At 42.9% G+C, this 115343-nt stretch carries 93 protein-coding genes, 3 tRNA genes, 1 other RNA gene and 2 pseudogenes (1 of these 99 cut by a window edge); 70 read left to right on the forward strand and 29 right to left on the reverse strand.

Features of this window, described 5'->3' with window-relative positions; genetic code table 11:
• A protein-coding gene (locus DQN48_RS03785) for a periplasmic protein (protein WP_013023038.1) crosses the window boundary here: on the forward strand, positions 1–77 show its final stretch. 349 nt of this gene lie to the left of the window's left edge; 77 of the gene's 426 nt are visible here — the last part of the coding sequence; its start codon lies off the left edge, out of view; the stop codon is at positions 75–77.
• A gap of 243 nt (positions 78–320) precedes the next feature.
• Here DQN48_RS03785 and DQN48_RS03795 read toward each other — a convergent pair whose 3' ends face one another.
• On the reverse strand, positions 321–1424 hold the full coding sequence (locus DQN48_RS03795; RefSeq protein WP_013023039.1) for an Mrp/NBP35 family ATP-binding protein: 1104 nt from the start codon (positions 1422–1424) through the stop codon (positions 321–323).
• A 94-nt stretch (positions 1425–1518) separates the two neighbouring features.
• Between DQN48_RS03795 and DQN48_RS03800 the strand changes: the two genes are divergently transcribed.
• Positions 1519–2913, forward strand: a complete 1395-nt coding sequence (locus DQN48_RS03800) for a PhoH family protein (protein ID WP_013023040.1) — start codon at positions 1519–1521, stop codon at positions 2911–2913.
• 238 nt (positions 2914–3151) lie between these two features.
• Here DQN48_RS03800 and DQN48_RS03805 read toward each other — a convergent pair whose 3' ends face one another.
• Positions 3152–3787: a M48 family metallopeptidase gene (locus DQN48_RS03805; RefSeq protein ID WP_013023041.1), complete on the reverse strand. Its 636-nt coding sequence runs from the start codon at positions 3785–3787 to the stop codon at positions 3152–3154.
• Between the two features lie 52 nt (positions 3788–3839).
• Here DQN48_RS03805 and rplI point away from each other — a divergent pair, with 52 nt between their 5' ends.
• From rplI to DQN48_RS03845, 8 genes are read left to right on the forward strand one after another with little or no spacing between them, the layout of a single operon-like run.
• On the forward strand, positions 3840–4289 hold the full coding sequence (gene rplI, locus DQN48_RS03810; protein ID WP_013023042.1) for a 50S ribosomal protein L9: 450 nt from the start codon (positions 3840–3842) through the stop codon (positions 4287–4289).
• A gap of 5 nt (positions 4290–4294) precedes the next feature.
• On the forward strand, positions 4295–4840 hold the full coding sequence (hslV, locus tag DQN48_RS03815; RefSeq protein ID WP_041913118.1) for an ATP-dependent protease subunit HslV: 546 nt from the start codon (positions 4295–4297) through the stop codon (positions 4838–4840).
• Positions 4837–6168: an HslU--HslV peptidase ATPase subunit gene (gene hslU, locus DQN48_RS03820; protein WP_013023044.1), complete on the forward strand. Its 1332-nt coding sequence runs from the start codon at positions 4837–4839 to the stop codon at positions 6166–6168. Before hslV ends, hslU begins: the two co-directional genes overlap by 4 nt.
• Before the next feature lie 2 nt (positions 6169–6170).
• Positions 6171–7085, forward strand: a complete 915-nt coding sequence (gene era, locus DQN48_RS03825) for a GTPase Era (protein WP_013023045.1) — start codon at positions 6171–6173, stop codon at positions 7083–7085.
• An 11-nt stretch (positions 7086–7096) separates the two neighbouring features.
• Complete coding sequence (locus DQN48_RS03830) at positions 7097–8092, forward strand: L,D-transpeptidase Cds6 family protein (RefSeq protein ID WP_013023046.1); 996 nt, start codon at positions 7097–7099, stop codon at positions 8090–8092.
• 3 nt (positions 8093–8095) lie between these two features.
• On the forward strand, positions 8096–8569 hold the full coding sequence (locus DQN48_RS03835) for a hypothetical protein (protein WP_041913119.1): 474 nt from the start codon (positions 8096–8098) through the stop codon (positions 8567–8569).
• On the forward strand, positions 8556–8876 hold the full coding sequence (locus DQN48_RS03840) for a hypothetical protein (RefSeq protein WP_041913120.1): 321 nt from the start codon (positions 8556–8558) through the stop codon (positions 8874–8876). The genes DQN48_RS03835 and DQN48_RS03840 overlap by 14 nt, the downstream gene beginning before the upstream one ends.
• Positions 8873–10531 (forward strand): P-loop NTPase fold protein, encoded by a 1659-nt coding sequence (locus tag DQN48_RS03845; protein WP_013023047.1) that lies wholly within the window; start codon positions 8873–8875, stop codon positions 10529–10531. Before DQN48_RS03840 ends, DQN48_RS03845 begins: the two co-directional genes overlap by 4 nt.
• Before the next feature lie 203 nt (positions 10532–10734).
• On the opposite strand, the gene DQN48_RS03850 is transcribed toward DQN48_RS03845, so the two are convergent.
• Together DQN48_RS03850 and topA are read right to left on the reverse strand one after the other, a co-directional pair.
• Positions 10735–11691, reverse strand: a complete 957-nt coding sequence (locus DQN48_RS03850; protein WP_013023048.1) for a radical SAM protein — start codon at positions 11689–11691, stop codon at positions 10735–10737.
• A complete protein-coding gene (gene topA, locus DQN48_RS03855; RefSeq protein WP_013023049.1) occupies positions 11688–13877 on the reverse strand; it encodes a type I DNA topoisomerase in 2190 nt (729 codons plus the stop codon). The genes DQN48_RS03850 and topA overlap by 4 nt, the downstream gene beginning before the upstream one ends.
• A 183-nt stretch (positions 13878–14060) precedes the next feature.
• On the opposite strand from topA, the gene DQN48_RS03860 reads away from it, so the two are divergent.
• From DQN48_RS03860 to DQN48_RS03900, 10 genes are all read left to right on the forward strand, one after another.
• Entirely contained in the window at positions 14061–15605 is a 1545-nt protein-coding gene (locus tag DQN48_RS03860) for a flagellin B (protein ID WP_013023050.1), read from the forward strand.
• Between the two features lie 147 nt (positions 15606–15752).
• The gene (locus tag DQN48_RS03865) at positions 15753–17642 is read left to right on the forward strand and encodes a motility associated factor glycosyltransferase family protein (RefSeq protein ID WP_013023051.1); all 1890 of its coding nucleotides are present in this window, start codon (positions 15753–15755) and stop codon (positions 17640–17642) included.
• A gap of 34 nt (positions 17643–17676) precedes the next feature.
• Positions 17677–18018 (forward strand): arsenate reductase family protein, encoded by a 342-nt coding sequence (locus DQN48_RS03870; protein WP_013023052.1) that lies wholly within the window; start codon positions 17677–17679, stop codon positions 18016–18018.
• Complete coding sequence (locus DQN48_RS03875; protein WP_013023053.1) at positions 18012–19343, forward strand: SH3 domain-containing C40 family peptidase; 1332 nt, start codon at positions 18012–18014, stop codon at positions 19341–19343. The genes DQN48_RS03870 and DQN48_RS03875 overlap by 7 nt, the downstream gene beginning before the upstream one ends.
• Positions 19340–20185, forward strand: coding sequence for a metal ABC transporter solute-binding protein, Zn/Mn family (locus DQN48_RS03880; RefSeq protein ID WP_013023054.1), 846 nt, complete (start codon positions 19340–19342; stop codon positions 20183–20185). Before DQN48_RS03875 ends, DQN48_RS03880 begins: the two co-directional genes overlap by 4 nt.
• Before the next feature lie 24 nt (positions 20186–20209).
• Positions 20210–21175, forward strand: a complete 966-nt coding sequence (locus DQN48_RS03885) for a metal ABC transporter ATP-binding protein (RefSeq protein WP_013023055.1) — start codon at positions 20210–20212, stop codon at positions 21173–21175.
• A gap of 1 nt (position 21176) precedes the next feature.
• On the forward strand, positions 21177–22526 hold the full coding sequence (locus tag DQN48_RS03890; protein WP_013023056.1) for an FAD-dependent oxidoreductase: 1350 nt from the start codon (positions 21177–21179) through the stop codon (positions 22524–22526).
• Positions 22519–23346, forward strand: coding sequence for a metal ABC transporter permease (locus DQN48_RS03895; protein WP_013023057.1), 828 nt, complete (start codon positions 22519–22521; stop codon positions 23344–23346). Before DQN48_RS03890 ends, DQN48_RS03895 begins: the two co-directional genes overlap by 8 nt.
• Positions 23334–23507, forward strand: coding sequence for a hypothetical protein (locus DQN48_RS07665; RefSeq protein ID WP_013023058.1), 174 nt, complete (start codon positions 23334–23336; stop codon positions 23505–23507). The genes DQN48_RS03895 and DQN48_RS07665 overlap by 13 nt, the downstream gene beginning before the upstream one ends.
• Positions 23491–24387, forward strand: a complete 897-nt coding sequence (locus DQN48_RS03900; protein ID WP_041913121.1) for a hypothetical protein — start codon at positions 23491–23493, stop codon at positions 24385–24387. The genes DQN48_RS07665 and DQN48_RS03900 overlap by 17 nt, the downstream gene beginning before the upstream one ends.
• Before the next feature lie 157 nt (positions 24388–24544).
• On the opposite strand, the gene DQN48_RS03905 is transcribed toward DQN48_RS03900, so the two are convergent.
• The gene (locus DQN48_RS03905) at positions 24545–25609 is read right to left on the reverse strand and encodes a tyrosine-type recombinase/integrase (protein WP_013023060.1); all 1065 of its coding nucleotides are present in this window, start codon (positions 25607–25609) and stop codon (positions 24545–24547) included.
• On the reverse strand, positions 25606–26970 hold the full coding sequence (locus DQN48_RS03910; protein ID WP_013023061.1) for a class II 3-deoxy-7-phosphoheptulonate synthase: 1365 nt from the start codon (positions 26968–26970) through the stop codon (positions 25606–25608). Before DQN48_RS03910 ends, DQN48_RS03905 begins: the two co-directional genes overlap by 4 nt.
• Before the next feature lie 180 nt (positions 26971–27150).
• Between DQN48_RS03910 and gatC the strand changes: the two genes are divergently transcribed.
• From gatC to DQN48_RS03935, 4 genes are all read left to right on the forward strand, one after another.
• On the forward strand, positions 27151–27432 hold the full coding sequence (gene gatC / locus DQN48_RS03915; RefSeq protein WP_013023062.1) for an Asp-tRNA(Asn)/Glu-tRNA(Gln) amidotransferase subunit GatC: 282 nt from the start codon (positions 27151–27153) through the stop codon (positions 27430–27432).
• A gap of 2 nt (positions 27433–27434) precedes the next feature.
• On the forward strand, positions 27435–28088 hold the full coding sequence (locus DQN48_RS03920; RefSeq protein WP_041913122.1) for a phosphatase PAP2 family protein: 654 nt from the start codon (positions 27435–27437) through the stop codon (positions 28086–28088).
• A 962-nt stretch (positions 28089–29050) separates the two neighbouring features.
• A complete protein-coding gene (locus DQN48_RS03930) occupies positions 29051–32911 on the forward strand; it encodes an Eco57I restriction-modification methylase domain-containing protein (protein WP_013023066.1) in 3861 nt (1286 codons plus the stop codon).
• A gap of 183 nt (positions 32912–33094) precedes the next feature.
• A complete protein-coding gene (locus DQN48_RS03935; protein WP_013023067.1) occupies positions 33095–34264 on the forward strand; it encodes a glycosyltransferase in 1170 nt (389 codons plus the stop codon).
• A 945-nt stretch (positions 34265–35209) separates the two neighbouring features.
• On the opposite strand, the gene DQN48_RS03955 is transcribed toward DQN48_RS03935, so the two are convergent.
• The 4 genes from DQN48_RS03955 to gap all read right to left on the reverse strand — a co-directional run bounded on the left by DQN48_RS03955 (position 35210) and on the right by gap (position 39283).
• Positions 35210–35950, reverse strand: coding sequence for a TerC family protein (locus tag DQN48_RS03955; RefSeq protein ID WP_013023069.1), 741 nt, complete (start codon positions 35948–35950; stop codon positions 35210–35212).
• Positions 35951–36910: a magnesium/cobalt transporter CorA gene (gene corA, locus DQN48_RS03960; RefSeq protein ID WP_013023070.1), complete on the reverse strand. Its 960-nt coding sequence runs from the start codon at positions 36908–36910 to the stop codon at positions 35951–35953.
• Positions 36907–38112 carry a phosphoglycerate kinase gene (locus tag DQN48_RS03965; protein WP_013023071.1) on the reverse strand — a complete coding sequence of 402 codons (1206 nt, stop codon included), beginning with the start codon at positions 38110–38112 and terminating at the stop codon, positions 36907–36909. Before DQN48_RS03965 ends, corA begins: the two co-directional genes overlap by 4 nt.
• Before the next feature lie 193 nt (positions 38113–38305).
• Positions 38306–39283, reverse strand: coding sequence for a type I glyceraldehyde-3-phosphate dehydrogenase (gap, locus tag DQN48_RS03970; protein WP_013023072.1), 978 nt, complete (start codon positions 39281–39283; stop codon positions 38306–38308).
• Positions 39284–39637: 354 nt separating this feature from the next.
• Between gap and DQN48_RS03975 the strand changes: the two genes are divergently transcribed.
• From DQN48_RS03975 to DQN48_RS04045, 15 genes are all read left to right on the forward strand, one after another.
• Positions 39638–39919: an HU family DNA-binding protein gene (locus tag DQN48_RS03975; protein ID WP_013023073.1), complete on the forward strand. Its 282-nt coding sequence runs from the start codon at positions 39638–39640 to the stop codon at positions 39917–39919.
• A gap of 29 nt (positions 39920–39948) precedes the next feature.
• A tRNA-Arg gene (locus tag DQN48_RS03980) sits at positions 39949–40025 on the forward strand.
• A 37-nt stretch (positions 40026–40062) separates the two neighbouring features.
• Complete coding sequence (gene ndk, locus DQN48_RS03985) at positions 40063–40476, forward strand: nucleoside-diphosphate kinase (protein ID WP_013023074.1); 414 nt, start codon at positions 40063–40065, stop codon at positions 40474–40476.
• A 49-nt stretch (positions 40477–40525) separates the two neighbouring features.
• Positions 40526–40876 (forward strand): DUF177 domain-containing protein, encoded by a 351-nt coding sequence (locus DQN48_RS03990; RefSeq protein WP_013023075.1) that lies wholly within the window; start codon positions 40526–40528, stop codon positions 40874–40876.
• 3 nt (positions 40877–40879) lie between these two features.
• Positions 40880–41032 carry a 50S ribosomal protein L32 gene (gene rpmF, locus DQN48_RS03995; protein WP_013023076.1) on the forward strand — a complete coding sequence of 51 codons (153 nt, stop codon included), beginning with the start codon at positions 40880–40882 and terminating at the stop codon, positions 41030–41032.
• Positions 41033–41044: 12 nt separating this feature from the next.
• Entirely contained in the window at positions 41045–42031 is a 987-nt protein-coding gene (gene plsX, locus DQN48_RS04000; protein WP_173051821.1) for a phosphate acyltransferase PlsX, read from the forward strand.
• A complete protein-coding gene (locus DQN48_RS04005; RefSeq protein ID WP_013023078.1) occupies positions 42031–42993 on the forward strand; it encodes a beta-ketoacyl-ACP synthase III in 963 nt (320 codons plus the stop codon). The genes plsX and DQN48_RS04005 overlap by 1 nt, the downstream gene beginning before the upstream one ends.
• Before the next feature lie 269 nt (positions 42994–43262).
• Positions 43263–44534: a phosphoribosylamine--glycine ligase gene (purD, locus tag DQN48_RS04010; RefSeq protein ID WP_013023079.1), complete on the forward strand. Its 1272-nt coding sequence runs from the start codon at positions 43263–43265 to the stop codon at positions 44532–44534.
• Entirely contained in the window at positions 44531–44995 is a 465-nt protein-coding gene (locus tag DQN48_RS04015; RefSeq protein ID WP_081441288.1) for an RDD family protein, read from the forward strand. The genes purD and DQN48_RS04015 overlap by 4 nt, the downstream gene beginning before the upstream one ends.
• A 5-nt stretch (positions 44996–45000) precedes the next feature.
• Entirely contained in the window at positions 45001–47280 is a 2280-nt protein-coding gene (locus DQN48_RS04020) for an LPS-assembly protein LptD (protein WP_013023081.1), read from the forward strand.
• A gap of 41 nt (positions 47281–47321) precedes the next feature.
• Positions 47322–49403 (forward strand): polyribonucleotide nucleotidyltransferase, encoded by a 2082-nt coding sequence (locus tag DQN48_RS04025; protein ID WP_013023082.1) that lies wholly within the window; start codon positions 47322–47324, stop codon positions 49401–49403.
• Between the two features lie 103 nt (positions 49404–49506).
• The gene (locus tag DQN48_RS04030) at positions 49507–49803 is read left to right on the forward strand and encodes an ATP synthase subunit c family protein (protein ID WP_013023083.1); all 297 of its coding nucleotides are present in this window, start codon (positions 49507–49509) and stop codon (positions 49801–49803) included.
• Between the two features lie 46 nt (positions 49804–49849).
• Positions 49850–49934: transfer RNA gene (locus DQN48_RS04035), tRNA-Leu, on the forward strand.
• 23 nt (positions 49935–49957) lie between these two features.
• Positions 49958–50044 (forward strand) — tRNA-Leu (locus tag DQN48_RS04040).
• 329 nt (positions 50045–50373) lie between these two features.
• Positions 50374–51540 (forward strand): pyridoxal phosphate-dependent aminotransferase, encoded by a 1167-nt coding sequence (locus tag DQN48_RS04045; RefSeq protein ID WP_013023084.1) that lies wholly within the window; start codon positions 50374–50376, stop codon positions 51538–51540.
• A gap of 293 nt (positions 51541–51833) precedes the next feature.
• On the opposite strand, the gene DQN48_RS04050 is transcribed toward DQN48_RS04045, so the two are convergent.
• From DQN48_RS04050 to der, 5 genes are all read right to left on the reverse strand, one after another.
• Positions 51834–52511, reverse strand: coding sequence for an MnmC family methyltransferase (locus DQN48_RS04050; protein WP_013023085.1), 678 nt, complete (start codon positions 52509–52511; stop codon positions 51834–51836).
• On the reverse strand, positions 52511–53956 hold the full coding sequence (gene guaB / locus DQN48_RS04055; protein ID WP_013023086.1) for an IMP dehydrogenase: 1446 nt from the start codon (positions 53954–53956) through the stop codon (positions 52511–52513). Before guaB ends, DQN48_RS04050 begins: the two co-directional genes overlap by 1 nt.
• A gap of 8 nt (positions 53957–53964) precedes the next feature.
• The gene (gene gatA / locus DQN48_RS04060) at positions 53965–55317 is read right to left on the reverse strand and encodes an Asp-tRNA(Asn)/Glu-tRNA(Gln) amidotransferase subunit GatA (protein ID WP_013023087.1); all 1353 of its coding nucleotides are present in this window, start codon (positions 55315–55317) and stop codon (positions 53965–53967) included.
• A gap of 113 nt (positions 55318–55430) precedes the next feature.
• Complete coding sequence (locus DQN48_RS04065) at positions 55431–57152, reverse strand: ATP-binding protein (protein WP_013023088.1); 1722 nt, start codon at positions 57150–57152, stop codon at positions 55431–55433.
• Positions 57137–58537: a ribosome biogenesis GTPase Der gene (der, locus tag DQN48_RS04070; RefSeq protein ID WP_013023089.1), complete on the reverse strand. Its 1401-nt coding sequence runs from the start codon at positions 58535–58537 to the stop codon at positions 57137–57139. Before der ends, DQN48_RS04065 begins: the two co-directional genes overlap by 16 nt.
• A 122-nt stretch (positions 58538–58659) precedes the next feature.
• Here der and DQN48_RS04075 point away from each other — a divergent pair, with 122 nt between their 5' ends.
• Both DQN48_RS04075 and DQN48_RS07865 read left to right on the forward strand, forming a co-directional pair.
• Complete coding sequence (locus DQN48_RS04075; RefSeq protein WP_013023090.1) at positions 58660–60360, forward strand: hypothetical protein; 1701 nt, start codon at positions 58660–58662, stop codon at positions 60358–60360.
• Between the two features lie 128 nt (positions 60361–60488).
• The gene (locus tag DQN48_RS07865) at positions 60489–60614 is read left to right on the forward strand and encodes a hypothetical protein (protein ID WP_269460488.1); all 126 of its coding nucleotides are present in this window, start codon (positions 60489–60491) and stop codon (positions 60612–60614) included.
• Positions 60615–60896: 282 nt separating this feature from the next.
• Here DQN48_RS07865 and rsmH read toward each other — a convergent pair whose 3' ends face one another.
• Together rsmH and rnpB are read right to left on the reverse strand one after the other, a co-directional pair.
• The gene (rsmH, locus tag DQN48_RS04080) at positions 60897–61808 is read right to left on the reverse strand and encodes a 16S rRNA (cytosine(1402)-N(4))-methyltransferase RsmH (protein WP_013023091.1); all 912 of its coding nucleotides are present in this window, start codon (positions 61806–61808) and stop codon (positions 60897–60899) included.
• A 19-nt stretch (positions 61809–61827) separates the two neighbouring features.
• An RNA gene (rnpB, locus tag DQN48_RS04085) (RNase P RNA component class A) lies at positions 61828–62150 on the reverse strand.
• Positions 62151–62196: 46 nt separating this feature from the next.
• Between rnpB and DQN48_RS04090 the strand changes: the two genes are divergently transcribed.
• The 3 genes from DQN48_RS04090 to DQN48_RS04100 are packed head-to-tail and all read left to right on the forward strand — an operon-like array spanning position 62197 to position 66799.
• Positions 62197–62691, forward strand: a complete 495-nt coding sequence (locus tag DQN48_RS04090; protein WP_145980434.1) for a MarR family winged helix-turn-helix transcriptional regulator — start codon at positions 62197–62199, stop codon at positions 62689–62691.
• On the forward strand, positions 62688–63701 hold the full coding sequence (locus DQN48_RS04095) for an efflux RND transporter periplasmic adaptor subunit (RefSeq protein ID WP_013023093.1): 1014 nt from the start codon (positions 62688–62690) through the stop codon (positions 63699–63701). Before DQN48_RS04090 ends, DQN48_RS04095 begins: the two co-directional genes overlap by 4 nt.
• Positions 63701–66799 (forward strand): efflux RND transporter permease subunit, encoded by a 3099-nt coding sequence (locus DQN48_RS04100; RefSeq protein ID WP_013023094.1) that lies wholly within the window; start codon positions 63701–63703, stop codon positions 66797–66799. Before DQN48_RS04095 ends, DQN48_RS04100 begins: the two co-directional genes overlap by 1 nt.
• Before the next feature lie 278 nt (positions 66800–67077).
• On the opposite strand, the gene gpmI is transcribed toward DQN48_RS04100, so the two are convergent.
• Together gpmI and DQN48_RS04110 are read right to left on the reverse strand one after the other, a co-directional pair.
• Positions 67078–68550 (reverse strand): 2,3-bisphosphoglycerate-independent phosphoglycerate mutase, encoded by a 1473-nt coding sequence (gene gpmI, locus DQN48_RS04105; protein ID WP_013023095.1) that lies wholly within the window; start codon positions 68548–68550, stop codon positions 67078–67080.
• Positions 68551–68639: 89 nt separating this feature from the next.
• Positions 68640–69317 carry a hypothetical protein gene (locus DQN48_RS04110; RefSeq protein WP_013023096.1) on the reverse strand — a complete coding sequence of 226 codons (678 nt, stop codon included), beginning with the start codon at positions 69315–69317 and terminating at the stop codon, positions 68640–68642.
• 79 nt (positions 69318–69396) lie between these two features.
• Between DQN48_RS04110 and glyS the strand changes: the two genes are divergently transcribed.
• The 5 genes from glyS to DQN48_RS04135 all read left to right on the forward strand — a co-directional run bounded on the left by glyS (position 69397) and on the right by DQN48_RS04135 (position 77350).
• Positions 69397–71463 (forward strand): glycine--tRNA ligase subunit beta, encoded by a 2067-nt coding sequence (gene glyS, locus DQN48_RS04115; protein ID WP_013023097.1) that lies wholly within the window; start codon positions 69397–69399, stop codon positions 71461–71463.
• A gap of 281 nt (positions 71464–71744) precedes the next feature.
• Positions 71745–72962, forward strand: coding sequence for a TolC family protein (locus DQN48_RS04120; protein ID WP_147277550.1), 1218 nt, complete (start codon positions 71745–71747; stop codon positions 72960–72962).
• Entirely contained in the window at positions 72959–74014 is a 1056-nt protein-coding gene (locus DQN48_RS04125) for an efflux RND transporter periplasmic adaptor subunit (RefSeq protein WP_013023099.1), read from the forward strand. Before DQN48_RS04120 ends, DQN48_RS04125 begins: the two co-directional genes overlap by 4 nt.
• A 1-nt stretch (position 74015) precedes the next feature.
• On the forward strand, positions 74016–77075 hold the full coding sequence (locus DQN48_RS04130) for an efflux RND transporter permease subunit (protein WP_013023100.1): 3060 nt from the start codon (positions 74016–74018) through the stop codon (positions 77073–77075).
• A 2-nt stretch (positions 77076–77077) separates the two neighbouring features.
• Positions 77078–77350, forward strand: a complete 273-nt coding sequence (locus DQN48_RS04135) for a DUF3240 family protein (protein WP_013023101.1) — start codon at positions 77078–77080, stop codon at positions 77348–77350.
• A 17-nt stretch (positions 77351–77367) separates the two neighbouring features.
• Here the strand turns inward: DQN48_RS04135 and DQN48_RS07595 are convergent, their stop codons facing one another.
• Positions 77368–77553 (reverse strand): hypothetical protein, encoded by a 186-nt coding sequence (locus tag DQN48_RS07595; RefSeq protein ID WP_145980435.1) that lies wholly within the window; start codon positions 77551–77553, stop codon positions 77368–77370.
• A gap of 124 nt (positions 77554–77677) precedes the next feature.
• Positions 77678–78688 (reverse strand): tRNA (adenosine(37)-N6)-threonylcarbamoyltransferase complex transferase subunit TsaD, encoded by a 1011-nt coding sequence (tsaD, locus tag DQN48_RS04145; protein ID WP_041913132.1) that lies wholly within the window; start codon positions 78686–78688, stop codon positions 77678–77680.
• 50 nt (positions 78689–78738) lie between these two features.
• On the opposite strand from tsaD, the gene DQN48_RS04150 reads away from it, so the two are divergent.
• The 3 genes from DQN48_RS04150 (at position 78739) to DQN48_RS04160 (ending at position 83981) form a co-directional block, all read left to right on the forward strand.
• On the forward strand, positions 78739–79752 hold the full coding sequence (locus DQN48_RS04150) for an agmatine deiminase family protein (protein ID WP_013023103.1): 1014 nt from the start codon (positions 78739–78741) through the stop codon (positions 79750–79752).
• A 21-nt stretch (positions 79753–79773) separates the two neighbouring features.
• Positions 79774–82248: a carbamoyltransferase HypF gene (locus DQN48_RS04155; protein ID WP_013023104.1), complete on the forward strand. Its 2475-nt coding sequence runs from the start codon at positions 79774–79776 to the stop codon at positions 82246–82248.
• A gap of 275 nt (positions 82249–82523) precedes the next feature.
• On the forward strand, positions 82524–83981 hold the full coding sequence (locus tag DQN48_RS04160; protein WP_013023105.1) for a DASS family sodium-coupled anion symporter: 1458 nt from the start codon (positions 82524–82526) through the stop codon (positions 83979–83981).
• 237 nt (positions 83982–84218) lie between these two features.
• On the opposite strand, the gene DQN48_RS04165 is transcribed toward DQN48_RS04160, so the two are convergent.
• Positions 84219–84647, reverse strand: coding sequence for an ankyrin repeat domain-containing protein (locus DQN48_RS04165; protein WP_041913322.1), 429 nt, complete (start codon positions 84645–84647; stop codon positions 84219–84221).
• Between the two features lie 183 nt (positions 84648–84830).
• Here DQN48_RS04165 and purN point away from each other — a divergent pair, with 183 nt between their 5' ends.
• From purN to DQN48_RS04185, 4 genes are all read left to right on the forward strand, one after another.
• The gene (gene purN, locus DQN48_RS04170; RefSeq protein WP_013023107.1) at positions 84831–85550 is read left to right on the forward strand and encodes a phosphoribosylglycinamide formyltransferase; all 720 of its coding nucleotides are present in this window, start codon (positions 84831–84833) and stop codon (positions 85548–85550) included.
• Positions 85551–85572: 22 nt separating this feature from the next.
• Positions 85573–86745: a cation:proton antiporter gene (locus DQN48_RS04175; RefSeq protein WP_041913324.1), complete on the forward strand. Its 1173-nt coding sequence runs from the start codon at positions 85573–85575 to the stop codon at positions 86743–86745.
• 159 nt (positions 86746–86904) lie between these two features.
• Positions 86905–88077, forward strand: coding sequence for a 2,3,4,5-tetrahydropyridine-2,6-carboxylate N-succinyltransferase (locus tag DQN48_RS04180; protein ID WP_013023109.1), 1173 nt, complete (start codon positions 86905–86907; stop codon positions 88075–88077).
• Positions 88078–88124: 47 nt separating this feature from the next.
• Positions 88125–89213: a tetratricopeptide repeat protein gene (locus DQN48_RS04185; protein ID WP_049762231.1), complete on the forward strand. Its 1089-nt coding sequence runs from the start codon at positions 88125–88127 to the stop codon at positions 89211–89213.
• Between the two features lie 268 nt (positions 89214–89481).
• Here the strand turns inward: DQN48_RS04185 and DQN48_RS04190 are convergent, their stop codons facing one another.
• From DQN48_RS04190 to typA, 3 genes are all read right to left on the reverse strand, one after another.
• Positions 89482–91851 carry a ribonucleoside-diphosphate reductase subunit alpha gene (locus DQN48_RS04190; protein ID WP_013023111.1) on the reverse strand — a complete coding sequence of 790 codons (2370 nt, stop codon included), beginning with the start codon at positions 91849–91851 and terminating at the stop codon, positions 89482–89484.
• Between the two features lie 64 nt (positions 91852–91915).
• Positions 91916–92548 carry an NAD(P)H-dependent oxidoreductase gene (locus tag DQN48_RS04195; RefSeq protein WP_013023112.1) on the reverse strand — a complete coding sequence of 211 codons (633 nt, stop codon included), beginning with the start codon at positions 92546–92548 and terminating at the stop codon, positions 91916–91918.
• 426 nt (positions 92549–92974) lie between these two features.
• On the reverse strand, positions 92975–94777 hold the full coding sequence (gene typA, locus DQN48_RS04200) for a translational GTPase TypA (protein WP_013023113.1): 1803 nt from the start codon (positions 94775–94777) through the stop codon (positions 92975–92977).
• Positions 94778–95027: 250 nt separating this feature from the next.
• On the opposite strand from typA, the gene DQN48_RS04205 reads away from it, so the two are divergent.
• The 13 genes and pseudogenes from DQN48_RS04205 to DQN48_RS04265 all read left to right on the forward strand — a co-directional run bounded on the left by DQN48_RS04205 (position 95028) and on the right by DQN48_RS04265 (position 108634).
• Positions 95028–95882 carry a hypothetical protein gene (locus DQN48_RS04205; RefSeq protein WP_145980436.1) on the forward strand — a complete coding sequence of 285 codons (855 nt, stop codon included), beginning with the start codon at positions 95028–95030 and terminating at the stop codon, positions 95880–95882.
• A gap of 170 nt (positions 95883–96052) precedes the next feature.
• The gene (fliK, locus tag DQN48_RS04210; RefSeq protein ID WP_049762192.1) at positions 96053–96604 is read left to right on the forward strand and encodes a flagellar hook-length control protein FliK; all 552 of its coding nucleotides are present in this window, start codon (positions 96053–96055) and stop codon (positions 96602–96604) included.
• Between the two features lie 9 nt (positions 96605–96613).
• Positions 96614–97453: a flagellar hook assembly protein FlgD gene (gene flgD, locus DQN48_RS04215; protein ID WP_013023115.1), complete on the forward strand. Its 840-nt coding sequence runs from the start codon at positions 96614–96616 to the stop codon at positions 97451–97453.
• Complete coding sequence (locus tag DQN48_RS04220; protein ID WP_013023116.1) at positions 97434–99236, forward strand: flagellar hook protein FlgE; 1803 nt, start codon at positions 97434–97436, stop codon at positions 99234–99236. The genes flgD and DQN48_RS04220 overlap by 20 nt, the downstream gene beginning before the upstream one ends.
• A gap of 248 nt (positions 99237–99484) precedes the next feature.
• Positions 99485–101437: an NAD-dependent DNA ligase LigA gene (gene ligA, locus DQN48_RS04225; protein ID WP_041913133.1), complete on the forward strand. Its 1953-nt coding sequence runs from the start codon at positions 99485–99487 to the stop codon at positions 101435–101437.
• 528 nt (positions 101438–101965) lie between these two features.
• Positions 101966–103777 (forward strand): threonine--tRNA ligase, encoded by a 1812-nt coding sequence (gene thrS / locus DQN48_RS04230; protein WP_013023118.1) that lies wholly within the window; start codon positions 101966–101968, stop codon positions 103775–103777.
• Entirely contained in the window at positions 103774–104331 is a 558-nt protein-coding gene (gene infC, locus DQN48_RS04235; protein WP_013023119.1) for a translation initiation factor IF-3, read from the forward strand. Before thrS ends, infC begins: the two co-directional genes overlap by 4 nt.
• The gene (gene rpmI / locus DQN48_RS04240; protein ID WP_041913135.1) at positions 104319–104513 is read left to right on the forward strand and encodes a 50S ribosomal protein L35; all 195 of its coding nucleotides are present in this window, start codon (positions 104319–104321) and stop codon (positions 104511–104513) included. The genes infC and rpmI overlap by 13 nt, the downstream gene beginning before the upstream one ends.
• Positions 104514–104595: 82 nt before the next feature.
• Complete coding sequence (gene rplT / locus DQN48_RS04245) at positions 104596–104961, forward strand: 50S ribosomal protein L20 (RefSeq protein ID WP_013023120.1); 366 nt, start codon at positions 104596–104598, stop codon at positions 104959–104961.
• A gap of 24 nt (positions 104962–104985) precedes the next feature.
• Entirely contained in the window at positions 104986–106911 is a 1926-nt protein-coding gene (locus DQN48_RS04250) for a 6-hydroxymethylpterin diphosphokinase MptE-like protein (protein ID WP_013023121.1), read from the forward strand.
• Between the two features lie 288 nt (positions 106912–107199).
• Positions 107200–107514, forward strand: a pseudogene (locus tag DQN48_RS04255) (ATP-binding cassette domain-containing protein); the annotation flags it as partial.
• A pseudogene (locus tag DQN48_RS04260) lies at positions 107487–107927 on the forward strand (ABC transporter substrate-binding protein); the annotation flags it as partial. The pseudogenes DQN48_RS04255 and DQN48_RS04260, both read left to right, overlap by 28 nt.
• Before the next feature lie 185 nt (positions 107928–108112).
• Complete coding sequence (locus tag DQN48_RS04265) at positions 108113–108634, forward strand: amino acid ABC transporter permease (RefSeq protein ID WP_049762194.1); 522 nt, start codon at positions 108113–108115, stop codon at positions 108632–108634.
• On the opposite strand, the gene DQN48_RS04270 is transcribed toward DQN48_RS04265, so the two are convergent.
• From DQN48_RS04270 to DQN48_RS04285, 4 genes are all read right to left on the reverse strand, one after another.
• Positions 108631–111252 carry an outer membrane family protein gene (locus DQN48_RS04270; protein WP_013023122.1) on the reverse strand — a complete coding sequence of 874 codons (2622 nt, stop codon included), beginning with the start codon at positions 111250–111252 and terminating at the stop codon, positions 108631–108633. The genes DQN48_RS04265 and DQN48_RS04270 overlap by 4 nt on opposite strands.
• A gap of 165 nt (positions 111253–111417) precedes the next feature.
• Positions 111418–112515, reverse strand: coding sequence for a 1-deoxy-D-xylulose-5-phosphate reductoisomerase (gene dxr / locus DQN48_RS04275; protein WP_013023123.1), 1098 nt, complete (start codon positions 112513–112515; stop codon positions 111418–111420).
• Between the two features lie 6 nt (positions 112516–112521).
• Positions 112522–113316, reverse strand: coding sequence for a phosphatidate cytidylyltransferase (locus DQN48_RS04280; protein WP_013023124.1), 795 nt, complete (start codon positions 113314–113316; stop codon positions 112522–112524).
• A gap of 39 nt (positions 113317–113355) precedes the next feature.
• Complete coding sequence (locus tag DQN48_RS04285) at positions 113356–114300, reverse strand: D-2-hydroxyacid dehydrogenase (protein WP_013023125.1); 945 nt, start codon at positions 114298–114300, stop codon at positions 113356–113358.
• Between the two features lie 59 nt (positions 114301–114359).
• Between DQN48_RS04285 and argB the strand changes: the two genes are divergently transcribed.
• The gene (gene argB, locus DQN48_RS04290; RefSeq protein ID WP_013023126.1) at positions 114360–115232 is read left to right on the forward strand and encodes an acetylglutamate kinase; all 873 of its coding nucleotides are present in this window, start codon (positions 114360–114362) and stop codon (positions 115230–115232) included.
• The last annotated feature ends 111 nt before the right edge of the window (positions 115233–115343 follow it).

The following is a 115343-nucleotide window of genomic DNA, read 5'->3' on the forward strand; positions in this document are numbered from 1 at the left end:
CCTTTGAGACATTTTTGAGTATCTTAAGGGAATGCAATGGCTGTCATGTGATCTTTCAAGGTCATACAGGGGAATAGCAGATTTAAGCTTGATTGAGGGGGCTTTGTGCGGGAAATTTGTGTGCGATTTTCTAGGAATTTGGGAGGCTATGCCACTGGATTCATGTGCAAAGTCCGCTGCCAAATCCATCTTGCGCAACTACTTGCTACAGCTTCTAGCACAAAGCAAAAAATCCTGTTTTCCCAATCCAAACATCCAAGTCAAAAACGCACCAAGCCCCTGTGCCCCCCCTCCAAAGTCATGCAATAGCTCTAATAGCCTTAGTGGGAGTAGGAGTGATCTTCTGTAGGTTGGATGTTTTTGTTGTTTGCAAGTTTTTGGGTCTCTACCTTGTGGAGAAATGCAATCAATGTATCTGCCATTTTCATATAGGATTTGGCACTCACAGACTCTGGCTCAAAAAATACGATGGGCCTTCCGCTGTCTCCACTCTCGCGGATCTTTGCCTCCAGGGGGATCTGTGCTAGAAGTGTGGTCTTGTATGTATCAGCAAGGTCCTTGCTCGCACCCTTGCCAAAAATATCACTTTCCACCCCGCAATTACCGCAGATAAAGCCACTCATATTCTCCACAATCCCAGCAATGGGAACATCGAGCTTTTGAAACATATCCAGGCTTCTCATGCTATCATCTAGGCTCACGCGCTGTGGAGTGGTCACAGTGATCCCAGCGCTCACTGGTACGCTTTGAGCAAGGGTGAGTTGTGCATCTCCTGTGCCTGGGGGCATGTCAATCACTAGGACATCTAGCTCACTCCAAATCACATCTGTGAGTAATTGTTGGATGGCACGCATGATCATCGGGCCCCGCCAGATGAGACTTTGGCCTTCTTCATAGAGGATGCCCATACTAATCATTTCCACCCCATAGGCCTTGATGGGATAGAGTTTCTTGCCGCTCGCATCCACTTCTGGTTTTTGGGTGTTGAGGCCCAGCATCCTTGGGATATTGGGGCCATAAATGTCAGCATCAAGCAGGCCTACTTTTTTTCCTTGTTGTGCTAGAGCGATGGCAAGATTCACGCTCGTAGTGCTTTTCCCTACACCTCCTTTGCCACTGCTAATCATGACAAAGTGCTGGATTTGAGGAGCGATATTCTTGGTGGTACTTTTTTGCTCAGGTGTTTGTGGAGTCTTAATATCAAGTTGCAATTTAGCAATTCCAATATTGCGGATTTTTTCATGGATTTCCCTATCAAGTCTATGGATCACCTCAGGGCTATTGCTAGGGATCTCGATACGTAGAGCCAGGGCATCATTATGCAAAGTAATGTCTTTGACAAAGCCAAAAGTTACGATGTCTTTTTGAAAATTGGGATAAATGATGGTTTTTAGAGTTTGTAGCACATTCTCTTGGGTAAGCATTGTTGATTTCCTTAGTTTTTTTCTAAACTCTGCAAGGAGAGTCTTTGCGCGGGAATTGTAATATAATAAAGCAAAAATTGAGCAGGAGCATGATTTGAGTGGAGTTTTGCTAGATACCTCCATTATCCTGGATGATGTGGAGAATGTTTGCTATGTTTTTCAAAGCTATGAAAAGCAGATTTTTATTAGCGACATTGTTATTGAAGAACTCGATAGACACAAGAATTTTGATAATCAAAATGGTTATTTTGCCAGGGAGTTTTTTCGTTGCATTAAAGAGGAAAATGCTCCTATATATGAGGGTGCTCCTCCCATGCAGGGGGATTTTTTCAAAGTCGTATTATTTGAAAAAAATTCCCTCCAAATTCCCATCATCCTCATCCACCGCCAAAAATATCGCACTTCCACTCAAGAATATGGTCTCAATGATAGCAAGATCGCAGAGATTGCCCAAGATTATCATTTCACTCTTTTGAGCAATGATATCGCTCTCAAAATCCGTCTGCTAGCGCGCGGAGTGGAAAGCAAATCTCTCTATCGCGACCGCGTGGAGGATCCTAAAAAAATTGACTTTTGGCAGAGATTTTCCATCCACAAAGAAGAAAACATGCAAGAGGCTCTCTCTCAAGATCCGCAATTTTTGCAGATGAGCAATTGGGGATTAATTGAAATCGCAGAAAAAGATAGCACAGGTTCTAGTAGTTATTTGACCGGCAGGAAATTCTATGGGATCAAAAATAATGGCAAGTTAGAATTATTGAATTTTGATGAGATCCTCAAAAGCACCCAGCCCTATATTTTACCCATGAATCTGGAGCAGAAAATGCTTTATGCACTGCTTATTCACCCTCAAAATACCATTACAATTGTGAGTGGATCTACGGGCAGTGGCAAGACATTAATGGCATTGCAAGCAGGCATTCATCTGGTCAAAAACAAGGTTGTTGATGGGATTTTGTATCTGCGCAACACTGTAACTGCCAATGATAGCGCTGCTGAGCTTGGCTATCGCAAGGGAGATGAACAGCAAAAATTGCATTATTTTATGTATCCGCTTTTTAGTGCAGTGAATTTCACTATTCACACTTTGCAGGCCCAGTCTCTAGCTAAGCGCATCGAATATCGCGGGGAGGTCAACACATTAGAAAAAGAAGATGCTACAGAGTATTTTTTGCAAAAGCACAAAATTGAGGTCATTGACATCGCCCATGCACGCGGCATCACCATCAGCAACAAATTTGTGATTTTTGATGAAGTGCAAAATGCCTCCAATGCTACGCTAAAGCTCATTGGTACGAGGATTGGAGAGAATTCTCGCATCTGTTTTTTGGGGGATTGGAAGCAAATTGATCATCCTTTTTTGTCCAAATTTCGCAATGGCGCAGTGAGTTTATTGCAAAAGGCATTGAGCAAAGATGGCATTGCTGGCATAAAGCTCAAACAAGTGATTCGCAGTGAGGTAGCGACATTTTTTGAAGAAAATTTCTAGGATTTTTTCAGCGGAAGTTTTGCTGTAGTTACCTCTGTCTGCACCCTTGTATCCACCTAAAAGATCAGTGGTTTGGTAGCTTTTGTGGGGTTTTACAGCGCGGCGGGGTATTTTGTGTTTTTGATTCTTATGCGTGGCTCTTATTTCCTTGATGAGGGTAGGGTGTGAGGGAGAATAAGCTAGGCAAGATAAAGCTTGAAGTTTTGAGATGATATGGCACTCAAAGGCATCCAAAAATCTAGCTAGATTTTTGGGATTCATAGTAATGCTCATAAAAAAGCACATACAGCCCCATTTGCTCTTTAAAAATCCTGCGCGCATCCCTATGATCCCTACAAAACTGCCCCACAAAATCCCAGAATTTTTTACTGTGATTTTTGTGCAAAATGTGAGCGAGTTCGTGGATCACAACAGAATCGATGAGAGAAATGGGGGCAAAAACAAGCAGAATCGAAAAACTTAGGTCGTTTTTGTAATTGCAGCTCCCTAGGATTTTTTTGTTAGATCGGATGGAGATTTTTTGCGGGGAGACCTGCATCTTTGCTGCCCAGTGTCCTACGCGCTCTTTTAGCATCTCTAGCAAGATTTTTCTAAGTAACTCTATGCTTTTGTATTCAGAGACTTCGCGCCAATCCCCAAATATAGGAACTTGCTGGGGATGAGCGCGCAGGATGTCTTCTTGTTTTTGCTGGGTTTGTAGGATTTTTTTTAGGGATTTCTCAATCCAAGGAGCAAATTTAATTAAAAGCGCTTTGATTTGGTTTTGGTCATAGGTCATGGGCACAGAAATATGCAGGCTTAAATCCCCTTTGATGGCCAGCCTGATGCTTTTGATTTTTTTTCTCCTATGGATTTCTATATTCTGGGGTTTCATTTTTTTGTCTTTTCTTTGCTAGAATTTTAGCACATTGAAAAAAGGATGAAAAATGAAGGTTTTGCTCTTAGAAAATGTCAAGGGGTTGGGCGTAATAGGCGATATCTGCGAAGTCAAAGATGGATATGGACAGAATTTCCTCATCGCAAAGGGCAAGGCAAAACACGCAACCAATGAAGTAATTAGAAAACATCAGGCTCAAATGCGAAAAGAGGCAGAAATCCATGCGTTAGAGCTTGCGGAAAAAAAACAATTCATCCAAACACTTAGCGGTATTACTGTGAGTATCAGCAAAAAAGTCGGTGCAAATGATGCGCTATTTGGGGCAATCACAAAAGAGGAGATCGCAGAATCCCTGCATTCTCAGCACAATTTAGAGCTCAATAAAAAAGACATCGAGATCAAGCATCCCATCAAGAATTTGGGCAGCCATGAGGTGGAGGTTAAGCTTGGGGATGGAATTTCTGGCGTACTCAAGCTTGAAGTAGTTGCACAAGGGTGAGGGAGATGTTTGAAGCAACTACCATATTGGGCTATAGAGGGGAATATGAAGGCAAGAAATATGCCATTGTCGGCGGGGATGGGCAGGTGACTTTTGGGAATTGTGTGCTCAAAAGCAATGCCACTAAGATTCGTAAACTCTACAACAATAGGATTTTAAGTGGCTTTGCAGGCAGCACCGCAGATGCCTTTTGGCTGTTTGATATGTTTGAGCAGATTTTGGAAAACAAAAAAGGGGATTTGGTGCGCGGTGTGCTGGAATTTAGCAAGCTGTGGAGGAAGGATAAATATCTGCGCAAGCTTGAGGCGATGATGATTGTATTAGATAAGGATCATATTTTTATTCTCAGTGGAACGGGCGATGTGGTCGAGCCTGAGGACAACAAAATTGCCTCCATTGGCAGTGGTGGAAATTATGCGCTAAGTGCAGCTAGAGCGCTAGATCGCTTTACTTCTCTCCATCCACGTGAGCTTGTGCAAAATGCTTTGAATATTGCTGGTGAAATTTGTATTTATACGAATACCAATATCAAGATTTTGGAGCTAGAATGAATCAGCAAAGCATGACACCAAGGGAAATAACCAGGCATCTAGATGAGTATATCATTGGGCAGGATGAGGCCAAGAGGGCCATTGCTATTGCACTGAGGAATCGTTATCGTCGCTTGCAGCTTGATGAGAAAATCCGCGAAGAGGTCACACCCAAAAACATTATGATGATCGGATCTACGGGTGTAGGGAAAACAGAGATCGCGCGCAGAATGGCCAAAATGATGAATTTGCCATTTGTGAAAGTAGAGGCGAGTAAATACACAGAAGTGGGTTTTGTGGGGAGGGATGTGGAGTCTATGGTGCGCGATCTTGTGAGTGCTAGCATCCATCTTGTGGAGAGTGAATGTCGCCAAAGCGCACAAACTCAAATCCAAGAATACATCCTTCAAAAGATCACAAGAATCTTGATGCCTCCACTCCCAGACACCATCACCCAAGAGAAAAAAGAAGAATACACCCAGAGCTTTGAGAAAATGTACCAAAAGGTGAAAAATGGGGCGATGGATCATGTCAAAATAGAAATTGAGATTCAAAAAAGGCTGTTAGAAAATGACAATAACATGCCTCCTGAGCTTATCAAAGTCCAAGAGAGTATCATCAAGGTGCTCAGCAAAAACCAAGAAATGATAAAAAAAGAAATGACCATAAAAGAAGCCAAGATTGCACTACAAGAAGAGGCTAGCGAGAGAATTTTGGATATGGAAAAAATCAAAACCGAGGCCTTGGAGCGTGCCCAAACAAGTGGGATTATTTTCATCGATGAAATCGATAAGGTCGCTGTTGGAAGCAGGGATGGATCAAGACAAGATCCCAGCAAAGAGGGCGTACAGCGGGATTTGTTACCCATCGTAGAGGGTAGCATGGTGAATAGCAAATATGGTGCGATCAAAACTGATCACATTTTATTCATCGCTGCAGGAGCATTCCACCTAAGCAAGCCCAGCGACCTCATCCCAGAGCTGCAGGGGAGATTTCCCATCCGCGTGGAACTAGATTCTCTAAGTGAGGAAGTGATGTATCAAATCCTCACTCAGACAAAAACCTCCATTATTAAGCAGTATCAGGCATTGCTTAGCACAGAGGATGTAAATCTAGTCTTTGAGGATGATGCACTAAGAGAGTTAGCTAGGCTTTCTTACCATGCCAACCAAAAAAACGAAGACATCGGCGCGCGCAGGCTGCACACCACGATGGAGAGGGTATTAGAAGAGATTAGCTTTGATGCGGATTTGCATGCTGGCAAAACCTACACCATCACCAAAAATCACATCCAAGAAAAATTAGAAAATCTTGTAGAAAACACAGATCTGGCAAAATACATCCTTTGAAGATGCAGACAAATGAGCAGACGCGGTGTGGATATGTAGGTGTGATCGGCAAGCCCAATGTAGGCAAAAGCACCTTTCTCAATAAAATTATAGGCCAGCAGATCGCATTAGTCTCTCACAAAGCCAATGCTACGAGAAAAAGAATGAATTTCATCATTCCTTTTGAGGAGGATGGAATCCAAAGTCAGATCATTTTTGTGGATACTCCCGGGCTTTATGAGGGCGCAAAATTACTCAATGTCTTCATGCTCAAAGAGGCTATGAGAGCGCATCAAGAAAGCGATTTGATTTTGTTTATCATCAGTGCCACCGATCCTTATGCGCGCCAGACTTATGAGGAATTTTTAGCCTTTAATGCAAATAAACCTCACATCATTTTGCTCAATAAGATTGATCTCATTGATAAAAAAAAGCTTTTATCCCTGCTAGATTCCTACCAATGCCATCAGGACAAATTTCTAGCCATCATTCCCTTTAGCGCCAAAAAAGATGAGGATTTTTCTGCGTTACTTAGAGTCATTCATCATTATCTTCCTAAGTCGCCCTTTTTGTTTGACATGAATCAGCTCACAGATCACAAGATGCGTGATATTTACAAGGAATTGATTCGCGAGAGTCTGTTTGATTTTTTGAGCGAGGAGCTGCCCTATGAGAGTGAAGTTGTGATAGAAAAAGTGATAGAGGGGGATCTGTTTGAGAAAATTTTTGCTAAAATTTTCGTCGAAAAAGAAAGCCAAAAATCGATGGTTATTGGCAGGAATGCAAGCACCATCAAGCGCATTGGCAGACATTCTCGAGAAAAGATTGAACACTTAACAGAAAAAAAGATATTTTTGCAATTGAATGTTTTTGTGCAAAAATCTTGGAGCAAACAAAAAGACAAACTCAAAAATTTTGGTTATGACATAGATGACTAGAAGGGACTAGGATGCTAAAGAAACTTTCATTAATTTTTTTGCTTTTTTCCTTGGGATTTAGTACGGAAAATAGCTTGGTGGAGATCGTGCAAAATTACCGCCACAACGGGATAGAGTCCACCAGGCAGATTTTAGATAAAGTTTTGGAAAAAGAGAGTTTTTGGATGGAGGTTTTGGGGAATCAAGATACGGATTTTGGCTACTATGAAGGCGCTAATTTTCTCTTTCTTTTCAACAAAGATAATGCCAGTCTCATTCTCTACAAGATAGAAAACGGCCATCTTACGCAGCTGCAGCAAACAAATGCCATCATGGGCATAGGAGGAGGGGCCAAGCAAAAAAAGGGTGATAAGGTCACGCCCATTGGGGTGTATAATTTTGTAGAATTGCTTGAAAAGCTCGATCCATACTATGGCCCCATGGCATTTGCCACCAACTATCCCAACACCTATGACAATCTTTTAAATCGTACAGGATCTGGAATCTGGCTGCATGGCCTGCCTCTCAATGGCGATCGTAAAGACCAAAATACCAAGGGTTGCATCGCGGTAGAAAATAACCTCATCCAAGAATTTAACAAAACCATCGATTATAAAAAAACCCTGCTTCTCTCCTATGACAAGGATCTGCCAAAAGCAGAAAAAAAGGATCTCGCACTCATTCTCTCTATGCTCTATCAGTGGAAAGATGCCTGGGTGCATAATGACATCAAGCGCTACCTGGGATTTTATGCGCCAGACTTCAAAAAAGCAGATGGTTCCTCGTTGGCTAAGTTCAGCGCCTACAAAACCAGAGTCTTCAACAAGAAAGAAGAAAAAAGCATTCGATTCTATGATATTGATGTCGTGCCCTATCCCAATATTGAGGGGAAGCAGCTTTTTCGCGTGACTTTTTTACAGCATTACACTGCCTACAAAAACAAATCCATGACCTACAACTCTAAAGACAGCAAAGAGCTCTATGTCCAAATCCATGACAACAAGGCTTCTATTTTTATCGAAAAATAAGCCTTGTGTGCGGATTTTGCCCTAGGTCAGTGGGATGTAATCCCAAAAAATGTGTATTCCTTGATTGCTCAAGGAGCTTATTTTCTTTCACAAGGAGAAGGAACTTGGGGGGATGGAACTGTCATACAATTTCATGAGATAGGTAATTTCTCTGCAGTACTTGAGAAATGGATTGATTTTTATATCCAAAGTAAAAAATTTCAATATGTTGCAGGGATTTTGGAGATCATCAATAAAAAAGGTCGGGCTATTGATTTGTATTCGGACTTGTTTTTTATGATTTGTATGGTTGAAAATCTGATTGGGCAGCAACAAATAGCCAAGGTGGATGAGGCGCAAAAATCCCAGCAAATTGAGCAAATCAATAAGGCACTTGAGATACTGAAAGAAAATAATTTTTCTAAGGAAGTGCTTGAGCAATACAGAAAAAGCCTAGAATATGGTATTAGCGCTCCAACAACTTATGAAATTCTTTAGCGTTTCTCTAGCAAATACAAAATGCAGGGCTACCAGAGAGTATTTTAATAAGGAATGCAGGAAAAGACTATGTGAGCAAATTCTTGGGTATCGCAATGCTCTAGCACACGGAGAGGATTTAAATCTCGATGAACAAGAAATTAGAAAAATCACGCAAGCCTATGGCGATTTTAAGCAGATGATTATTGAGTATTTCTTTAGAATCATTGGACTGAGTCAAGATATCCAGAGCAATAGAGATTTTTCGCGACTTATTGATGCGAGGGAAACGGGATCCTCTTCAGAATCCGAAAGGAAAAATAGATGAATCCTGTTGATTTTGCAGACAGAGATACTTGCAAAGAAAAAATCATGGAAATTATTAAAGAAAATAAAGATAGGCCTATTGCTATTGCAATCAATGGAAAATGGGGTGTAGGAAAAACTTATTTTTGGAAAAACATGCTAGCTCCATTACTGGCGACTGAGTTGAAGAAAAAAGTGCTTTACACTTCATTTTTTGGTAAAAATAATGAACAAGACATTATTCAAGATCTCGTAGCGCAATTTTTGAAAGCAGCAAATGCAAAGCTAGAGGTGATGAAAAATATTTCCAAGATCTTTGGCAAAGCTCTGGCCCCCAATATTGGCTTTATTTTTAATCTCTTTGGAGAAAAAGACTTGCGCGATGCGGTTGTATGCATCGATGACTTTGAGCGATTGTCAGATAAAATCCCCTTGCAGGATAGCTTGGGGCTAATATGTGAGCTCAAAGAGAATAAGAGATGTTCTGTAATTGTACTCTACAATGAAGATGAGTTATTTAAAATCGAAAAACCCGATCCAAAAAATGATTCAAACAAGTCTGAGCCAACGAGGAATGCAAGGAATAAGAGCATATTTGAAAAATACAAGGAAAAGGTATTTGATTTTCAAATAAAATTTGCCCCATCCACCGCAGAGCAGTTTTCTCTATTGGCATTCAAACTCAGCAGGGATTTTGATTCTTATCAGTATTTGCCTGAGATTCTCAATGTTGATGAGCTCTTAAAACTTCATCATTCTACGAATTTGAGGGATTTGAATAGAGTGAATTATGCCTACCAAATCCTTCTAAAAGATTTTTCTATAGGATATCCTTCCGAGGATTTTGAGAAGACTTATTGCTATTTGCTCTATTCTCTTGTTTATGCCTATTGCTTTCAAGCTGATTTTGAAGCATATGCCTCCTCTATAACACCACCAGCTTTGCGTTTTCCAGCCGCTTCATCTGGTTTGTCAGATTATTTCAGAGATTCTTCTTTACTCATGGCTGTGACAACAGATTTGCTATCCCCATGCGCTTCATTTGGCAATGATTTATTGAGAAGATATTTTTCGCCAATATTGGGCAAAGTTCTTATGTTGATTGAGCAAACAGGCTTTTCCTATACGCGAATCTACTCTGCAAAAGAGAGTGGATTAACACTGCTAGAGAAACACAGAAATTTTCTTAAAAATTTTACCCACAAAATTCTATCAGACACTTCTTTTCATAAGGATTTTTTACAAGAGTTGCAACAAGCTAATCATGATCTTAAAGAGGCTTCCATCAATTTCTTTCTCAAACATCAAAACAATTTAGAAGCCCTTCCTTATATCTTTGGTTTTAGGATTCTAAATTATTCATCAAGAGTTTTTGATCCTAAAAACAAGAGAGAAGAAGCCTTAAGCACCTCTGAAGTGCGTTCTATATTGGATCTAACAAGGGGTTCTTTATTGGATCTTATTATGGAAGAACATAAAGATGCTTGCTTAGAACTATTGCATCAATGGTGCGAGCATGCATACCCTTGGGTAAGGGATAAGCGGAATGAGGATCGTGAAAAATATTTTTGGGTAGATCGGTATACTTTTTTCATCCCGCTCAAAGAAGCATTGGAACGAAAAAACATCGATCTTCCACAAAATGATTTGATAAAACTCCTTCCAATTCCAAAATGATTTTTTTAACTCCTTCTCTTAAACAATCCCTTCTCTTCCCCTTGAGCCTCTTTAATTCAAAAGACTTTTTTTGCATTTCCACCAAATCCATGGATTTCAATCCATAACCTTGCAGCAAACAAAAGCTTTGATGAGGGTTTTTGCGCACTGGGAATTTGTGCTTTTCTATGGATTAGGGATTTTTGGCGTGAGAATTTTGGTCATCATTTTTGTTTGATGGTATAAAAGCAAAGGGAGTTGATCTCTGTGATGAAGATTTTTTGATCCTTTAGCAGGGATTTTAGCTCTGCCTTTGCTTCAAAATCGAGCATGGCATCTGCCTCAGAGAGTTCTAGTGGGCGGAGCTTGATGAGGTCATAGAGCTGCTCTGCGCAAATCTTTGGCGCAGCGGGTGCAGTGACTTCAGCGGGTATGGCAGTGGGATCTAGCGGAGCGCTTGCGCGCTTGGGGATGGAGATGGGAGTGTTTGGGAGATGGTGCTGCAAAAACCTAGCAATCTCTTCTAGCTCCAAGAGACTTAGTGGTGTGCTTTTGTAGGCTGGTGGCCTATCAATGGTGCCCACATCGATGCGCGAGAGCTTGATTTGCCCAAAGAATTCCACCAAAGAATTGAGATTTTCGCGCCCATCATTGATGTTTTTAACAAACAAAATCTCTGCGATGAGCTCACCCTTATAAATTTTACTAAATTCCAAAATCCCCCCCGCGATTTCTTCAAGATTTAGGCTTTTGTGTGGTCGATCGATGCGCGAGAAGATCTTCTCATTTCCCCCATCAAAAGAAAATTTCACCTTGTCAAAAAGAAGCAAGGCTTTTTGCACAGAAGGCTCCCCAAAACGTGAACCATTGCTAAGGATCAGGGTTTGGATATGGGGAGGGATTTGCTTTTTGATTTCTGTGATGAGCTCAAAGAGATGGGGGTAGAGTGTGGGTTCGCCATTAGCGGTGATGGTAAGCACATCGATATTTTGCAATGGCGTGTGGCAAAGCTCTTTTAGGATCTCTTCTACTGGGATGATTTCTCGCATTTCTCGCATGGCTTTTTTGCCCTCTAGCTCGCAATAAAGGCAGTCAAAATTGCACTGCTTGGCATAAGGAGAGAGATCGATGCCAAGTGAAGTGCCAAATCTGCGCGAAAAAATGGGGCCAAAGAGGATCATTGATCGACCCTATGTTTGCATTTGATGCATTCAAAAATTGCCCTGCCTCTGTAGGTGCGATCATTCATGAGATAGTTGCATTCAGGGCATTTGTGATTGGTGGGGGGGAATTTGGAGAGAAAATTGCATTTAGGATAATTAGAACAACCATAAAACGCCCCCCTGCGGCTATTTCGCAGCAAGATCTCTCCGCCACATTCTGGGCAAGCAACACCCTCTAGCACCTTTTGCTGGGAGGGTTTGGCTAAGAGACTTTTGGTGTTTTTGCACTCTGGGTAGGCACTGCAGGCCAAAAAGCTGCCATTGCGTCCCATTTTTGTCACCATGGGCTTTCCGCATTTCTCACAAGACTCAGGATCTTTTTCTCCCTCTTCTTCTTGGGGTTTGATGTATTTGCATTTGGGGTAGGCACCACAGGCGGTGAATTCTCCATAGCGGCTCTCGCGCAAAAGAAGCTCGCTGCCACATTGTGGACAGTATTCGCCCGTGGGAATTTTCATTTTTTGGGAGGCAATGTCTGTCTTGCCAGCATTGATTTGCTCCATGAAGGGTTCATAAAAATCCCAGAGGAATTTTTGCCAATTCTGCTTATTTTCTGCAATCTCATCAAGCTTAGTTTCTAATGAAGCACTAAAGGTCGCATCCACGATTTTATCAAAATGATTTTCTAGCATCTCGATAACCTTGAAGGCACTTTCTTGTGGATGGATTTGCTTGTTTTCGATCTTGATGTAGTAGCGGCTATTGAGCAGGGCGATGGTGGGGGCATAGGTGCTAGGCCGCCCAATCCCTAGGCTCTCTAGTATTTTTATCAAAGAGGCCTCTGAATAGCGGGCAGGGGGTTGTGTGGTATGTTTGTTGACCTCTAGGGATTGTGGTTTGATCTTTGCGCCCACCTCTAATTCTGGCAAAAGCTTGTCTTTGTCTTCATTTCCAAGCACTTTATAAAATCCATCAAAAAGGAGTCTGCGCCCATTGGCTTTGAACTCTCCCTCTTCACCGATAAAGGTGATGCTTTGACTCTCTAAAATCGCATCCTCCATTTGCGAGGCAAGGAAGCGATGATAGATTAGGGTATAAAGCTTTAATTCTTCATTCTTAAGATAGTTTTTGGCAATCTCTGGAGTGAAGTCTAGATTTGTGGGGCGGATGGCTTCATGGGCCTCTTGGGCACTTTTGTTTTTGGTGGCATAGATTTTGGGCTTTTTGGGTAGATAGGCCTGCCCAAATGCTTTGAGGATGTGTTCGCGCGCTTGGTCCTGGGCGATTTTTGCGATATTGAGGCTATCTGTCCTCATATAGGTGATGACTCCCATGTAACCCTGATGGGTTTGGACTCCTTCATAGAGTTTTTGGGCGATGCTCATGGTCCTTGTGGGCGAGTAGCCTAGCAAATTAGAAGCGCTTTGCTGCAATGTCGAGGTCATGAAAGGCGGGGGGGTGGGGGATTTTTTGGATTTTTTTTGCAGGTCCCCGATAGTGTAGAGATTTTTTTGTAAGTTTTCTTGCATCTGCTTTGCACGTGCTTCCTCTGTAATCTCTTGTTCTTTTAGTTTTTTGCCCTGATAGGCGATGAGCTGCGCAGATAGGCCTAGGAAATTGCCTTCTATGCTGTAGTAATCCAGTGGGATAAATTTCTGTATCTCTCTTTCTTTGTCAATGATGATTTTTAACGCTGCGCTTTGCACCCTTCCTGCGCTAAGACCCTTGGCGATCTTACTAGAAACTAGGGAGCTTAGCTTAAAGCCTACGATGCGATCTAGAAATCTTCTAGCTTGCTGGGCATTGACTTTATTCATATCGATGTTTCTAGGATTGGCTAGGGCATCTTGTATAGCCGTTTTTGTGATCTCATGAAAGACGATGCGCGGGAAGCTCTGGGGATCTTTGGCTATGGCCTGGGTGATATGATAGCCAATCGCCTCACCCTCTCGATCCTCATCGGTTGCAATGTAAACCTGGGAGGATTGCTTGGCTAGCTCTTTGATATTCTTGGCGATTTCTTGATGATCCTCATCAATGACATATCTTGCCTCAAAACTCTCTTGTTTGATATGGATGCCAAACCGCATCTTTGGCAGGTCGCGGATGTGTCCTTTGGAGGCGATGACCTGATATTCTTCCCCCAAAAAATTCTGAATAGTCTTTGCCTTTGCGGGAGATTCTACAATAATCAATTTTTTCATTTTTATACTCTATGCTTTGGATTTCCCTGCCTAGCGGGGTTTTCTCCACTGGAATCGGGTGGGTTGCTAATTCTACAACATTTTTTTTCAATTTTTTAAATCAAAGATAAGGAATTAAGCGGCAAAAAGTGGAACGCTTGTTGCTTTACTTGGCTTGTTTAGTTCAAATGCAAAGGATGCAACATGAGTTTTAGGATAAATACAAATATCGCGGCGCTAAATGCACATTCTATAGGTGTTCAGACAAATAGAAATATTGCAGGCTCTCTAGAAAAGCTTAGCTCTGGTCTAAGAATCAACAAAGCAGCAGATGATGCTTCAGGGATGGCAATTGCAGATAGTCTGAGAAGCCAGAGTGAGAGTTTGGGACAGGCAGTGAGAAATGCCAATGATGCCATTGGTATGATACAAATTGCTGATAAGGCGATGGATGAGCAACTAAAAATTTTAGATACCATCAAGGCAAAGGCCATCCAAGCAGCCCAAGATGGTCAAAGCCAAGAATCCAGAAGATCGCTTCAAAGTGATATTAGGAGATTGATGGAGGAGCTTGATAATATCGCAAATACGACGAGCTTCAATGGTCAGCAAATGCTCTCAGGTGCATTTACAAATAAAGAATTTCAAATTGGTGCGTATTCTAACACTACTGTAAAGGCATCCATTGGCCCCACAAGCTCAGATAAAATCGGACATATTAGGATGGAAACTGCATCATTTAGCGGTGTGGGCATGCTTGCTAGTGCTGGGGGAAATAACCTCACAGAAGTGGCGCTAAATTTTAAGGCGACAGATGGGGTGAATAGTTTTGAACTAGAAAACGTAAGAATTTCTACTTCAGCGGGCACGGGGATTGGCGCTTTGAGTGAGGTCATCAACCGCTTCTCTGACAAATTGGGCATACGAGCTACTTATAATGTTATGGCAACAGGGACAAGTCCTGTGATGTCTGGGACGGTACGCGGACTTGTGATTAATGGTGTGAGAATTGGGACGGTTAATGAAGTGCGCAAAAATGACTCAGATGGAAGGCTTATCAATGCGATTAACTCAGTCAAAAATCAAACAGGCGTGGAAGCATCACTGGATATCACAGGAAGAATCAATCTTGTTTCTTTGGATGGAAGGGCGATCTCTGTACATGCAGATGGCGAGGCCTCTCATGTTTTTGGCGAGGGGAATTTCACTGGAATCTCTGGCAATAACCATGCCATCGTAGGACGTCTCACACTCATCCGCACAGATGCTAGAGACATCATCGTAAGTGGCGTGAATTTCTCTCACATTGGTCTTCACTCCGCTCAAGGAGTGGCTGAGACCACAGCCAACCTCAGACAACTCAGGGGAATGTTTGGTGCAGATATTGCATCTGCTGCTGGCGCCAATGCCAACAAAGCCCAGGCAGATATCAATAGACAGGGGATTGGCGCTGGGGTGACCAGTCTCAAGGGTGCAATGATTGTCATGGATATGGTGGACTCTGCACGCACTCAGCTAGATAAAGTCCGCTCAGACATGGGTTCTGTGCAGATCCAACTGGTGTCTACCATCAATAATATCTCCACCACTCAGGTAAATGTCAAGGCTGCAGAATCACAAATTAGAGATGTGGATTTTGCTGCAGAATCTGCAAACTTCTCCAAAAACAATATCTTGGCTCAAAGCGGAAGCTTCGCGCTAGCCCAGGCCAATGCTGTCCAACAAAATGTCTTAAGACTTTTGCAATAACCTTTCTCAAAGCCTTGGTTTTAGGCTTTTTTCATTGTTTTAAAATCATCCACCTCCTCCATTTTGCCAATGCCAATCTGGAGGGTTTTTTAATTACCCACCCCGCTTTTTTAGACTTTGGGGTTATTTTCATTTCAGGGGAATGGAATGGACATCTATGACAAAAATCTCACCGTACTCAAGCGCAAAGATCCTCTTTTGGCTCTAGCACTCATGCAAGTAAGGGCCAATGAAAAATTTGAAGTGTATATGGATGGCAAGGATCCCGCAGATTTCAACATCATCCAAAAAAAAGACTTCAAGCCGCTGTTTACCCACAAGCCGCTGGAGGAATGTCTGCAAAAAATTTCAGATTTTGTGCCCTATAGCTATTATCCCTATTTGTATTTTTATGGGTTGGGGAATGGGGTGTTTTACAAAATGCTTTTAGGCAATGAGCAGCTCAAGCGCCTTGTAATCATCGAGCCAGAGATTGAGATTTTGTTCATCGTGCTTAATCTCGTGGATTTTAGCGAGGAGATTTGGAGCGATCGAGTGATTTTGCTCTACGGACCTCATTGCAATAGCGTGATGATTGACTCACTTTTCCTGATGGACAAAAAAAGCAAGCTCTACTCCAAGGTCTATGATTTGCATGTGTTTAATTTCTTTTATGAAAGCTATCAAGAAAATATCAAGGCAATTAGCAGGGATTTTATTGAGGTGATTGAGCATAATGTCATCAGCGTAGGAAATGACACAAGGGATGCCATCATCGGCCTGCAGCAGCATATTGCAAACCTCCCAGATATGCTAGCCTCTCCCACGCTCATTAGTCTCATCAAAGAGCTAAAAAATCGCGATACTGCAATCATTGTCTCCACTGGTCCAAGCCTTAGCAAGCAAATTCCCCTATTAAAAAGTATCGCCCCTTATGTGAGCATTTTTTGCATCGATGCTTCTTTTCCTATTTTGCATAAGCATGGCATCAAGCCTGATATCGTGCTCTCTCTTGAGCGCGTAGAGGCCACGGCAAAATTCTATACCAACACGCCAAAAGAAGCCCAAGAAGGCGTGATTTTTGCCATCACCTCCATCGTGCACAAGAGCCTAAAAGATGCTATCACTAAGGGTATTAAGCAGTTTTCTATGCGCCCTTTTGGCTATACCAATATGTTTGGATTCCATCAATATGGATATTTGGGAATTGGGATGAGTGCTGCAAATATGGCCTATGAAATGGTGGTGCATTCGAGATTTAAGCGCTGTATTTTAATTGGGCAGGATTTAGCCTTTGGTACGGATGGCAGCTCTCATGCTTTGGATGCGGTTTATGGAAGCAGGGAAATCAAACCTAAAGAGGAAAAGGTATTTGTAGAGAAATATGGCGGGGGTGGCGAAGTGGAAACTACGCTTGTATGGAAGCTGTTTTTGCAATTTTTTGAGACAGATATCGCGCACACTCCTTATAAGATCGAAGTAATCAATGCCACTGAGGGAGGTGCGCGGATCCATGGAGCCATAGAAATGCCCTTCATAGAAGCCATCAAAGATATCCCCAAAACCCCAAAGACTCCCATAGTCTTGCAAACTCCAAGCAAGGAAGAATATGACAAAAATCTCGCCCTTGCAATCCAAAAATGCCAGCATATTGTGGAATATGGCACGGAGAAAAAAACACAGATTGAAGAGTTGTTTTTGAAAATTGCCAAATTTACTGAAGAGATTGAGGAACTACATCGCCAAAATGCGCTGGATAGAATTGATTTTGAAGAGGTTGGCGCATTGAATGAGGAGCTTGATGGGGTCAAAAAGCTCTTTGAAGAGGTGGATTTTGTGAATTATTTTAGCGATGCGATTCAGTCTTATATCTTTCACCAAGAGCTAGACATCGCTAAGATTCTTGTGCGCTATACAAAAAATGAAGAAGAGCGCAAGGCCAAACAGCTAGAATGGCTCTATGCGCATAAATACTGGCTTTTCTCGCTGGCTGGAGGCATGGACTGTGTGATTGAGATTGTAAGAAAGTCCATCTGTGATTTAACAGAAATTGAGTAGAATTCGCAAAAAATTTCAGAGAAAAGTTTGAGAAATGATAAAAGTTTATGGGATTCCTAATTGTGGAAGTGTGAAAAAAGCAAGAGAGTTTTTAGAAAATAGGGGCGTTGGTTATGAATTTGTAGATTTCAAAAAATGCCCACCATCAAAAGAGTTGCTAGAATCTTGGGTCAAAGAAAAGGGTATAGATGTGGTGCTCAATGCCAAGGGCATGACATACAAAAAACTAAGACTCAAGGAGAAAAATCTAAGCACTGAGGAGAAAATCACTGCCTGCCTAGAGAATCCAAGCCTCATCAAGCGCCCTGTGATCTTGGGGGGAAAAGAGCTTATTATTGGATTTGATGAGCGCTCTTATGAGGTCGTCTTTTGCTAAGGTTTGGTAGTGTATTTGGACTTTTATTTTTTCTCTTTTTGCTAGGCTGCAGTCACAAACTTCAAGTCACCACTCCCACATTGCCCCAGGATGTAAATCACTACCTTACACATCAAATGAGCCTGGGGCTCCCTATGCCGCCCAATATTCAAGATATCTTGGCAAAGAAATATCTAGAGCAGTGGTATAGCCCTTGGTCCTCTGCCCCCAATCCCAAACGCTCAGAGGTTTTTTGGGTGGCTCCATCTCTAAAAAAAATCCAAAGCTATGGCCCCAATCTCAAGCCCTATCCCCCAGAAGAGATCCAAAAAATCTATGATTCCATGGATATGGGACATTATCCCTCTGCTAAAATCAAAGCCATCATCACAGAAGACACCGCTGTGCGCGCGGTGCCATCCAGCCTGCCGCGCTACAAATCCCAGACAAATTTTCCCTTTGATCGTTGGCAAAATTCTCTGATCTTTCAGGGCACACCTGTCTTGATTACGCATTACAATCTCACTCGTGATTGGGCGCATATCCAAAGCAGCTTTGTCTATGGCTGGGTCAAGGTGAGCCAACTCGCCAAGATCACAGACAAGGATGAGAAATTTTTGACGACAAAAAAAAGCTACATCATCCCCAATCGTGACCACATTCCCATCTATGATGAACACAAAGATTTTTTGGCCATGGCGCGCATGGGTGAGATCTTCCCCATAGAAGAAGAAAACAAAGATCATTATGCAATCGCACTAGTTTATAGACGCGGGGATGGGAGTGTAGGGTTTAAGAGGGCGATGGTGGATAAGAAGGATTTTTCTTTATTTCCCAAGAAGCTGGATGCAGAGAATATGGCCAAGATTATTGATAGTATGATGGGGCAGTTTTATGCCTGGGGAGGGAAACTAGATAGCAGGGATTGCTCTGCATTTATCCGTGATAGCTTTGCAAATTTTGGCATCTATTTGCCCAGAAACTCTGCTGCACAAGCAAAATATCCAGGCAATATGGTAGACTTGAAATCCATGACTCCCAAACAAAAGGAACAATACATTCTGAAAAATGCCACACCCTTTGCCACGCTTTTGTGGCTCAAGGGGCATATTATGCTTTATTTGGGAGAGCATGAGGGTAGGGCAGTGGTGGCCCATAGCATTTGGAGTGTGACGAGCGAAAAAAATTTCGTCAAATCAGAGAACTTGTTTGGAAGCGTGGTGATTACGACATTGGTTCCAGCCAAAAATGGAATCTTTTCCAAGCAAAAAACATTGCTAGATAGGGTTTTGGGGATGTCAGATATTTATGCTTATGTTTTGAATTTGGGAGAGGAGAAAAAATGAAAAAAATCCTAGGTGTTTGGATGGTTTTGTTTGGTTTTGTTTTGGCACAGGTCAAGGTGGCTGTGAGCATCCAGCCTCAGGAGTTTTTTGTGCAAAAAATTGGAGGAGATTTGGTGCAAACCTATGTGCTTGTACCTCCTAGCAAAAATCCTGAGAATTATGAGCCCTTGATCTCACAGATGAAATCTCTAAAAGATGCGCAGCTCTACCTTGGCATTGGAATGGATTTTGAAGAGCGGTGGAAGATGCGATTTGCCAGCGCAAACCCAAAAATGGAATTTGTCAATCTCGCAGCGATGCAAGAAGAATTCCCGCATGAAGATTCTCATGATGAAAAAGATCATCACGATGAGGATCGCCATGATGTTCATGTATGGATGTCCATGGAATTTGCATTCAAACAAGCTGAGAAAATTACAGAGCTTTTGAGCGCAAAAGATCCCAAAAATGCAGCGATATATCACAAAAATCTCGAGAGCTTTTTGCAAGAGCTCAAAAATCTCGATCAAAAAATCAAGCAGATTTTTGCGCAAAAGGGAGTCAAAAAGGAATTTTTGGTATTTCATCCTGCATTTGAATACCTAGCCAAAGAATATGATCTCACAGAATGGGCAGTGGAAGAGCATAACAAAGAGGCAAAGATTAAACACCTCCAAAAGATTAATCGCATCATTAAAACTCAGGATCTGAAAGTCATCTACATGCAGCCCCAATTCTCCCAAAGACAGGTGGAACTCCTAGCAAAAACCCATCATCTCAAAATCTCTACGCTAGATCCATTTGCTAGGCAGTGGGATAAAAATTTGCTAGACATTGTCGAAAAAATCGCCTATCAAAAATAAGCATCCTAGAAGCGAGGGAGTCAAATGAGCAGGGGTGAAAACAGGAGTAGGGCAGGGGATGAGATTGGCAGTGGAGATAACACTAAAGTTTCTAGCACTACTGATGTGAGTAGCGCGCGTGATGGCACTAAAGTTTCTGGGGAGGGGCAAGCCTCAGTGGCGAGTGTGAAGGAGATTTTTACAGGTCATGAAAAAAATCTAGCAAGTCAAAAAAACACATTGGAGCGTGCAAAATCCCCGCACCAAAACCCCAGCGCAATTACTGGTGAGCAAAAAGAAGCAGTGATTACCTGCAGGGATTTGTATTTTGCCTATACTAGAGACTATGTGCTAAAAAATGTAAATTTTCAAGTCCATAAAAATGATTTTTTGGCAGTGATTGGGCCTAATGGTGGAGGCAAGACCACATTGATTAAATTACTGCTAGGACTGCTGCAACCAAGCAGTGGGGAGATTATTTTCCAAGAGGGCATGAGGGAGAAGATTGGCTATGTACCCCAAGATACCAGCATCAACACAGATTTCCCCATCCAGGTGATGGATGTGGTGCGTATGGGATTTTTGAGGCCCAGTCTTTTTGGTTTTCGCACCCAAAAAAAAGATGATAGAGAGGCTATGAAGATTTTAGAGCGCCTTGGCATCGCACATCTATCCACCAAAAAAATCGGTGAACTATCTGGTGGTCAGAGGCAGAGAGTTTTGATTGCGCGGGCATTATGCGGGAATCCAAAGATCATCGTGCTGGATGAACCCACTTCCAATATTGATTCTAAGACCCAGAAGGAAATTTATCATTTATTGAAGCAATTGAGTGAATTTCATACTATAATTGTGATTAGTCATGACATATCCGTCTTACTTGGTTTTGCTTCCAAAGTCTTGTCTGTGAATAAAGAAGTCATTAGCCATGATATGCCAAAACTGGAATTATCTATAGATGGCCATATATGCGAGATTGATATTTTGAATAAAATGCTAGAAAGGGAATAAAATGCGTGAGTTTGATGTAGTGATTATTGGTGGAGGCGTTTCTGGTTGCGCGGCTTTTTATGTTTTGAGTGAATATACAAATGTCAAAAGCATCGCCATCGTGGACAAATGTGATAAATGGGCAAATATTAGCTCAAGCTCCAAGGCAAATTCTCAAACCATTCATGATGGCTCGATTGAAACCAATTACACCGCAGAGAAAGCAAAAAAGGTGCGTCTATCTGCACTCAAAGTACGAAACTATGCCTTGCAGAAAAATCTGCAAAATAAAGTCATCTTTGAAGATCAAAAAATGGCCATTGGCATAGGTGACAAAGAATGCGATGTGATGAAGCAGCGTTATGAGGATTTTTTAGATGTATTTCCTGACATGCAGTTTTTTGATAAGCAAAAAATCAAGCTCCTAGAGCCCAAGGTTATCGAGGGATATGATGGGAGAGATAGATTTGAAGATGTCGTAGGCATGGGATATGAAAAAGCATGGTGTGCGATGAATTTTGGGCTTTTGAGTGAGCATTTTATAGAAGAGGGCATGAACAAGGGCAAGGAAAATCAGACATTTTTGAATTTCTGGGTAAAAAAAATCGAGCCTAGGGGCGATGGCTATGCAGTTATCTCAAAGGAAAATGAAGAAATTTATGCGAAGTTTGTATTAGTGGATGCAGGCTCTTATGCACTGCCACTGGCTCAATCTATGGGTTATGGAATGGATTTGGGATGTTTGCCTGTGGCGGGGAGTTTTTATTTTGTACCAGATCTTTTGCGCGGCAAGGTTTACACAGTGCAAAATCCAAAACTTCCCTTTGCTGCATTACATGGGGATCCTGATGTGGTCATCAAAGGCAAGACTCGTATCGGCCCCACTGCGCTTGCGATGCCAAAGCTAGAGCGCGGCAAGCATTGGTATAGCAAATTAAGCCTAGAGCTTTTAAAGCTCGATCTTAATATGGATGTGATGAAAATCGCTGCAGATTTGCTGATGGATAAGGAAATCCGAGACTATGTAATCAAAAATATGATTTTTGAGATGCCCTATATCGGAAAGCGCAAGTTTTTGAAAGATGCACGCAAAATCATCCCCTCCCTCCGACTCTCTGATTTGCATTATGCAGAGGGATTTGGAGAAGTGCGTCCTCAGGTGCTAGATAGAAAGGCGCGCAAACTTGTGCTTGGGGAGAAAAAGATTGCCACACAAAGGGGTATCACCTTCAATATGACGCCATCCCCTGGAGCGACTAGCTGCCTGCAAAATGCCATGATTGATGCTGAGGAGATTGTACAGTATTTGCAATGTAATTTTGAAAAAGAGAGATTTTTAAAAGAGTTGTGCCCAGAAGAATTAGATGCTTGATTTTTTCAGAGACTATCCCTTTTTATACAACGCTTTTCTTGCTTCCTTCCTCATTAGTATTTGCGCAGGCATCGTAGGTTCTATTGTTGTATCAAGCAAGAGCGTATTTTTGACAGGGGGTGTCGCACATGGGGCCTTTGGCGGAGTGGGTCTAGCGCTGTTTTTTGGCTTTAGCGCCACTCTTGGTGCGAGCATTGCTGCGGTGTTGATGGCGCTTTTAATTTCTTTTATCTACTTTAGATACAAAAATTTCCTAGATAGCTATGTCGCAGCACTTTGGGCGTTTGGCATGGCCATAGGGGTCATTTGCATCGACCTCTCCAAGGGCTATGGCAGCGATATCTCAAGCTATCTTTTTGGCAGCATCATCGCAGTAAGCACACAGGATCTGTGGCGCATCGGGATCTTTGATGGCATTTTAATCCTCTTTGTTTCTGTTTTTTATCGTGAGATTCTTAGCATTTTTTATGACACAGAATTCTGCCAGCTCAAAAAAATCCCCACCACATTCTTTCAGATCCTAATTTTTATCTTTGTCTCTTTGGGTGTGGTCATGAGCATGAGTGCTGCTGGACTCATCCTAGTCATCTCCATCCTCTCCATCCCCGCATACATCGCCCATGTCTTTGCATCCTCACTCAGAGAGCAGATGTTTTATTCTTGGATTTTTTCACTCTGCTTCATGTGGGGTGGATTTTATCTTTCTTACAAAATGGATCTCAGCATCGGGGCCTGTGTGGTCGTAGTATCTGTGGTTTCCATGGCAGCGCTCCTTTTGGGGAATAGAATTTGCAGGAGGTTTTTGGTATGCAAGAAGTAGAAAAAATGATGAAAAAGGTCATTTTTTTGGGAATGTTGATCGTGTTTTTGTTAGCATTCTTGCTGATTACCTTGGGCGTCCTAGCCAATATCAGCGCGGAGCATACCAAAGAAATTAGAAAATTACAAAAAAAGGTGGAGTTGCTTGAAAAAAATCATTAATTTACTTACATCAGGATTCCTTTTTTTGGGGCTAGCCCATGGACTAGATGACTATTCAAACTATCGCAGCAAACCCCAAAAGCACAAAAACAAAAGAAACAAAAATTCCCAAGGAAACTCAAACTCCAATCCCTCAGGCAAAGTCGTAGGCGGACTGGATGTCGGGATAGAATATTATCGCTACCAAGAACCTGGTGTGATGAAAATCTCTGGCCCGATGATGACTTTTTATGGCGATGTGGGCTATGTAAAAAGTTTTTTCAAAATTCAGGCAGATGGATATTTTTCTACATCCCTTGGTGCCAATCACTATGATGGTGCACTGCAAAACAATCAGACTCGCGCCGTGACTCCCTATACTGCTGATTCCAAGGACTGGTATGGTGCCATTAATGGCAAGGTTGGAGTCACTCTTTTTCCTCAAAACAAGCAGTTTGTCTTTGCTTACGTGGGGCTTGGCTATCGTTTCTTGCACAATAATGTCGTCTCAGACTACGCCTATGGACGTGATCAGGGCTATCTCTACATCCCCATTGGTGTCATGGGAGAGATCCCTGTAAAGAGCACTTTTTCAATCCTTGGCGCAGTGGAATATCGCTTTTTGATCATCGGAAACAATGTCAGTGGCTTCAAGAAGCTAGGCTATGATAACAATCTGCATTTCGTCCAGCGTGGTGGAAGTGGGGGCAGGCTCTCTGTGGGAGGGAAATTCTATCTGAGTAATGGTGGCGCGGTGCGCGTGAAGCTGTATTATGATTTTTGGCAGATTGATCACTCAAACGTTGTCGCTGCCAAAAAAGGTGGACAGGTTCAAGGGTTTTTCGTAGAGCCCAAAAACAACACCATGGTGCTGGGTGCTAGCATTGGTTATGTGTTTTAACCCCGCGCACGCATGGGGGTTATCTTTGTTGCAAGCCCCCGATGCATCCTGTGACATCGGCCTGTGCACAAATTTCAAAAAATCTCACACAATTTTTTAAAATCCTCTGTGATTTATCTTCACTTCCACGCAAAAAATAAACCCCCCAAAAAAACTTTTAAAGATCATCTAGGAGGCTGGCAGCCTTGTAGAGATGATCTTTGTCAAAATGCGTATAAATCCTGCTGGTGTCTAGGCTAGCATGCCCTAGAGTCTCTTGAACTAAAATGAGATCTTTATGCTTTTGATAAAGCAGGGTAGCAAAGGAATGACGCAGCATATGCGCACCCATTTTTTCTTTTTTGATGCCAGCATACTGCAAAATCGAGTCCACCATCCTATAGATGTAGGCCTGTGACAGGGGGGCGCCATGTTTGTTGCAAAACAAAAGATGATGCTCAATGGTTGGGATTTTAGCCCGCTCCGTGAGCCATTGTTTGAGATCTTCTTGCAAGACCCTTGGGCGCACCATCAAGACCCGAGTTTTGTCCCCCTTGCCTCGTACATTGAGTAGATAAAAATCCCCCTCAAGTCTGAGATCTTTGAGGCCTAGATAGAGTGCCTCGCTGATGCGCATACCTGTGTAGATGATGAGTTTGATGATGGCGCGATCCCTGCAAAACATAGGTGTGCTGGGATAATTTTGCAGCGCATTTAAAAAGCCTTCAATCTCTTCTTTTTTGAGATAAGCAGGGAGTTTTGGGCTAGCGTTTTTGATGGGAATTTTTAGCGTGATTCCAAAGATGTAGGATTGTGAGGGAGCGATTTCATTTTGCCCATCGATGTAGCCAAAGAGCCCAAGCAGCGCGATGCGATAATTTTTGCGCGTCTGGGTGCTTAGAGCACTGGTATAAATGGCCAAAAAATCATTCAATACCTCTTCATCGATTTCTTTGAGCGAGGAGAGATTTTTTTGTGCGATGTATTCATAGAATTTCATCAAAGGATTGGCATAGGTGTTGATGCCAATGAGGCCAGAGTTCCTAGCCATCTTGCAGATTTCTTGCAGTCTAGTGATACTAGGGACTTCATTTTGCAATGCCTCCAGGCACAGAAAAATCTTTTCTCTATTTTTTACGAAGCGATTAGACAAAGTGGTGATTTTATTGCGCAAAAATCTACGCAGCCAATCAAGCAGATTTTGCGCAGGACTCTTGCTGGAAAGCTCTAGTGGATATTTCATGAATCAGCTTTGGATTTCTTGGCTTTTTTGAGTAATTCTGCGATCAAAAAAGCAAGTTCGATGGATTGAGTGGCATTGAGCCTTGGGTCACACTGGGTGTCATAATTGTGCGCAAGCGTGTTTTCTGTGATGGCCTGCGAGCCCCCGATGCATTCTGTGACATTGGCCCCTGTCATCTCTAGATGGATCCCACCAGCATGGCTGCCAAAGCTTTGATGTATGGAAAAAAAGGATTGGATCTCAGAGAGAATGCTTTGAAAATCTCTTGTTTTATAGCCGTTGTTTGCCTTGATGGTATTGCCATGCATAGGATCACAACTCCAAAGGATGCTGCGCTTTTCTTTGAGCACGCATTCTAGCAGTTTTGGGAAACGCTCTTCTATGAGCTTTGCACCCATGCGTACGATGAGATTCAGGCGCCCTGGCTCATTTTGCGGATTGAGGGCGTCACAAAGTCCCAAAATTTCTTCTTTGGTCGCATTGGGTCCGATCTTGACTCCGATGGGGTTTTTGACTCCGCGCAAAAATTCGATATGCGCGCCATCTAGATCCCTGGTGCGCTCCCCGATCCAAAGCATATGCGCAGAACAATCATAAAAATCCCCACTCAAGCTATCCTCTCGCACCAACTGCTCTTCATAATGCAGCAGCAATGCCTCATGACTGGTGTAGAAATCCGTCTCTTTGAGTGCAGGGGTATTTTGGGGATTGATCCCACAAGCCTCCATGAAGCCCAGGGTCTCTGTGATACGATCTGCAAGTGCTTCATATTGCCTGCCAAAGGTATTGTTTTTGACAAAATCCAGATTCCATTGATGGACCTCTTTGAGATCTGCAAGCCCTCCTTGTGCAAAAGCACGCAAAAGATTGAGTGTTGCAGCACTTTGATGGTAGGCTTGCAGCATGCGTTTGGGATTGGCATCACGGCTAGATGCATCAAAAGTAGTATCATTGATAATATCGCCTCGGTAGCTAGGAAGAGAGACATTATTGAGTGTTTCTACTTCACTAGAGCGGGGTTTGGCAAATTGGCCTGCAAGCCTTCCTACTTTGATGATGGGACAGCTGCCTGCAAAAGTGAGAATCGCGCTCATTTGAAGAATGATTTTAAACAAATCTCTAATGTTTATCGCGCTAAATTGAGAGAAGGATTCTGCACAATCCCCTCCCTGCAGCAAAAAGGCCTCGCCTTGGCTGGCTAGAGCAAAGGCCTTTTTGAGTTTGCGCGCTTCCCCTGCAAAGATCAAGGGAGGATAGCGCCTGAGCTCTTCTTCTATGCTTTGCAGGGACTCTGCATCTGCATAGATAGGGTGTTGTTTGATAGGAAAATCTCTCCAAGATTTAGGATGCCAATTTTTCATAAAATTCCCTTAAAATTTTGTGGCTCTGCTTATTAGAATGCGATCTTATCGCTTGCATGAGCTCGCTTTTTGCATCACTTGCATAAGCCCTCATTGTAGCAAAATATGCTATAATCCCAGAATTTTTTTGGAGAATGTAGCAAAATATGCTATAATCCCAGAATTTTTTGGAGAATTTGAATGGTTTTTGATGAAGAATTATTGGCAAAGTTGCAGCGTCTAGCAATGATAGAGATTGAAGAAGAGAAAAAAGAGCAAATCGCAAAAAATTTAAGCGATGTCACTGCATTCATGGATAATCTCAAACATGTGGATACTGATGGTATAGAAATCCATCACACCCAAAGCACACCATTGCGCCAAGATGTGATTAAGAAGGAAGGCTCCCTAGCACAAGAGGTGCTCAAACACGCCCCACAAGCACAGGATGGATATTTCATCGTGCCAAAAATCATCGAATAATCATGATGGCACAAAAATCATGCAGGATGATCCCAATCCTGTGGGCTATTGGAATTGTTTTTTTTGCATTACTGGGGTTGGTTGCAGTTGGAGTGATGCAGGGAAGAGAGTGGGTGCAAAGCACGGATTTATTTTTCCTTGATCTTGTGCGCAATCCTGCGCCGAGCTTTGGGGCGTGGCTTGATTTTGTGCAATTTAGCACTTGGTTTGCCCAATCCAAGCTCATCGCTCCCATAGCTCTGCTGATTGCTCTTTGGTGGGTGTTGCAAAGACGCCTAGCTTTGGGGCTGTGGTTTTTTTCCAGTGTGTTGCTTGGTGAAATCGCACTAAAAATACTCAAACACATTTTCCAGCGCCCAAGGCCTGCCACCAATGGGGAGCTGTATCTAGCCCATGGCTTTAGCTTCCCCAGTGGCCACGCCCTAGCAGCCGCGCTTTTTTATGGTTTGTTGGCTTTTTTGCTGTGTTTTTCCAAAGCAAGCACGCGCGCAAAAACAGCTGGCGCTGTATTTTTACTTTTTTGGATTTTTTTGATGATGTATGATCGGGTGTATCTTGGGGTGCATTATCCCACAGATGTGCTAGGAGGGTTTTTGCTTGGCATGGGTTGGTCGTGTTGTTCTATGGGGCTTTATCTTTGGTTTCACAAGTTTTAGCTTTTTTCCGCGAGAGTTTTAGCGCTCTTTGCACTATTTGTATAACGCCCCTCCACTCCTTGAGCGGGTTTTTCTTTTTCTCTCGATAAGCTCGAGGCCTCTTTCCCTCGCAAAAAAGGCTTTAACTCCTCCCCGCTCCTCTTATGCCCAAAAAATGCCGCCGCTTTTTTGGCAAAGAAGAGGAGAGCCTCGCTTTTCCACTTCTAGCAAAAAAAAGCGGAAGCACTTCTGCTTCCTTAGTTCTCTTTTTTTTGCACCACGAAGTGGGCGAGAGATTAGGACTCGTCATCTTAGTGGTCTTATAATAGCTTCAAACATTCTGAAAAATTTCCCTGCAGACAGCGTTAGCTTCTGCGAAAAAAGTAGAGCATGTAGGGGTGGGGGATGGATAAGGGGGAGGGAGCGACTTTGCATATTTAAGCCCCTCCCCCTTGTCAAAGAAAAAGAAGCAACCCCCGCAGGGGATAGAGAAACCCCCTCGAGTCATCGAGGGGAAATACAGAGACTGCAGCACAGGCGGTGATACAGCGCAAGATAAGCGAGGAAAGAAGTCTTGCGTTTATTGAGGAAAAAACCCTTCTGGGGCTATTGCAGAGAAAAAAACGCCCTAGCAGCCATGGAAAAAAAGCGTTTCTTTAAAACGGTGCAATAAAAAAATAAGTCTTTTGCGTAATAGAAGAAAAATGTGTTGGATTTAGTGCAGTAAGATCCTTGCCAGGGGGCGTAATTTGATCTACTCCCTGACCACCTCGCGTACTGCGCGGTAAGAATGCTCCGCGCGCATTTGTGTTTTTTTGCACCAAAAATGCGCAGAAATAAACTAAAATAAATGCTTCCAAAAATCCAATAAAAACTTTGAGAAAGTGCCCAAGCGCGTTAAAACCAGAGAAAAGCCGCACTCAAAATCAACTAGGCGTCTAAAACAAATTAAAATCAAATGAAAATAAAGAAAGCGAGGTTTTATGCATAATTTCCCTTTTTTGAATAACAATCTCTTCACAAGCTACACCCTATTGATAGATTTTCCACAAATCTATGAATTTGAGAAAAATGCCACGCAGGCAAAAGAGGCATTTGAAGCCATCAAAGCCCTCTATCAAAAAGAAAAATTCCAAAGACAAAATGAACATCAATTCGAAGATGATTTCATTTCCAAAGTGCTTGAGGTCCTAGGCTGGGAAGTAATCCGCCAAGAGGAAAAAATCATCCAAGGAAAGCTGGATAAACCAGATTTCTTGCTTTTTGCAAGTAAAGAAGCAAAAGAGCAATATTTAAAAATCCCAAAAGAAGAGAGAAGGGCTAGCAATGAATTTATTTCTGTGATCTTAGAATCTAAGGCCTATCATGTAGAAGTGGACAACAAAAAAATCAAAGACAATCCCCATTTCCAACTTTTGCGCTATCTAAGCAGTTTGAAGCTAGATTTTGGATTTCTTAGCAATGGCAGGGTCTGGAGATTTTATGATAATTCTAAGCTCAGTAGCCAAAAAATCTTTTATGAAATTCATTTAGAAGAGCTGCTAGAGAGAGGAGGGCTAGAAGACTTTCACTATTTCTATCATATTTTTCGTGCGAGCAATTTCACCAAAACTCCCGCAAGCCAAAGCAGCCTGAATCAAATCCTAGAAAAAAACACATCATCCAAAATCGCCATAGAAGATGATCTCCAATCCCTCATCTATGGGATCAATGGCAAGGATTCTTTGTTTGAAAAAATCGGCTCTTGTATCTATGAGAGAAATCCTGATGCAAAACTTTCAGACATCTATCAAAACACGCTTTATTTTGTTTTTCGCCTGCTTTTTATCGCCTATTTTGAAGATAAATTCGATTGCTTACTTTCCTTGCATTCCACTTTCAAAGACAAAATGAGTCTCTATAGGCTGCTAGAAGAGCTGCAAGCTCAAGACAAAAAGCAAAATTCTTTTTTGGGACTTGTGCGACTAGAAGAGATTTTTAGGATCTACAATGAGGGCAATCCCAATTTGGATATGCCCATCTTTAATGGTGGGCTTTTTGATGAGGCCAATGCCCCGCTACTCAAAACTCCCAAAATCTTTGATGATGAGGTTTTGTTCTCCATTCTAGATTCTTTATTCAATTACCAAAGTCAAAACAACTCTTTTAGGCGCGATTATCGCACCTTGAGTGTCGCACATCTGGGCACGATTTATGAGGGGCTGCTGTCTTATTTTTTTGCTAGAGCAGAGGAGGAGATTTTTTATCTTGTGTATGCACCCAAAAAAGGAGGCAAAACTAGCTCTATTGAGGGTTATTTTGATAGCTATGATATGGCAAAGATTCAGAAAGATTGCAAAATCCACCGCACCGAGCAGTACAAAAAAGGGCAGATCTATCTCAAAAACACCAGCAATTCTCGCAAAAGCACCGCAAGCTTTTATACGCCAGAATCCATTACAAAATTCTTAGTTCAATCCGCCTTAAAAGATAGGCTAAATGATTCCAATATCCTGCATTTCAAGATCTTAGATAATGCCTGTGGAAGTGGGCATTTTCTCATCACTGCATTGCAAGCCATCACCTCAATCATCCAAGAGGATTTTGAATCCTTCCCTGCGTTAAAAAATCTCTATGAACAAGAAAAGCAAAGCGTGCAAAAAAATATCACGCAATATATAGAGGGCTATGAAGCCGATGAAAGCGATATTTTAAAAAGGCTCCTGCTTAAGCGCGTGATTTTTGGAGTGGATCTCAATCCCTTTAGCATCGAGCTTACTAAGCTCTCCCTTTGGATTGATAGCTTCATCTTTGGCACGCCTTTAAGCTTTTTGGAGCATCATATCAAATGCGGCAATGCCCTCATTGGCACAAGCATAGAGGAATTTCAAGATTACTTGCATACATTGCAACAAAAGAGCCAAAGCCTCTTTATTGATCATTTTTTGCAAAGGTTCAAGGATCTAAGTGAGGTTTTTGTCAAGCTAGATTCTATCAAAGACACTACAGAGAGTGAAATCAAAGAGAGCAAAAGGCTCTATAGAGAGGAGATCCTCCCTACATTAGAAAAGCTCAATCTCTACCTCAATGCGCTGAATGCAAGAGATTTCATGAATGCAGAGGAAAAAAAGCTCTGGCTAGAGCTTAGTAGAAGTGATGATATGGAGGCTCTCTGTGACGCCAAAGAATATGAGAGTTTGAGGCAAGCTATCCATGGCTATGCTAGGAAGTTTTCTTTTTTTAACTATGAGATTGAGTTCCCTGAAATTGTCCAAAATGATAGTTTTGTAGGATTCCAGGCCATTGTAGGCAATCCACCCTGGGATGAGACAAAGTTTAGTGATGCAGATTTTTTCCCGCAATATCAGAGCAACTACCGCACTCTGAAAAATAGTGAGAAAAAGGAGGTGCAAGAAAATCTACTGGCTAAAAGCTATATCAAAAAAGAATATCAAGAGACAAAGGCCTTCATAGATGCGCAAAATACCTATTACAAAGCACATTTTCCGCTAAATGCTGGCAGTGGAGATGGCAACTTGTTTCGCTTTTTTGTCGAGCGAAATCTCTCCCTCTTGGCTCCTAATGCGAGCCTAAATTATGTCCTGCCTAGTGCTTTGATGCTAGAAGAGGGAAGCTATGCCTTGCGCAAAGAGATTTTAGAAAACAAAAGCCTTGTGTATTTTTATAGCTTTGAAAACAGAGAGGGGGTATTTAATGACGTTCATCGTAGCTATAAATTTGCTTTGATGCAGGTAGTCAATGCCAAGTCAGAGCCAAGACACATGATGCAAACAATGTTTTATAAAACAAGCATTGAAGAAATCTATAATGAAGCAAACAAAATCCCGCTTACTCTGCAGGATATCAAGGCTCTAAGCCCCAAGCAACTCGCCCTGCAAGAAGTGCGAGGCAAGAGGGATCTAGAGATCTTGGCCAAATGCTATAGTGCCTTTGCCCCGCTGGATTTGCAGTGGCTTGATTTTCGCAGGGAATTAGATATGACATTGGATAAAGATTTGTTTCTAGAGGCTTATGAGCCAGGCTTATTGCCGCTCTATGAGGGCAAGATGATCCATCAATTTCACGCAGAGTTTGCTAAGCCACAATATTTTTTAAATACTGCGGATTTTGATAAGCGACTCAGAAGCAAGGAGATCTATCGCTTGAAGCAGGATCTAGGCATCGATCACAAAGCATATGAGAGACTTTTGGCATCGCTGTATCCAGAGAGAGACAAAGAGGAAGCAGAAGATGCTTTCCTAGTCTATGAAAGAGAATTTTATCGCTTGGGGTATAGAAAAATTGCCAGGGATACGGATGAGCGAACATTGATTTTTTCGCTTTTGCCAAAGAATGTTGGTTGTGGTGAAAATATGTGGCAACATATACCCAAAGAATATAAGTTAGAAAATAATCAAATCACTCATCATAAAGTGAGCCATTTAAGAATCTGCTTTGCCTTAGGGATTTTTAACTCTTTGGTGGTGGATTTTATCGCAAGAGGCATGATACAAATCAATGTAAATAAAACTTACTTAGAGCGGATCCCGCTCCCCCAGCCAGATGATAGAGAAATTTTAGACAATGCAGTTTATTTCTCCATCGCCAAAAATGCCCTGCTCTTGCAGCTTTATAATGACAAAAAGGCGCATTTTGAAGAACTAGCCAAAGAACTAGGCGTAGATGGCAGTGAGATCCCAAGCACCCAAAAAGCCTATGACATGCTAAAGGCAAAGCAAGATATCACGATCGCCAAGCTCTATGGATTAGATAAAGAGGAGTTTTGCTATCTTTTGGAGTCTTTCAAAGTCTTGCAGAGCAAACAACCCCACACCATCGCCTGTCTCAAAGCCATGTGGGAATAAGTTTTGTGCTTTTTGGTTTACAAATGCACTTCTTATGCTTTTTTATTTTCTTTGAAAAATCACAGCTTAGCTCTAAAATCTTATCATTATGTCTATAAATTAAGAATAGCGCGCTAGAATCAAGGGTTTTGTTTGAAAAATAGAGCAAAGCATCCCAAATATCACAATGAAGAAAGAGAAAAAATGACCATCGGAATAGTAATTGATAGCTACAATGATAGAAGCAATGGCACTTCTATGACGGCTTTTCGTTTCGCAAGAGAATTTGTCAAAAAGGGGCATGAGGTTCGCATCGTAGCCTGCAATGTAAGCAAGAGTATGAGCGATGAGGAGGATCTCAAGCTCTATCCCGTGAAGCAGAGATATATCCCCATCGTTACAGAGGTTTCTAAAAAACAGCATATGATTTTTGGCGCTCCTGATTTGGAGGTTTTGCAATCTGCTGTGGTGGGCTGTGATATCGTGCATTTTTATATGCCCTTTGCACTTGAGATTGCAGGGATGCATCTCTGCAGAAGCCTTCGTATCCCCTATATCAGTGCCTTTCATGTCCAGCCTCAGCATATCAGCTACAACATGAATATGAATTTTTCTTGGTTTAATACCTATCTTTTCAAAAGATTTTATAAGCATTTTTATCGCTACACCCATCACATCCATTGCCCGAGTAAATTCATCGAAAAAGAACTCCAAAGGGAAAATTATGGAGGCAAAAAATACACCATTAGCAATGGCTTTTTTGGTGGGGATAGGGTGATGGCAGATCCTTATGAAGACTCCTTTTTTCACATCGCTTCAGTGGGAAGATTTTCCAAAGAAAAAAAGCAAGACATCATCATCAAGGCCATAGCAAAAAATCCCTATGCCGATAAAATCAAACTGCATTTGCATGGTGTGGGGCCGCGGGAGAAATATCTCAAAAATCTCTGCAATAAGCTGCTTATCAATAAGCCAGAATTTGGATTTATCGATAATGGCGCATTGCTTGAAAAACTCGCAAAAATGCATCTTTATGTGCATGCAGCAAAGGTAGAGAGCGAGGCAATTTCTTGCCTTGAGGCCATATCTCTTGGAGTGGTGCCTGTAATCGCAGATTCAGAGACAAGCGCTACGGTGCAATTTGCCCTCGATCCTCTAAGTCTTTTTGAGGTCAATAATGTTGCAGATTTAAGCAATAAGATCACCTATTGGATCGAGCATCCAAAGGAGTTGCTAGCCTATAAGCAAAAATATGCAGAGTCTGCGCTGCAGTATTCTCTAGACAAAAGTATTGAAGAAACCCTGGGATTGTATGAAGAAGCAATCAGGGATTTTCGCGATCAGCCTGCCTTGTTTGATCGCATCAATGCATAAGGATTGATGTTTAGAATTTTTGTGCATGTGCTGTGCTTGTCTGTAGAGGATTTTTTAGAGGGATTGAAAAAAGTAAGCAGGATTTCAATGCCTTCCCCCCCCTTTTTTTTCACCGAGCTTTTTTCCTCCCTCCCGTGCACCCCACGCCCTCAGTGAGGGTTTTTAGCAATTCTCTCCATCATGTGGGGGTGGTGCCTGGGGTTTTTAAAAAAAACTTTTTTTCTCATTCTTAGCGCTGTTTTTGTTTCCTCGCTTAGGGTAAGTGGCTTTCTCGATGACTCAAGCAGCGTTTTCTCCACCCCCTTTGCGTGGGCTTTCTTTCCTCGAATAGCTTGAGCGGGTTTTTCTTTTTCTCTCGATAAGCCCAAGAGGCTTTTCTCGCAAAAAAGGCTTTAACTCCTCCCCGCTCCGTGCACCGCCTGCGCGCTGCACTCCCCAAAAAATGCCGCCGCTTTTTTGGCAAAGAAGAGGAGAGCCTCGCTTTTCCACTTCTAGCAAAAAAAGGGTGGAAGCACTTCTGCTTCCTTAGTTCTCTTTTTTTGCACCACGAAGCGGGCGAGAAGCCTAGCGCAAGTAGAGCGCAAGAAAAAAGTATTTGAAAAATCTCTGTGGGCAACTGCCCACGGTAAAAAGTAGAGCGTGTCGGAGTGGGGGATTTATAAGGGGGAGGGAGCGACTTTGCATATTTAAGCCCCTCCCCCTTGTCAAAGAAAAAAAGAGACTCTCCGCAGGGGATAGAGAAAGCCCCTCGAGTCATCGAGGGGAAAAAGCAGCCCACGTGATAGGCGGAAAAAAGAAACCTCTCGGGGGATAGAGGGAAAAAGTATCTCCCGCACAGGGGATTGGGGAAAAACCCCCGCAGGAAACACGCTTGCGGCAAACTAGAGAAAAAAGCAAACCCATTCAAGCATCGTAATCCTAGCCTTAAAGCTCTTAATGGTATTTTTAGCGGCTAGAGTGATGTTGTTTGTAGATGAGGATGCACTGCACCACAAAGGCAAAAAGCATGGCAAAATAAATAGAATTTTTGGAGAAATGATAATGGAGTGCATCAGCGATGAGACTCATGCCAATGAGACAGAGCGCGCAAAATGCTAGGATCCTGATTGCGGGATAGCGATTGATGAAATGCGAAATCGCCCCTGAGACAAAGAACATCACCGCCACGCTAGCGATGATGGCAATAGTGGCAAGCAAAGTGATATGCTTGGCATTACTTAAGATATCTTGAAGCATGCCAACAGCAGTGATCACAGAATCTAGAGAAAAAACAATGTCTAGGATGGTGATTTGCAGCACGCAGAGCCAAAAACTAGATTTTTTCCCATCCTCAAAAGCAGCGTGCTCCTCCTTGTGGGTTAGCTTCATATCTTTGAGCTCTGCAAGACTTTTGTAAATGAGAAAGATCCCTCCCAAAAGCAAAAAGATATCCTTGCCAGAAAAACTAAGGCTAGCAATAGGGAAGAGGGGATGGGTGAGTGTGATGATCCAAGCGATAGAAAAGAGCAGGGCAATGCGGCTAAACATGGCAAAAAATAGCCCCAGCATCCTGGCCTTTTTTTGCTCTGTGTGGGGGAGTTTGGCAGTGATAATGGAAAGAAAGACAAGATTATCAATCCCTAGCACGATTTCTAGAATGACTAAAATCCCCAAAACCCCCCATGTCTGAGGATCAAGCAGCCACATTTAGAGCCAGCCCTTTTTTTTGAAATAGATCACAGGTAGGATGGTGGAAATGATCATAATTCCAATGGCAAAGGGATATCCATGCGTCCAGTCTAACTCGGGCATATTTTTGAAGTTCATGCCATAGATGGTACCAATGAGAGTAGGGGGCATCATGGCCATGGTAGCCACAGTAAAAAGCTTGATGATTTTATTTTGCTCGATATTAATCTGATTGGTAAAGAGACTTTGCACATTGTCCAAAATATTCATATTCACAGTGGTAAATTCAATCAAGGAATTGAGGTCTTTTAAAACAATATTGAGATTTTTTTTGATATCCATGTCTATTTTGTCGCTTTTGAGCAGTGCGGTAATGGCGCGGCGCTTGTCTGCTAGGGAATCTCGCACACTCATATTGATTTCTTGGAGATTGCTTAGACGCTTGAGGATGTTGGTGTAATCCCCTTGATCTTTGTCAAAAACTTCTTTTCGCAGGATTTTGGTCTCCCATCCCACTTCCTCTAACATATCTGCATCTTTTTCTACGCGAACTTCATAGATCTTGCTAATGACATCAAAGCCATCTTCAAAATTTTTGGGACTTGCGAGCACGCGTTTTTGGATTTCATCAAAGACTTTGAAATCCCCATAACGGATGGTAAACAAGATGCCATTATAGAGGAGAAAGGTCACGGTTTCATTGTGGAGTTCCAGCTTTGCAGAACTCATCAAAAAAAAGCTATTGATGGTGATGCTTGTGCTATCCTCCCAATAACGAGAGCTCTGCTCGATTTCTTCGCGCTCCTCTTTGGTGGGGATGTCTAGCTTATAGGTTTTGGCAATATAGGCCACCTCTTCAAAAGTGGGATGCAAAAGATCGATCCATAAAATCACCTCATCTTCAAAATGCGTTTTTTTAATCCCACTAAAACTTTCCCTAGCAACAAAAGAGTTCCTCTTGATAAAAATATTCATCATTCTTTTTTGTCCAATACTTCAAATGCAGGCAAAATCTTACCTTCTAATAATTCTAGCGATGCGCCCCCACCAGTAGAAATAAAGCTCATATTTTCGCGCTCTCCTGCCCTATCTACTGCATCAGCTGTGTCTCCTCCACCCACCAGGGAAAAGGCATAGGTGTCACTGATGGCATGGGCTGTGGCAAAGGTCCCGCGTGAGAATCGAGTCTCTTCATAGACTCCCAGTGGGCCATTCCAGATGATGGTGTGGCTTGCACGAATCACTTGGCTAAAAAGCCTGGTAGTCGCAGGCCCCACATCCACTGCTATGAAATCCTGGGGAATGTCTTGGGCAGGGCAGGTTTTGATGAAATTTTGCTTCTCTATATCATCTGTGGCCACCACATCCACAGGCAGATAAATTTTTACTTTTTTTTGTGCAGCAAGCTTTAAGATGTGCTTGGCATCCTCTAGCAAGCCATTTTCTACAAAGGATTTTTGCATATCATAACCCAGTGCCTTCAAAAAGGTATTACTCATAGCCCCGCCGATGATGATTTTGTCTACCACATTCAAGATATTATGAAGCAAAGAAAGCTTAGAGCTTACCTTGCTGCCTCCAATAATGAGCAGCACGGGCTTGGCTGGATTGTCCAATGCCTTTGCAAAAGAGTGGATTTCTTTTTTTAGCAAGATGCCAGCGACTTTTTGCCTGGCAAATTTGGCCACTCCATAGGTGCTAGCATGACTCCTGTGGCTCGTACCAAAAGCATCATTTACAAATACATCACAAAGGCTTGCAAGCTTTTGACTAAATGCATCATCATTTTGTACTTCTTCTGGATAGAAACGGATATTTTCTAGGAGGATGACTGTGTTGTTTGTATTTTCCTGGAGTTCTTTGACTTGTTCAAGCGTCTCAGCAAAGGCGATATTTCTATCCAGCAAACGCTCCAGACGCTTGAGGATATGCCTAAGAGAGTATTTATTTTCTCTATTTTTTGGGCGTCCAAGATGGCTTACTAAAATGATATTTTTGGCGTGATTATCGATGCAGTAGTTGATTGTTGGTAACGCTTCTTTGATCCTTGTATCATCAGAAATATTAAAATCTTTATCCATGGGGACATTAAAATCCACACGGATCAAAACGCGCTGATTGGAAACATCCACATCCTTGATGCTCCTTGTTTTCTGCATGAAATTGATTCCAGCTACCATCATTCCTCCTTAGATTTTTTTGCTGGAATTTTAGCAGAATTCAAGCATTTCTTTTAAGCGAATTTCCCCAAATTCCATTGCAGTTTGTTGCATATTGTAATTGGGGATCATGCCAATCAGAGGCGAGTAATGCAAAATAACACCAAAGCCCTCGCACCCCTTGCAACTAGTCAATTGATGCGATGAATGCACTCTAATCTAGCATGTACGCACACATGTCTACAAGGCGGTGGGAGTAACCCATCTCATTGTCATACCATGCCAAGATCTTGACACAATTGCCAAGTACTAAGGTCTGATCGGGCACAAAGATGGCGCTATAGCTTGATCCAATGAAATCGCTAGAGACACATTTCTCATGATCAACAAAAAGCAAGTCTTTGAGATAGGTATTTTGGGCCTCTTCAAAGGCATTGTGAATAACTTCTTTGGTGATGGCTTTGGAGAGATTGGCAGTCAAGTCCACAATACTCACATCAGGGGTGGGCACGCGTATAGAAGTGCCATTGAGTTTTCCATTGAGCTCTGGCATGACTAGACCAATGGCTTTGGCTGCACCTGTGCTTGTGGGGATCATATTCATGCCAGCAGCTCTTGCACGGCGGATGTCTTTGTGTTTGACATCTAGCAGATTTTGGTCGTTGGTATAGCTATGCACTGTAGTCATCAAGCCACTCTCAATGCCAAAATTTTGATGCAGCACAAGAGCGATGGTGGCTAAACAATTGGTCGTGCACGAAGCATTGGAGATGACGTCTTGGCCTTGGTATTGTGTGTGATTGACACCATAAACAAAGGTGGGCGTATTTTCTGCGGCTGCTGAGATGATGACTTTTTTTATATTTCCCTTGAGATGCGCGCTAGCTTTGTGCAGGGCGGTGAATTTGCCAGTGCACTCAATCACAGCCTCAGCGTCCAAAAAATCCAATTGTGCAATGTCGCGATTGCTAAGGATTTTGACAGTTTTGCTATTGCCGATGCGAAGTGTTTCTTCGTCGATTTTGTGCGCATCATAGCCCTTGTGCACGGAGTCATGGCGGATGAGATGTAGCAGGGTGTCGATGTCTGCGGTGGAATTGATAGCAACAATCTCCATATCCATGCGCCTTCCTATGATTCTTGCTGCACAAATTCCAATCCTGCCTGTTCCATTTATTGCTACTTTTTTCATTTTCTTCCTTTCTTGCTTGGGTTTATCTTTGCTTAAGGCTTAACTTTTGATGGCTAAGCCTTAGCAATCACTTTCCTAATACCTATCTAATATACCCAATATACAGGATACAGGGGCGAGAATTTTTTAAAAGAGAGAATTTTCTCACCACAATCCATCCAATTTTTTGGCGGATTTTTCTGTAGAAATTTTTGCGATGATTATACTCTATTATTAATGACTTTATCGAGGAAAAAAATTCCCAAAAACCCAAGAAATGCGCCCATATGCTTGATTTTTGAAAAAAAAATAAGTAAAATGGCGCGTGTTTTGAAACAGAAACATCCTAATATCATACACGGGAGGAATCCAATCATGAATAAAGCACAATTTGTTGATTTGGTAAAAGAAGCTGGAGCATATGCTACAAAAAAAGATGCGGAGGTGGCCATCGATGCATTTGTAAAGGCGGTAGAGAATGCGCTTACAAAAAAAGAGAGTGTTGAGCTGGTTGGTTTTGGTAAGTTTGAAACCGTGTTGCAAAAAGGAAAAGAAGGAAAGGTTCCTGGCAGTGATAAAAGCTATAAAACTGCTGATAGATTCGTGCCAAAGTTCAAGCCTGGCAAAGGTCTAAAAGATCTCGTATCCAAAAAATAAGCCAGATTTCCTCATCCTCGAGGAAATTTATCCCCGTAGCTCAGCTGGATAGAGCGTACGATTCCTAATCGTAAGGTCGTGGGTTCAAATCCCGCCGAGGATACCACATAACTTTATCAATTTATTCATATTAGGGAGACTCCATGGAGCAAACATTATCAATCATTAAACCTGATGCAGTTAAAAAAAATGTCATTGGAAAGATTGTCGATAGATTTGAAAGCAGTGGGTTGCGCATTGCAGCAATGAAAAAAGTGCAGCTTAGCAAGGAGGACGCTCAGAGATTTTATGCAGTCCATCAAGAAAGGCCTTTTTTTAATGATTTGGTGGAGTTCATGACCAGCGGCCCTGTCGTGGTGATGATCTTAGAAGGTGTGGATGCAGTGGGCAAAAATCGCAATCTCATGGGTGCTACCAATCCAAAAGAAGCCCAAAAAGGTACGATTCGAGCGGATTTTGCCGAGAGTATCGATGCCAATGCAGTGCATGGAAGCGATAGCTTAGAAAACGCAAAAATTGAAATTGATTTCTTCTTTCCCAAAAGAGAGATTCATTAAAGAAAATCAAAGAGAAATTGATTTTCCTCCTCTTTGTTAATGAAGATATATGAAGATTTCTTTTAGAAAAATCACTTCACAACCAAAAGATTATGTTTTTGAAACTCTAGGGATGCACCTGGAATGTGAGATTTTTCGAAAATTTGAAAATCTATTCTGTCTCAAAGGTATTCTATCTGGCGTGGTAAAGTTGCAGTGCGCACGTAGTGGGGAAGAATTCCTAAAGCCCATAGAGCAGGAGTTGGTTTTGTATATTGCAGATGGAATATGGGATGTACAAAGCCAATCAAAACTAGAGAGCTTTGATGTCATAGAATTTTTTGATGGCTTTATTGATATTAAGGCAATCATTTCTGATGAAATGGAATTGATCAAATCAGATTATCACATAAAGGAGTAAAACATGGCAGTTCCCAAAAGACGCGTAAGCAAAACAAGAGCAGCAAAGAGGAGAACACATTACAAAATCACACTCGCAGCACCCATCAGAGACAAGGATGGTAGCTGGAAAATGCCCCATTACATCAATAAGTTTACGGGTTCCTACAAAGCATAAGAGGCTTGGATGATCAAAATAGCAATCGATGCAATGGGAGCAGATAATGGTGTCTATCCCATTGTTGAGGGGGTCAGAGAAGCGCTGAAAAACAAGGATTTTTTCGCGTATTTGGTGGGGGATTCTGAGCAGATCTCAGAGGCATTGAAGCAGAATAAATCTTCCAGGATCGAGATTGTGCATTGTCAGGATTTTATCCGCATGGAGGAGCAGGCCTCAGCAGCAGCAAAGCGCAAGGAGTCTTCCATCTATGTAGCCATGGAAATGTGCAAAGAAAAGAAGGCAGATGCTTTGATTTCTGCTGGACATAGCGGAGCTACAATGAGTTTGGCTACCTTGAGACTGGGGCGCATCAATGGCGTGAGTCGCCCAGCCATTTGCACCATGATGCCTACGATATCTGAGAGGCCAAGCCTGGTGCTGGATGTCGGGGCTAACACCGATTGCAAACCAGAATTTTTAGTAGATTTTGCCTTAATGGGGTATGAATATGCCAAGAGTGTTTTGGGCTATCCCAATCCCCGAGTGGGACTACTCTCTAATGGCGAGGAAGACACCAAGGGCAATGAACTAGTCAAAGAAACCTTTAAAATCCTCAAGGATTATGATTTTTTCAAGGGGAATGTAGAGGGAAATGATATTTTTAATGCCTCCGTGGATGTGGTGGTATGCGATGGCTATACGGGAAATATCGCCCTCAAAGTAAGCGAGGGAGTGGCAAGCTCTGTGTCTTATCTTCTCAAAAAAGAGATTAAAAAATCCTATTTCTCCATGCTAATGGCCTCATTGCTCAAAGGAGCATTTAGCTCTTTGAAGCAGAAGATGGATTATGCAGAATATGGAGGTGCGCCCCTGCTTGGAATCAATGGCAATGTTATTATCAGTCATGGCAAAAGCAATGCACGCGCCATTGAATGCGCGATTTATCAGGCTATTAGGACCATCGAGTCAGATGTCTCCAACAAAATCCAAAATGCCATGAAAAAAAGGTTGTCTTGATGTATGCTGCACTAAAGTCCATTGCTTCCTATATTCCAGAACAAAAGGTGAGCAACCATGATTTTGAAAAAAAGCTTGCCACTAGTCATGAGTGGATCATAGAGCGCACCGGGATTCATAGCAGGTTTTTTGCAAAAGAAGATCAAAAGACCAGCGACTTAGGCGTGAGGGCAGCAGAATTGGCACTCAAGCGCGCAGGCATCACCGCTAAGGATGTCGACATGCTTATCGCTGCTACACTAAGCCCTGATTATTTCACCATGCCCTCCACTGCATGTCTCATTGCCAGCAAACTTGGCATCAAAGATGCTCCTGCCTTTGATGTCTCTGCAGCATGTTCTGGCTTCATCTATCTGCTTTCCATCGCCAAGGCATTCATCGAATCCAAAAATTATAGAAATATCCTCATTGTCGGCACAGAAAAAATCAGCCAAATTCTGGATTTTGAAGATCGAAGCACCTGTGTCCTCTTTGGTGATGGAGCAGGTGCTGCTGTGATTGGCGCCACGGAGCAAAAAAGCCAAAGCATCTTGGATGTGCATATTGGCGCAGATGGGGGTTATGGAGATCTGCTCTGCACCCCTTGTGCATCTTCTCATACCAAGCAATTTCTGCAAATGAAGGGGAATGAGATCTTTAAGCTGGCGGTGAAAACACTAGTCAGTGATGTGGAAATGATCCTGCAAAAAAATGCCATAGAAAGCAGCGCTATTGATTATTTCATCCCTCATCAAGCAAATCTTAGGATCATCAATGCAGTGGGTAGCCGTCTGAATTTCTCAGAAAAGCAGATTGTGCTCACTGTGCAAAAATATGGCAATACTTCTGCAGCAAGCATCCCCATGGCCATGAATGACATTTATGAGGAGGGCAGGCTGAAAAATGGAGATTTGATGCTCCTTGATGCCTTTGGAGGTGGACTTACCTGGGGTTCTGCATTGGTGCATTTTGATGGAAAATAGTAAACTTTTTTATAAAATCCTTGTTTATTTAGTATAATTTCCGTGCCTGAATAATTCGTTTTTTTTAATTGTTCGTCTGTTGAAATCAAGTATTTTAGGCTGTGATAGTGGATTTTGTGTGTTCGATATTTTTGTTTGAGATTTTTTAGAAAATTGAGAATCTATCGCCTAATAAATTCCTTCTAGCCTTATTGTTAGCTTTTGGGCTCAACATTTTAAATAGCGGTTATTTGGGTACGCTTCAAGGGGTACTCTTCAAAAGGAATGGGATGAAAAAAAAGCTCTTAATTTTGGGTCATGGCGGCAGAGAATATGCAATGGGTTTGCATTTGCTTAGAGACAAAAACATAGATTCTTTGTTTTTTGCCCCAAAAAACGCAGCCACAGAGCGTTTGGGAAAGACCTTTGATTTTGCTTCGCATCAAGAATTGATAGAAAAAATTCAGGAATTTGGCATTGATTTTGTCATCATCGGGCCAGAGGCATACATCATAGATGGGCTTAGCAATGCGCTAAAAATGGCGGGTATCAAAGTATTTGGACCGAGCAAAGAAGCAGGAATGCTAGAGGGCTCCAAGGCTTATATGAAGGATTTTGCTACACGTCATAACATCCCAACAGCGCGCTACATCCAGACAGACGATCTGACAAAAGCACAAGATTTTTTACTCACCCTAAAGCCCCCTTATGTGCTCAAAGCCGATGGACTCTGTGCTGGCAAGGGGGTATGGATCAGCAATGAATTATCAGAGGCCAAAGAATTTCTAAAAGAAATGCTTTCTGGCAAGGCGTTTGGTGAGAGTGGAAGGCGCGTGGTGGTTGAGGAATTCTTGCAGGGTTTTGAGCTTTCTATCTTTGCAATTTGTGATGGAGAGGATTTTGTACTCTTGCCTGCCTGTCAGGATCATAAGCGCCTGCTTGATCACGATGAGGGGCCAAACACTGGAGGGATGGGTGCATATGCCCCAGCACCTTCTGCCACTCCAGAGCTTTTAGAAAAGATTCAAGAGAGGATCTTACGTCCCACACTCCAAGGAATGATTAAAGAGGGCAATCCTTATTGTGGTGTGTTGTTTGCAGGCATCATGGTATGCGAGCAAGATGGGGAGCTAGAGCCTTATTTACTAGAGTATAATGTGCGTTTTGGCGATCCAGAATGCGAAGTACTCATGCCCTTGCTACAAACCTCTTTGTTAGAGATTTGTGAGCACACCCTCTCTGGTAATCTCAAAAATCTCAAACTCCAAATCTCGCATAAATGCGCGCTGGCTGTGGTTTTATCTTCAAAAAACTACCCCTATGGTACTTCAGAGCCTACACTCATAGAGTTTGAGAATTATCGCTCTTCCTTGGGACATTTTGTCTTTGCGGGTGTGGACAAAAAAGGCGGAGCTTTTTATGCCACTGGGGGTAGGGTGCTTTTGTGCGTGGGAGTGGGAGATGACATCAAAGAGGCTAGGGATCATGCCTATGAATTGATTAAGTCTGTGAAATTTGATGGTATGCATTATCGCAGGGACATTGGATATAGGGTGCTATGATGAGAAAAGATCGCGAAAAAATTGAAGAAATGCTCTATCGCGAAGGGATTGAAATCGCTCCCTTTAGCAAGAGATTTTTTGCATTTTTGATTGATGAAATGCTTATTTCTCTGATTTTTAGCATTGCCTTGATTTCCAAGATTCAGGGTAAGGATTCGCTGACAATCATCAATGTCTTAAGTAGCTATGCGCTGCTTTTACTCCTCTTGCGCATTATTTATTATGGGGTTTTTACGTATTTTTATGGTGCGAGCATTGGCAAAATTCTTTTGAAAATCAAGATCGTGCAAGTAGAAGATCTAGAAATTCCCAATTTAAAAACTACGATCATGCGCTGTGTGTGCAAGGAAATCGGACAAATGTTTTTGTACATCACTTATCTTTTTGCCCTGGGGGATGGAACTTTGGTGAGAACCCTGCATGATTTGCTTGCAGACACTATTGTAATTCAACAGGCTTGAATTGTGTGAAAAAGCTCTTTGGCATTCTTTTGTTGCTGGGCGTTATACATGCTGAGTTCGCCCTGCAAAAATTTGACAAAAACAATAATAAAATCTTTGAACTTCTAGCAGATAAGGTTTATCAAGAAGGGGGTAAGGTTGTTGCACAGGGCAATGCCGTCATGCTCAACAATGATCTTTATGTGATTGCCAATAAAATCATCTATGATCGAGAGAAGCGTCAGGCAGAGATTGAGGGGGATATCAAGATCTACAAAGGAGGGAGCCTCTTTGCCAGGTCTGAAAAGGTAAAACTCAATCTCAATGAGGATTATGGGATCATCGAGCCCTTTTATATCCAAGATACAGCCAGCGGGATGTGGGTGAATGCCAAATTTGCTGCCAGTAACAAAAAAATCTACACCTTCAAAAAAGCCGTCGTATCAGGCTGCGGGATCGAGCGGCCCGTGTGGCATATGGACGTGAGTTCTGGGACATTTAATAGTGAAAAATCTGTGCTTAGTGTTTGGAATCCCACGCTTTACATAGGCTCTGTCCCGGTATTTTATCTTCCCTATTTGCGGGTTTCCACACTCAATGAACGCAGTAGTGGCTTTTTGTATCCTCAATTTGCTTTTTCCAACCGCGAGGGCTTCATCTATGTCCAACCCTTTTATATTGCACCACAAAAATTTTGGGATCTCACCATCACTCCACAAATCAGGACGCAGAGGGGTTTTGGAGGTGATGTAGAATTTCGAATTGTAGACAAAACCAATTCGATGTTTTATTTTAAAGTAGGATATCTCTATAACTTCCAGCAATATATCAAACAGTTTAATCTAAGAAATAAGCAGGTTTTTGGTTTTCAATTCTCTCATGCCAATGAAAATCCCTTCCAAAAATATTTTGGACTCAAAAATTCTTTAGATAATGGCCTATATATTGATTTTTTATATATGAATGACTTGGATTATCTGCGCTTAGAGAGATTCAATGCAAGGATTATGGATGGTACAAGAGTATCAAGAATGAACTTTTATGTACAGACTGATAATCAATATTTTGGGCTGAATTTTCGCTATTTCATCAACCTCAACAAAATCAACAACTCCACCACCTTTCAAACCCTGCCACAGCTCCAGTACCACAAGTATTTGAATTCTTTGTATTTCAAAGGGCTTTTGTATTCTATAGACTATAATTTTCGCAATATCTATAGGCCACTTGGTTATGGATACATAGAAAACAGTCTCAAAGTCCCCATTGGAATGCAGTTCTCACTGTTTCATAAATATGTCTCATTGGGAATATGGAATAATTTTTATGCTAGCAATCTTGTGGCAGACAACACCTCAAAGACTTATTTTAATCGCGACATTTCTTCTAGGAATTTTGGGAATTTTGTTTCTGCTAATCTCAATTTGACTTTGAACATGGATTTGGCAAAGGATTATGACAAGGTTTTTCATGTTGTGGAATTTTTCACAGATTTTTCTCTGCCTTATTTTCGCTATTCTGATGGACTCTTGGATAAGAGATATTTTGTCCCAACCAATGAATATGCCCCCTATTACAATCCTGCTACGGGTCAGTACACTATTGCAAATAGAGTTTATGATGCCATATGGAATCCCTCCACACTAGGAGACTATGCTACCAACACCCGCTCAGTGAATTTTCGAATGTCCAATTATTTCTATGGCCTAGGGGGGAAGAATTTGTTTTATTGGCGCCTCTCTGAGACATTAAATTTTGATGATAAGATCGCATTTTATCGCAGTCCACTGGAGAATAAGATTGGCTTTTCTCCCATCACAGGACTGAATTTATCGGCAATTTTTTCTTATTCTTTTTATTACCGACAATTCCAAGAAATCTCCATCAATGCAACCTATAGTCGCAAATACATGGTCAGCTCGCTGACCTATTACATCAAAAGCCAATTCAGCGATATGGCCCGCTTCAATCAAGCCTCCTCTTCAGCAAACTATCTCACCTTTAGTTTTAGCAATGATTTTGGCTATTTTGGGCTCAATGCCTATGCTAGCTTCAACTTCAACAATCTAAGGAGAGCCAGAGATTATTCCTCAGTGATTACTAACTGGTCCATTGGGATTTTCAAAAATATCCGCTGCTTTGGCTTTGGACTTCGCGTGGCGAGCCAGCGCGTCCCCATCCTGACTAATGACACCACCTCAGGAGGATATGCCTCCAGCGTGTTCAACAACACCTACGTCAAATTTGATTTTAGTTTTGCTCCATTGACTCGAACCGGACTCACCTATCGTTTTTATAACAAATAATGGCATAATTAAGGGATTTTTTAGCCGCAAAAGGGAATAAAATGCAAAAGATTGATATTGTTTTAGAAGATTACAAGGAATGCTATAAGCTAGATTATGTGGCTAAACAGGCCAGTGGCTCCGTGCTTTATGAACGCGGTGGTACGGTGATTTTGGCAAGTGTAGCTATTGATGATAAGGATGTGGAGGGGGATTTTCTGCCCTTGAGTGTGCAATACATCGAAAAATCCTATGCCACAGGCAAGATCCCCGGAGGCTTTATCAAGCGTGAGGGCAAGCCAGGGGAATTTGAAACCCTCACATCTAGAATCATCGATCGCACCCTGCGCCCACTTTTTCCCAAACATTATAGAAAAACCACGCATATCAGTGTCTTTGTATTGAGCTATGATGGAGAGAGTGATCTACAGGTCTGTGCGCTCAATGCCGCAGCAAATGCATTACTTCTCTCAGCAGCGCCCTTTTGCGTTCCCACTGCAGCTGTGAGGATCGGGAGAATCGATGGAGTCTTTGTGCTCAATCCCAGTAGGTCAGAGCTTGCAAATTCCGCTCTAGATCTTTATATTTCTGGGAGTTTTGGAGATTTGTTGATGATTGAGATGAAGGGTGGAAGCACCAAGGAATCTGGCATCAATGAAGAGGAATTGCTAGAGGCCATTACTCTAGCTAAAGCACACATCCAAGAGCTAAGCAGTCTTTATGAGCAAAATATTGCTCCACATAAAAAAGCTCCTCTAGCACTGCCAGAAAAAATCGAGCTTTTTGATGAGGAGATTGATACGCTCTTAAAGCAGGAGTACTTCTCCCGCACCCAAGAAATCCTCAACCAAATGTCTAAAAGCGAGAGGAACAAGGATTTAGAAAGTTTGGGAGAGGAAATCTATCAAAAATACCAAAATTTCAAGCCCTGGAGTCTAGAGCAGGTGCAATATACACTATGGCAATACAAAAAACAAGTGATGCGCAATCAGGTGCTAGAGCGTGGTATTCGCGCTGATGGTAGGAAAACCACAGAGGTTCGTCCCATCTCCATAGAGACCAATATCCTGCCCTTTGCACATGGCAGTGTGCTTTTTACAAGGGGGCAGACCCAGAGCCTGGTGGTGGCCACATTGGGGAGTGAGAATGATGCCCAAACCAGGGAAAATCTAAACGACTCTATTCCGCAAAAAGAAAATTTTACCTTTCACTATAATTTCCCAGGTTTTAGCGTAGGGGAAGCTTTGATGATTGGATCTGTGGGACGCAGGGAATTGGGACATGGGAATCTCGCCAAAAAGGCTCTAGAAGATAGCATTATAGAAAAAGATCGCACCCTGCGCCTAGTCTCTGAAATCCTAGAATCCAATGGTTCAAGCTCCATGGCAAGCGTTTGTGGCGGATCTTTGGCCATCTGTGCTTGTGGTATGGAAAGCAGTGGGCTTGTGGCAGGGGTAGCCATGGGACTCATCAAAGAAGGGTCTGAATATGCCGTACTAACAGACATCATGGGATTAGAGGATCATGATGGAGACATGGATTTTAAGGTCGCAGGAAATGAGAATTTCATCACTGCCATGCAAATGGATATCAAGCTTGGTGGGTTGGAGCTAGGGATCTTGAAAGAGGCGCTCTATCAGGCTAGGGATGCGAGATTGCATATCTTACAAATCATGCAAGAAGCAAGGGCAAGGATTGTCGTCAATCATGACATCATCCCCAAAGTCGAGACTTTTTGCGTCCCACCCAGCAAGATCATCGAGATCATTGGATCAGGAGGGAAGACCATCAAGGAAATTATCGAGCGCTTTGGGGTGAGCATCGATTTGGATCGGGAAAAAGGAGAGGTGAAGGTCTTTGCCACCAATGCAAAAACCCTTCAAGATTGCAAGAATTACATCCTACAGATTATTGGAAGCCAGGGCTATGTAGAAAATGAAATTTTTTTGGGCGTGGTGAAAAAAATCGTGGATTTTGGAGTGTTTGTCTCCCTTCCCAGGGGTGGTGATGGATTGTTACACATCAGCAAATTTGCCCAAGACAAAAGCAAGAAATCTAGCGATTATTTTCAAGAGGGCCAGAAAATTTCTTGCAAAATCCTGGGGTTTAACAAAGGAAAGGTCGATCTAGACCTGGTTCGATAGTTTTTAAGCTTTTTTAAAGCTGAAAAGTGAGATAATTAGCACCTAATTTTTTGAGTAGGGGATTGATCCGAAAGAGAATTGAAAACTAATTAGGAGTATGATAGTGAAGTTTGTTGTTACCATGTTTTTGGGATTTTTAGGCTTTGTTTTTGCAGGTGAAATCAGCGGTGCGGATTTCATCAGAGGACTTTCTGTCTTGGCGGCAGTCGTAGGTTTGGGCATCGCGGCACTTGGAGGTGCCATTGGTATGGGGCATGCTGCGGCTGCTACTATCTCTGGAACAGCAAGAAATCCTGGAGTGGGTGGTAAACTTTTCTCCACAATGTTCATTGCTCTTGCGATGATTGAAGCACAGGTTATTTATACTCTGGTATTTGCGGCGATCGCGCTTTTTGGTTGATTTTTATTTAAAAGGAGGGGGGGGGGATTTTTTTGTAGAATTTTTTGCGCTGGTGGTGGAATTGGTAGACACGCCATCTTGAGGGGGTGGTGAGGCAACTCGTGCGAGTTCAAATCTCGCTCAGCGCACCATGTTGTAAATTTGTAAAGCATATGCCGAAGTGGTGAAATTGGTAGACGCGCCAGACTCAAAATCTGGTGGGGGCAACCCCGTGTCGGTTCGATTCCGACCTTCGGCACCACCTCGTTTCTATTCATTTCTTCCTTACATTTCTTATCTTTGTTCGGGTTCTTTATTTTTTAGAGCCGCTATGTTTTTTCGCTGGATTTGCTCACCCCTTCAACTCAGCTTCAAGCCTACCACTTATTTTGACCCCACATCCCTACACTCCACCTATTTGCTCGCTTGGGAGCTTCATGTCACCTCACCAAAGTTTTGAGTTACATCTACCACAGTCATTCTATCTACCCCATAACCCCGCTTGGTTTTTACTTAGCACCCATTCGCCTGGTTGTATTTTTTCAATTTTGTGTTATCATACCCCACAAAAGACTTTCAAAGGGGCGTTTCATGTACTCTCATAGAATAGAAAATTTGGCAGAATCTGCGACCATCGCTATTAGTACACTTGCACAAAATCTCAAAGCACAGGGCAAGGATATTTTGAGTTTTTCTACAGGAGAGCCTGATTTTGACACACCTCAATGCATCAAAGAAGCTGCTATCAAAGCCTTACAAGAGGGTTTTACCAAATATACCACAGTGGCTGGCATTTTGGAGTTACGCAAGGCGATCGCACAGAAATTACAGAGAGAAAATGAGCTTTCCTATGAGCCTTCAGAGATTTTGGTGAGCAATGGTGCCAAGCAATCCCTATTTAATGCATTTCAAGCGTTGATTGATGTTGGTGATGAGGTGATCATCCCTGCGCCTTACTGGGTGACATATCCTGAGCTTGTAACCTATAGTGGCGGCACAAATGTCTTCCTTTCCACCAATGAGAGCACGCAATTTAAAATCACCCCCTCTATGCTCAAGCAAGCCATCACCAAAAAAACCAAAATGATTGTGCTGACCACCCCATCAAATCCCACTGGAATGGTCTATACGCGCCAAGAAATCCTAGACATCTATGAAGTAATCAAGGATAGCAATATCTGGATTATTAGTGATGAGATGTATGAGAAATTAATCTTTGATGAGAAATTTTGCTCAGTGGCAAGTATCAATGAGGATATGCTACAGAGGACCATCACAGTCAATGGACTTTCTAAATCTGTGGCGATGACGGGATGGAGGATAGGCTATCTGGCTAGCAAAGACAAAAAGCTCATCAAGCTCATGGATAATCTCCAAAGCCAATGTACTTCCAACATCAATTCCATCACGCAAAAAGCTGCAATCACCGCTCTTGATGGAAGCGCTGATCAAGACATAGAAAAAATGCGCCTGGCTTTCAAAGAGCGCAGGGATCTGGCGCATGGATTGATTAATAACATCAAAAATTTATCAGTCATGCTTCCTCAAGGGGCCTTTTATCTGTTTATCAATCTCTCAAGACTTCCCCAAAGTGATTCCATGCAGTTTTGCAAGGATTTATTGGAACAAGAGGGTGTGGCACTAGTCCCTGGCGTAGCATTTGGCATGGAGGGCTATGCGCGCCTATCTTTTGCCTGCTCCAAAGATCAGATCCTCAAAGGTATTCAGAGGATCCAAAACTTTGTCTCCCGCTTTTGAGAAATTTTGAGAAATTTTGAGAATACCTCTAGTTTTTGTGTGGCGCCAAATCTTGCAAGTCTTGTGATTTTTTGAAATTTTGCGCCCTTGCATTTTTTTGAAATTTTACTTCGTGATTTTGATAGGTTTCCTAACTTTTTTCAATTTTGCAAGTTTTTACGCTTTTTGATTTCTTTGCGCCCCTAACCCTCTCAAGCAAAAGATAATAATAAAACCTAGGCATAATAGAATCCTCCCATAAATTTAGCACAAACCAGTCTAAAGCCCATTAAAATCCCTGCGCCAAGCATCCCTCAGAAAATTTCCAAGAGATTGGGAGAGGTTAGGGAGATTGCCTTGGTAAAAATTGAGCTCTTGCGACAAAAATGATTCTTGTATTTATACACCCTAAAGCCTGATTCTCGTGCGTTTTCATAGATTTTTGCATGCGTGGAGTAGCTCATCATAATCCCCCTTTCTTCCAAAATCGCATAGAGCAGTGCGAAAAATTCCTTGTTCCAAAATTGTGGTGTAGATTTTAGCGAGAAGGCATCAAGATAGATAATATCAAAGCGCTCAAGTCCTGGAATGATCTCTAGTGCATCTCCAAATGGCACCTGCAAGCAGATCTGTTCTGCAAGCCACAATGGCTTTTCTTGCGCAAGGATATGAAGCTGCTCTTTTGTAAAATTGCAATTGAGTGTGGAGATTTTTTCTAACACACCGCGATCAATCTCAGGAGCGATGATGCAGACAGAATTGGGGTAGTCGTGATAAGCCTTTGCAGCAAGTGAGCTATTGTAGCCAAGCCCAAAGCAAAGATCTAGGATTCTTAGAGGCTTATTTTGAAAATCACAAAAATAAAATGGCGGATAGATGTATTTATGGAGGGTTTCATTGTATGCGCCATCCTTGAGACTGTGATAGCACTCTCCAAAAAGATGGCTGAAATAGGTGTAGCTACCATCCTTACTAAGGAGTTTTTTGTCCATTATCGATGATAATTTGGCGCTTCTTTTGTGATGTCGATGTCATGAACATGGGATTCTTTGAGCCCTGCAGTAGTAATCTCGACAAATTCTGCCCTCTCCCATAAAGTAGGGATGTCCTTGCTGCCCAAATACCCCATACAAGAGCGCAGACCACCGCTTAGCTGATGGATAATATCAGAGACCTTACCCCGATAGGGTACGCGCCCCTCAATCCCTTCAGGTACGAGCTTGTCCTGTGCTGTGCCCTCTTGGAAATAGCGATCTGAACTCCCCTTTGTCATCGCTCCGATGCTGCCCATGCCACGGTAGGATTTGTATTGGCGTCCCTGATAGAGAATAAAATCCCCCGGGGATTCTTGTGTGCCTGCTAGCAGGCTTCCAATCATCACGCTAGATGCACCCACTGCAAGGGCCTTTGCCACATCGCCAGAATACTTGATGCCTCCATCTGCGATGATGGGGATATTATATTTTTGGGCGACATTCACACAATTATCAATCGCAGAGACCTGTGGCATCCCCACGCCTGCGACAATGCGAGTGGTGCAGATGCTACCAGGCCCAATGCCTACTTTTACTGCATCTGCACCTGCATTGATGAGATCTTGCGTGGCTTTTTTGGTCACCACATTTCCTACGATGACATCCACATCAAAGGATTTTTTGATGTCTTCTAGTGTCTTGATGACATTTTTGGAATGTCCATGCGCACTATCTAGCACCAACACATCCACCCCTGCTTTCACCAGGCCCTCTGCGCGATCTAGCTGACCCACGCCAATGGCTGCCCCCACGCGCAATCTGCCCAATGCATCCTTATTGGCATTGGGATAGGCGATGCGCTTTTGGATGTCTTTGATGGTGATAAGCCCTCTGAGTTTTTGATTTTGATCCACTATGGGGAGTTTTTCAATGCGATTTTTGTGCATAATTTCGCGTGCTTGATCGAGATCTATCCCCACAGGAGCGGTAATAAGAGGTGCCTTGGTCATGATTTCTCCCACTTTTTTGTCCAGATCCATTTCAAAGCGCATATCTCGATTGGTGAGAATCCCAATCAAAATCCCCTGGCTATCCACCACTGGGACGCCAGAGATCTTGTAATTATCTGTGATCTTTTTGGCATCTGCTAACGTTTTATCTGCATGGATGAAGATGGGATCTACAATAATGCCGCTTTCTGATTTTTTAACCTTGCGGATTTCCTTTACTTGAGATTCCACATCCATATTTTTGTGGATAATCCCAATCCCCCCAAGCCTTGCCATGGCGATGGCGGTTTTGTATTCAGTGACTGTGTCCATGGCTGCGGAAATAAAGGGAATGTTTAGCGGAATGTTTTTAGTGAGCTTGGAATTGAGGCTGACCTCTTTGGGCAAGACCTCAGAATAAGCTGGAAGCAGCAAGATATCCTCAAAGGTCAGGGCTTTTTGTAAAATTTTCATAGAACCTCCTAGAATTTCAAATTGAGAGTTTGCTCTGTCCCATAAGCAATATCAAAGAGACTTTGCTCATCAAATGCTTTGGCAATGAATTGCATTCCTATGGGGAGATTCTCTGCATCCTTGGCGATGGGAAGAGAGAGGGCGGGTAATCCTGCAAGATTCACCCCAATAGTATAAATGTCGCTAAGATACATTTCTAATGGGTTTTTGGAGCTGCCAAATTTGGGAGCAACAAAGGGGGTGATGGGCAAAAAGATTACATCACAATCCCTTAGGATTTCGTTGTATTGGCGCTTAATGAGCTCTCTAACTTTTTGGGCTTTGAGGTAATAGGCATCATAATATCCGCTGCTTAGCACAAAGCTTCCTAGTAAGATTCGATTTTTTACCTCATCTCCAAATCCCTGTGTGCGTGTTTGGATATAGAGATCTTTGAGATTTAGGGGATTGCTTGCGCGATTACCATAGCGCACGCCATCAAACCTTGCAAGATTGGAACTGGCTTCAGCAGTGCAGATAATGTAGTATGTCGAGATATGATAATCTGTCTGCAGCATTGTTTTTTCTATGATGGTATGACCCATTTTTTGCAGCATTGCAATTGTGTCATCATAGGCCCTTTTGATGGGATTACTTGCTTTTTCTACAAGATCCCTCAAAATCGCGATACGCATCTTTCTTTTGGGATCCAGTCTAGGAAAACAGGGTTTTTGCTCCGCGGGATGGCTTGTAGAATCTTTGGGATCATGTCCCTTGATGGCATCAAAGAGGATGGCGCAATCCTCCACATTCTGTGTGATGGGTCCTATTTGGTCTAGGCTAGAGCTATAGGCGATGAGTCCATAGCGGCTCACGCTGCCATATGTGGGCTTTAATCCCACACAGCCACAATATGCCGCGGGTTGGCGGATGGATCCTCCCGTATCACTACCAAGCGCTGCAATAGCAATCCCTCCAGCCACTGCTGCAGCACTCCCTCCAGAACTCCCTCCAGGCACTCTAGTGATATCACGAGGATTTTTTGTGATGCCATAGCTACTACTCTCTGTCGTGCTTCCCATAGCAAATTCATCCATATTCGCACGTCCAAAAGCACAGAAATTCTGAGCATGCAGCCTCTCAATCACGCTTGCATGATAGGGTGCGATATAGTTTTTTAGAATTTTGCTAGCACAGGTGATTTCCCAACCCTTGACATTGATGTTGTCCTTGATAAGGATGGGGATGCCATTGGGGGTGCTAGAGTGGATTTCTCCGACATAAGCATTGAGCTGGCTCTCTTTGGCCAATTGCAAAATCTCTTCTTTGAGTTCTTGGAGTTTTTGTGGTTGGAGTTTGAGGGAATCTTTTAGGGTAATCATATTTGTTTCCTTATTTGTGCAGATGATGCGTGAATTTTTGTTCCAAAAATGTTAAAAATTTTTGAATTATAGGACTTTTATGCTTATAAGTTTCTAATAAAGCAAATTTCTCATTAGAGCACAAAGCCCATGCTTTTTTCTCTATCAAAGCTAGAGCGCAATTCTTTTTGAATTTCTAGGATGAAGTCTTGGATTTCAAATAGGGGCTCTTTTTTGAGCGCGACGCCATAGGCAGTGTTTTTGACCACAAGGGCAATCTGTCCACCACTTAGATCATATTTTGCCAGGATCTTTGCTAGAGAGTCGGTGCTATGGGATAGGAATTTGGCGTTTTTGGGGAGATATTTCTGCCACAATAAAATGCGCTCATTTTCTGAGGGGAGTTTGAATTCTATTTTGTGATTAAATCGCCGTGAAAAGGCGTTGTCAATGGTCTCCAAAAGATTGGTGGTAGCAATCAAGATCCCTTCAAATTTCTCAATTTGTTCCAAAAAAATATTTTGCATTTGATTGTGCATTTTTTCTGCGCCACTGCGACTGCTGATGCGCACGCTCAAGAATTGATCAGCTTCATCCAAAAGCAAAATGGGAGGATTTTTGGATTCTTTGGCAATCTCTTTGTAATTATCAAAGATCTTGCGCACATTCTTTTCTGATTCTCCCACATACATGGAGAGGACCTTGCTGCAATCTAGGATCAATACCTGTTTTTTTAGATTTTTAGCCATGCCAAGGGCGGTGAGTGTCTTGCCAGTGCCTGAGGGTCCATAAAAAATTATCTTGCATTCTAGAATCTGTTTGTCTTTGATGCCCCAGTGCTTAAGGAGTTTAGCGACCTTTGGGCTTTGTTGCTCTAGGATGGTGCTTAGGGTTTGTCTGGTGGCCTGTGGCATCACAATCTCTTCTAGCGGCATTTTTGGCTCTAGGATTTCAAAAAATTGCTGCTCTTTTATGAGATTTTGCAGGGAGATTTTTTGGGGTTTTTTAAGGAGTTTGGGGCGAAGGATTTTTTGCAAAATATCCTCATGTAGATAGAAGGTCTTAGAGATCCCGCCAAAGGAATTATACATCTCCTCATAATCAAAGATCTTGCGCTCAATGAGAGTACTTTTTTCATCAAAAAGCATGCGATTTTTGATGCGCTCATATTCATCATGGCTAATAAGATCAATCAAAGTATTCATATCCCCTAGATTCTCACTCCCGCTAAAATACTCTTCTTTAAGCAGAGCAAAGAATAAAATCTCCTCTTTTGCATTGAGCTTATTTTCTTGGATGATTTGATGTGCTGGGATGGGGGTTTTGGTGAGCTTTAGACGTGCGAGAATTTTTTCTTCGATGGCTTTGAGATGATATTTCGTCCCAGAGGTGGGGAGGGTGTGTAGACGCTTGTGACTTAGTTTTTGCAGCAATGAGATCCTGCAAAACTGATCTTTGAGATATTCGAAATGATCTTCATAGGGGGTGATTTCTGGTATTTCTGCTTCATTTTTGCTTTCTTCTAGTAGCTTGAAAAACGCTGGGGTGAGCGCAACCTCTGCATGCAGGATTTCTAGTAATGTGGGGAAACTTGAGGATTTGAATTCCTCTTCACTAATCCAGCCAAGCTCTAGGAGGTTTTTTACCTTTGACAGATAGGGCAAAAAATCTTCATATTTTGTGATCTCAAAGACATCTTTAAGCAAGCAAGAGACTTCAAAATCCTTATCATTGCTGAAATATTTCTGCAGCATAAAATGCAGGATTTTGGCCTCTTCTTCATCGCATTCAAGAAGCCTAAAGACCTTGGTTTGGTTCAAATTTTTGCTATGGAGGAATTCTAAGAGATTTTGCATTCTTTTTCTCTCTCATCTTCTGTGGGGGATTTTTTGCTTCTTGGAGTGATGATGATGGGCGTGCCTTCAAATTCAAAGCAATGGCGCAAATAATTAACCAAATAGCGCTTATAGCTAAAATGCAGGCTTTTTGGGCGATTCATTACTAGGGAGATTTGAGGTGGACAGGTATCATACTGCGTGGCATAATAGATGCGAATGATTTTACCATGATCGCTGGGTAGGGGATGTTTTTTGGTGGCCTCTAGGATGGTGCTATTGAGTTGACTTGTGGGGATGCGGAAGCTGAAATTTTGATAGACCTGCAAGATTTTTTCTTTGAGCTCTTTTATATGGCGTTTATTCAGCGCACTTACTGTGATGATGGGCGCATATTCTAAAAAGCGAAATTTTCTTCTTAGCTCTTCTATGATGCTTTTGTATTCAGCGATGCGAATATCCCATTTATTAAGCACGATGATGATGCCCAGAGTATATTTGTCCACAAGGGAGCTGATTTTTTCATCAAGATCTACAAATGCTGTGCTCACATCTAGCACAAGCAGGGCAATATCGCTTTTTTCTAGCATTTTACCTGTGCGATCTAGGGCAAATTTCTCAAGCCCCCTGATCTTACCCCTACGGCGCAACCCTGCAGTGTCTACAAATTCTAATTGATAATCCTTGTAGATGATGCCCTCATCCACGGGATCTAGAGTCGTGCCCTCGATTGGACTTACCACGCTGCGATCCTTGCCTACTAAGGCATTGAGCAAGGAGCTCTTCCCCACATTGACTCGCCCAATGATTCCAATCTTAATCTTTGGCAAAGAGGGCGTGTCTTTGGGTTCTTGGGGATGTGGGGCTGTGTTTTCTAGAAATTCTTCGATGCTTTCTTGCTCTTGGCTTTGAGGTGCTTTTAAATCTAGTACATAGATGATAGAAGAGATGAGATGAGAGATTCCACGATTGTGGCTTATGGAGATGAAAAAGCTATTTTTTGCCCCAAAATTATCAAAATCATAGGCGCACTGCTTTTCTTTGTCGTTGTCAATCTTATTGATGATTAAAAAGCATTTTTTTTGGATTTTCTCCAAGGCATAAAAGAGCCTTTTGTCTTCATCATCAGGTGGGAGTTTTCCATCCACCACATACAGGATCAAATCCGCCATTTCAGCGGCTTGAAATGCAAATTTTTTGATGGAGGAAAAATATTGATTGTTCTTGTCGATTCCTCCGGTATCTAGGATCTGGAGTGGATGCCCTTCTAGCTGAATGGTTTTTTTGTTTACATCGCATGTGGTCCCTGAAACATCAGAGGTTATAGCTATTCTTTCTCTTGCCAAACGATTAAAAAGCGAGCTTTTTCCCACATTAGGCTTGCCCAAAATTGCTATTTTTTTCATAATTTTTCATTGCTCTTTAATAGATTTTCTTTTATAATTAGCCGATATGAAATCATAACATAAAAAAGTTTTGGGAGTTAGGAGTGAGAGTAAGAAAGTTTTTTGCTTGTTATACATGTTTGTTGGCTTTGGTCTATGGCGCACCCGAGACTCTGGATAAGGAAGCGCCAAAGGAGGTGGAGCATGTGGAAAATACAATCCTGTCTGCACAAAATCCTGCCACCAAAGACAATAAGGTTCAAAATCCTAGTCAGCCCCAAGATCCACAAAATTCCCAACCTACTTCAGATGGCCAAAATTCTCCCCAAAATTCCCAGCAAGATTACAACCCTCAGAATGCCCAGCAATTCCAGCAAAATGGCCAAAATCCACAAAATCCCAACCAGCCTCAAAATCCCGCTTACGATGGACAAAATAACCAAAATCCTAGTCAGCCCCAAGATCCACAAGATCCCCAGGATCCTCGTATGCAAAGATTGCCCACTACTGAGGATTTCTTGCGCGCCCATCAAGAAGAGGAAGCAAGAAGAGCCAGGGAAAATAGCCAAAATTCTCCCCAAGATTACAACCCTCAGAATGCCCAGCAATTCCAGCAAAATGGCCAAAATCCACAAAATCCCAACCAACCTCAAAATCCCGCTCAGTTCCATCCAGAAAATCCCAACTACCCAGAAGATCCAAATTATCAACCCCAAGACCCCAACTACCATCCTCAAAATCCCGCCTATGATGGGCAAAATTACCAAAATGATGACCAATTTCAAAATAATCCACAAAACCCCAACCAGCCCCAAGATCCCGCTCAGCTCCAACAAAATGCCCAACCTCAAAATAAAGAGCAGCCTCAGCCCAAAGAAGAGGAGCCTGCATTTGATCCCAAGGATTTAGAAGCTGTGCCAGAGGCTCAGGGCCAGGATATCCAAAGCCAGGAGGAATTGATTGCCAAAAAGACCAAGCAGGTTGAAGGAATGCATCGCGATTCAGGATTCAACTTATCTCAAGTACCAGATGCCAAGGGTGGGCAGACGGACTTCCGTCCCATCAATGGCTCTGCATTGCAGAGAGATAGTGAGCAGCCCATCATCGATAAAGAAAATGAGCTAAGAGGCATCCTACCTCCCAAAAAACAAGAACAGCCCCAAGATCCAAACCAACCCAAAGACCCCAACCAACCCAAAGAAGAGGAGCATGAGGCCAAGGATAAGGCAGAGGGTCAGGATCCAAAGAATCAAAAAGAATCAGAACAAAAAGAAAACAAAGAAGAGCAAGGCAGTGCAGACAAAAAGGATCAAAATCCACCGCCATCCATGGATCTCCAGACCCTCCTAGAAGAAAAACCCGCCAAAAAGGTGGTTTTCTCTCAAGAAGAGGTGTATGCATTAGATAATTCAGATTTTGCCCTGGTGCAGCGCAAGGGAAGCTACATCCTCAAGATCCTCTCTGCAGAATTGGAAAATTTTGTTTATGGGCAGGGCTATGATACCCCCGACCAGGTACAAACCTTTAGTGTCAATAATAATTACACACAGATTTTCAACAAAAATGGCAAGATCAAAGAATATCGCTTCTACCAAAAAAAGGACAAGCAGCGCCCCTTTATCAATCAGGTAAAATATCCGCTAGAAAAAATGGATCTAGATCTCTATAAAATCATCATCAAAAATCCCCCATCATCCTTTGACCCTACGGGCTGCAGGGTGACACGCACTAAAGAATTGAGAGCCAATCTCATCACCAATCAAGAGGTGATTATGAATTTGAATATCAAAAGAGAGCTGCGCAATGTGCCAAACTACAAATTATTTCTGCAGTGCCCTAGATAATGGATGGGTGCAAATTTTGCATGCCTTCTTGCTGCTAGGATTTCTAAAATAAAAGCACAAGATGTGCCAAAAGCATCAAATAAAAAAGAGTGAGGGAGTCATCCTATTTTTGCAAGAATTCGGAGTATTTGAAGGAAGAAGGCCCTGCTGTTTTGGTGGGATTCCCTGGGCTGCTTTATAGAAGTGGCAAGGAGCATGTCTCTATTTATCTCTATGGGTGTGAGCTTAGGTATGCAGAGGGGGAGGAGCAGTGATGAATAGCAGGGTGCTAGAGGGCATGGAGCTGGATTTTCTTAGGAGCTTAGATCTGACTAATTTTTTTGAGTTGATAGGATTTTTTGCTTGAGATTTTGACCTTATGAAGGAGGCTCACTCCGCAGGGATGGAGTTTGACAAAAATTTATCAAAAACACCATCCAAAAAATGCTACATATTGCAAACCAAGCTCTCCTGTCTCTATTAGAATTCCCAAAAATAAAAATGCTAAAAACTCACAAAATCCTACAAAGAAAGCCTCTTGTCAAATGCCAGGAATTTCATCCAAAATGAAAGGCGCGCATTTTTGCACTTCTGGAGCGAGGATTTCTCTTTATTTCTTCTTGGCTTGGGATGATGGGCTTTTTGGTGAGAAGCACTCCTTTTTGGTGGTGGTTGCCGCAGGTGCATTTTAGCGCCTCAAGTGGGCAGATACAGCTCTTTGTATAAGATTTTAGGGCCTGTTTGAGGATGCGATCTTCTAGGGAGTGGAAGGTGATGACACAGAGCCTGGCATCTTTTAGCTTTTGTGCGTGCAAAAGAAGCCTTTCTAGCTCCTCTAATTCACCATTGACCTCGATGCGTAGGGCCTGATAGACTAGGGGTAGGATTTTTGGATTGCGAAAATGTGCCTTCAAAAATGCATTGAATGTTTTTGGATCTCCAAAGTCTGTGCGTGTGCGCTCTTGAGAGAGGAGTTGAGCGAGTTTTTTACTTTCTCTAAGCTCTCCATATTCACGAAAAACACGCTCCAATGCAAAGGCAGAATAATGATTAAGGATTGTTTTTGCACTGATATGCGCATCATTATCCATGCGCATATCCAGCACTTCACTCTCAAAGCCAAAGCCTTTTTTGGGAGTATCAAGCTGATAGGAACTCACACCAATATCTGCTAGGACTCCTTTGATTTCCCTGCCATATTGCGCGATGAGTGGCTCTATTTGCTCTCCAAATCCACTAGCAACACAGCAAAAACGCTCCTTAAAGGGAGATAGGAGTTTTGTGGCATAGGCTCTGGCGTCTTTGTCCTTGTCAATGCCAATGATGCGGATGCTTTGGTTTTGCTCAAGCAAGGCTTTGGAATGTCCGCCAAATCCAAGCGTACAATCAATGATAATTCCCTCTTTTATGTCTTTGAAAATGTCTAAAACCTCATGGAGCAAAACAGGAATATGTGGGGAGGTGTGCAAAATCTGCCTTGTAAGGAGAGAATTTGGTATAGCGATAAGCCGAGTTCTGTCATTGAGTGATTATTTATCTAGGCGCGGTTTTACAACGACGCTCAAGCAAAGAGTTTTGAAGAATGAGACACTAACCATACTCTTTTTGCTACGGATTGGGTTTACACGGACGGAGAGAATTGCTTCAATCCCGGTGGGCTCTTACCCCACCTTTTCACCCTTACTATAAAAAATAGCGGTTCTTTTCTGTTGCACTTTCCCTTAGCTTACGCTAGCCATTTGTTAAATGGAATCCTGTCTCTGTAGCTCGGACTTTCCTCTCAGAATCTGAGCAATCACCTGCTATACCAGGAGCGCCATTATAGCAAAATATAGTGCTTTGTGTTATAATCTTTTTTTGAAATTTCACAAGGGAAAAAATGGCATGGAGCAGAGTCACACACAAGAATCCATCGCGGTTCTAGAGAACAATGACATCATCAAAAAAATCTTTGCAATCGAAAAAAAAGTGCGCGCAATTATTGTGGAGAGTTTGCGGCAGTTTGACATTGGATTTGAGCAGGCCAAACTGCTCATGATCCTAGAGGCTCACGAGCAAAAAAGCAAAGAGGCTATTCATGCAAAGAGGATTGCTGAGATTCTCTGCAAAGACAAGACCACAATCTCGCGCGCGATTCAGGTTTTGGAGGGCAAGGGCTTAATCCTTTGTCAAAAAGGCAGTGGTGATAAAAGAGCCATTGAAATCTCGCTTACAAAGGAGGGGAAGAGATTGGTTGGCATCGTTTATAATGTCAAAATTCATCACATCCAAAAATTTCATCAACATTTCACCCAAGAAGAAAAAGAAAATCTCACAAGGCTGCTTTCTCATTTGCTGGAAATCTTGGAATGAAGCTTGTATATTTTTTCTTTTTCCTCTCTTGTGTTTTGTTCACAAAGCCCATTGCCATCAATACCCAGCCCATCAAACTGGGTACACTGGAGCAAAAAGAAAATTTCATAGGAAGCGTGCTTTTCAAAGAAGTGGCAAACATCGCCTCCCAATCTAGTGGCGCGGTGGAGGAGGTGTACTTTGAGCTTGGCCAACGGGTCAAAAAGGGAGAGAGATTAATCCGCCTCAATGATGATTTTTTGCAAAAAGACATCATCATCAAACAAGCAAAACTAACGCAAGCCCAATATATCTTGGAAAACAAAAAAAAAGAGTTAGAACGCTATGAAAATCTCCTAAAAACCAAATCTGTCGCCCTGCAGCAATACGAAAATATTCAATACGAAGTAAAGATGCAAGAGTCTAACATCCTAGCCTTGCAAACCGAGCTTGAGATCTCAAAACTCGATCTTGCCCAAAAGATCATCTATGCTCCCTTTGATGGAGTCATCGTAGATCAAAAAATCCATCAAAGCGAATGGATCCGCGCAGGGGAGACCATCTGCCAGATTCTTAACACCAAGGATGCGGAAGTCGTGACAGATGTCCCAAGCTTCATGGTGGAGTTTCTAAAGCTTGGCCAAAGGGTACAGGTCAAAATCCGTCAAAAAATTTATCTAGGCAAAGTGAGTGCCATCATCCCTAGAGCCGATAGAAATTCCAGAAATTTCCCTGTCTATATCAGCATCAAAACAGATGACACACTGCTTGAAGGAATGTCTGCTTTGATTTCTCTAAATGTCAATCAAAAAAATACAGGCTTTTTAATCCCGCGCGATAGCATTGTGCAACGCGATGGGAGGCCTGGCATCTTTGTGGTTCGGGATGCTCATGCAGTGCTTGTGCCAGTGGAGGTTTTATCGCGCAATCGCGATGAGGTATTGGTAAAAGGAGCACTCAAAAAAGGCGAGAGGGTGGTGTCTCGCGGGCAGGATGTGTTGCAAAATGGCAGTGAGGTCAGGGAAGATTAGTGAATTCCTGGATTAAGTTCTGCCTGAAAAATCCCGTGGGGGTTTTTGTTTGCGCGATTTTTTTGCTGCTATTTGGATATATCGCACTCTCAAAAATCCCCTACCAGCTGCTGCCCCAAGTCACCCACCCCGTGGTAAGTGTATACACCATCTGGAAGGGTGCTACTCCCTATGAAATAGAAAAAGAAATTACCCAGCGCCAAGAAAAAACCCTCAAAAACACCCCCAATTTGCTTGCCATGACCTCCACATCCAAAGAGGGGATGGCAATCATTAATTTGGAATTTGCCATTTCCACGGATATGAAAACCGCACTCTTAAATATCAGCTCTAGGCTTGATGAGGTGCGCGGCTATCCTGCGGATGTAGAAAAACCCATCATCAAACCAACAGGGGAAAACATCCCCATTTCTGTGTATTTGTTTGCAAAAAGTATCAATCCCCATTTGGACATCAATACTGCCAAAAATTTTATCAATGATGAGATTCTCAAATATTATGAACGCATTGAGGGGGTAGGGGAGGTGTATGTGAGTGGAGGGAGGAAAAAACAGATTTTTATCACACTAGATACTCAGAAGCTGGCATTTTTTCACATTACTATGGATGAGGTCATTGCAAGTATCAAAAAACAAAATGTCAATATTTCTGCAGGAAGCATGGATTTTTTCCAAAGGAGCTATCGCATCTCTACCAATGGAGAATACACGAGCCTAGATGCTATCAGAAATACTGTGGTAAAAACCATCGATCATAAAAATATTTTGCTTAGAGATCTTGCAAGCGTCTCTGAAGGATATGAAAAGCTCACAAGCTATAATGTTCATAATGGCAGCAATGTCATCTCCCTCCAGATCCGCCCCACTGCAAGCGCAAATATCCTCGATCTCACCAATAGAGTAGAAAAGCTCACCCACCGCCTCAATGAGGATTTTTTAAAAAAGCGGGGCATCGTGATGGAGTGGGGGAGGGATCAACGCCAATATATCAAGTCCTCCATCTCCCTTATGCGAGAGAATATTTTTGTGGGGATTTTGCTAGCAATTGGCGTGCTATTTTTGTTTTTGCGCAATCTCATGTCTTTAGTTGTGATTAGCCTAGTCATTCCTTTAAGCATCATGGGATCTTTGATCTTTTTGCAGGCTTGGGGTCGCACGTTCAATGTGATTTCGCTGGCTGGAATTTCCTTTGCAGTAAGCATGATTATTGATAGCGCAATTGTAGTACTAGAAAATATTTTGCGCCAAGCCAAAATCCAAAAAAATTTTTTTCTCGCCTGTGTGGTGGGGACTAGGGAGGTGGGGGGAGCGTTGTTTGCCTCCAGTGTGACTACCATTGCGATTTTTGTGCCCATTATTTTTGTCAAAGATGATGCAGGCAGGCTCTTTGTTGACATTGCACTTGCCTCTTCTAGCATCATTTTGCTTTCTTTATTGGTGTGCTTTTTTATGATTCCTACATTTTTGTATGTGCTGCTAAAGCGCAGTGACTTTGGGAGGAAAAAGGGCAAAGTGGATGCATTCTTAGTGCATTTGGGACGTGTGCTTAGCTTTTGGATTATGCAAAGCGTGCGATTTTGTGTGCGGAACAAAAAGAGGCAAATCATTACCGTGGTAGGCTTTGTGGGGATCTGTGGCATCTTTAGCTATGCAGCCTTTCCAAAGACAGATTATCTTCCCAGGGGGAATCAAAATTTTATCTTTGCAAATCTCTCCATCCCCCCAGGTCTCTCATTAAAAGAAAAAAAACGCATCCTAGATGCATTGCAAGCAGATTTTTATCCCTTTTTGCTAGAGAATCACAACTCCCATGCCAAGATCCCAGCAATCAAGGACTTTTTTATTAGCACAGGAGAGAGGGTTTCTTTTTATCTAGTGAGCGCGGACAAAAAAAAGATCCCAGAGCTCATGGATTATGCCCAAGAGAAGATTGATTCCATCCCCAATGTGAGGGGCTCTATCTTGCAGCAAGAGATTTTTAGCGGCGCTTCTAGCTCAAGCATTGATATCAATATCACGGGAGGAAATCTGGATTCTATCAGCAAAACAGCAGGCAAATTGATTGCAAGCATCAAAAAAAATCTCCCAAAAGTTAGCATCAGTGTCGTGCCAGCAAGAGAGAGCAACAACCAAGAAATCAATCTCTACCCCGATAAAAGTGCCCTTGCGCTCAATGGTCTCAATGTGGAGAGTTTTGGGATTATGGTGGGGGTGATCTTAAATGGAAAAAAAGTAGGGGAATATCGCAAGGATGAGGGGATTTTAGATATGATTTTAGACTCTAAAAAGTCCTTGAAGAATGATGGCAAAACATCTCCTGAGGATATTTTTTATTCTCAAATCTATACGCCAAATGGCGGAGTTTTACCCCTCAATACTCTAGCCACAATCAAGCATGAATATGGCGTTTCTAGGATCCGTCATTTTGAACAGCAGCGCAATATTTTGTTGATTTTAAATATCAGGGACAATACGCCTGTAGAAACGCTTGCCCAGATCTTGCAAGAAAAAGTGATTGCACCCATTGCTGCAGAGAGTGAAAATGACATTACGCTCTCTGGGAGTGCTGGGAAATTGCAGAAGTTAAAGACAGAGCTATTGCATGGATTTTTGCTAGCCATTGTGATTACTTATTTGATTCTTTGTGCATTGTATGGCAATTTTCTCTATCCCTTTATTATTATTTTGACCGTTCCTCTTGCCACTACGGGGGGATTGATAGGGCTTTATTTGGTCAATCACTTCATTGCAAAGCAAAATCTTGATGTCTTGACCATGCTTGGATTTATTATTTTGGTGGGAAGTGTGGTGAATAATGCGATTTTGATTGTCTATCAGACATTGAATAATCTCAAAAAAATGCAGCCTAGGCGCGCTGTGTTTTTGGCGACAAAAACCCGCCTAGCTCCTATTTATATGAGTATGCTTACTAGCGTTTTGGCACTGTTTCCTTTAGTGATCTTTGCTGGGGATGGGAGTGAGATTTATCGCGGCCTTGGGGCGATATTAATTGGTGGTATGATTTTCTCCACATTCATCACTGTTTTGATCATCCCAGCGCTGTTATTGTTGTGTATAAAGGCCAAACAGAAAGCTTGAGCTGGGCTCTTTGCCTTATGGATTTGATATAGCAGAATGGACGGGATTGGGGAGAGCGCAGGATTTCCCTAGAAGGGAATGGGATTTTTAGATGAGTGGCGCGATGGGATGTGGTGAAGAGGCTTTCATCTCGCGGCGTGGAAAATTTAAAGCGGGTAGATTTTCAAAAAGACAGCAAGCATCTCACGCAAGCAGCTTCAAAGACCCTGGGGGAGGTTTGATTCAAACCACCCGCAGAATTCCTACAGAAGAGTTTTTATGGATGTGGGTGGGGTGTTTTAAATTAATGGCTCTTGCATTTCTTCAGGAATGGGCAGGTCCATGATCTTGAGTACGCTAGAAGCGATGTTGCACAGACTTCCTCTTTGCACTTTCTTGATCCCTTGTGCCATGATGAAGCAGTACACATCCCCCACGGTGTGATTGGTGAGGATTTTGCCATTCTCATCTTGCATTTTTTCACAATTTCCATGATCGCTAGTCAAAATCACTGCATAATCTAGCTTTTTTGCTAGGGAGAAAATCTCTCCTAGTTCCCTATCCACAGCCTCTACAGCCTTGATTGCTGCTTGAAAATTCCCTGTATGTCCCACCATATCTCCATTGGCAAAATTCACCACGATAAAATCACTGCCTTGCTCCATGAATTTGCACACGACCCTGCCCACCTCGCGTGCACTCATTTCAGGCGCCAGGTCATAGGTCTTGACTTTGGGGGAGGCGATGAGTGCTCGAGTCTCTCTGGTGAAGGGCTCCTCCACGCCGCCATTAAAAAAGAAAGTGACATGCGCGTACTTTTCAGTCTCAGCCACATGGGCCTGGGTGAGATTGTGTGAAGCAATCACTTCAGAGAGGCAATTTTTTACATTGTCTTTGGGGAAGAGGATGGGGTGGGGGAAATTTTTGTCATATTCTGTCATGGTAGCAATGTGGATTTTTTGCTTTTTGAACTCTTTGAGCGGTGCATTGCCTTCAAGAGCTTGGATGATCTCGCGCGCCCTATCACTGCGAAAATTGCTAAATAAAAAGCCATCTCCCTCCTCCATCCCCTCATAATCGCCAAAGCTTGCTGGGGTTAGGAATTCATCAAAAATTCCTTTTTGATACTCTGATTCTACATAAGACTGGACATCAAGGGGACTTTTGTTGGCTGCTTTTGTGATGGCCTCATAGGCCTGCTGTATGCGCTCCCAGCGCCCATCGCGATCCATGGCATAAAATCTCCCACTAAGTGTGGCGATGGAGATATTTTCCTGGCATAAGGGCAGGATTTCTAGGAGAAAGGTCTGGAAACTTTGGGGGGAAACATCGCGCCCATCGCTAATTATATGCAAGAAAATAGGCTTATTGGCCTTGCTGGCAATTTTTATGAGTGCGAGAAAATGAGAAATGTGAGAATGCACTCCGCCATCACTAAGTAGGCCACAGAGATGGATTCTTTTACTTTTTTGCAAAAAATCCTGCAAGATAGGATTTTTTTCTAGCTCATTTTGCTCTATAACACGGTGGATTTTTACCAAATCTTGGTAGAGGATTTGCCCGCTCCCAAGGCTCATATGCCCGACTTCAGAATTCCCCATTTGCCCCTCTGGCAGCCCCACATGACTCCCATAGGTATGAATGAGAGAATGAGGGACATGCGCAAATAGCCAATCATAGGTGGGCTTTTTGGCATGCGCAAAGGCATTGTAGTGGGGGCTTGGATTATGACCAATCCCATCGGTGATAATCAATACAACTTTTTGAGGCATCTTTGCTCCTTTATTTTTGCTTGAGTTTTGTTTTGCTGCTTTTATAAAACCCTATAGGCCATTTTAAAAAATCTTTGAGGACTTGTTCCCTACTCGCTTAAGAAATAAAAATCTTGTTTTTTCTTTTGGGTGTTTATCTTATCTGGTAGGGTGGAATTTTGATTCTCCAGGAAAAAATCAGAGCTTTTGCTTTGCTCTTGCCACTCTAAGGGCTCTTCTTCGATGAGAAAAATGGGGATGAAGGCTTTTAGCAGGGCAATTTTTTGTGATACCTTTTTGGCATAGAGCTCTGCTTTTTGGTTCTTTTCTTGGTTTTTTAGCCAGGAGGTACCCTTGTTGTAGGATTTGAGCATTTTTTCTTGATTTCCTCCAAACCTTTTACGCCACATAAGCAGCTGATCGAGTGCGACTTTTGCAGCAAAGTCTTGATCTTGGATGAGGATTTGTCCTACCATGTTGCGATTAAAAGCACTGTCTTTGAGTTTGGAATATTGCGCGATCACCACGGGAAGGTGCGCGTGAAACAGTCCCGCACTAGGATCAGAAAAATTGAGCATGTATTTTCCAGCACAAGACTCCTGCCAGGCAATGGCTGCCATCATATAGCCTAGGTCTTGCTCATTTCCATAATGAAAAGCAAACAAAATGGCCTTTTTTTGCGCCGGGGTAAAATCCCCTGGAGTCTCACAGCTCCCAGATAATCTACCAAGAGGCAAATCCGCAAAAACCGCCGCCAAAGCCGCACAAAAAAATAAGATTTTCTTCATGAATTAGAAAAGCTCCAGGCCGTATTTTAGGCTATAATTATACAGAGACTAGAAGTAATTAAGCAAATAGGGGTTTTTGATGGTTAGCGAGTTATTTATTGAGATTTTTGTAGAGGAATTACCCGCACTTCCTTTTTTGAGGGAATTTAAAAATTTTGCGACAAAATGGCAGGAAGCATTGCAGCGCCATTCCATCCCGCCAATTCAAACACAGTTTTTTTATACCCCTAGGCGCATCGTGCTGTTTTGTGAGCAATTTCCCATCCGCACCCAAGAAGAAAAAAAAGAGATCTTTGGTCCCCCTGTGGATGTGGCCTTTGAAAAAGGAGACAAAAATGCACCCCTAACTGCGGCAGGAGAGGCATTTTTGAAAAAAAATCATTTGCAAATAGAGCAGCTTTGCTATGCACAAAAAGGCGGGAAAGAGGTGTTATTTTCCCTGCAGGTGCAAGAGGGTGTTTCCCTGACAGAAATCCTGCCCCAAATTTTAAAAAGTTTCCTACAGAGTCTGCATTTTGGCAAGCATATGCGCTGGGGAAATGTGACAGAGGATTTCATCCGCCCCATTCGCAATATCATGATATTTCTGGGAGAGGAATTCGTGCCCTTTGTGGGCTATGGGATTGAAGCTAGGCCACAGACTAAGCTGCATAGGGATTTTGGATTGGATTGGCAGGAGGTGAAAAATTTTGCAGATTATTGCAAGAAGCTAAATGAGGGCGGAGTGATCTTGGATCAAGAGGAGCGCCGGGAAAAAATCCTTAGCTCCATCATATCTCTAGAAAAATCCCAAAATATCGCTGTGGAGGTTGATGGAGAATTGCTTGATGAAGTGGTAGCCATCACAGAATATCCGCAGGTGATTTTGGGACATTTTGAGGAGAGATTTTTGGAATTGCCAAAAGAGGTGATCATCACATCCATGAAAGAAAATCAGCGCTATTTTGCGGTGTATCAAGACAAGAGTTTGCAGCATTTGAAAAATCATTTTGTCATGGTGAGCAATTCCACAAGCAAGGATGAGGGCATCATTGTTTTGGGCAATCAAAAGGTGCTGCGCGCGAGACTAGAAGATGCGATGTTTTTTTATCACAATGATTGCAAAAAAGGCCTAAGCAATGCAGGATTAGAGAAATTGCTTTTCATTGAAGGGGCAGGCAGCATGCAGGATAAAGTGAAGCGCGAGCAAAAGATCGCAGAATTTTTGATCCAGAGATTTGATTGCCAAGAGCTGAGTGCAAAAAAAGCACAGATTTTAGAATGTATAGAGCTTTCCAAGGCTGATTTGCTCAGCGAGATGGTGTATGAATTTTCTAATTTGCAGGGCGTTATGGGATATTATTATGCACTTGTGATAAAAAAAGATCCCTCCATTGCGCTAGGAATCAAAGAGCAGTATCTTCCTCTAGGAGAGCATTCTGCCCTGCCAAGCACGCCTTTTAGCGCGATTGTAGCTCTAGCTCATAAATTTGATAATATCCTAACGCTTTTTTCTGTGGGCAAAATTCCCACAGGATCCAAGGATCCATTTGCCCTAAGACGCGCAGCCAATGGGATTTTGCGTATCATCTTGCAGGAGAGTTTTGATTTTGACCTAGAGCAAGATCTTGCAAAAATGCTGCGGATTTTGGATCTGGATCTTAGCCAAACCCAAAAAATTGCAACTTTTTTCATCGAGCGTATGGATGGCCTTTTGCAGCAAAATCGCGCGCTGCTAAAAAGCGTCCTTGCCACTAATGAGGAAAATATTTGCAGGATCTTTGACAAGGCTCACGCACTTGGAGAAATCTTCACAGGAGATGGCATAGAGCAGGGCGAATTGGTGGCTACCTTTAAGCGCGTGGCAAATATTTTGAAAAGTAAAATTCCTTTGGGCGAAATTTCTCAAGAATTATTGATAGAAGAGGCAGAACAAACACTATACCATGACTTTTTACAGGTATGTGCGAAGAATGAGAGTGGAGATTATCTCATCAGGCTCAAAAATCTCTGTGGCTTGAAGGGGAGCTTGGATGATTTTTTTGACAAAGTGATGGTAAATGTGGAAAATCCTGCGCTAAAGCAAAATCGAATACAACTTATCGCCCATATTTATGAGGAATTTTTGCAGATCGCAGACATCAAAGAAATCCATCTCACAAAATGACCACACCAAAACACTCCAAACAAATAAACCAGCTAGGTAGTGTGTACACTCAATTTATAGAAAAATCTTCATAGAGTTGTTGATAAATTATGAAATTGATGCGAATTTGACATTTTTCGGGTTTAATTACAGATCTTTTGGCTGGATTGAGGAATGTGAAATTTGGTTGCATCAGTGGGTGGCGGCAGGTTAAATTAGAAAATGGGGGTTCATAGATTTTTTAAATGAAAACGGATGGGAAGATGAAAAAGATTTTTTTCTTTTGGCTTTTTTTGGGGGGATTGGCTTTTTTTGGGGGGTTGGCTGCTTATGATTTGGATTATGATCAGTTTGTTCAGAGGATTGAGCAAAATTCCATAGAACTCATACAAAACAAAGGGCAATTTAGTGCTAATTTACATGACTATCGTGCTGGAATGTCTTGGAAGAATTCTTTTATCGAAACTGAAATTGGTCTTGGTAAGGCCTCAGCTGGCAAGGTCAATATAGAGAGCAATACCCTAGTCATCCTCACACCCCGACTTCCCTGGGTCGTGGCGATACTTAATCAGTCCTTGCAAACCAAAACCATCCAGTATGCAAAAACCTATGAACTGCGCAAAAGACTTGCAATCATTGGAGCCAAGAGAATTTATTTTTCTTATGTGCTAGCAAAGGAAAAATACAAAATCTACCAGCAAAGAGAACAGAATTTTTATTCCCAATTAAAGATTATTGAAAAGAAGTTTGAGGCAGGGAGTGCTTCAAAAAAAGATTATGTGAATTTTAAAAACTCCTATTATGATGCCAGGCTTGCAAGGATTGACATAGAAAAGGAATTAGAAAATATCAAAAGCATTCTGTATAAGATTCTGGGCCTTAGGGTCACTGGGGATTTTTTGGAAACGCAAGATATCAATGTTGCGGGACTTGATTTTGCCTATTTGAAGTTACAAAAAATCAGACTTAAGGAATACATCTCCCAATCTCCCTATGTTGAGATTATCGCGCTTAGCGCAAAAGATCATGGTATCAATGCCAGGGCATCAAGCATGGAGCGCTGGGATAATTTTGAAATTGGATTTGGGATTGAGAGCAATGCCCTTGGAAATCAGACAGAGAATTTTGGCTCCATGCGTCTGAATGTCCCATTACCCCTCACACGCAGATATGATTTCCTAAAAAAGAAATATCTCGCCTTGCAAAGCGCAGCATTAAGAGAAAATGAAGTAACTAGAAACAATATCTCTGTGCGCGCAACTTCTTTGTTCACCCAGTTGCAAACTAAGAGAGAATTCATCGAACTCCAGCAAGAAAATATCAAAAATAAAAAGTCCTTGGTGGACATGGGAAAAACCGCCTATGAATCCCAGAGAATCAGCTCTTTTGAGTATTTGGCCTATCAAAATGCCTATATGGATTCTTTGATTAAGATGATTGATGCAAAAATGGATTACATACAAACACAGGCGCTTTTAGAAGAAACTCTAGGCAGGGTGTTGCAAAAAGGAGAAATATGAAAAAACTTTTGTCATGGATGGGATTTTTTTGTTTTTTATATGCTTTTGAAGAAATAAAAATTTCGCCACAAGCAATCTCAAAGCTTGGAATCAAAACCGTCGTGGTGGGGAAGGGCGTGAGTACCAAGGGAGTCCCATTTAATGCGCAAGTGGATTTTGATACCAAAACCTCCATCACGCAGAGCACCACTTTTGATGTCATCGTCGTGGCGTTGCATAAGCAAGAGGGAGAATATGTCAAAAAAGGAGAGGTGATTTGTGAGATTAGCTCCAATGAATTGAGCAATTTATTTTTTCAGTTTGAGAATGCGAAGAATCGCTACAACATCGCCCAAGAAGTCGCCCAAAAAGACAAAAAACTCTTTGAATCGGGGGTGATCTCTCAGAGGGAATATCAGGTGAGCTATCTCAATGCCAATGAATTGCACCTAAAGGTCATGCAATTACAAGGCACTTTTGACACCTTTGGCATTGATGAAAAAAATCCAAAAGGGGATTTTGGATTTCGAGTCATCGCCAAGGAAAGCGGGATTTTGGCAGTGTCTCCTAAGCGCATCGGAGAAAAAATCTTTGCCTTTAGCCCCTATATCCGCATCACAGATGGATTGGGATTGATTGCTTATATCCGTGTGCCCATCCATATGGCCAATTATGTCAAGGCCGGAGCAAAGGTGTTTAATAAATCTGGCGTAAACATCGGAGTAATCAAAACCGTCTCCATCGTGGTGGATCGCTCCACAAACACAGTGCTAGCTACAGCACCACTAGATCATACAAATTATAAAGTGGGAGAGATCATCCGCCTTTATGTAGATATTGATTTTCATCAAAATTCCGTGGTCGTGCCCTTTGATGCAGTGATTAAAAATGGCAATGATTATCTGGTATTCAAAAAAATTCCAGGCGGTTTTTTACCCATAAAAGTGGATATTTTGGAAGAAAAAAATGGAGTATTTATCGTCAATGCTGGAAGTGCAATCAAAAATGGTGATGAGATTGCCATGGGTGCAATCATCGCACTTAAGGGCATTATGGATAATATAGGGGACTAAAATGCTTGCAAAGATTATTGAATTTTCTCTGCGCCAAAGGATTATGGTCATCCTTTGTGCACTGGGATTGCTAGTCTATGGATGTTATAGTTTTCTGACAATCCCCATTGATGCCTTTCCTGATATCTCTTCTACGCAAGTAAAGCTTGTGATTAAGGCTCCTGGCATGGCGCCTGAAGAGGTGGAAAATCGCGTGATTCGCCCCCTAGAATTTGAACTTTTGGGATTGCAGGGGGAGAAATCCCTGCGCAGCGTATCAAAATATGCCATAGCAGATATTACGCTGGATTTTGAAGATGATGTAGATATTTATCGAGCCAGGACCATGGTTAATGAAAGGATTGTGGGGATATTGGAGGATTTGCCCCATGGTGTGAGTGTGACAATGGGGCCCATCGTCAGCCCTCTTTCTGATATGTTTATGTTCACCATTGATGGGGAGATCTCAGAGATCAAAAAACGAGAAATTATGGATTTCACCATACGCCCTGCATTACGCAGCATTCGCGGTGTGGCTGATGTCAATTCGCTAGGAGGATATGCCAAAGCCATTGCCATTGTTCCCAATTTCAATGATATGGCAAGGCTTGGCATTAGCATTAGCGAATTAGAGCGAGTACTAAAAGAAAACCTCAAAAATGATGGTGCGGGTAAGATTGATCGCAGTGGCGAGACATTTTTAGTCAAAATCCAAACAGCCTCCCTTGATATGGAAAGCATCAAAAATATCGCCATTCCCACCAAAAACAGCTATCTGCGCTTGGGGGATTTTTGTAATGTCATCCCAAGCTATCGCACTAGGCTTGGATTCCTCACCAAAGATGGCAAGGGAGAGGCAGTGGGAGGGTTGGTGCTATCCATCAAGGGATCCAATTCCAAAGAGACGATTCAAAGGATTTATAAAAAATTTGAAGAATTAAAACACATCCTGCCAAGGGACATCCATCTCAATGTCTATTATGATCGCTCCGAGCTTACGCAAAAGGCCGTAGATACCGTAAGCAAAACCCTCATTGAAGCCATCATTTTGATTATGATTACTTTGTTCTTGTTCCTAGGAGACTTGCGTGCAGCGGTGGCTGTGAGCATCACCCTTCCTCTAGCACTTGGCTTTGCATTTATCATGATGAAAAAATATGGAATCACTGCCAATTTGATGAGCCTAGGAGGACTAGCCATTGCCATTGGGATCTTGGTGGATTCTGCGGTGGTCATGGTGGAGAATGCTTTTGAGAAATTAAGCACAAACAAAACCCTTACAAAATTGCATCTCATTTATCGCGCATGTGGAGAAATCGCTGTTTCTGTGGCCAGTGGGATTTTGATCATCATTATTTTCTTTGCTCCCATTTTGACACTGGAGGGATTGGAGGGCAAGATGTTCCGCCCATTGGCTCAAAGCATCGTGTTTGCCTTGATGGGATCGCTCATCCTCTCCATGACTGTGATCCCTGTGGTGAGTTCCCTCATCCTCAAATCCAAAGAACATCAGGAAACCTTGCTGGTTCGCATCCTTCATAGAATCTATGATCCCACACTCAATTTCTGCCTCAAACATAGTAAAATCGTCTTCATCAGCGCATTTGCTTTTTTGGTCATGAGCTTCTCTCTCTTCCCCTATATTGGCAAATCCTTCATGCCAACACTGGATGAGGGAGATCTCGTCATCACTGTAGAAACCAGCCCATCCATCTCCATCGATCAATCAAAAGACCTGATTTTGCGAATCGAGCGTCAATTGCTCCAAATAAAAGAAGTAAAATCCGCAGTAGGTCGCACGGGATCTGATGAGCTAGGTCTAGATCTCTCAGGATTTAATCAGACTGACATCTTTGTATCTTTTATCCCAAAAAAACAATGGAGTATGAAAACCAAAGAGGAGTTGATTGATAAAGTGCGCAAGAGTTTGGAGAATTTTAGGGGCATTAGTTTCACTTACACCCAGCCCATTGACATGCGTGTAAGTGAAATGCTCACAGGGGTGCGCGGGGATCTAGCAGTGAAGGTGTTTGGAAATGACATCAATGAACTCAATAATCTTAGCGCTCAAATTCAAAAGATCATTGAGGGGGTGCGGGGATCTGATGAGGTATTCACAGCGCTTAATAAGGGAGTGAATTATCTCTATGTCATCCCAAATAAGCGCGTCATGGCAAGTGTGGGAATCACCACAGAGGAATTTTCTACATTTTTAAAATCTTCTTTGGAGGGGATTGTGGTGGATTATATCCCACAAGGCAGCGCGAGGATCCCGGTATTAATCCGTCAAAATAGTGAGATTGCTAAAGATATTACCATGTTTAAAAGCCTTACGATGAGCTCAGAAAAAGATCTATCCGTGCCCATTAGCTCCATTGCTCAGATCAAAGAAGTGGATGGTCCGGTGATGATTTACCGAGAGAATGCAGAGCGCTATGGCGTCATCCGCAGCAATGTAAAAAATCGCGACTTAGATGGGTTTGTTAAAGAAGTACAGAGCAAAATCCATAAAGAAGTCAAGCTTCCTAGTGGATATTACATTACTTATGGTGGGCAATTTGAAAATCAGCAGCGCGCCAATGCAAGATTATTGACTGTGATTCCTCTTAGTATTTTGGTGATTTTCTTTATTTTGTTTTTCACCTTTAGAGACATTCCCTCCTCTTTATTGATTTTGCTCAATATCCCCTTTGCAATAACTGGAGGCCTCATCTCTCTTTTCTTATCTGGGCAGTATATCTCTGTGCCTGCGAGCGTGGGGTTCATCACGCTCTTTGGTATTGCCGTGCTCAATGGTCTGGTGATGGTGGGATATTTCAAAGAATTAATGGCGCAGGGCTATAGCGTGGATGAGGCAGTAGAGCGGGGGGCGCGCAGGAGATTGCGCCCTGTGTTGATGACAGCATGTATTGCAGCACTAGGACTCATTCCCATGCTGCTCTCTGATGGCGTGGGATCTGAAGTCCAAAAACCACTTGCGGTGGTGGTTTTGGGAGGGCTTGTTACCTCAAGTATGCTGACCTTGCTGATTTTGCCTCCGATGTTTCGAAGTGTCACCAAAAAATTTCAACACAAGAGGTGAGGATGTTAGAGATCTATGTAGAAGCAGAATTGAAAAATAAAGTCGTGGATTTATTTCTAGAAAAGGGTTTGGATAATTTCTTTTGCCTCAATGTCCAAAGATATGCTGCAAAAAATCTACTAGTAAGCCAGATGGAGCAGGTAAGTGGCAGAAAGGAATATGTGATGTTCAAGGTATTTGCCAAGAAAAAACAAAAAAGAGAGATTTTGCTGTGGCTAGAAGAATTTGATCATGCGCGCTATTTCGTCTCCAAAAAGAAGGAAAAAGAGAAATAAAATAAGAGAATTGGCCATCAATGCTTATGGTGGTTTTGGCTGTAGTTTTGGATCATCGCGCCGCTGCAAGAAGAGGGATGGCTGTGAGTTTTGATACCAATAAACTGCTGCAAGATTTTTTGATTAGCTATCTTCTTGTTTTCATTGTTGGTGAGGGCGGTTTTTGTGGTTTTTGGTGTGTGGCAGAGATTTGGGGCTAGCATCTAGCCAACCAATCCCTTCCAACCAGTGTCATAATCTAGCCCTAAAGCCCTGCTAGAATCCGCATCATCCAATATCCACGCCCATGCCTGCAATCAAGCCCTATGGTTCACATGCCTAGCCGAGTTAGAGGAATTCGTCTGCGCTGCTTTTGGGAGAGCATTGCAGATGCGCCAAAGAGGCAAATTGACCTCTTTTGAATTTTTCCACTGCAGCTCTTCCAATCATGGCTGCATTATCTGAGCAAAACTTTAGCGGGACTAGATGCAGGGTCTTTTGGTATTTGAGACAGAGTTTCTCCACCAGCTCGCGCAAAAACAAATTTGCACTCGCACCTCCCACGATGGCAAAATCTTGGATTTGAGAGCCTTTGAAATAGCGCTCGAGTTGTTGTAAAAGATGCTTGCAAGCCGCAGCTTGGAAACTTTTTGCGATTTTTTGGATGGAGTTTTTGGAGTAGGGGTAAGCTTCTTTTTCAATTTGTAGGCGGGTGGCATTTTTGAGCCCAGAGAAGCTAAAGCCAATGCCTGGATGATTGCGCAGGGGAATGGGAAAATCATAGAGCTCACCCTCATACTCCCTAGCATTTTCCTGTATGATGGGACCCCCGGGGTAGGAGAGCCCCAGCATTTTTGCGACCTTATCAAAACTCTCTCCAAAGCTATCATCTTTTGTGCTAGCAATAATCTCCATCTCCTCCATGCCTCTAGCCTCTATGATTTGTGTATGCCCGCCAGAGACTAGCAGCACAGATAGAGGGAAAATCAGGGATTTTTGATTGATAAACAAAGAAAAAATATGGCCCTTGAGATGATTGATGCTAATGAGGGGGATTTTTAGCTCTAGGCTTAGAACCTTTGCCATCATCAAGCCCTCAATCAATGTCACACTAAGCCCGGGCTCTGTGGTGATGGCAATGGCCTTAAAGCTTTCTTTTGGGATGGCTGCAAGCGCGTCTTTTAAAAGCTTTGGGAGATTGTCTGCGTGCATCCTTGAGGCGATCTCTGGGACCACGCCTCCATAGAGATTGTGAATGCTCTCTTGAGAGATTTTTTTGTGCCACAAAAGCTCACAATCCTCTATAGAAGTGATGCCAATGGAGCTATCATCACAGCTGCTCTCAATGCTCAAAATCATCAAAAACCCCATTTTTTGCTAAAATTATAACAAATTTTCATGAGGGCAGAATGAGGCGACTAAGGGCAGAATGGGAGTGCCAAAGCGCGATTTTGATGGCATTTCCCCATGCAAAGAGTGACTGGAAGATCTATCTCAAAGAAGCGCGCGAGACTTTTTTACAAATCATGGAGGCGATTTTGCCTCATCAAAAGCTCTTGCTTTGCATTCATCCTAGTGATAGGGAGGGAGAGGAGCTGGTGCGGGATAGATTGAGAGATTTTTTAAGGGATGGGAAGCTATTGATTGCGCACATCCCCACCAATGACACATGGGCGCGGGATTTTGGCCCCATTAGCATAGAAGAAGATGGCAGGACTCTGACACTTGATTTTGGCTTCAATGGCTGGGGGCTAAAATTCCCTAGCAATTTGGATAATCAAATTTCCTCTCGTTTAAAGGATTTGGGATTTTTGCAAAATTGCATCACGCAGGATTTAATCTTGGAGGGGGGGAGCATTGATAGCGATGGGGAGGGGGTTTTGCTCACAAATACCCAATGCCTCCTAGAAAAAAATCGCAATCCCTCTTACACCAAAGAAATGCTAGACCAGAGACTAAAAAAAGACCTTGGACTTACACAGATCCACTGGCTTAATCATGGCTATCTAGCAGGGGATGACACAGATAGCCACATCGATACGCTTGCGCGCTTCCTTAATCCCAACACCATTGCCTATGTGCATTGTGAGGATGCGGAGGATGAGCATTTTTTAGAATTACAAAAAATGCGCCAAGAGCTTGGCGCGCTGCGCACCAAAGAAGGCCTACCCTATAAGCTCATCCCGCTGCCACTACCAAATATAGAGTATGATGGAGAGCGCCTGCCAGCAAGTTATGCAAATTTTTTACTCATCAATGATCGTAAGCTTTTACTACCCACTTATGGGGTGCCAGAGCTAGATGCCCTAGCCATCCAGGCACTAAGCCCCTATTATGATGTCTTGCCTATGGATTGCTCTATTTTGATCCGCCAGCATGGCAGCCTGCACTGTGTCACCATGCAGCTTTATGAAGACCTCTAGTGTATTTTAGAAATTTTGTTCATGGCCTTTAGGATTTTTGTTTTTGGCAGGGTGCAGGGGGTGGGATTTCGCCCCCATGTCTATAAGCTCGCAACAAAACTGCAGCTAAAGGGCTATGTAAGGAATGAGGGGAGCTATGTGGAGATCCTCATTGATAGGGATTTGGAGAGATTTTTAGAAATTTTGCAGAGCTCTTTGCCTAAAAGCGCCAGGATTACAAAGATCCTCACAGAGCCAGCTGATGAGTTGAGTTCTACCCCCATTGCTGCTGGGGGCGTGGCTGGTTTATTTGGAGATTTTGTGAAAGATACTGCCAAAGCAGAGTCTGAGGTGGCAACAGCACCTATAAATCACCCCAGGAACCAATCCCTGCAGGAAGGACAAAATTCTGGGGATTTTTCCATTTTGGATTCGCGCGCACAAAATTTTTCCCTCTCATCCCCCCCGCCCCAAGACCTTGCCCTATGCAAATCCTGCAAAAAAGACCTCTTCTCCCATCAGCGCTTTTCTCACTATGCCCTAACCACATGCTCAGACTGCGGCCCTAGATACAGCATCTTACAAGCTCTTCCCTATGATAGAGAGCATACAAGTATGAGGGATTTCCCTCTGTGTGAGGATTGCGCTAGGGATTTTAAGGATCCTAAAAATAGGAGATTTCACGCCCAGACCCTCTCTTGTAAGCAATGCCCAATCCCCCTGCAATTTTTTGCCAAAGACATCACAGCCAGCAATACACAAGCGCTTGCAATCTGCAGGGAATCTCTGCGATCGGGAAAAATTCTTGCCATCAAAGGAGTAGGGGGGTTTGCCCTTATCTGTGATGCTAGAAATCAAAAGAGCATCGCCTCTCTAAGGGAGAGGAAGACCCGCCCCCATAAACCCTTTGCATTGATGGCAAAAGATCTAGCAATGGCAAAGAATCTAGCATTTGTGGATGAAGATGAGGAAAATTCCCTCTCTAGCAAAGAAGCACCCATTGTGCTCTTAAAAAAGAAAGAAAATCCCCTCCTTAGTAAAGAGAACCTTGATCTCATTGCCCCGGGATTAGCGCATATTGGCATCATCCTGCCCTATAGTGCGCTACATGTTTTGCTGCTAGAGGGCTTGGATTTCCCTATTATCTTTACCAGTGCCAACAAAAGTGGCGAGCCCATCATCCATGACTATGAGACTTTGTGTCAAAAACTTGGCAATGTGGTGGATGGAGTGCTGGATTATGGCCGCGAGATCAAAAACCCCATCGAGGATTCGCTGGTGCAAAAAATCGCTGGAAAAATGCGCATCCTGCGCCTAGCCCGTGGCTTTGCCCCGCTTCATGTATCCATCCCTCAACTAGAAGAAAATTCTCAACTGCTAAAAAATTCTCAATTGAGAGAAAACTCCCAACCAGACTCACAGGCAGAAAGTTCCAAATCTCAGAAAAATCCCCAGGTGCTGCTTGGCATGGGGGCAGAGCAGAAGGTCACCGTGAGCTATCGTGAGCATGGGGAATTTTTGATTTCCCCAACCATCGGAGACTTGGACAATCCAGAGAGTCTACGCTCCTATGAGCATACGCTTGCATTTTTGCAAAAACTCTATCAACTTAGGCCCACAAAAATCATCAGTGACAAACATCCATCCTATCACTCCTATGAAATAAGTGCTAATTATTCTGCAAAAACTTCTATTTCATGGGAGCAAAAGCTCCATCATCTTGCGCATTTTCACGCGATTTTTGGGGATGCCATGCTGCAAAATCCTACCCTCCTTCCCCAAGAGGAGGTGCTTGGTGTCATCTGGGATGGCACGGGTCTAGGAGAGAATCTAGAGATTTGGGGAGGGGAATTTTTCTTAGGCAATCTAGAACAATCCCGCAGATGGGCACATTTCCAAGCCACTGCCATCTATGGAGGGGAGAGGGCTGCAAAGGAGATTTATAAAATCGCCTATAGCTTTGCAAAAGCATATGCAACTCCCAAACAAATTGCTGGGCTCAAGGAGAGCTATGCACAAAAATATGCCTATTTTGAAATCTTTGATAGCTCGATAGATAGGGGGATTTATGGATTTTTTAGCACCTCTGTGGGGAGGATGTTTGATGCACTGGCCGCTCTTTGTGAAATTTGTGAGCATAATAGCTATAATGCCCAGGCCCCCCTATGGCTAGAAGCCCTCTATCAACGGGAGTTTTATGGGATCTATGCAGTGAAAATAGAGGGGGGTATCATTGATGTGGGAGGGATTTTTGCAGGCATTTTCCAGGATCTAGATAGGGGGGTGCAGAGGGCAGTGATTGCGACCAAATTCATCGATACGCTTATAGAAATCATCTTCCAGCTTGCGCAAAAAAGCCATGTGAAGCATGTGCTTTTCTCTGGTGGAGTATTCATGAACAAAGCACTGTGTGAGGGAATTGTGCGGCGTTTTGTGGATTCTGGCATTTTGCTTTATTTTCATCTCTATCTGCCTAGCAATGATGCAAATATCTCCTTTGGCCAGGTGATGTGCTAGATGCTCTCTCTGCTTTTTTGATTGCTCGCGCTGTGGATTGATGATCTGCCTTGCTTTTTTAATCGAAGTTGATTGCATTGCTTCAAGCGTGAAAAACACAGAGGGGGCGCTGGTTTTTTGATAAAAGTTTATGACTTGCCCTCCATATTCTCTGTCTTGCTTTTTTATCTGTGCCCTAAACCCTCCTTTTTATCATCAAAAACAAAAATCACAAGCTGATGAGAAAGGCCCAAAAAAGTAGTATGATTTGCCAAACAAAACAAAAGGAGTGTTCCATGTTGTCAAAATATTGGAGATTTATTGCGCCCATTCTTGTGGGTGGAGGGGTCTTACTAGTCCCTGCGCCAGAGAGCCTTAGCTTTGATGCCTGGCTTTATTTTGCTATCTTTTTGTCCGTAGTGGTGGGGCTGGTGCTAGAGCCCTTGCCTGGGGCTTTGATTGGTTTATTTGGGGTGTGTGTGCTAGTTTGGCTCAAGCTTGGGCCAAGCAGTTCTGCGGGCTTACAAATCACTGCTGCTTCTGCCATCAAATGGGGTTTATCAGGATTTGCCAATGTCACAGTTTGGCTGATTTTTGCAGCCTTTATGCTAGGACTTGGATATGAAAAAAGCGGCCTTGGCAAGCGCATCGCTCTACTTTTGGTAAGGACTTTGGGGCGCACGAGCTTAGGCCTTGGCTATGCCATCGCTATTGCTGATGGAATCCTAGCACCCTTCATCCCCTCCAATTCTGCGCGCAGCGGAGGTACGCTCTACCCCATTGTCTCTAGCATCCCTCCTATGCTAGATAGCTTCCCAGATAGGGGTGCAAGGAAGGTGGGTGCGTATTTGGTATGGGTGAGTTTGGCGGCTACTTGTGTGACTAGTTCGATGTTTTTCACAGGTCTAGCTCCCAATTTGCTAGCTATGGAGACAGCCATCAAGGGCGGATTTCCCGGGATTTCCTGGGTGGGGTGGTTTGTGGCATTTGCACCCTGTGGGATTTTGCTCTTTGTGCTCACACCCCTGCTTACCTATTGGATCTATCCGCCCCAAATCAAGGTCTCTAATGAAGCGCCAAAATGGGCAGCAGAGGAGCTGAGAAAAATCGGTCCTATGAGCGTGAAAGAATATCTCATGATTGTGCTAGCACTCTTTGCGCTGGTGTTTTGGATCGGGGGCAAGGCCTTTGGTGTGAATGCCACCACGGTGGCACTTAGCGTCGTGCTTGGCATGCTGCTTTGTGGCATTATCACTTGGAATGATCTTTTGGGAAACAAAAGTGCTTGGAATGTGTTGGCCTGGTTTGGGTCATTGGTCACTTTGGCAGGAGGCCTCAATAATGTGGGCTTTCTCAAATGGGTGGCGGGCTTTGGCGGGGAATATCTCAAAGATTTTGATCCTATGGTGGCCTTTGTGGGGATCTTGGTGCTTTTTTATTTGCTGCATTATTTCTTTGCTAGCACCACAGCACATGTGACTGCATTGCTTGGATTGTTTATGGCAGTGGGGGCAAATATCCCTGGCATTGATGCTGCAGAGCTAACACTCTTGATGATGCTCTCTCTTGGCATCATGGGAATCATCACTCCCTATGGCACGGGGCCAAGCCCGGTGTGGTATGGCAGCGGATATGTCAAAAGCGCAGAATTTTGGCGTCTTGGCCTAATCTTTGGGATGTTTTATCTGGTGGTGTTTATGGTCATCTGTGTTCCCTGGGTGCATCTCTATGCCCATAGATTCTTAAGCCAGTGATACATCAATGCTTGAAGCACCCTTTCATGAAGGGGGGCGGCATTTAGGATTTTTTTAACGCCAATCCCCATCCATCACGCACAAGGAGGGAAAATCAGCTTAGTGGTGGAGGGGAAAAAGCAGCAAGCTTGATGGCAATTCTCCAAGCGACAAAAGAAAAAGCGGCGCATCAAAATAAAAATCAAAGCGCCAAAACAAAAGTGCCAAACATTCAAAATGCTAGTGGGACAATCAGAGTTATGTCTTTTTGGCAAAGAGCATAGAGATTTTTACAAAGATCTTTTGCCAAAACCCCAGCTTCTTGCCGCTGTGCTTTAGTAAGAGATCTAAGATCTCCCTTCGCTGGAACATGATGGCACAATTTAGCGGCGTTAGACCACTTCCCTCATCGACCTTGGCCCCATGCTTCAAAAGCAGCTCTGCCATCTCATAATACCCCTTGAAGCAGACCCCAGCAAGGGGGGTTTGATTGCGATTGTTTTTTTGATCCACAAAGGCTCCACGCTCAAGAAGCAAGCGCGCGCATTCTAGGCTATTGTGATAGCTTGCTAGCATAAGCAGGCTATCGCCCTTATGATTGGCAAGATTGACATTCAATCCATAATCTAGCATGATTTTGAGACTCTCTGTGTCATCTTCTCTGGCAAAGTCAAAACTACGAGCCACAAATTTCTCAAATTCCTCTTCTGTGTGCTCTGGATTTGCGCTCTTTTGGCTATTTTGCGCAGCCTGGGAGGGATTTTGATTGGGTTGTAAGGAAGGAGTAGCCTTGAAATCTGTGGAGTTTGCTCTCTGCTCTTGTCTATTTTGCGCAGCCTGGGAGGGATTTTGGTCTGTGGAGGAATTGCTTTGCATCATCTTCCTTGTGTGGGAAATTTGTGTGAGATTCTACTACAAGAAAATAAAGCCAAACCAACTCCAGGTGGAATTTTGTATAATGTTTCCAAAAATTTAGAGGCCCCCTTGAGTCGTATTTTGCATCCTATAAGAGTTGTTATTCTTTTTAGTGGAAATGGGAGCAATATGCAAAATCTCATAGAGAAATTGCATCAAAAAACCTTCTTTCTGCAAAACAAGCAAGTGAGATTAGAGATCCTTGCTGGAATTTGCAACCAAAAAGATGCCTATGGCATCAAGCGCTTGGAGGCTATGGGGATCCCCTGCACACTCCTTTTGCATCAAGATTTTGCATCCCGCCAGGATTTTGATGATGCGCTAATGTCGCATCTAGAGCATTTGGGGGTGGATTTGGTGCTGCTTGCAGGATTTATGCGCATCTTGACTCCAAAATTTTGTCAGAGTTTTAGGATTCTCAATCTCCATCCCTCCTTGCTCCCAAAATTCAAAGGTGCTCATGGCATGCGCCAGAGCTTTGAGAGTGAGGAAAGGGTTGCTGGGGTGAGTGTGCACTGGGTGAATGAAGAGCTAGATGGCGGGGAGATTGTTTTGCAAAAAAGTCTTGTAAAAATCCCAGGGGAGCGCTTTGAGGATTTTGAGGAGCGCATCCATGCGCTAGAATATGAGGCCTATCCTGAGGCCGTGTTACTGGCATTGCATGCCATCATCTAAGGTTTAAGGATTGGAAGAGCTAATTTTTCATCATCTCATCACATTTTCCCTCATCTCCATCTCCATTGGGGTCGCGCCATTTTTGAGTAAGATCACCCATATTCCCATTGTGGTGGTGGAGATGCTACTTGGCACTCTGGGCGTGTATTATGGAATTTTTGAAAGCAGCGATGCGGTGGATATTTTTGCCAAGATTGGATTTTTGTTTTTGATGTTTTTATGCGGCATGGAAGTGAATCTGCGGGATTTCCGCCAGCTTGGTAAAAGCTTTTTGAAATACACCATATTTTATTTTGTATTGCTTTATGCGGGGGCTTTTTTGCTGGTGCTGTTTTTTGGTCTGCCCAGTATTTTTGTAGCAGCACTGCCAGTGATGAGTCTTGGTATGATTATGGCGCTGATTCGTGAATATGGCAAAGAAGAGGCCTGGCTTAGTATCGCACTGAAAACAGGCATTGTTGGGGAGCTACTTAGCATCGGAGCCTTGGTATTTATTAATGGGATTTATTCTCATGGATTTACCTTTGAGCTTTATAAAATCTTGCTAGTGCTTTTTGGTTTTGTGGCAATTATTAGCGGGATGTTTATGCTGGTGAAGATTTTATTTTGGTGGTTCCCCAATTTCAAAACCTTCATCATGCCCCATCATGATGATACGCAAAATCAAGACATTCGCTTTTCGATGATGTTGTTTTTTGTATTGATTGTTGTGGTGATGTGGCTGAGCCTAGAGAATGTGCTGGGGGCATTTTTGGCAGGGATGATTATCGTGACATTTTTCCCCTACAAGCATGAGCTCATCCACAAACTCAATGACATTGGCTTTGGTTTTTTTATCCCATTGTTTTTCATTAATGTGGGCATGACGCTAAAGCTTGAGATGATTTTTCACAATCCCAAATTGCTCTATGATGGCTTTTTAATCGCACTTGCAATGTTGTTTCTGCGCCTTGTGGCTACAAAGATTGCTTTTTACAAATATTTTCCCCAGATGCGAGATGTGCTGCTCTATGCGCTTGGCCATGCCATGCCCCTAACTTTTTTGGTGGCCACTGCAGCATTGGGGCTCAAGCTTGGCGCTATGAATGAGGATACATATTATGCATTTTTGTTGGCTGCAATATTTGAGGGTGTGGTGTTTTCCATCTTCATTAAGGTGATTTTTCTTTTTTGGAAAAAGAAAAATCAACATTGATAAATGCAGGCCAAGCAAAATCTACCTCGCATAGGATTTAAATCCTTGTAGGTTACAAATCAAATCTCAATAAAATAAAAGCATCAGGCCCAAGGTGTTGCATGCCACCTCATATGGCCGCAAAAATAGGCTATAATGCCAAAAATTTGAAGGGAAAATATGGAAACATTTAAGAAATTTGTGGAAAAACATCAAGCAAGGGAATGTCTAGGATTTGGGGTTGCTAGGGTGGATCTTGGGAAGAGGGGAAATGTACTCTGTGCCACGTATCCAGTGCTCAATTGGAAGGAAAATTTTGGAAGTTATGCAGTCTTTGATGCTTGCAAAAAATCCGCTACTCTTGTTAGCCAGTCACAAGATGAGGCGATTTATTCCCTCAATCTTGCATGCATCAATGAGGCTCTAGAGATTTTTGCACCCTTTTTGCCAGAAGCACTAAGAGACCCAGAGAGTCATAGAAACATCCAAGTGCTTTTAGAACTAAAAAAAATTCTCTCTTTGCCAAAGCAAAATCAAGTGGATTATCGTTTGGTGTTTTTGTATGCAGATGCTCCGTGCAAAAGCGTAGAGAGTGCCTATATGAAGCTGCTTGCACTTTCCCTTGGCAAGGCCCCTTTGCGCAGCCTCCATCTGGATGGGATTTTTGGATTGCTAAGCAATGTGGCTTGGAGTGGCAATAAACCCTATGAATTAGAGGATTTGCGCCAAAATGAGATTGCCTGGAAGCTCTCTGGGACTTATCCGCATATTGATTTTGTTGATAAATTTCCGCGCTATCTCATGCAGGTGATCCCCCAATATGACAATATCAGAATCCTAGATAGCGCAAAAACTCGCTTTGGCGCTTATCTGGGCAAGGGTGGCTATACACAAATGCCCGGTGCGAGCTATGTAAACTTCAATGCAGGGGTGGAGGGAGCTTGTATGAATGAGGGGCGCATCTCTTCTTCAGTCATCATCGGTGAGGGTAGTGATGTAGGAGGTGGTGCGAGTATTTTGGGAGTATTAAGCGGTGGGAATTCTGAGCCAATTTCCATTGGTAGAAATTGTCTTTTGGGCGTGAATAGCTCCACAGGCATCAGCCTAGGAGATGGCTGTATTGTCGATGGTGGGATTGCTGTGCTCTCTGGGACGGTTTTTGAGATCCAAGAACAAGAGGCCCAAAAGATCCAAGCACTCAACCCCAGTTTCCTCATCCACGAAAATGGACTCTACAAGGGTCGCGAACTCTCTGGGCTGCATGGGCTGCATTTCAGACAGGATAGCAAGAGTGGCAAGATGGTCGCATTCAAAAGCAACCAAGAAATCACATTAAACAAAGATCTGCATTGATGGCATGTTTTTTGCTTTTTTTGCCTAGATTTATCAAGGAAATTGGAATGAAGAAAGTTTTAATCGCTTTAGTGTTAATTTTTGGTTTTTGCTTGGCCGAGGACTTGCCTAGCAACCAGGGCATGGGAGTGCAGGACACACCAAAGCCTCCCACCATCGCGCCAAATCCCAAGCCAGATCAAAGAAAAATCCCCCTAGATAATCCTCCCAAGGGCAATCCCCTCTCCACTCCAAAAAGTGCTAAAACCTTCCTAGATTTCGGGCTTGATGCTGCCAAAAAAGGCGATTATAAATCAGCCTTTCGCTTTTTCACCCAGGCCTGTGATAATGGAAATCCCGCAGGCTGCTTTGCTATTGGCACCATGTATATGAATGGCGTGGGCATCCAAACCAACATTCAAAAAGCAGAGCGCTATTATCAAATGGGCTGCTCAGGGGGAGATCCTACCGCGTGTTCGAGTCTGGCTAAGATCTATGATTACAAAGAACAAGCAAGCGCCAATGACAAAGAAAAAGCAGCGCAGCTCTACATGACTGCCTGTCAGGGTGGGGACATCATGGCATGTAACAATATTGCCTACATGTATGCCAATGGAGATGGCGTGCCAAAGGATTATTTCAAAGCCTTGCAGTACTATAAATTTTCCTGCGATGCTGGCAGCGATCTGGGATGCTACAACCTCGGACTTATGAGCAACACCAATAATGTCTATGGTTATGATCGTGCCAATCTCACCATCGTAGATCTCAATTACATCGCCTGCAATGCCGGGGATATCACAGGCTGTGCCAATCTTGGCTGGATTTATGCCAATGGCCTAGGAGGAGCGCCAGTGAGCTATTATTATGCCGCGCATTATTTCAACATCGCCTGCAATTCTGGAAATCTTAGCGGATGCAATAATCTTGGCGTGCTCTATCAAAAAGGCCTTGGTGTCACCCAGGATACCAACAGAGCATTAGATCTCTTTGGCTATACCTGCAATCTAGGCTATCAAATGGGCTGTGATAATTATCGCATCTTCAAGCAGCAACTTACAGGTAATCGCACAAATCCTGGTTCTTTTTTCTTCCCCAATGATCCAAAGCTGGGGAAATTGCCAAACATTGGCAGAACCCCTCCACCACCTAGATAAAACCCCTAAGCATGCAAACTCTCTGGGGCGTGGTGTTTCCGCGCTCTCATGGAGCATATGTGGATTCCCCTTGGTGGTGAGCTTGTGTGGGGTTTTGCTAGGCAAGACTCACACAAGCTCTCCAGTGAGCCCTTCAATCACCTGACCCATGCTCAATTCCCCTCTAGCGCCGCATGTACGCCTACCTTTCTTAAGCAAATCTCAAAAAATCCCGCACAAAGTGGCAAAAATTCGCTCCAAATTCACCCTCTAGAATTCACGCACAAGCTTATTGGCAATTTTCACACTCCATGCTACGATCTGCGATCTCCTCTCTTGCCTCTGGGCTCTCACTCCTAAGATAATAAGTAGATTTGAGGCCTAGCTTCCAGGCAAGGGTGTAGATTTCATGCAGAGATTTGATGCTGGCATTACCATCAAGCTTGATAAAGGTATTGGTGCTTTGTCCTTGATCCATCCATTTTTGGCGGATTGCTGCGGCCTTGATGATTTGCTTTTGATCCAGGTCATAGGCTCTGGTGTAGTAGGGGAAGGTCTCTAGGTTTAGGTTTGGTACGACCACTGGGATCATGCCGCTCAAATTTTCCTCATACCATTTTTTCCGATAGATGGGCTCGATGGTCTGGGTTGTTCCCACCAGGATAGAAATGCTTGAAGTAGGGGCGATGGCCATCAGATATCCATTGCGCATGCCATCCTTTTTGACTTTTTCGCGCAAAAAATTCCAGTTATATTCGCGGTCAAAGAGCCCGCCGCGATCTACAAGCTTACAGGCTTCTTTGTTTGCGATGTCGATGGGAAAGATCCCCTTGCTCCAGTTAGATCCTTCAAATTGCGGATATTTTCCTTTCTCTAGCGCGAGATTGGAGCTTGCTAGGATGGCATTGTAGCTGATTGCTTCCATGATCATGTCAATTTTTTCAAAATGTTCTTGGGAGCCCCAATGGATTTTTTGGGTAGCTAGCATCTCTGCCTCTCCCATTACACCAAGTCCGATGGCGCGATTTGCCAGATTAGTGGATTTTACCTTGCGATTAGGATAGAAATTGAGCTCGATGACATTATCAAGCATCCTGATGGCAATGGGTACGATTCGATCGATGTCTTCTTTGGTGTGAATGCGGCTAAGGTTGATGCTTGCTAGGTTGCACACTGCGGTGTTGCCATCCTTGTGCACACGGCTTGTGATATAGACTTTTTTGCCACCGATGCAATCTAGACTTGTGATTTTATTTGCCTTTTTTTCGATGCCCGCATCTGTGAGCACCAATTCCTGCTCTTCAAAATATTGCTTGCTAGAATCCTCAAACTCCACTTCGATGAAATAATGATTGGCACTGGTGTTTTGGAAGATCTCAGTACAAAGGTTGGAGCTTCGGATAATGCCTGTATGTGGGTTGGGATTGGCTTTGTTGGCATTGTCTTTGAAGCATAAAAATGGCATGCCTGTTTCAAAATAATTTGTAAGAATCTTTTTCCAGAGTTCTTTGGCATGGATATGCTCTTTGATAATGTCTTGGCGTTTTTCAAATTCTAGATATTTTTCTTCAAATTCCTCGCCATAAAGCTCAGTGAGGATGCCACATTGATAGGGATCAAAGAGTGTCCACAACCCATTTTCTTCTACGCGTTTCATAAAAAGATCACAAATCCAAAGTGCAGGGAAAAGATCATGTGTCCTTCTTCGCTCCTCGCCGCTATTTTTGCGCAGGTCAATGAATTCCTGCACATCTGTATGCCAAATTTCTAGATAAGTGGCAATGGCACCCTTGCGAGTACCCAGCTGATCGACTGCAATTGCCACATCATTGGTGATTTTGAGGAAGGGTACAACTCCCCCTGCTGCATTTTTATGCCCATCAATAAAACTGCCAAGCCCTCTTACGCGGGAAAAATCCCAGCCAATTCCTCCGCCATATTTGGAGAGCAATGCCATTTCTTTGTATGCATCAAAGATTCCCTCGATATTATCAGGAGTGCTGCCAATATAGCAAGAGCTAAGCTGATGGCGTGGAGTTCTGGCATTGGCAAGCGTGGGGGTGGCTGTGATTACTTCAAATTTAGAAATGACATCATAAAACTGCAGAGCATAGGCATTGGGATCTTTTTCATTTTGTGCCAAAAACATTGCAATGGCCATAAACATATGTTGAGGCAATTCTATGGGCTTGTTTTGCCTATCCTTGAGCAAATAACGATCATAGAGGGTTTTGACACCAAGAAAATTAAATTGCAAATCCCGCTCTGGCTTGATTTGTGCATTAAGAAAATCTAAATCAAATTTTTCCTTCAGTCCTTTGACAATCTTTCCTTCCTGCTCCCCCTTTTCAAAATATTCCCTCAAACTCCTATAACCCGTAAACCCACTGACCTTATGGTAGAGGTCATACAAAAAGAGACGAGCTGCTACAAATGTCCAATTGGGGCGATCCATGTCAATTTTATTCACAGCAGTTTTGATGAGGGTTTGCTGGATTTCTTCTGTGGTGATATTGTCACGAAAATAAAATTTACTATCCACCTCAAGCTCACTGTGACTAACATCTTTGAGATCCTTGACAGCACTAGAGGTATATTTGTGGATTTTACTAATATCCAGGGGTTCGATTCTTCCGCTTCTTTTTACAACTGTGATCATGGATACTCCTCTTTAGATATGGGGATTTTTTATTTTATTGATGTATTGATTTTAAAATTCTTCTTTAAAGATATTTTACAAATTCATGTTTACTGAGTCTAGGCGCCCTTTTTTCTGGCTTTTTGGCATGATAACCAAAGGCAATGAGAAGCGAAATCTGCTCACTAAAGGGATCTAGCCCTAGTAATTTTTCCAAAGGCTTTTTTTCAAAACCCTCAATGGGACAGCTATCAATATGCAAAAAGCTAGCACAATTCATCATAGAACTTGCGATGAGATAGGCCTGCTTGGAAGTCCAGTGATAGATGCTTTGAGCTTCTTTGTAGTCATTATTAGCAAGGAATGTGCCATATCTCTTGCTATATGCCACAAGGGCTTCTGGGTCTTGTATCTTTCGAGAAATCATGCGATTTACATAATTGCTCCTGTGATCCATGTCTAGCACTTTGGAGGTTAAGACTACAAGCTTGCTAGAATCTGTGATTTGAGTCTGATTCCAGCACAGGGACTGCATTTCCTTGCGCAGAGCCTTGTTTTCTATGACTAGAATGCGTGTTGGCTCCAGTCCAAAGGAGCTAGGTGTCAGCCTGCCAGCTTCCAAAATTTCTTCAAAGTCTTGCAAGGATATTTCTTTTGTGGGATCAAAACTCTTGCAAGCAAAGCGTGCTCGCATCGCATCTAAAAAAGCATTTTTCATAAAAACTCCTTTTTTTAAATTTTTCTATTCCCATCGCCAGCGCACATTGTTGTCCTAGCGATTTTGCCTAGGAATTACTTCTCTTTCCTTGTGTTTGGGATTATTCCACTTGCTTCATTGAGCGGGAATGACTTTTGGGCTTGGCTGGCTCATTGACTTGGTTGCTGTTTTTAGTTTTGCATCACTTGCATTTTGCAAAACCCATCTACTAAACAAGAGCTATTTTTGACCAAGAACCATCCCATGCGCTCCTACCCCCACAGCCTTCATGAGGGGCTGTGATACTCATTTGCTTGGTGTTTTAGAGGCCTTTGGCACATTGGCAAACCAACTACCAGTCTCTGGTCAACTCACCTTTAGCCATACAAACCCACAAAGCTCTAAACTTTCAAAATCCAAGAAGTTTTAAAAATTCTTAATAGCGCGTTATTTTCGCGCCATTCTTTTTCTTTCATTGGGGTCGAGGTATTTTTTGCGGATCCTGAGATTTTGTGGTGTGATCTCTAAAATCTCATCATCCTCAATCCATTCTAGCGCGCGCTCTAGGGTTAGCTCTCTTGGTGGTACGAGCTTGATGGCTTCATCACTCCCGCTAGCACGCATATTTGTGAGATTTTTGGTCTTTACAGGATTGACATCTAGGTCATTGTCCCTACTATGCTCGCCAATCACCATTCCCACATAGACCTTAGTCTGTGGAGTGATAAAAAGCACGCCTCGCTCTTGCATATTAAAAAGCGAAAAACTTGTGGCCTCGCCATTTTCCATGGAGACTAGTGCGCCATTTTTTCGGCTTTCCACGCTGCCGCTATAGGGGCGAAATTCTAAGAAACTGTGATTCATGATACCCTCGCCCTTGGTGTCTGTCAAAAATTCGCTGCGATAGCCAATGAGCCCGCGCGCTGGGATCTCAAACTCTAGTCTGGTATAACCTTCCCCCATGGGATTCATAGCTTTCATCTCTGCTTTTCTGCGCCCCAATCGCTCGATGATGGTACCGCTAAAATCTTGTGGCGTGTCAATGACGAGATGCTCAAAGGGTTCGAGTCTAGCGCCATTTTCTTCTTTGATAATGACCTCTGGCCGCGAGATAGAAAACTCAAATCCCTCGCGCCGCAAATTTTCGGCCAAAATAGTGATTTGCAGCTCTCCTCGCCCAGATACGCGGAATTTCCCCTCACCCATTTCTTCACAGCGCATGGCAATGTTGGTTTGCATTTCTTTAAGTAGGCGATCTTTTATTTTATTGGCCGTGACATGCTTGCCCTCAAGACCAGCTAAAGGGCTGTCATTCACAGCAAAATAAACGCTCATGGTAGGCTCTTCTAGATGCATGGGATCTAGTGGCATGGGGTTATTGGGATCGACGATGGAATCGCCCACATCAATGGCATTAAATCCTGCAATGGCTATGATATCCCCAGCCTTGGCTTCTTCTATTTCCATGCGAGCTAGGCCTAGAAATCCGATGAGTTTTGTGATGCGGCCTGATTCCTTGGTGCCATCACCCTTGGCTAGAAGCACATTTTCGTTTTTTTTGACCTTTCCATTGAATACCCTTGCAATGCCAATTTTTCCTACATAATTGTCATAATCCAGGGTAAAAATTTGCATTTGCAGTGGGGAGTCGCTATTGCCACTTGGCATGGGCACATGTTCTAATATCGCATCAAAGAGGGGCGCAAGGTCTTTTTTCTCATCATCCAAATTTTTGATTGCATAGCCATCGCGCGCTGCTGCATAGATCACTGGAAAATCCAGCTGCGCATCATTTGCACCCATTGCCACAAAGAGATCAAAAACTTCATCTACCACACGATCGGGTTCTGCGGCGGGTTTGTCGATTTTATTTACCACTACGATAGGACAGATTCCAAAGCTTAGGGCCTTTTTGACGACAAATTTGGTCTGGGGCATCACACCTTCTTGTGCATCTACTAGCAGCAAAACTCCATCCACCATCTTGAGCACGCGCTCCACTTCGCCGCCAAAATCCGCGTGTCCTGGCGTGTCGATGATGTTGATTTTTGTGCCTTTGTAATGGATGGCGGTATTTTTAGAGAGGATGGTAATGCCCCTCTCCCTTTCTAGATCATTATTATCCATCACCCTTTCATTGAGTTTCTCTCTCTCGCTAAATGTCCCTGACTGGCTTAAAAGCCCATCGACCAAAGTGGTTTTTCCATGATCTACGTGCGCGATCACTGCGATGTTTCTAATTTGTTGCATAGGTCTCTCTTTACTTTTTTGTTTGGAATAGAATGAAGCAGGAATTTTGCCTAATGTTTTATAAAATTTTGATAAAAAAGTAAAAAATCCTAATCTACAATCCTGGGCTATTTGGATGGAGTGGTGTATCTGCATAAATGGCGGGGATACAGGATAAATGTGGGGAAGTATGCAGAGGGACTTGTGAGAATTTGGGAAATTTTTAGAAATGGGGGATTTTTGGAATTATTTTTGCTTATCTTGTTGGGAAATGAAAAATTGGAGCAAGAATATGTTAGATTCTGTAATAAATAGTAGCACCGCCATAGAGTCAAATGCCCCCAGCGCCCCCACCAAAAAAGGGAAGATAGAAGCGCAGGTAAAAGATGAACAAGAAAGCTTTGCCAAAATGATCGAAAAAAAGGCAAGCGAGGCCAAAAATACAAGTGATGTGCAATCTAATCTAGCACAAGGGGTGGCTCATCAAGCCCTCAAAGAGGCTTCTGGCGCATTTCATCAAAAAGAATTGGGCCAAACCTCAAAAGATGCACCAGCAAAAATGGATATGCCAGCAAAAAATCTAACCCCAACAAAGCAGGACGCACCAAAGCTCTCTGATCTCAAAACTCTAGCAGAGCAAAAAAATCTCAATCCTCAAAAGCTGTCTTTGGAAAAAGAGCAACCCCAAAAAGCGGAGCCAAAGAAAATCGTTGCAAGCAAGACACATAAAGAGCCTAGCAAAGATGTGAGCACAGAAAATACAAAAGTGCAGAAAATGAGCACACAAGAGCTCTTAGAGCAAAAAAAGCAAAATCCCATCAAATCTCAAAAGCCAGTGGGTGAGCCACTTGCCCAAGCATTAAGAGAAATCAACACCAAAGATCTAGCATTGCGCAAGAAGCAAAATCAAGAAAATAAAATGGAATATAAGCAAGAAGGTGGAGAGAAGATCGCAGTAATACAGCGAGGTCATCATCTACCTAAAAATATCGCAGAACCTAGACTCCGTGAAGAAAAAAAGGAGCTTGAACTCCAGAAGGTATTGGATAAATTTGGAGTTGTGCATGATAATGGGGTGGAAGAAGATGCAGGGGTGGAAGCGAAAAAAAAAACCCTGAACTCATAGCTAAAAAAGGTAAAAAAAGCAAAAAGACAATACAAAGCAAGGAAGGCACAAGAGCTGCCTCTAACAAAGACATCAAAGATGCCAAACTCCCCACCACCGCCACAGATGCACCAAAGGCTCAGGTAGCGCCAGAATCAGAAAAGACACTAGAAAACACAGCTTCCCTGGATTTGAAAAAAAATGAAGAAAACCCTCAAAGGGAATCCAAAGAGGGCGGGGATTCCCAAGGAATAGAGGAGAAAAAAGAGAGCGCAAAGCCTGCAAATGCACTGCTAAATCATCAGATTACAAAATCTGAGTCCCAGGCAGGGGCGCTACGCGCTACACTTTCTAGTTTTGCTCAGCAAATCAAAGAGGCGATAAAAAACTACAAGCCGCCGCTAACAAAGCTTGAGATCGAGCTAAATCCAAAAGATTTGGGCAAGGTGGAGCTAAGCATCTCCAAAAAGGGCAAGGATTTGCAAATTAGCATCTCCTCCAACATCCAGGCCATCAATCTCTTTGCGCAAAATCAGGTGGATCTGCGCCAGCATCTCCAAAATATTGGCTTCCAAAATATCGATCTGAATTTCTCACATGGCGGTGGGGATCTGGGTGGAGGTTCCTCACAGGATGAAGGAGGTAAACAAAAAAGGAACGAAAATGGCTTGCAAGCATATAAGGAAATCGAGGATTCCGTGCAATATGATCATTTAGAGATTGTGTTGCCTAAGTATGCATAAGGAGCAAAAATGCCAATCGATCTAGCAGAAATCACAGGTGCAAAGGCAGCCCAAGAGGCCAAAAAGGCTCAAGGGCCAAAGATTGCCAATGGACTGGATAAAGATGCGTTTATGAAATTATTTCTCGAGCAACTCAAAAATCAAGATCCCACCGCTCCGATGGAGACAGACAAAATCATCACCCAAACCGCGCAGCTCACACAGGTAGAAATGCAGGAAGAAAACAAAAAAACCATGAAGGAAGTGGCCAGTGCTATGCAATCCACAAAAGAGAGCAATGAGGCGCTCAAAACCTTCCAAAGCGATCTAAAAAATACATTAGAGAAGCTTGATAAGGGAATGGAGCAAAGTATAGATTCTAATGCCTATCTTGCCCAAGTAAGCGCGCTCAATGCTGTTTCTATGATTGGCAAGATCGTAGAAACAGATGTCAATGGAATTCATGTCAAGGGCGATGGGGATGTGGATTTTGCGCTGTATTTTGATAATCCCATTCATGAAGATCAGGGCAATCCCACAATCCAGATTTTTGACAAAGACAAAAATCTCATCGCCACCCTTCCTATTGAGGGCAAAGAAGGGCAGAGTGGCTATATTAGCTTCAAATGGAATGGGCTAGATGACAAGGGAGTGCGCGTGAAGGAGGGGAGCTATGATATCCGCGCAGAATACAATCTCAATTCCCACACCAACCAATACCAGCAATCCCGCGTGGGCAGAGGGGAAGTGGATAGCGTGGTGTTTGACAAGGGTAAGCCCATGATTAAAATGGGGGCGATGGTCTTGCCAATGGATAGTGCAATTGAATTCTATGACAAGGAAAAAGGCGATGAACAACACAATTCTTAATTCTTACAGCGGAATCAAAACCCATCAATTTGGCCTAGATAGCATCTCCAATAATATCGCCAATGTCAATACTCCTGGCTATCGCGAGCATATCCCTGAGTTCAAAACTCTGCTTAGCCGCAACATAGCCTCCGTCAATGGCAGTACTGTGAGCAGTGATAGCAATTATGGGGTGAGTGTTTCTAGCAATGCCATTTCTACAAAGAGCGGAGATTATAAACGAAGTGATGGGGATTTTGATATGGCATATGAGGGGAAGGGTTGGTTTATTGTTGGCAAAAACTCAAAAGGCAGCCTTAGCATCAATGAAGATGGCTATGAGGGCAATCAGCAAAATTATTTCACCCGCGATGGATCTTTTAGTCGCGATTCTGATGGATATTTGGTCAATGCAGCGGGGTATTATGTCTATGGCCTAGATCTTGGCAAGATCAAGGGAAATGTCCTCACAGATAATCCCAACAAAGAAGAGGAGCAAAAATCGCTAATAAAAAACAAGCTCACTCCACTTCGCATCCCACAAGACATGATCTATCAGCCAACACAGACCACCAAGGTAGACATCGCACTCAATCTCAATGCAAAAAAAGAAAACGCGCCGCTAGCGCAATATCTCTTTGATGAGAATGGCAAATTTTTGGATCAAAAGCTTGATAGCCTTGATATGAATGCATTATTTAATAATGAAAAAAAGCCCCTGGATGCAAGAGGCAATAATGATATTCGCATCACCATCAATGAAGAGGGCAAAGAGAAGAAATTTGATTTCAAATACACTCCCAACAAAGAAGTGGGAAAGGAGGAATTTCACACCTTCTCAGATCTCAAGAAATTATTTCAAAGCGCTGGGCTTTCTTTGGATGTAGCACGAGACAAAGATGGTACACCCATCAAACCCATGGCCTTCACGCTCAAAAATGAGGGTGCAGACATGAAGCTCACCCTCGGGGGAAAATTTTTTGATTCCCTGGGGCTCTTGCTAGCTGATGTTCCTTTGAAAAAAGGTGAGAGCCAAACTAGCGGATCGCTTAATATCGCGTCCTATAGTACCAGTGCAGAGATATTTGATGAAAAGGGCGAGAAATTCCTAATCAAAACTCAGTATTTCTTGGAGGAGTCTGGGGATAATCGTCAAAAGCAAGATCAGATCTGGGAGGCGCGCAGCAGGATTATGGATAAAACAGATCATCCATTAGATGACAAAACCTACACACAGACTCTAGAATTTGACACAGATCACCAAGCCCATGCAAAGCCAATTGAGCTAGATTTCCAAGGCAGCAAGATTGCCTATTCTCTTGAGGGGGCTGGGGATGCGCATTCTAGCAATTTGGGTTATGAGGATTCTTCTTTGCTAAAGAGTGAGAGTGATGGCAAAAAAGAGGGCAGGCTTAGTGGTGTGAGCATCGATGAAAACGGGATTATACAGCTGAATTTTGATAATGGAGTAAGCACGCCCATGGGCAGGATTGGCATCGCGGCATTTAGCAATGATCAGGGTCTGCACAAAGTAGGGGGCAATCTCTTTGAACTCAAGCAAACCACGGATAATAATGGAGATAATAAAATCCTAAGCGGTGCACCAATCTTGGGTTGGGATGGTGATGGGGATGGAAGGCTAAAATTTGGCCGTGTCATGCATAAATATCTAGAGACTAGCAACACCGATGTCACCAGCGCGCTGACTAATTTAATCTTGATGCAGCGCGGATATTCAATGAATGCAAAAGCACTTAGCACGGGGGATGATCTCATCAAAGAAGCCATTAATCTCAAGCGCTAAAGGCCTGAATTCTTTAGCCAAAAACCTAGGCAGAAACTTAGGCTTTTTGACTGCGATTTTAGCAAGCTTTGCTCTGTTGTTTTCAAGATTTTACACCACCGCCAACCTCATCAAAATACAGCTAGCAAGATTTTTCTCTACTATCTCACATTCCAACCACGCAAACAGCAATCCCTCCTGTCTTTGCTTTTTTGCATGGGATTGGGATTTGTTATAATCTCTGCCAAAAATCCAAAAAAGAGACAAGCATGGAAAAAGAGCAATATGAAAAAAAAGTAGAGCAACTCAAGAAAATGGCGTATCACTATTATGTGCTAGATGACCCAATTTCAAGTGATGAGGAATATGACATTCTCTATCATGAGGTGAAGGGCTATGAGGAGGCTCATCCTGAAGCAATCAGAGAGGATTCTCCCACCCAGAGAGTAGGCATGCCACCCCTTTTGGAATTTCAAAAAAACACGCATCGCAAAAAAATGTGGAGTTTGGATGATGTTTTTTCTTTTGAGGAACTAGAATCCTGGTGCCAGAAAATCTACAAAAATCATCCTGAAGCAATCTTTACTTGCTCGCCAAAATTTGATGGTGCATCTTTGAACCTGCTCTATGAAAATGGAGATCTCATCTCTGCCACCACGCGCGGAGATGGCATGCAGGGTGAGCTGGTTACACAAAATGCCAAGACCATTCCCTCTATCCCACTAAAGATCCCCCACAAAGGGCTAATTGAGATCCGCGGGGAGGTGGTGATTGCTAAAAGTGATTTTGAAGCACTCAACAAAAAGCGCATGGAGGAGGGTGAAGCATTGTTTGCCAATCCCAGGAATGCCGCTGCAGGCAGTATGCGCCAGCTAGATAGCAGCATCACAGCCCAAAGGAAGTTGCGCTTCATCCCCTGGGGATTTGGGCAGCATACTCTAGGCATAGATAGCTTCAAGGAGGCTTTGGAGCAGGTTTTTTGCTTTGGATTTTCTCCCATCCCCTTTGTGCAACTCTGCAAAAATATGCAAGAAATCCAGCGTTATTATGAAGAAATCATGCAAAGACGAGAGGATTTGCCAATGATGCTAGATGGCATGGTGGTGATGCTAGATTCTTTTTTGATGCAGGAGAAAATGGGGTTTACCATCAAATCCCCACGCTTTGCCTGTGCGTATAAATTCCCTGCAGTGGAGAAATTCACCAAGATCCTCTCCATCATCAACCAAGTGGGTCGCACTGGAGTCATCACACCCGTGGCCGAGCTTGAGCCCATAGAGATCGAGGGGGCTAGAGTCACCAGAGCGACATTGCACAATTACAAAGAGATTCAGAAAAAAGACATCAGGATTTTTGATGAAGTGGTAGTAATCCGAAGCGGAGATGTGATCCCAAAGATCATAAGGCCCAACATTGCAAGGCGCACCGGGGAGGAAAAAGCAATAGAGCCGCCCACACACTGCCCCATTTGTGGAGAGAGATTGCTCATCGAAGAGATCTTCATCCGCTGTCAAAATCTGCAATGCACAGCAAGGGTGAGGGAGAGTATCGTGCATTTTGTCTCCAAAAAAGCCCTCAACATCGATGGTTTGGGGGAGAAAATCATCTACCAACTTTTTGCAGCCGGTCTTGTGAAAAATATCACCGATCTCTATAGTCTGGATTATGAGGAATTGCTAAGGCTTGAGGGCTTCAAAGAAAAAAAAGCCAAAAATTTGCTAGAGGCAATCGCAAATACCAAAAACATCGATTTGTGGCGATTGATTCATGCGCTGGGGATCGAGCATATCGGCGAGGGGGCGAGCAAAAAACTCGCCCTTGCTTTTGGGCTAGAGTGTTTTGACAAGGATTATGATGCCCTCACTCGCATCGATGGCTTTGGCAAGGAAATGGCAGAGTCTTTTTTGGAATTTAGTCAGGTCAATGCTAGGCTCATCCACGTCCTATTAAAGATTCTGACCCCAAAGGTGCAACAGACCCAAAATCCGGTGCAAAATTATTTTTCTGCCAAAAAAATCGTGCTTACTGGCAGCATGCAGCGCTCGCGTGAGGAGGTGGCCGCTCTGCTAGAGGGCGTAGGAGCAAAAATCAGTACTAGCGTGAGTGGGAAGGTAGATTTTGTGATCTATGGAGAAAATCCTGGCAGCAAGCTAGATAAAGCTCGTGAGCTTGGGGTGGGGATACTCTCTGAGGCGGAGTTTTGGGAAAAATTCCAGGGGTGAATTTTTGCTTTATTGGTTTTTTGCCTCATATTTTTATGGCTTTATGTTTTTAAATTTTTCATGGATAGGAGTTTGCATGCAAAGCCCTTAGGCGACGTGAGTTGTGCGCAATGCTTGCGGTGGCATGGCTTTGGATTTTGCTTGCTATTTGTGCTTTTTAAGCAGGCCTTGGTTATGTGTTTTGATGAACCCATGGAGTTTGTGGCAAATTTAATCATTAAGAGCTAAGCTTGCAGGGCACAAGAGATGGCACAAAACATTGATGTTTAAAACTCTCATCCAAAAATAAGTTCATTCCTTTTATAGTCGCCATATTTTGCTTCATCTGGCCGTTAGCTGGATTTTTCTTCCCCCAATTCCCTCTCTAATTAAAAATATCAGCAATGGGGTATCAAAGCACAAAAACTTTTGTACTCCAATCCTCTATCTAAAAACACAGGCATGCCCTCTTTCTCCCCAAAAATCCGCAAAATTTTTGTTTTTTGTGTTATAATCCTGCGAATTTTTTAGATTTTTCCAAGGAATAGAATGTCAGAAATTATTGGTATTAGGATTGGAGAGGAAATTTTTGATACACAAACCGCCCAAGAAAAAGGCCTTAGGGGTGTGGAAATTTTGTTTGATAATTCTCAAGATTCTCTCTCTATCATTCGCCATTCCTGCGCGCATTTGATGGCCCAGGCGATCAAAGAACTCTATCCTGATGCGAAATTTTTCGTAGGCCCTGTGGTGGATGAGGGCTTTTATTATGATTTCAAGACAGCTCACAAAATCAGCCAAGAGGATCTCGCAAAGATCGAAAAGCAGATGAAGGAGATTGCAAAAAGAAAACTCCCCATCATCAAATCCACCATGACTCGCCAGGAAGCACTAGAAAAATTCCAAGATGATGAGCTCAAGCAGGCGGTAATGAGCAAAATTCCAGGTGATGACTTTGGGGTTTATGCACAGGGGGATTTTGAGGATCTGTGCCGCGGGCCCCATCTACCAAATACGAAATTTTTGCATGCCTTCAAGCTCACAAAGCTAGCTGGTGCGTATTTGGGAGGAGATGAAAGCGCTGAGATGCTCACTCGGATCTATGGTATCGCCTTTGCAGACAAAGAAATGCTAAATGCTTATCTGCATCAAATAGAAGAGGCAAAAAAGCGAGATCATCGCAAGCTGGGCGTAGAAATGGGGCTTTTTACCTTCGATGAGGAGGTAGGCGCTGGGTTGCCCATTTGGCTGCCCAATGGTGCAAGACTGCGCAGGAGGATTGAAGAGCTCTTAACCAAGGCATTGATGATTCGCGATTATGAGCCTGTGCGCGGCCCTGAGCTCCTCAAAAGTAGCGTGTGGAAGACCAGTGGGCATTTTGATAATTATGGCGAAAATATGTATTTTACCACCATTGATGAGGTGGAATATGGATTGAAACCCATGAATTGCGTGGGGCATATCAAGGTCTATCAGAGTTCTGTGCGCAGCTATCGCGAGCTACCACTGCGCTTTTATGAGTATGGCATCGTGCACCGCCATGAAAAAAGCGGCGTATTGCATGGACTTTTGCGCGTACGAGAGTTCACCCAAGATGATGCGCACATTTTCTGTCGTCCCACTCAGATTAAAACAGAAGTGAGTAACATCATTGCATTTACAGATAAAATCATGCAGGCATTTGGATTTTGCTATGAGATGGAGCTTGCCACAAGGCCACAAAAATCTATCGGGCAGGATGCTGTTTGGGAGGTTGCCACACAAGCACTTATTGATGCTCTGCAAGAAAATCATATTCATTACAAAATCGATGAGGGTGGGGGTGCATTTTATGGTCCAAAGATTGATATCAAAATCACAGATGCAATCGGGCGCAAATGGCAGTGCGGCACGATACAAATTGATATGAATTTGCCTGAGCGCTTTGCTCTAGAATATATCGATGAAAACAACACTGCCCAGCAGCCTGTGATGATCCATCGCGCCATTCTTGGGTCATTTGAGCGCTTTAGTGCGATTTTGACTGAGCATTTTGGTGGAGAATTTCCTTTTTTCATCGCGCCAGTGCAGGTGGTTCTAATCCCTATCACAGAATCTCAGCACCAATACGCACAATCCCTGCGCAAAAAAATCATCGCTCTTGGTGCGTATGCAGAGGTGATGAACAAGAATGAAACACTAAATAAAAAGATTCGAAACGCAGAAAAGCAGCATGTCCCCATGATTCTAGTCATCGGCCAAAAGGAGCAAAATAGCGGTACTTTGGCCATCCGGGATCGCAGGGAAAAATCCCAATATGAAATGAAAGAAGAGGAGTTTTTGCATATGGTGGAACAAAAGATGAAAGAGGTTAGTTTTTGAGTAAAGAAGAAGTATTGTTAAATCAGGAGATTCATTTTAAAGAGGTTCGGTGCGTGGGGGATGATGGGGAGGTTTATGGGATTATATCTTCTAGTGAGGCGCAAAAAATTGCAAATTCTAAGGGGTTGGATTTGGTGTTGATTTCCCCCAATGCCAATCCGCCTGTGTGCAAGGTGATGGATTATGGAAAATATCGCTACCAATTAGAAAAAAAGCAAAAAGAGGCGCGTAAAAAGCAAAAGCAAATTGAAATCAAAGAAATAAAGCTCTCCACTCAGATTGCACAAAATGACATCAATTACAAAGTCAAGCATGCCAGGGAATTTATCGCTGAACAAAAGCATGTGAAATTCAAAGTCGTACTAAAAGGGAGGGAGACTAGCGATCCTCAGGGAGGCTTTGAGGTCTTGCGCAGGATTGCGGGGATGGTTGAGGATATCGCCACACCTGAAAAAGAACCCAGGGTAGAGGGGCGCTATGTCATATGGCTTTTTGTCCCCAAAAAGCAGGAAAAAAATCATCTTATGAAAGGAGAACAGACATGCCAAAAATGAAAACAAACCGCGGCGCAGCGAAAAGATTTAAAGCCAAAAAAAATCTGATCAAGCGTGGTAGTGCTTTTAGAAGTCACATTTTGACCAAAAAAAGCCCCAAAAGAAAAGCAAATCTAAAAAAACCACAGTATGTGCACAGTGCAAACATAGATTCGGTAAAAAATCTACTTTGCCAAGCATGAGCAGGGCTAGATTCGGTAAAAACTCCCCTCGTTGAGGGAAAGATTAGTCAAAGGACTACACCTATTAGGTAAAGGAGAAAAAATGAGAGTAAAAACAGGTTTTGTCAGAAGAAGACGCCATAAAAAAATCCTAAAACTTGCCAGAGGCTTTTATAGCGGAAGAAGAAAGCATTTCAGAAAGGCAAAAGAGCAATTAGAAAGAAGCATGTATTATGCCTTCCGTGATAGAAAGCAGAAAAAAAGAGATTTCCGCAGCCTTTGGATTGTGCGCATCAATGCAGCATGCAGGATGAGTGCAATGAGTTATTCCAAATTCATGCATGGATTGAAGCTTGCAAATGTCGAGTTAGATCGAAAGGTGCTCGCAGATATGGCAATGAATGATAGCGCTGCATTCCATGAGATCCTATCCATCGCCAAAGAGGCACTGCATAAAGCCCAAAAATAATCTCCCTTGCCAAAGGGAGCTTTCATGACTCTGCAAGAGATCCTAACAGAGGGGGATACGCAAAAAATACAAAATCTTCTTTCCCAAAGAATGGTCAAAAATATGGAATTTTTTGCGATTCATTCCCCCAAACTCTTCACACAACTCAAAAAACCGCCCACAGATTACAACCTCCTCTTTGATAAGAAAGGGCTAAACATCATTGATTTGCGCACCAAAAGTCTGCTCTATCCTACGTTAGAAGGGCAATACACCATGGTCGAGACACATGGCGAGCTCTCCCTCTCTCCGAGCAAAAATCCGCGCTGGAAATTGCATCATAATGAAGTATCTCTCTCCCCAATTGATGAGAAAAAATTCCCAATTACAGGGGAGGCAATCGCTTCTTTTATCAAGCTTTTGCAAAAGCATCAGGGCATCAAGGAATATTATCTCGATCCCAAATTCATGCCAACGACTTTGCTCTATGGGCTACTTGGGGGTTTGTTTTTGGAATTCATGCGAGAGCGAGGCGTGTTTTTTCACGCGCTTTTTATTTTTGAAGAAAATCTCGATCTCTTTCGCATTAGCTGCTATTTTTTGGATTATGAGGCGCTTTTTGAGAGCACCAATCCTAACGCATTGTATTTGTTTGTGCAAAACATCTTTGACAAAAAAATGATTCGCAATTTTTTTGCAGCCAGAAAGATTACGAGTAATTTTTTGCTCTGTGAACTGCAATGCTATCAAAGCAAAAAAATGCAACAAATCTCTTCTTTTGTGATGCAGGAATTTAGTGCTAATAAGCGCGGATGGGGGAGCTTTGAGGATGAGATGAAGGGTCTTGAGAATACCCTGCAAAATTATTCCATGCCTACGCTTTCTTTCCCCAAGCGCCAAAACATCCCCATTTGCGTGGTAGGAAATGGACCAAGCCTAGATGCCCTCCTTCCCTTCATCGCACAAAATCAAGAAAAGATGTTGATTTTTTCCTGTGGCACGGCGCTAAAACCTCTCAAAAATGCTGGGATTTGCGTGGATTTTCAGATTGAAATTGAGCGCATTGATTATCTTAGCGATGTTTTGAGGGCTGCACCCTTGGGCGATACCACGCTGCTTTGTGGCAATATGGTGAGTCCTGCTGCGCTTCATCAGGCCAGGGAGGCATATGTATTTTTGCGCGGAGGTAGTGCGTGTAGCTATCTTGATAAAAACAGTGTGATGGAGTTTTGCGCACCATTTGTAGGTAATGCAGGTGCGAGTCTGGCCATGCAGCTGGGAAGTGAGATTTTGCTCTGTGGGCTGGATTGTGGCTACATAGAGGGGGAGAGCAAACATGCAAGCAACTCCTACTATGGCAAAGAAAAGTCACAGATCCCAAGTCATGCCATAGAAGTGAAGGGAAATGCAAACAAAAGAGTTTTTGCAGATTCGATTTTTCTGCTTTCTTTGCAAAATCTTGCGGATGCCATTGATTTTTTGAAGCCACGTCTTGTGCTTAACCTTGGATTTGGCGCTTATGTAGAGGGTGCGCGCAGCATCCATGCAGAGGGCATCTCCCTGCGTCCCATCGACAAACAAGCTGCAATCTCACAAATCAAAAGCTATATGAAAAAAAATCCCCCTCTAGATTTTAGAGCAAAGATCACTAATGCCTATGCCTTCCGTGATTGCATGCTAGAACTCTTGGGGCGGGGCGCTAGAAGCAAAAAAGAGCTTTTTTGCCTCATGGATGAATTATTGCTTTTACTCTCTCAAACAAGCAGAAAAGATCCTCATCTTGGCATTTTATTTGAGGGTACATTAGCACATGTTGCCCAGAGCCTCCTGCTTTCTGCCATGCATCTGCCTCATGATGATATTTTTGTGTTTTTTGCACAATGTCTTGAGGTGATTGCGCGCATTTTTGACAAGATGCTACTGCAATACAAGCTGCTTTTGGGTCTCTATGCAAATACCCACAAAACTTGAATTCCTATTCAGAATCCTGATGCCTATGCAACAATGAATAAGCGCTGAGTAAGCGGCTGGAGTGGGGCACTCTTGGCCTTTCAAATGCTCTTTAAACCCAAATTTTAAAATCATAAAATCACTGGCTAGAAAGAGTGGAATCCTAGTATGCAAAAAGTAACACGTGGATTTTAAATTGTTACTAAAACTTAGCATTCAAGCAATTTTTGCTTTTTATCTTTGTCTTTTTTAGCATTATCCAGAATGTTAGGCTAGAGTTTTTAGGTCTTTTGTATGAAAGGAGAGGTTTTGGTAAGTCTAGAGAATGTGCACAAATACTTTGGCGATCACCATGTGCTCAAAGACATCAATTTGCAAATCACCAATGGAGAGAAGCTAGTCATCATCGGCCCCAGTGGCTCTGGAAAATCTACCACAATCCGATGCATCAATGGCTTGGAGGACATCAGCAGCGGAAAAATCATCGTGGGGGAATTGGAGATGAACCACAAAAATAAGCTAAAAATCTGCAGAGATTACTGCTCCATGGTTTTCCAGCATTTCAATCTTTATCCCCATATGAGTGCTCTAGAAAATCTTATTCTAGCCCCTATGAAGCTCAAAAATGTGATGATTACATCGGGCTTTTGGTGCTCAAAAACAAGAATATCAACAGCTTCAAGGATTTAGATAACAAAACCATAGGTGTGGCACAGGGCGCTACCACACAAAAGGTGCTGGAATCTGCGGCCAAAGAGGCTGGCATAAAAATCAAAGTAGATAATTATCCAGACTATCCCTCGCTAAAAGCTGCTCTTGTGGCTGGGCGCATTGATGCATTTAGCGTGGATAAATCTATATTGCTAGGCTATGTAGATAAGGATAGCAAGATCCTCAAAGACAATTTTGCAAAACAGAGCTATGACATTGCTACTAGCAAGAGGGATCTTGAATTTGCAAAATATGTGGATGAATTTGTAAAAACCCATCAAAATCAAATTAATGCGCTTAAGAAAAAATGGGGCTTATCAGAGTGATTGGCCCTTTGAAAAGGGCTTTTACCCGGGATTGGGATGTTTGGGTTTTTATCCCGCGTGGATATAGCCCTTTTAGTTATGGATAGGAGTATCTTTTGGATGAGGGCTTTGGTGCAATCAAACAAAAAAAAAGCCATAAACTTTGGCCTTGAGATGGATTGGAGATTTTCATAGAAGGAGAGGTAATGCAGGGCCCTTTTGCGCTTTCTAGATGGATGGAAACATTTCATAATTACCCCTTGTTTTTATCTGGTTATTTCTACACATTGATTTTGAGCGCAATCGCCATTGCTTTGGCTCTAGCTCTGGGATCTTTGAGCGGCCTAATGGCCACATCCAAGAAAAAGCCCTTAAGGCTAGCCTCTAGAATCTATGTGGAATTTTTTCAAAATACCCCACTTCTCACTATCATATTTTTCTTGTATTTTGTCATCCCCACGATTGGAGTGACTCTCTCGCCTTTCATGATAGGCATCTTTGGCGTTGGTGTGTATCATGGGGCTTATATGAGCGAGGTGGTGCGCAGCGGGATCCAATCCGTGCCAAAGGGTCAATTTGAAGCAGCGCAGTCTCAGGGCTTTTCTTTGGCACAGACGCTTTTTTATATAATCTTCCCTCAATGCTTTAGGAATGTTACGCCCACTCTTTTGTCACAATGCATCACCACCTTTGTTTTTTGCAATCACAAAAAAGCCCTAACCCTTTAGAAGTGATAGCGCAAGAGGAAGGAGAAGTAACTGCGGTCAGGATGGATAGTGCGGGGCAGGGTGAGAACCTGGCCTTGTGCATTCATGCCCCCCAGCGAGTATCCCGCAAAAATCGTGTCGCGGAAATACTGCAGTTTCAAATATACATGCCAATTTCTCGTGATAGCATGCTCTAACTGCAATCCCACTGTTTGGGCATCGCCCCTAGGGCTTTTGGTCACACGTGCATCGACTTTGAGATCAAAATATTTGTGATGAAAGGTGGTGTAGATGAGGCCAGTGAGTGCATTGGCAGCCACGACATTGGTCAATGCATCCGTATCATACAAGCTCCCCTCCCAAACGTCCATTTTTATGGGGTTCCCATAGATTCCCAGACGCCCATTGGCATCACCAAAATTTTTGTAAATACTTCCACCAAAAGAGAACTTATCTCTAAAGAAAAATTCCTGATCCACATAGAGGGTCTGGGCGGTTTTTTCTAGCTGTGCACCAAAGCCAATCACATCCCTTCCCAGCTTTCCCTGATTGAAAACAAAAAGGCCAATAGCCGTGGTTTTGGCACTCCAATTTTTGTCAAAAATATAGTGATAGGCCACCTCAACTTCTGGGATGGTATAGTAATTGGGACTGATATATGTAGCAAACTGTACCTTTGCACCAAAATTTTGGTATTTCGCTCCTGTAATAAAAAGGCTGTGATTTTGGGTGTAGTATCTGCCATAATCATAAAACCAGCTCGCAGAAACGGATGCACGTGCATCAGAGAAAAGTGCGAAGATATCGAAATTCGCCGCAGAGACGTGCATCTCAGCACCCTGGGTGTAGCTATCAAAAAAATTATAGCCATCTAGCTCATATCGCCCAGCTTTCAGGGCAAAATGCTCGCTTTTGAATTCCAAATACGCGTTATTTACGATGACATTGCGTGGCAGATGATTGGGATCTATTCCACTAAATCCATCATAAAATCCAATATAGCCCACAATTGTAGGAGCAAAGGGCACACCTTTTGCCTGCCACAGCGTACTATTTAAGATGACGCCATTGGTGCTCACACCAAATTTTATAGAAAGATAGTCATTAAAGGCATAGGATACATTACCTTGTAAAAATACTGTGCTATAGGAATCTGTGGGATATTTGAGCTTTTCTGGATCATAATGGATGTTATTAAAGCCAAGCTTACCAAAGATTTCCAATTCACCATCATAGCGAAGGTCAGAGAATCGAAAAGGCTTCCAAAATGGCTTTTTTGGCGGCGCTTTAGGAAGTACCACTGGAGTGGTGACTCCCTTGGTTTTTTTATCCTCTTCTTTTTTGTGTTCCTCTTTTTTGGATTCTTTGGACTCTTTTTTACCCTCCTCCTTTTTGGACTCTTTGGGCTCTTCTTTTTTGATTTCTTTTAGCATCTCTTTGAGGATTTCTTTTTTGGCCTGCGTCTCTGGGCTAGGAGCTTTTTTTCGCCCCTTGGTCTTGGGAGCGGGCGCATCAGCGGCTTTTTGGATGGCCTCTGGGATGATTTCTTTTAGCTGCTCTTTTACTTGTTCTTTGATATGCTCACTAAGCTGCTCTTTGAGTTGTTCTTTTAGCTGCTCTTTTACTTGTTCTTTAATCTCGGTGTTTTCTGGCTCCTTTTCTGGTTCTTTATTGATTTCTTTGGAAGTGGGAGCCTTGCGGAAATCTAGGAATCTGGATGAAGAGGTGGTCTCTTCAATTTTTTCTTTTTTCTCTACTTCTGGAGATTTTTCCTCTGTTTTAGCAGCTGTGCTAGCTGGGTTTTCTTCAGATTTTTTCTCCTCCTGTGTGTTTGGAGTGCTAGCTGGGGTGGTGGGTGTTATGGGTGCAGCCTGGGTATTTTGCTCTAGATTTTGTGCTTTTGTTTTCTCCTCCTGTGTGTTTGGAGTGCTAGCTGGGGTGGTGCTTGGCGTGCTAGGGTTTGGGGGCTGTGCTTTTTTATCTACTTCTGGGATGATTTCTTTGAGTTGCTCTTTTAGCTGTTCTTTTACCTGTTCTTTGATTTGATCTTTGAGTTCTTTTTTTTGTTCATCTGGGGGAGGGGGAGGGGTTTTTGGAGTTTGCTCAACCTCTTCTTCGATGGTTTGGGTGGGTTTTACATCCTTAGAAGTGGGATCCTGACGGAAGTTAAGAAATCTTGATGCAGAGGTGGCATCTTCAATCTCAATGGTTTTTTGCTCAATGGATTCCTTTGGTTTTGCTTGGTTTGTAGCCGCTGTATTTTGTGATGCGTTGTCTGCTTTGGTAGCTGCATTTGTGGCAGGGGCTGTTGCTGTGTCTTTTGAGCTGGTATCAGGAGGATTTTGAGGAGCTATGGCATCTTTGGTAGAGATTTCTTTTGAGTGCTTTTTTTCTGCCTCTTTCCCCTGCGTGTTTTTTGGCTCATTTGCCTGATGCTTTGGCTTTTTTGCTTCAGTGGAGGATTTAGCAGAGGAATCTTTGCTAGTCTTGAGAGAGGGGCTAGTTTCATCCTTTGTAGGCGAGTTTTGAGAGGATTTCTCAACAGAAGAAATTGATTTTGTGGCTTCTTTTGAAGGGATTTCATTAGCCAATACAACAGATCCGAAAAACAATCCCAAACACCAATAAGCTTTTTTCATGGAAACACCTCTGGGAGATTCTAGGAGCTAGCTCTAATTACTGTGGAAAACCCCCTGCCACAATATGCCAATTCGGATTTACAAAAAGTAAAACGAAATTATAATATAAAATAGAAATATTTCTTCAAAAATATCACAAAACTTTAATAAATTTTCCAAAATCTTCTACTTTTCTCTGCATTGGAGAAAGATTTGGATTTCTTGATGCAGTGTAAAAATTTCTTGCAAAGAATTTGGGGTTTGAGACGCAAAATGCTCAAGCACAGATAAAATCCCTCTAGAAATCTCACCAAAGCAGATGCTTTGCTCCAAAAATGCTACTACCAGAATATCATTAGCACTATTTAGCGCTGCTCCAAGCCTTGGATTTTGCAAAATCATTTCGCGTGCCTCCCAGATGGGATAGCGTAGGGGAGAGATTTCTTCAAATGCAATGGCTTTGAGACTGCAAAAATCTAGCGCAGGGGTGAGACACTCTTGCTTTGCACGAATGGGATTGAGTGCATAGGAGATGGGCAATGCCATATCAGGATTTGCAAAATGCGCGATAGAGGAGCCATCCTTAAAGCTCACAATCGCATGGACAATGGAGCTGCGCTCAATCAACGCATCCAGATTCTCTATCCCAAAGAGCCATTTTGCCTCGAGTAATTCAAAAAGCTTATTGACCATCGTGGCAGAATCAATGGTGATTTTATTTCCCATTTTCCAGTTGGGATGACACAGGGCGTCTTCTGGTTTTTTTGTGGCAATGTCTTGTATGGGAGTGTCGCGAAATGCCCCTCCGCTTGCGGTGATACAAAGCTTTTGAATGCTGTGCCTGGGATGCGTGCTTAAAAGATACCAAATCCCAAAATGCTCGCTATCCACTGGGATGATGGGATAATCTTGCAATAGCCAACCCCCGCTTACCAGGCTTTCTTTGTTGGCGAGCGCTAGGGTTTTTTTCTGCTTCTTTGCTTCTAGACTTGGAGCAAGTCCTGATAATCCAACAAGTGCATTTACAACAAGTTTGGAGCAAGAATCTGCAATCGCTTGCAAAATCCCCTCATCTCCAAAGAGTACACGCGCACCCAGTGCTTTGAGATTTGTGGCGTCATTTCTGTCTTGGATTACAACGATTTTTGGTCGGTGGATGGCGATTTGCTCATTGAGTAGGGGGATGTTCCTCCCCGCGCACAAAACCTCCACCTCAAGATTCCATAATTTTGCGATGCTTAGGGTTTGCACCCCAATGGATCCCGTGCTGCCTAGTAGTACCATGGAATCTTAAAAAAAGCTTGTTTCATAGGTGGGGGAAAAATACAGTAGAAAATGCATGGCAATGGCGCCAAATAAAATCGCATCAAAACGATCCAAAATCCCTCCATGCCCTGGCAAAAAACTCCCGCTATCTTTGAGATTCTCCCTGCGCTTGAGATAACTCTCAAACAAATCTCCCAATACTCCAGAGAGCGCAACAACAAGACTAATAAAAAATGAAACCAAGAAGCCTTGGTGCAAAATCCCAATGCCAAGCAGGCTACCAATGACAACAGAGAAAAAGGTGCCAATGAGTAGGCCCTCAATGGTTTTTTTTGGAGAGCTTGGGCTTAGGGGGGTTTTGCCAAAGATCCTGCCACCAAAATATGCCGCGCTATCACAGAGTGCAATGATGATGACAAGCCAGACAATGGCCTCGATGCCAAAATCTTTGTAAATAGAAAATAGCGTAAGAAATGGCAGGGTAGGGTAGAGGAAGGCAAGAATATAGCGCGGGCTAAAGCTCTGTCTATAGGCCAAAATCCCGCTTAGAAGCATTGCACCAAAAATGGCAGATTCCATGGGGTTTTGGTTGAAAAACGCCGAAATCCACACCAGGGATGTAAAGACAAAGAGCAAAAAAGACTGCTTGCAGCCTAGCAGCACCAAACTCTCTTTGAGTGCAGCCAGAAGAGTGAGGCCCAAGGTAGCCCAAATGAGATAGACATTATTAATCCACACCAAAATTACAAAAATCACAAGGAGGATGATCCCTGTGACATAGCGCTTCTTTTCATTCAAAAAGGCATTTTTTAGATTCATCTGTATCCTTCAATCATAGCTTTCCATTATAGCAAAGCTCTATTGCTTTGCTTGTCTGGCTAAAAATTCTTGAATGTTCTCCAAGACCTTTTGGACTAAAATTTTGCGGGAATGCTCATATGCCCAAGCAATATGTGGGGTGAGGATCATCTTTGCGTGTAGGGCAGGGTTGAGAAAGGGATGATCTTTTTTCATGGGTTCACTTGCAAGCACATCTGCACCAAAATACAATTCCCTTTCTAGTAATTCTTTTGCAATATCTGCTTCATTAACGATTCCCCCACGCCCCACATTAATGAGGATGGATCCATCGCGAATCTTGCAGAGATTTTGGGAGTTTAGGAGATTTTTGCTTTTGTCACTAAGTGGGGCATGAATGGAGATGATATCTGAGCTACTTAGCAAATCTTCCAAATCTTTGTAGGCATATGGGCAATCTTTTTGTGGTTGCTTGCTCACAGAAGCATAGGAGATTTTTGCGCCAAAACACTGGGCGATTCTTGCCACTTCCTTGCCAATGCTTCCCAGTCCAATAATCCCCCACTCTTTGCCATCCATTTGCCTAAGCCCCTTGCCAACATGAGTAAAGATGGAGCTATTGCTCCAGCTTCCAGATTTGCAATAATCATCATAATATCGAGTACGCAAAAGCAAATCAAGCGCAAGGGTCAGAGTATGCTGGGCTACGCTCTTTGTGGAGTAATCTGCTACATTTTTGACTTCTATACCGAGTTTTTTGGCGCATTCCACATCAATGATGTCTGTGCCTGTGGCAGTCACTGCGATGAGCTTGAGGTTAGGGCAGCGCTGCAGAATCTCTGCGCGTAGTTGAGTTTTGTTGGTGATGAGGATTTGCGCATCCTTGATGCGATCATAAAGCTCAGAATCTGAGGTGATGGGGTAGGAGAGAAATTCTCCCCACTGTTCCAACAAACTCAAATCCACCTCTCCCAAAGTTTGAGCATCAAGAAGAACAATTTTCATTTTCATCCTTTTTTATTTATTTACGCATTTGCCATGCAGGATTTTTTAGGTTATGATTCGTGCAAAATATTAGCAAATTTTTTGAGGTTAGAGGTTTGAAACGAAACAATGTTATTAATATTTTATTAGATTCCATTCCCTTTATTCAACAATTTCAACATCAAGTCATGGTGATAAAATACGGGGGATCTGCGCAAATCAATCCCAAACTAAAACTTAATTTTGCCAGAGACATTGTGCTTTTGCGACTTTTAAGCATCAAGGTGGTGATTGTTCATGGTGGAGGCAAGGACATCAATCAAATGCTAGATCGCTTAGGGATTCCAAGCGAATTTGCAAATGGTGTGCGCATCACGAGCAAGGAGGCCATGCCCGTGGTAGAAATGGTGCTAAGCGGGAATATCAATAAAGAGCTTTGTGATTTTCTCAACGCCCATGGTGCCAAGGCCATCGGGATTAGTGGCAAAGATGGACATTTGTTTTGCGCAGATTCCAAGGACAATAATTACACAGGCGAGATTACAAAAGTCAATCCTGAGTTAATTCTCTCACTCCTAGAAGGAGGATTTGTCCCTGTGGTTGCACCTATTGCATATGGAGAAGGTTTGGGGCATTTGGGATTGAATGTCAATGCAGATTACGTGGCTTGCGAGATCGCAAAGGCACTCAATGCCTCAAAGATCCTTTTCCTCACAGACACCAAGGGTGTTCTAGATGACAAGGGTGCATTGATCCCAAGCATCAATGAAGAGCTCTTCCTCTCCCTCAAGGAGCAGGGGGTAATCACTGGAGGGATGATTCCAAAGATCTCTTCTTGTCTAGAATGCGTGAGAAATCATGTCAAAAAAGCCCATATCATCGATGGCAGAATCGAGCACTCTCTCTTGCTAGAGCTTTTTACCAGCGGGGGGGTTGGCACAGAGATTGTGTGAGTTTCTGGGGATTTTTGGATGTATTTTGAAGCACAAAAAGTGCAGATAAGGGCCTTTGGGCGAGGATAGCACAACAACACTCCCTAAATTGGGCGAGGCTTTGTGGCATTG

It is taken from the genome of Helicobacter mustelae (assembly GCF_900476215.1).
Taxonomy (GTDB): Bacteria; Campylobacterota; Campylobacteria; order Campylobacterales; family Helicobacteraceae; genus Helicobacter_H; species Helicobacter_H mustelae.

Coding starts and splice junctions, on each gene's coding strand:
- DQN48_RS04025 (WP_013023082.1), top strand. CDS start 47,322: ATGCAAAAGATTGATATTGTTTTAGAAGATTACAAGGAATGCTATAAG.
- gpmI (WP_013023095.1), bottom strand. CDS start 68,550: ATGCCTCAAAAAGTTGTATTGATTATCACCGATGGGATTGGTCATAAT.
- corA (WP_013023070.1), bottom strand. CDS start 36,910: ATGATGAATATTTTTATCAAGAGGAACTCTTTTGTTGCTAGGGAAAGT.
- DQN48_RS04095 (WP_013023093.1), top strand. CDS start 62,688: ATGAAGCTTGTATATTTTTTCTTTTTCCTCTCTTGTGTTTTGTTCACA.
- glyS (WP_013023097.1), top strand. CDS start 69,397: ATGGTTAGCGAGTTATTTATTGAGATTTTTGTAGAGGAATTACCCGCA.
- era (WP_013023045.1), top strand. CDS start 6,171: ATGCAGACAAATGAGCAGACGCGGTGTGGATATGTAGGTGTGATCGGC.
- DQN48_RS03845 (WP_013023047.1), top strand. CDS start 8,873: ATGAATCCTGTTGATTTTGCAGACAGAGATACTTGCAAAGAAAAAATC.
- DQN48_RS03935 (WP_013023067.1), top strand. CDS start 33,095: ATGACCATCGGAATAGTAATTGATAGCTACAATGATAGAAGCAATGGC.
- hslV (WP_041913118.1), top strand. CDS start 4,295: ATGTTTGAAGCAACTACCATATTGGGCTATAGAGGGGAATATGAAGGC.
- DQN48_RS04065 (WP_013023088.1), bottom strand. CDS start 57,152: ATGCAAAATCTCTTAGAATTCCTCCATAGCAAAAATTTGAACCAAACC.
- DQN48_RS04135 (WP_013023101.1), top strand. CDS start 77,078: ATGTTAGAGATCTATGTAGAAGCAGAATTGAAAAATAAAGTCGTGGAT.
- DQN48_RS03975 (WP_013023073.1), top strand. CDS start 39,638: ATGAATAAAGCACAATTTGTTGATTTGGTAAAAGAAGCTGGAGCATAT.
- ligA (WP_041913133.1), top strand. CDS start 99,485: ATGGAAAAAGAGCAATATGAAAAAAAAGTAGAGCAACTCAAGAAAATG.
- DQN48_RS04280 (WP_013023124.1), bottom strand. CDS start 113,316: ATGAATCTAAAAAATGCCTTTTTGAATGAAAAGAAGCGCTATGTCACA.
- rplI (WP_013023042.1), top strand. CDS start 3,840: ATGAAGGTTTTGCTCTTAGAAAATGTCAAGGGGTTGGGCGTAATAGGC.
- DQN48_RS04185 (WP_049762231.1), top strand. CDS start 88,125: ATGAAGAAAGTTTTAATCGCTTTAGTGTTAATTTTTGGTTTTTGCTTG.
- rplT (WP_013023120.1), top strand. CDS start 104,596: ATGAGAGTAAAAACAGGTTTTGTCAGAAGAAGACGCCATAAAAAAATC.
- DQN48_RS07595 (WP_145980435.1), bottom strand. CDS start 77,553: ATGCTAGCCCCAAATCTCTGCCACACACCAAAAACCACAAAAACCGCC.
- DQN48_RS03850 (WP_013023048.1), bottom strand. CDS start 11,691: ATGATCCTCTTTGGCCCCATTTTTTCGCGCAGATTTGGCACTTCACTT.
- DQN48_RS04220 (WP_013023116.1), top strand. CDS start 97,434: ATGAACAACACAATTCTTAATTCTTACAGCGGAATCAAAACCCATCAA.
- DQN48_RS03965 (WP_013023071.1), bottom strand. CDS start 38,112: ATGGTAGCTGGAATCAATTTCATGCAGAAAACAAGGAGCATCAAGGAT.
- DQN48_RS04005 (WP_013023078.1), top strand. CDS start 42,031: ATGTATGCTGCACTAAAGTCCATTGCTTCCTATATTCCAGAACAAAAG.
- DQN48_RS04110 (WP_013023096.1), bottom strand. CDS start 69,317: ATGAAGAAAATCTTATTTTTTTGTGCGGCTTTGGCGGCGGTTTTTGCG.
- DQN48_RS04015 (WP_081441288.1), top strand. CDS start 44,531: ATGATGAGAAAAGATCGCGAAAAAATTGAAGAAATGCTCTATCGCGAA.
- rpmF (WP_013023076.1), top strand. CDS start 40,880: ATGGCAGTTCCCAAAAGACGCGTAAGCAAAACAAGAGCAGCAAAGAGG.
- DQN48_RS04285 (WP_013023125.1), bottom strand. CDS start 114,300: ATGAAAATTGTTCTTCTTGATGCTCAAACTTTGGGAGAGGTGGATTTG.
- DQN48_RS03910 (WP_013023061.1), bottom strand. CDS start 26,970: ATGAAAAATTGGCATCCTAAATCTTGGAGAGATTTTCCTATCAAACAA.
- DQN48_RS04125 (WP_013023099.1), top strand. CDS start 72,959: ATGAAAAAACTTTTGTCATGGATGGGATTTTTTTGTTTTTTATATGCT.
- DQN48_RS03840 (WP_041913120.1), top strand. CDS start 8,556: ATGAAATTCTTTAGCGTTTCTCTAGCAAATACAAAATGCAGGGCTACC.
- DQN48_RS04050 (WP_013023085.1), bottom strand. CDS start 52,511: ATGGACAAAAAACTCCTTAGTAAGGATGGTAGCTACACCTATTTCAGC.
- hslU (WP_013023044.1), top strand. CDS start 4,837: ATGAATCAGCAAAGCATGACACCAAGGGAAATAACCAGGCATCTAGAT.
- rpmI (WP_041913135.1), top strand. CDS start 104,319: ATGCCAAAAATGAAAACAAACCGCGGCGCAGCGAAAAGATTTAAAGCC.
- DQN48_RS03860 (WP_013023050.1), top strand. CDS start 14,061: ATGAGTTTTAGGATAAATACAAATATCGCGGCGCTAAATGCACATTCT.
- DQN48_RS03885 (WP_013023055.1), top strand. CDS start 20,210: ATGAGCAGGGGTGAAAACAGGAGTAGGGCAGGGGATGAGATTGGCAGT.
- DQN48_RS03920 (WP_041913122.1), top strand. CDS start 27,435: ATGATGGCACAAAAATCATGCAGGATGATCCCAATCCTGTGGGCTATT.
- topA (WP_013023049.1), bottom strand. CDS start 13,877: ATGAAAAAATTGATTATTGTAGAATCTCCCGCAAAGGCAAAGACTATT.
- DQN48_RS04045 (WP_013023084.1), top strand. CDS start 50,374: ATGTACTCTCATAGAATAGAAAATTTGGCAGAATCTGCGACCATCGCT.
- thrS (WP_013023118.1), top strand. CDS start 101,966: ATGTCAGAAATTATTGGTATTAGGATTGGAGAGGAAATTTTTGATACA.
- DQN48_RS03830 (WP_013023046.1), top strand. CDS start 7,097: ATGCTAAAGAAACTTTCATTAATTTTTTTGCTTTTTTCCTTGGGATTT.
- DQN48_RS03930 (WP_013023066.1), top strand. CDS start 29,051: ATGCATAATTTCCCTTTTTTGAATAACAATCTCTTCACAAGCTACACC.
- purD (WP_013023079.1), top strand. CDS start 43,263: ATGAAAAAAAAGCTCTTAATTTTGGGTCATGGCGGCAGAGAATATGCA.
- DQN48_RS03890 (WP_013023056.1), top strand. CDS start 21,177: ATGCGTGAGTTTGATGTAGTGATTATTGGTGGAGGCGTTTCTGGTTGC.
- DQN48_RS03870 (WP_013023052.1), top strand. CDS start 17,677: ATGATAAAAGTTTATGGGATTCCTAATTGTGGAAGTGTGAAAAAAGCA.
- ndk (WP_013023074.1), top strand. CDS start 40,063: ATGGAGCAAACATTATCAATCATTAAACCTGATGCAGTTAAAAAAAAT.
- DQN48_RS04155 (WP_013023104.1), top strand. CDS start 79,774: ATGGCCTTTAGGATTTTTGTTTTTGGCAGGGTGCAGGGGGTGGGATTT.
- guaB (WP_013023086.1), bottom strand. CDS start 53,956: ATGAAAATTTTACAAAAAGCCCTGACCTTTGAGGATATCTTGCTGCTT.
- DQN48_RS04265 (WP_049762194.1), top strand. CDS start 108,113: ATGCAGGGCCCTTTTGCGCTTTCTAGATGGATGGAAACATTTCATAAT.
- tsaD (WP_041913132.1), bottom strand. CDS start 78,688: ATGATTTTGAGCATTGAGAGCAGCTGTGATGATAGCTCCATTGGCATC.
- DQN48_RS03865 (WP_013023051.1), top strand. CDS start 15,753: ATGGACATCTATGACAAAAATCTCACCGTACTCAAGCGCAAAGATCCT.
- DQN48_RS04205 (WP_145980436.1), top strand. CDS start 95,028: ATGAAAAATTGGAGCAAGAATATGTTAGATTCTGTAATAAATAGTAGC.
- flgD (WP_013023115.1), top strand. CDS start 96,614: ATGCCAATCGATCTAGCAGAAATCACAGGTGCAAAGGCAGCCCAAGAG.
- DQN48_RS04250 (WP_013023121.1), top strand. CDS start 104,986: ATGACTCTGCAAGAGATCCTAACAGAGGGGGATACGCAAAAAATACAA.
- DQN48_RS04160 (WP_013023105.1), top strand. CDS start 82,524: ATGTTGTCAAAATATTGGAGATTTATTGCGCCCATTCTTGTGGGTGGA.
- DQN48_RS04130 (WP_013023100.1), top strand. CDS start 74,016: ATGCTTGCAAAGATTATTGAATTTTCTCTGCGCCAAAGGATTATGGTC.
- DQN48_RS03880 (WP_013023054.1), top strand. CDS start 19,340: ATGAAAAAAATCCTAGGTGTTTGGATGGTTTTGTTTGGTTTTGTTTTG.
- DQN48_RS03955 (WP_013023069.1), bottom strand. CDS start 35,950: ATGTGGCTGCTTGATCCTCAGACATGGGGGGTTTTGGGGATTTTAGTC.
- DQN48_RS04190 (WP_013023111.1), bottom strand. CDS start 91,851: ATGATCACAGTTGTAAAAAGAAGCGGAAGAATCGAACCCCTGGATATT.
- gap (WP_013023072.1), bottom strand. CDS start 39,283: ATGAAAAAAGTAGCAATAAATGGAACAGGCAGGATTGGAATTTGTGCA.
- dxr (WP_013023123.1), bottom strand. CDS start 112,515: ATGGTACTACTAGGCAGCACGGGATCCATTGGGGTGCAAACCCTAAGC.
- DQN48_RS03795 (WP_013023039.1), bottom strand. CDS start 1,424: ATGCTTACCCAAGAGAATGTGCTACAAACTCTAAAAACCATCATTTAT.
- DQN48_RS04270 (WP_013023122.1), bottom strand. CDS start 111,252: ATGAAAAAAGCTTATTGGTGTTTGGGATTGTTTTTCGGATCTGTTGTA.
- DQN48_RS03805 (WP_013023041.1), bottom strand. CDS start 3,787: ATGAAACCCCAGAATATAGAAATCCATAGGAGAAAAAAAATCAAAAGC.
- DQN48_RS04150 (WP_013023103.1), top strand. CDS start 78,739: ATGAGGCGACTAAGGGCAGAATGGGAGTGCCAAAGCGCGATTTTGATG.
- DQN48_RS04180 (WP_013023109.1), top strand. CDS start 86,905: ATGGAAACATTTAAGAAATTTGTGGAAAAACATCAAGCAAGGGAATGT.
- gatA (WP_013023087.1), bottom strand. CDS start 55,317: ATGATTACCCTAAAAGATTCCCTCAAACTCCAACCACAAAAACTCCAA.
- der (WP_013023089.1), bottom strand. CDS start 58,537: ATGAAAAAAATAGCAATTTTGGGCAAGCCTAATGTGGGAAAAAGCTCG.
- DQN48_RS03895 (WP_013023057.1), top strand. CDS start 22,519: ATGCTTGATTTTTTCAGAGACTATCCCTTTTTATACAACGCTTTTCTT.
- DQN48_RS04195 (WP_013023112.1), bottom strand. CDS start 92,548: ATGAAAAATGCTTTTTTAGATGCGATGCGAGCACGCTTTGCTTGCAAG.
- DQN48_RS07665 (WP_013023058.1), top strand. CDS start 23,334: ATGCAAGAAGTAGAAAAAATGATGAAAAAGGTCATTTTTTTGGGAATG.
- DQN48_RS03905 (WP_013023060.1), bottom strand. CDS start 25,609: ATGAAATATCCACTAGAGCTTTCCAGCAAGAGTCCTGCGCAAAATCTG.
- DQN48_RS03990 (WP_013023075.1), top strand. CDS start 40,526: ATGAAGATTTCTTTTAGAAAAATCACTTCACAACCAAAAGATTATGTT.
- typA (WP_013023113.1), bottom strand. CDS start 94,777: ATGCAACAAATTAGAAACATCGCAGTGATCGCGCACGTAGATCATGGA.
- gatC (WP_013023062.1), top strand. CDS start 27,151: ATGGTTTTTGATGAAGAATTATTGGCAAAGTTGCAGCGTCTAGCAATG.